This window comes from Agromyces laixinhei (assembly GCF_006337065.1).
Classification (GTDB): Bacteria; Actinomycetota; Actinomycetes; order Actinomycetales; family Microbacteriaceae; genus Agromyces; species Agromyces laixinhei.
Genome location: NZ_CP040872.1, coordinates 225721 through 340680 on the forward strand (window position 1 = coordinate 225721; position 114960 = coordinate 340680).

Consider the following 114960-nt stretch of genomic DNA (forward strand, 5'->3'; position numbering starts at 1 on the left):
AGGCGGGGCGTTTCTCCTGGGTCATGCGTCACCTCCATGCCGTGTCGTCATGCTCGGTTCGGCCGCGGCATCCGTCACCGCACCCACAGGCACACCGCTGACGTCGACGACCGGCAGGTCGCCGTCGGTTCGGATCGTGTCGCCGCCGCCGTTGCGGGAGTGGTAGCCCGTCGAGAAGTCGCGCAGCACGTCGACGCGGGCCGCGGGATTCGCGGCGAGCACTGTCGCGACGACGTGGTCTCGCTCGACGTCGGTGTCAGCGTCGATCTTGTGTGTGACCTGCAGGGTGAACAGCGAGAACCCGACGGCGCGATCGAAGGTGCCGGCCGCGAGCCATCCGACCCGCCGTCCGCCCGGAAGCAACCAGCCATCCGGCGTGCGCCAGAACCGCACGTGATGGCGGCGCGCGGGATTGCCCTCGACCTCCTGCTGGTAGGCGAAGTCCTGCTTCCGGCCGAACAGGAACAGCGGGCTCACGGGTGCCTCGTCGTAACTGCGACGGGTGATCGTCGAGGTGATGATGCGCCAGCTCGAAGCGGCGGTCACGTCGTTCGCGCGCGTCCACCCGGCAGTGGCGAGGGCATGGTGCAGCTGCACCTCGTCGCCGTCGAGCGCGAGGTTCACGGGGTCGCCGAGCAGCCCGTCGCTCGTGCGGGCGCGGCCGATGAAGTAGTCGGGCACGTAGATCGCGGTGAGGATGCGATGCAGCCGCGGCAGCACGAGGTACGCGAGCACGAGCCAGAACGCGATGAAGAACGCGATGCCCCACCAGCCGAACGTGAACGACTCGGTGAACACGAGCCACGCGAGCCACACCGCGGCGACGCCGGCATAGACGAAGAAGAAACCGTCGAGGGCGGCATTGACCGAGAACCGTCGTCGCACAACCGGTTCCACCTCACCCATGGGTGCATGCTATCCCGCCGATGTATCCCGAGTGCCATTCGTCCGTATAACGGAAGATTTCGCGGACGTATTGCAATTCGCGACGCCGTCGAGACAGTATCGAGAGTCTGCCACGGCGCTCGGCGTCGGCACGATCCGAAGTCACTCGATGAGGAGTCCCATGAAGAACCGTGTCTCGCGAGCCCGGCTGCTGTTGACGGCCGGGCTCTCCGCCGTCTTGGCCGTGTCGCTCGGTGTCGGCGCCGCCGCGGCGGCGCCGACCGAGGACTCCGAGCCCGTGGACGCCCCTGCCGTGGCCGATCCTGCCGCGCACCCCCTCGGTGATCTCGCCCCCACTCCCCCGATGGGCTGGAGCAGTTGGAACACCTTCGGCTGCGACATCTCCGCCGACCTGGTCAAGGAGACCGCCGACGCACTCGTTGCGAGCGGCATGGCGGCTGCCGGCTACGAATACGTCAACATCGACGACTGCTGGTCGACCATGGCGCGATCCGCCGACGGCAAGCTCGTTCCCGACCCCGCGAAGTTCCCGAACGGCATCAAGGACGTCGCCGACTACGTGCACGGACTCGGCCTCAAGCTCGGCATCTACTCGTCGGCAGGCACGGTCACCTGCGCCGGCTACCCTGCTTCGCTCGGGTACGAAGAGTCCGACGCGCGCCAGTGGGCCGAGTGGGAGGTCGACCTGGTCAAGTACGACAACTGCGGTGACCACCAGGGCATCGAGGAGCAGGAGCGATACCAGCGGATGGCCGACGCGATCGCCGCGAGCGGCCGCGACATGCTCTACAGTCTGTGCGACTGGGGCGAGGGTCAGGACTGGCTGTGGAACGGCGAAGACCAGGTCGGGCACTTCTACCGCACGACCTACGACATCGAACCCACGTGGTCGATCATGATGCGAAACGGCGATTTCCAGGCCGGGATGGCACCGTACTCGGGTCCGAACAACTGGGCCGACCCCGACATGCTCGTGGTCGGCCTCGAGCGGTTCCTCGGAGCCGAGGTCCCCGGCCTGCCCCGCAATGAGGCACGCGTGCACATGGGCCTGTGGGCGATCACCAACTCGCCGCTCATCGCCGGCAACGACGTCAGGTCGATGGAGCCGTGGGTGCGCGAGATGCTCACCAACCCCCGAGCCCTGGCCATCGACCAGGACTGGAGCGGCCAGATCGGCACGCGCGTGCGGCAGAGCGGCGATGCGGATGTCTGGATCAAGGAGATGAGCGACGGCTCCACCGCGGTGCTCCTGCTGAACCGCGGAACCGAGCCGCTGACGATCGGGGCGACGCCGGAGGAGATCGGGATCGACGCCGAGACCCTCACGGTGCAGGATGTCTGGTCGGGCGAGACCTTCTCATCGGACGGGAACGTGCGTGCACGCGTCGCCGGGCACTCGGACGCGTTCTTCATCGTGTCGGCCGGAGCGCCGGCCGATGCTCCGGCGCTCGCCACCTTCGAGACGGTGGCACCGCAGTTCGCGGCGATCGACGAGCCGGTGCAGGTGCAGGTCGAGGTGCACAACGACGGCACTTCTGCCGTGAACGACGTGCAGTTGTCGCTCACCGTGCCGAGCGGCTTCGCCACATCGTCGCCCGTCACGAAGACCGTGGCCGGGCTCGCCCCCGGTCAGACCGCGACCCTCTCGGTGGCGCTCGAACCGCAGGGCATCCAGAACGGGGCGGTCGTCACCGTCGCGACCGCCGCGGGCTGGGGGCCGGCCGGCGATCGCACCGAACTGACCGACCGGGCGACGATCCGCTTCGCGACGGCACCGGCCGCCGGAACGACGCGTCTCTCGGACCTGCAGTGGGTGGACACGCCGACCAACGCGTGGGGACCGGTCGAGAAGAACATGAGCAACGGAGAGCAGGCTGCCGGCGACGGCACCCCGCTCACCATCGGCGGGGTCGTGTACGAGCACGGACTCGGCGTTCACGCCGACAGTCGCATCGAGTACTACCTCGGCGAGCGCTGCACTGCCCTCACCGCCCAGGTCGGCATCGACGACGAGGTCGGAGCGCAGGGCTCCGTCGAGTTCATCGTCATGGGCGACGGTGACGAGCTCGCGCGCATCCCCGCGAACGGCAGCCAGGCGGCACAGGTGCTCGATGTCGATCTCACCGGTGTGGAGTCGCTCACGCTCGTCGCCGACGACCTCGGCCAGGCCGACTTCGACCATGCGGACTGGGCTGCGGCAGAACTGACCTGTGACGACCCCCGACCCGTGGTCGACGTGGTCGTCGAGACGCGATGCCTCGCCTCGAAGGTGTTCCTCGCGGTGCGAGCGTCCAACGGGGATGCCGGCGCTGTCTCGGTCACGGTCAGGTCTCCGTTCGGTGAGAAGACGTTCGAGAACGTGGCGGCAGGCACGAACGCCTTCGCCGCGTTCAACGCTCGGGCGATCGAGGTGCCCGCGGGTTCCGTCGAGGTCGAAGCGACGCGTCACGCCGACGGGGCGAATGCCATCAGCACGGCGGCCTATGACGCCCGCAGCTGCGTCTGATCCGTGCGCCTTCCGACAGGCCGAGCCTGAACACTAGGCTGCTCGCCATGGCCTACGACGTCGCGCGCATCCGTTCGGAGTTCCCCTCGCTCGAGAGCGGGTGGGCCCAGTTCGACGGGCCCGGCGGCACGCAGACGCCGCGGTCGGTCGGCGAGGCCGTGGCATCCGTGCTCACCGGCCCGCTCTCGAACCGAGGCACCACCGGCGTCTCCGAAGAGCGGGCCGAGGCCGCCGTGCACGGATTCCGTCTGGCGATGGCCGACCTCGTCAACGGGCACCCACGCGGCATCGTGCAGGGCCGAAGCGCCACGCAGCTCGCGTACGACTTCTCGCGCCATCTCTCGAAGCACTGGGGCGCGGGCGACGAGATCGTCGTGACGAGGCTCGACCACGACTCGAACGTGCGCCCGTGGGTGCAGGCCGCCGAGCGCGTCGGCGCGACGGTGCGCTGGGCCGACTTCGACCCCGTCACCGGTGAGCTGCCGGTCGAGGCCGTCGCTACGTTGCTCTCGAGCCGTACCCGGCTCGTCGCCGTCACCGCCGCGTCGAACCTCATCGGCACGATGCCCGACATTCCGGCGATCGCCGCCGCCGCACACGCCGCGGGTGCCCTCGTCTACGTCGACGGCGTGCACTACACGGCGCACGAACTGCCCGATGTCGGAGCGCTCGGCGCCGACTTCTTCAGCTGCTCGCCGTACAAGTTCCTCGGCCCGCACTTCGGCGTGCTCGCGGCGGCCCCCGAACTGCTCGAATCCATCTCGCCCGACAAGCTCGCGCCGTCGACGAACGTCGTGCCGGAGCGATTCGAGTTCGGCACCCTGCCGTACGAACTGCTCGCGGGCGGCACTGCGGCGGTCGACGTGCTGGCCGGCCTCGCCGGGCTCGGTGAAGCGGATGCCGCGAGCTCACGCCGCGCACGGCTCGCGGCCTCGTACGCAGCGCTGCACGAGCATGAGGAGGAGCTCCGAGCCCGACTCGAGGCCGGGCTCGCCGTGCTGCCAGGGGTCACCGTGTGGTCTCGGGCGGCGCGCCGCACCCCCACGCTGCTCATGACGTTCGCCGGCCACGAGGCATCCGACATCACGCAGCGCCTCGCCGACCGCAAGGTGCTCGCGCCGAGCAGCAACTTCTACGCGCTCGAAGCCTCGCGGCACCTCGGCCTCGGCGACGAAGGCGGATTGCGGGTGGGGCTCGCCCCGTACAACGACGCGAGTGAGATCGACCGACTGCTCGACGGACTCGCCGCGGCACTCCGGTGAGGCAGCGGGCCGACGGGCCCGAGACGGCGAGCTGCGAATCCCCCGTGCGACGGATGCATCCGGCGACGGCCGCTCGTTAGGGTTGGCGTGAGGCGGCCGCCGGGCCGGCAGGGGTACGCGACCAACCGAACTCACCCCTACGTGAGGAGAACGCATGGCGAGCGGCATGTCCATCGAGGTCTCGGGGCTCAGCAAGCAGTTCGGCCCGCTGACCGCGGTCGACGACCTGAGTTTCACGGTGCAACCGGGAAGGGTCACCGGGTTCCTCGGCCCGAACGGCGCCGGCAAGACCACGACCCTGCGGGTGCTGCTCGGGCTGGAACGCGCCAGCGCCGGCACCGCGACCTTCGGCGGCACTCCGTACTCGGCCCTGCCGAGGCCCCTCGAGACCGTGGGCGCGGCCCTCGACGCGAACTTCCATCCCGGGCGCACGGCGCGCAATCACCTCAAGGTGTACACGACGGCGGCGGGTCTGCCGGCCGCCCGCGTGCAGTCCGTGCTCGAACAGGTCGGCATCGCCGAGTACGCCGACCGTCGCGTCGGCGGCTTCTCACTCGGCATGCGGCAACGCCTCGCGCTGGCGTACACGCTGCTCGGCGACCCCGGTGTGCTCGTGCTCGATGAGCCGATCAACGGCCTCGACCCCGAGGGCATCAAGTGGATCCGCGGATTCCTGCAGAACCTCGCCCGAGAGGGTCGCACGGTGCTCGTCTCCTCTCACCTGCTCAGCGAGGTGCAGCAGAGCGTCGACGAGGTCGTCATCATCGCGAAGGGCCGGCTCATGAAGAGCGGCCCCCTCGCAAGCCTCGAACTCGATTCGGCACCGCGCACGGTCGCCGACTCTCCCGACCGGCCGGCCCTCGCCGCCGCGCTCGCCGCCGCGGGGCTCGAGTTCACCGAGGGCCGCAGCGGCTTCATCGTCGATGAGCCCGACCCGGCCAGGGTGGGCCACGCCGCGTTCGCCGGCGGTGTCGAGTTGGCCGCCCTCCATCGGTTGAAATCGGGCCTCGAAGAATCGTTCCTCTCGCTCGTCGGCGGCGGTGAGGCGTCGTGAACCTCGCACGCGGCATCGGCTCGGAGTTCCAGAAGGTCTTCACCACCCGCATGTGGTGGCTCATCGCCATCCTCCTCGGCGTGTACGTCGCCCTCATGGCCGGCGGGTTCGGCGCGTTCCTGGGCTGGGCCACCGAGAATCCGGATGCTGCGGCATCCGCCGGCGGCACCACGGCGCTGCCCCCGGGCATGAACCTCGCGCCGCTGCTCTACAGTTTCGCCACCTCGATCGGCTACGTCTTCCCGGTGCTGCTCGGTGCGCTCGCGGTGACCGGCGAGTTCCGGCACAAGACCCTCACCCCGACCTTCCTCGCCGAACCGCACCGCACCGTCGTGCTCTCGGCGAAGTTCGTCTCGCAGCTCGCGGTCGGAGCCGGGCTCGGGGTCATCGCGTTCGCCGTCTCGGTGGGCTCGGGCGCCGCGGCCCTCGCCGGTTGGGGACTCGACACCGGGCTCGACTCGAGCGACACCTGGGCGCTGATCGGCCGCGGGGTGCTCGCCATGGCGCTGTGGGGTGCGATCGGCGTCGGCCTCGGAGTGCTCGTGACGAACCAGGTCGCGGCGATCGTCATCGTCATCGCGTTCACGCAGTTCGTCGAGCCGATCCTGCGGCTCGTCGCCTCGCTGAGCGACGTGACGGCCTCGATCGGCCGATTCCTGCCGGGTGCGGCGAGCGACGCGCTCGTCGGCGCATCCTTCTACAACATCGCCGCGATGGGGTCGAGCGAGACCCTCGAGTGGTGGCAGGGCGGGCTCGTGCTGTTCGGCATCGCGGTTGCCGCAACCGCGATCGGCGGGGCGACGACCTGGCGGCGAGACGTGGCGTAGGCGATGGACCTCGCGGCGCTGCGGCGGCTTCGGCTCCGGGTGCAGGGGCTGCGGCGTCCGTTCGACGCCTCAGCGCCCGAGGTCGTTCGCCGGTTCGTCGCCGTGCAGGCGCAGGAGTTCCTCCCCGCGCAGTGGGGTCTTGCCGCCCGGGTGCCCGAAGACGGCCGACCGGATGCCGCGTCCGTCGCGGCAGCGCTCGACCGGGGTGACATCCTGCGAACGCATGTGCTGCGCCCGACGTGGCACTTCCTGCACCCGGCGGACGCCCGCTGGGTCATGGAACTCTCGGCGGAGCGTGTGCACCGCGCGAACGGCACGATGTACCGGCGCACCGGCGTCGAGGGCGAGACGGCGACTCGCGCGCTCGACCTCGTCGCCGGCTCGGTCGCCGGCGGGCATCGCACGCGCGCCGAACTCTCGTCGGCCCTGGAGGCGGGCGGTCTGCCGTTCGCGGGGCTCGCGTTCGGATACGTGCTCATGCTCGCCGAGCTCGAACGAGTCGCGATCAGTGGGGCGAGCGTCGGCAGGCAGCGTACCTACGCCGCGTTCGACGAGCGCGTACCGGCGGCGGCGGTTCGCCCACGTGACGAGGCACTCGCCGAACTCGCCGCCCGGTTCATCCGTTCGCGAGGGCCGGTGAGCGCGCGCGACTTCTCGGTCTGGTCGGGATTCACGCTCCGCGATGCCAGAAAGGCGTTCACGGATGCCGCCGAGCCGGCCGGCGCGCACGGCAGCCGAATCGAGCAGGTCGACGTCGACGGCGAACCGCACCTGCTCGACGCAGAGGTCGCGGATGCGGCATCCGCTCGCTCGAATGACGGTGAGCCGGATGCCGCGGGCCCGCGTGGCACCGTCGACCTGCTGCAGGCGTACGACGAGTACATCATGGGCTACGCGGCGCCGCGCGCCTACCTGCAGCCACCCGGGCGTGCCGACCCCGTGCAGCCCGAGTTCCCGCTGCACGCGATGATGGTCGACGGGGTCATGTGCGGGCGGTGGGCCCCGGTGGTGCAGGCGAAGCGCGCCACCGTGCGGATCGTGCCGTGGCGATCGTTCTCCCGCGCCGAGGAGCGTTCGCTCGCGGCATCCGTCACCCAGGTGGAGCGGTTCCTCGGCGTGCCGGTCACGGTCGAATGCGAGGCTCCGACCGCCTGACCCACCCGGGCACGCCGAACCCGCGCCTCTGTCACCGTATTCACGCAGGCACTACGATCGGCGGTATGGCCGTGATCGCCAGCATCTTCGTCGCCATCGCCGCGCTGCTGCACGGCTGGATCTTCCTGATGGAGAGCGTGTGGTGGACGCGCCCGGAGACGTGGAAGCGCTTCGGCGTCGCCGACCAGGCGGCGGCCGACACGACCCGGCCCATGGCCTACAACCAGGGCTTCTACAACCTGTTCCTCGGCATCGGCGCAGGCCTCGGGCTCGTGTTGTACTGGGTCAGTGCGACGGCCGCGGGCACCACGCTCGTGCTGTTCACGACGGCGTGCATGGTACTCGCGGCGGCGGTCCTGACCACCACCGGGCGGGGTCACCTCCGGGCGGCGCTCATCCAGGGCACGCTGCCGCTCATCGGGTTCGTGCTGTTCCTGTTCGCCTGAGATCGGTGGGCTCCACCCCGCGCAGCACAGCTTCGACTGCGAAGTCCAACTCCAATCGCGCGTCCGATACGTCCTGATCGGCCGCCGACGCCAGGCGCGGAAATCGTGCCGCGACGGCCTCACTCAGCCAAGGCGCAGGGGTGGCGCCGCGCAGCCCCACCTCGAGCGACGCGTATGTGCGCACCAGGCTGTCGAGGAGCAGTGCCAACCGCAGCGCATCCACGTCGGCCTGCTCGGCCACCGCGCCGACGAACGCATCGATCCAGGCGTACGCGCGCGGTTGCGTGGGCATGCGCTTCGGCGCGACCTCGCACAGCCACGGGTGCTCGGCATAGCGGTCAGCCAGCTCCGACGTCCATGATCGGCACTGCTGCTGCCAATCAGCGCCCGAGAGGGTAGGCGGATCTCCGATCGCAGCATCCACCATCAGCTCCACCAGCTCTGCCTTGGAATCCACGTAGCGGTAGACCCCGGTCGTCGTCATCCCGAGACGATCGGCCACCTTGCAGCGAGACACCGTCGAGTCCGACCTCGTCTGCGAGCTCTACAGCCGCGGAGGCGAGCTGGGCGGGGCTCCAGCGCGCTTTCGGCCCGCGCCCCATGGGGACATCCAATCCCCCAGAGTTGCCGGAGCGCGCGATCCTCTTGACTGTGCATGGCATTCACTGTAATGTCATTTACTGTGAATGGCATTCACAGAAAGGGTATTCACATGACGACGATTCTGATCACCGGCGCATCCTCCGGCATCGGCGCGCGCACCGCCGCGAAGCTCGCGGCGGGTGGCGCGACCGTCTTCGGCGCTGCCCGCACGACGAGCGCCATCGCGAGCATCGACGGCGTCACGCCCGTGCCGCTCGATCTCACCGACGAAGGCTCGATCCGGAACGCGGTGGCCACCATCACCCGGGCTGTCGACGAGATCGATGTGCTCATCAACTGCGCCGGCTACGGCGAGTTCGGCACCGTCGAAGAGACCTCTCTCGCAGACGCCCGCCGGCATCTCGAGGTGAACGTGCTCGGCGCCGTCGGGCTCATCCAGGCCGTGCTCCCGGGCATGCGCACGGCGGGCCACGGGCGAATCGTCAATGTCTCCTCGCTCGCCGGCGAGTTCGCAGCCCCGTTGGGCGGCTGGTACCACGCTTCGAAGTTCGCCCTCGAGGCGGTCTCCGATTCCCTGCGCGGGGAGGTCGCGCAATTCGGCATCGACGTCACCGTGGTGCAGCCGAGCTACGTCGCCACTGATTGGCACGACGACGCGATGGAGCGACTCGAAAGCTCGTCGTCACACGGCCCGTACGCGTCGATGGCGACGGCCATGAGCAAGTACTTCGCGAATCCGGCACTCACGAAGCAATTCTCGAGCCCCGACGCCGTTGCGACGCTGATCGCCAAGGCCGCGTTGACCCCGCGGCCACGCACGCGCTACCGGATCGGGCCCGGATCGAACATCGCGGTCGCGCTGGCGACGCTACTTCCCGATCGCGCGTTCGACGCGCTGACGCGAAAGCAGTTCGGCTACGCGTGAGCCCGCGGTGCCGATGAATCCATCCCGATCAGCGAAGGAGTCCACGTGGACATCATCATTCCCATCGCCGCCATCCTCGCCATCCTCGGCGTCGCGGTCATCTTCGGGGCCGATGTTCTCGCCGCCGTCGTGCTGCGCCCGGTCTACGCCGGCGTCGATGAGCGCACCCTCGTGCAAGTCGTCGGGCGCGGCCACCACTTCGGCGATCGACGGCTCCCCATCGCCGGAATCCTCGGCGTCGTATTCACCGTCATCACGGCGATTCTCGCCTTCCTCGGGTCGATGCCGGTGCCCGGCGTGCTGGCGGGCACGGCCCTGCTTCTGCTCGTGATCTGGCTCATCCTCTTCACCCGCATCTCGAAGCCGATCAATGCCCGGTTGAGTGCGGCCGCGCTTGCCGACGAGGTGCCGGCCGATGCGCGTGAACTGCAAGAGCGGTGGGAGTCGATCATCACCCTGCGCGCGTTCATCCAGGGCGCGGCCGTGCTGCTGCTCTCGCTGGTGCTCGTCTTCGCGTGATCACGCCAACCGGCGACATCGCCGAATCACCGGCAGGCGACGTCGGTCACGCGTGATTCAGGTCGTCGACCCGCCATCGTCGGCCGCGTCGGTGGCGTCCTCGGGCTCGAGCTTCAGCCGATCGATGAGTTCGCCGGCATGATTCGTGCTCAGGATGATGCGGGTGAACTCGCCCGCGGCGAGCTCGAGCACGACGGCGGGGCGCTTGCCCTTGACGATGACGAAGTCCTTGCCGCCGTGGTACTTCCACACGCCGACGGCGACGACGAGCGGAACCTCGGCGCCGCGCCGCCGGATGCCGCGAATCCAGATCCACGGGTCTTCAGTGATCGTCGCAGAGCGGATGTCGCTGCGTTGCACCACGAGGTCGGCACTGCGGAGCGCGAGCGTCTTCTCGGGCGTGGTGAGGTGCACCTCGATCCGGTCGTTGTGCACGCGCAGCTTCGCCATGCTTCCATCCTGCACGAGTCACCCGCCACTCGGGGTGTCGACTCCCCACAAAGCGAGAACGGTTTGCTGCAGGAAACCGTGCGAGCCCGCCGGTCACACCGGTCGAGCGGATGCCGCGGCTCGCGCCGCCGCCGGGAGCGCATCGAACACCCGGGCGATCGCCGCATCGTCATGTGCCGCGGTGACGAACCACGCCTCGTAGACGCTCGGCGGGAGTGAGACGCCGGCGTCGAGCATCGCGTGGAAGAACGGGGCGTACCGCCACGACTCCTGGCGTTGCACGGTCGCGTAGTCCCGCACCGGGGCAGCCGCGGCCTCCTCGCCGAACACGAAGCTGAAGAGGTTGCCTGCGTGCTGCACGCGGTGCGCGACCCCCTCGGCGTCGAGCGCGGCCGAGACCGCGTCGCTGATCGTCTCGGCGGCGGCGTCGAGCGCGCGGTACACCGAGGCATCCGCTGCGCTCAGTGTGGCGACGCCGGCGGCGACCGCGACCGGATTGCCCGAGAGCGTGCCGGCCTGGTACACGGGTCCGAGCGGGGCGAGCTGCTCCATGACCTCTGCCCGACCGCCGAGGGCGGCGACCGGCATGCCGCCGCCGATGACCTTGCCGAAGGTCATCAGGTCGGGCGTGTATGCCGTGTCGGTGCCGTCTTCGAGGCCCCACCACCCGGCGGCGGAGACGCGGAAGCCCGTGAGCACCTCGTCGGAGATGACGAGGGCGCCGTGCGCGCGGGCGAGGTCGACGACGGCGCGATTGAACCCGGCGGCCGGCGGCACGACACCCATGTTCGCGGCGGCCGCCTCGGTGATGACGGCTGCGATGCGGTCGCCGTGCTCCGCGAAGACTGCGCGGATTGCGTCGAGATCGTTGTACGGCACCACGAGCGTGAGCGCCGCGATACCGGCCGGCACCCCTGCGGAGCCGGGCAGGGCGAAGGTCGCAAGACCGGAGCCGGCTTCGGCGAGGAGGCCGTCGGAGTGGCCGTGGTAGTGCCCGGCGAACTTCACGAGCAGGTCGCGGCCCGTGAATCCGCGCGCGAGCCGGATGGCGCTCATCGTCGCCTCGGTGCCGGTGGAGACGAGGCGCAGCTTCTCGACCGGGCCGACGCGCTGCTCGACGAGCTCGGCGAGTTCGGTCTCGACGGGAGTCGAGGCGCCGAACGAGAGGCCGCGCGCCGCGGCATCCGTCACCGCCTCGATGACCCTGGGGTCGGCATGGCCGAGGATCGCCGGGCCCCACCCCGCGACGAGGTCGACGTACTCGCGCCCTTCGGCGTCGGTGACATACGGGCCGCGGGCGCTGACCAGGAAGCGGGGCGTGCCGCCGACCGAGCCGAACGCGCGCACGGGCGAGTTCACCCCGCCCGGTATCGCGGCCTGTGCCCGGGCGAAGAGCTCGTCGTTCGTGGGCGCGGTCACTCCGTGTCTCCGTTGTTGATCCATTCCGCCAGTTCGACGGCCCAGTAGGTGAGCACCGCGTCGGCACCGGCACGGCGGATGCCCCGCACCGACTCGATGACGGCGCGCTTGCGGTCGATCCAGCCGTGCGCGGCGGCGGCCTCGATCATCGCGTACTCCCCCGAGACCTGATACGCCCAGACCGGTACGTCGGATGCCGCGGCGACGTCGGCGAGCACGTCGAGGTAGCTGCCCGCCGGTTTGACCATCACGACGTCGGCGCCCTCGTCGATGTCGATCATCGCCTCGCGCAACCCCTCACGACGGTTGCCGGGGTCGAGCTGATAGGAGCGTCGATCGCCCTCGAGCGTCGACTCGACCGCGTCGCGGAAGGGCCCGTAGAACGCGCTCGCGTACTTCGCCGAGTAGGCGAGGATCGCCGTGTCGTGGTGACCGGCGCCGTCGAGGGCCTCCCGCACCGCGGCGACCTGGCCGTCCATCATGCCCGAGAGTCCGAGCAGTTCGGAGCCGGCGCCGGCCTGCGCGAGCGCCATCGCCGTGTACCGTTCGAGCGTCGCGTCATTGTCGACGTGACCGCGCTCATCGAGCACGCCGCAGTGCCCGTGGTCGGTGAACTCGTCGAGGCACAGGTCGGTCTGCACGACGAGACGACCCGCGGATGCCTCGGCGGCGACCTTCGTCGCGGCGTTCAGTATGCCGTCGGGGTCGGTCGCACCGGTGCCCTGCGCATCGCGCACCTCGGGCACGCCGAACAGCATCACGCCGCCGACGCCCGCGGCCGCGGCATCCGATATCGCCTGAGGCAGGGAGCCGATGGAGTGCTGCACGACTCCCGGCATCGAGCCGATCGGCACCGGGGCGGTCACGCCCTCTCGCACGAAGATCGGGAGCACGAGTTCGGCGGGGTGCAGCCGGGTCTCGGAGACGAGGCGGCGGAGCGACGGCGTCTCACGCAGACGGCGCGGGCGGATGCGGGGAACGGGGGTGGAACTCACCCGACCAGCCTATGTCGCCGCACCTGGCCCCGTGTCGCCGCACCTGGGCCGAACGCCTGCGACCGTTCAGGCCTTGGACCTCGCGGCGACGACCAGCGCGTCGATGAGCGACTCGGAGGTGCGCTCGCGCGCGACGACGTCGACCCGAAGGCCGGCCCGCGCGGCATCCCGCTTCGTCTGCGGACCGATCGCGGCAACGAGGATCGACTCTGGGATGGGTCCGAGCTGCTCCTGCACCTGCTCGGCGACGCTGCCCGAGGTCACGAGCACCACGTTGACGCGGCCTGCGCGCACGTCTTCGGCGACCTTCTTGGAGACCGGAACTCCGATCGTGCGATACGCCACGACGGCCTCGACGTGATGGCCCATGCGCTCGAGACCGATCGAGAGCACCTGCTTGGCGATCGCCGACCGCAGGGCGAGCACCGAGAGTCCGGAAGCACCGTGGGTCGCGGCCTCCCACTCCTCGAGCATGCCGCGGGCCGAGTTCTCTTCGGCCGGCACGATGTCGGCCTGGTACCCCGCGGCGGCGAGCGCGGCCGCGGTGGTTTCGCCGACCGCGGCGACCTTCGTGGTCTCGGGGATGACGGCGTTGTAGGTCGTGAGCACGTCGACGGTCGTCGCGCTCGTCACGGTGAGCCAGTCGAAACCGCCTGCGGCGAGCTTCGCGAGCGCCGCCTCGAGGGCGGGCTGGTCGTCGCTCGGTGCGAAGTTGATCAGGGGGGCGACCAGGGGCGAAGCGCCGCGGGCGCGAAGGGCTGCGGCGACCGCGTCACCCCAGGGCCCGCCGCGAGGCACGAGCACCCGCTGGCCGGCGAGCGGCTTGCCCGCAGACGGAGGCAGCTTGATCGCACCCGTCATCGGTTCGAATTCGCTCACAGCGGCCCCTCTGGTGGTGCAAGATCAGCGGCGCCGTTGCCGAGAAGTTCTGCGACTGCGCGTTCGGCGATGTCGCGTGCCGCATCCGCCAGGTCGGCGGCCGAGCGGCTCTCGGGGGTTGCCGCGTGCGAACTCACGATTCGCCGGGCCCCGTCGGCACTGTACACCGTCGCCGTCAGGAACAGAAGTTCGTCTTCGGTGAACGCCGTGGCGCCGATGGGAGCCGAACAACCCGCCTCGAGACCGGCGAGCACGAGCCGCTCGGCGAGCACCGTGGCACGGGTCGTCCGGTGGTCGACCGCCTCGAGCGCGCGCTCGAGCTGGGGGTCGCCGTCCTCCCGGCGGACCTCGATCGCGAGCGCACCCTGGCCGGGTGCGGTCGGCCATTCCTCGAGCGGAAGCAGCTCGGTCACGGCATCGGAGCGGCCGAGCCGGTCGAGGCCGGCGGCGGCGAGCAGCACGGCGTCGAGGCTCGGGTCGTCGCCGAAGACGTGCTCGAGGCGGGTGTCGATGTTGCCGCGCAGGTCGACCGCGACGACATCGGGGCGGGCGGCGCCGAGCTGGGCGATGCGACGCGGCGAGCCGGTGCCGACGCGCGCGCCCTCGGGCAACGTCGCGAGCGTGAACCCGTCTCGCGCGCAGAGCGCGTCGCGGGCATCGGCTCGCTTCGGCACCGCGCCGAGTCGCAGCCCCTCGTGCTCGGCGGTCGGCAGGTCTTTCAACGAGTGCACGACGACGTCGCATTCACCGGCGAGGAGTGCTTCGCGGAGCGCCGCGGCGAAGACTCCGGTGCCGCCGATCGTCGCGAGGGAGGCCCGTGAGGTGTCACCCTTCGTGGTGATCGGCACGAGCTCGATCTCGGCCTTCGCGGCCGCGGCGAGCCGCTCCGAGATCTGACGGGTCTGGGCCATCGCGAGGGCGCTGCCCCGGGTGCCGACGCGGATCACGGAGGTCATTGCGGAGTCGCCTCCTGCGCGCTCGCGGAGTCGACGACCGCTCCCCCGGCGATGCGCGGGTGATCGGGCCACGGGCCGAGTTCGGTGAGGTGCGGTCGTTCTGCGTCTGGCACGTCGTTCACGCGCTCGAGCACGAGGTCGACGAGGCCCGAGACGTACGCGGGGTGCACACCGGGGGTCGGCACGCGCCGCACCTGCAGCCCGTGCTCACCTGCGGTCTCGACCGCCTCGTTGTCGAGATCCCACATGACCTCCATGTGATCGCTGACGAAACCGAACGGCACGATGACGATCGCGTCGGTGAGGCCCCCTGCGGCGAGCTCGCCGATCGCGTCGTTGATGTCGGGTTCGAGCCACGGCGTGCGCGGGTCGCCCGAACGCGACTGGTAGACGAGCGACCACGGCGATGCCGGTGCAGCGGCTTCACCGACGACGGATGCCACGGCCAGGTGCTGCGCCACGTACGCGCCGCCCGAGCCGAACGCCGGTCCAGAGGCATCCGCTGCGCTCGTGGGGATGGAGTGTGTGACGAAGAGCACGTGAATGCGCTCGGGCGCGATGCCTTCGGACGTCAGTGACGCCGCGGCATCCGTCACGCCCTCGATGAAGGGCTGCACGAAGCCGGGGTGATCGAAGTACTCGCGCACGCGGTCGATGGCGACGGCGGTGCCTGCGGTCGCCTTCTCGAAGTCCTCGCGGTACTGGTCGACGCCCGAGTAGCTCGTGTAGGCGCTCGTGACGAGGCCGAGCAGCTCGGTGCGGCCGTCGGCCTCTGCCTCGCGCACGACGTCGCCGAAGTACGGCGCCCAGTTGCGGTTGCCCCAGTAGACCGGCAGTTCGATGCCGCGCGCCGCGAGCTCGGCCTCGAGCGCGGCCTTCAGCTGCCGGTTCTGCTCGTTGATGGGACTCACCCCGCCGAAGTGGCGGTAGTGGTGGGCGACCTCTTCGAGCCGTTCGTCGGGGATGCCGCGACCGGCCGTGACGTTGCGGAGGAAGGGGATGACGTCGTCTTGGCCCTCGGGGCCGCCGAACGACGAGAGCAGGATCGCGTCGTACCGGGCAGATTCGTTCTTGGCCACTACTGCAGCACCTCCACGAGCTCGGCGCTCGTGATGCGCCGGCCCGTGTAGAACGGCACCTCTTCGCGCACGTGGCGGCGGGCGTCGGTGTTGCGCAGCTCCCGCATCAGGTCGACGAGTTCGGTGAGCTCGTCGGACTCGATGGGCAGCAGCCACTCGTAGTCGCCGAGGGCGAAGGCGCTGACGGTGTTCGCGATCGCACCGCGGAACGCGGCGCCCTTGCGGCCGTGGTCGGCGAGCATGCGGCTGCGCTCCTCGCCGGGCAGCAGGTACCACTCGTAACTGCGCACGAACGGGTAGACCGTGAGCCACCCCTTGGGCTCGATGCCGCGAAGGAACCCCGGCACGTGCTGCTTGTTGAACTCGGCATCGCGGTGCACGCCCATGGCGTTCCAGGTCGGCAGGAGGTACCGGAGGATGCGGGCACGGCGGAGTTCGCGGAGCGACCACTGCAGCCCTTCGGCGGTGGGCCCGTGGAGCCAGAGCATGACGTCGGCGTCGGCGCGGAGGCCCGAGACGTCGTAGATGCCGCGAACGGTCGTGCCCTCGTTCTCGACGAGGGAGATGACGCCGTCGAGTTCTTCGACGATGCGGCGCACGTCGTGGCCGTCGTAGTCGTCTGGCCTCGCCGGGTCGCGGCGGAACACGGCGAACACCGTGAAACCCTCGGGGGACTCGCCGGATTCGGATTCGGTACGGAGCGCGTCGGCTGCCGCTTCGGCAGCGGGGGAAGACATGCCTCCAGTCTCCCCCTTCCGACGTGATCGGCCAAAAGTGAGTCGGCCGGATGTCGCGGAGACTCGCTGTCGCGTCGGAGGACGGCTGTCGCGTCGGAGGACGGGAACCCGTTGCCTCCGACGCGACAACCGTCCTCCCACGCGTGATCGGGTTCGCGTCAGGTGCCGGTGAGGAGTCGCGTGGAGTGTTCGAGGTGCTCACGCACGGCGCTTCCGCCTCGCGTGGGGAGCTCGTCGAGCAAGGCGCGGTGCTCCTCGATGAGGGCGTCGAGCGAGTAGTGCGGGCGCACGTGCAGCAGGAAGAGCAGCAGTTCGGTGCCGAGCGCGGCGTGTGCCTCGATGATGCGGGGGCTCGCCGAGGCCATGACGATCGCGTGATGGAAGTCGGCGTGCAGGCGCTCGACCTCGAGCCACTCGTCTGCGTCGCCACCCGTGCCGCCCCAGCCGCCGTCGGACCGCACGCCGCCCCTGCCGCCGTCGGGCCGCACGCCGCCCCTGCCGCCCCAGCTCCGCCTGCCCCGCACGCCTCCCCTGCCGCCGTCGGAGGAAGGCTGGCGCGTCGGAGGATGGGAATCCGTTGCCTCGGACACGACAACCGTCCTCCGACGCGCGGCGCCGGGCGCGGCGTCGGGCGCGGCGCCGGGCGGGGCGTCGGGCGGGGCGTCGGGCGCGGCGTCGGGCGGGGCGCCGGGCGCGGCGTTGCGTGAGGCGCCGGCGAGCGCGTCGAGTCGATCGAGCGCGCTTCGGGCCGGGGCGAGCACGTCATCCGGCCATGCGTCGCCGTAGCGTTCGCCCGCGATGCGCACCGCCTCGACCTCGAGCGCCGCCCGCAACTGTTGCAGGGCGATCACCTCGTCGCGGCCGAAACTCGCCACCCGCACGCCGCGGTAGGCCTCGGCGACGATGAGACGCTCGGCGACCAGCCGCTGGAACGCCGCTCGCACGGTGTGCCGCGATACGGCGTACCGCTCGGCTCCGGCCTCCTCGCGCAGCGGGGCGCCTGGTGCGAGCGCGCCGCTCAGGATCTCGGCGCGCAGCGAAGCCGCGACCCGGTCTACCGCCGTCGACGGGGTCACCGGCGTCTCACCGCCCTCACCGACATCACCGACGCCACCGACGTCACCGGTGCTAGAGGTGGGCATCGAGAGATCCGCGGGTGGGCGGCCGATCAATCCTCGAGCTTCGCCCGCACGACGAGCCAGACGAGCCCGCCGACCGCGACGGCGACTCCGGCCGCTGCGGTGATCGCGGCGACCGGTCGCTCCTCGTAGAAGGCGCGCAGCTTCACCCTGGCGCGCTCGGTGCGGAGGCCGATCTGCTTCGGCACGTTGAGCTTGTCTTCGAGCGCGTCGAGCGTCTCGGCGAACTGCGCACGCGCCTGCTGCGACGCGACCCGCGCCTGCACGCGCGTGAGGTTGCGCTCGCGGGCGGCCGCGTCGCGCTTCGAGGGGCGGGGGCCGGGGCGGGTTCCGTCAGTTGCGGCGGTCATAGTCACCGGTTCCCTTCAGCGCATCGAGGTCGGCCTTCAGGCTCTCGACCGATTCGAGCGGTTCAGCGCCGCGTTTGAAGTTGACGAGGGCGATCCAGAGCAGGATCACGATGATCAGGAGCAGCGCGCCGGAGACGGTGAGCGCGGCGGCCCACGCCGGCATCACGAGCGCAAGCGCGAAGATCGCGGTCGTGATCAGGGTGAAGAGCAGGAAGACGCCAACCACCGCGGCTCCGGCGACGAGCCCGGAGCCGATGCCGAAGTGCTTGATCTTGTAGGAGATCTCGGCCTTGATCTGATCGATCTCGGCGCGCACGAGCGACGAGATGGTCTCGGGCAGTGCGCCGATCAGCGTGAAGAGCGAGCGGTCGTCGTTCGAGGGCGCGGTCATCGCGTGGTCACCTCCACGGTCATGAATCGGATGCGGCGGGCTTGGCCTTGCCCGTCGTGCTGCGCGTCGTCGACGGCGCGCGCTTCGACGTGCTCTTCGCGCCGCTCTTCGCGCCGGACTTCGCCGCGGGTTTCGCGCCGCCCTTCGAGGCGGTCGATGACGACGCGACCTCGGCGGCGTCGTCGATCGCATCGTCGAGGGCGGATGCCGCGTCGTCGACCGCGGACTTCGCGGCCGCAGCAGTCTTCGACACGTGCTGCTTCGCGGATTTCGCCGTGCTGCTGACGTCTCGCTTGGTGGCGCCCGAACCGCGCGTGGCATTGCCGATCCACGACTTCACGCCGTCGAGCACGTTGTCGGAGAGGTCGCCGACCTTGTCGGCCGCGAACCCCTTGACGGAGTCGACGCCCTGCTGCACGGCGGGCGTGTTCCACACGCCCTCCGCCGCCTTGCGTATCTGCTCGTAGCGCTCGCGTCCGGCGCGCGTACCGAGCACATAGCCGATTCCGAGCCCCGCGACGAAGAGGATCTTGCCTTTCATATGCACCCCATCTTCCTCTGTGTTTCACCACAGCGACTGTTCCAGCGTAGACCCCACAAGGAGCGGCGCAAGGGGGTTGCGCCGAAGTATTCCGTTCCGGCTATGCACCGCCATCGGGCTGCACGCGCCGGTGGCGGATGCGGCGGGCGGCGTCGAGCGCGTGCGGCACGACCGAGGCGAGACCGGTTCCGGCGACCCACGATCCGGTGGCCTCGATGCCGGGTTCGGCGGCGAGCGCTGCCTCGAGCGCACGCACCCGATCACGCTGTCCGAGCGTCGCCTGCGAGAGGGCGTCGCGCCAGAGCGTGCGGCCCGAGGCGCGAAGCATCCCCTCATCGAGATGGACGCCGAGCAGGGGTGCGGCGTCGGCGAGCGCGAGTGCTGCGACCTCGGCATCGGTGCGGCCGTCGAGAGGGTTCGGCGACCCTGCCCTGCCGTACGAGAGGCGCACGACATGCCGGCCGCCGGCGTGCTCGGCCAGCCACGGCCACTTCGCGGTCGAGTGCGTGAGGGCCTTCGCCTGCACGCCGGGCGCGTCGGCCGCGACGAGCACCCCGGTGCCGCGCGGTGCTGCATCGAGCGCGGGTGCGTCGAGCACGAGGGTCACGAGCTCGACGGATGCCGCGTCGGGCCACGTCTCGCTCCCGCGCGCCCACCCGTCGAGGGCGGCGTCGACCAGCGCGAGGGCCGCGTGGCCGGAGGCCGCGAGCACGACGTCGGGGCCGCTCACGAACAGCTCGCCGGCTTCGGTCGTCGCGGTGACGATCCATCCGGCAGCGTCGTCGCCTGTGCCCGCCGAAGAGGGGCCCGTCTCGTCGCTCACGGACTCGGCGAGACGGGGCTCGCGCACGAGTCCCGTGACCTCGGCCCCGCGCACGACGGTCACGCCGAAGCGGGCGAGCTCACCTTCGAGGGCGTCGACCAGCCGGTGCATGCCGCCGCTGATTCCGCGCACGGCAGCACCGGCCTTGCGCGCCTCGACGAGTTGCCCGACGCCGCCCGAGAGCGAGCCCATGCGGGTCATCGCCTCGTTGAGGCCGGGCGCGACGACGTCGAGATCGAGGTCGTTCGGATCGGTCGAGTAGACCCCAGCCGCGATCGGCGTGACGAGCCGGTCGAGCACCGCCTGCCCCATGCGCGAGCGCACGAGCTGACCGAGGCTCCGTGCGCGGCCGATGCGGAGGATCGGCCTCAGCCGGTCGCCGTAGGCGCGGATCGCCCCGCTCCAGCCGATGATGCGGCGAACGTCGTCGCCGAGCGGATTCGACGGGATGCCGAGCATGCCGGTCTTCGGCAGCGGTGCCGCGGTGAGGCCGTGCCAGCCGGGCATCGCGAGCCAGGCGCCCGCGGGGTTCGGATCCTCGATCTCGGCGTCGAGGCCGAGCGAACCGAGCAGTTCGGCGACGGCACCGCCCCGAGTCGCGAAGGATTCGGCGCCGCTGTCGAGCGTGAGGCCGTCGAGCTCGATGCGGCCGACGCATCCGCCAAGCTCGTCGCGGCGCTCGAGCACCGTGACCCGCAGGCCCACCTTCGCGCACTCGAGCGCGGCGACGAGGCCTGCGACGCCGCCGCCCACCACGACGACATCGGCCGTCGTGCGTTCGGCGGCGGGCTCGCCGGTCGGCACGGGTGCCTCACTCATGCCGAGGCCTCGTGCACGAGCTCGACGATGCGCGTCAGCACGGTCGGGTCGGTGTCGGGGGGCACGCCATGGCCGAGGTTGAAGACGTGGGCGGGGGCCGCCTGACCGCGGCGCAGCACGTCGCGAACCGCGGCCTCGAGCACGGGCCACGGGGCGGCGAGCAGCGCCGGATCGAGGTTGCCCTGCAGCGGCACGCCCTCGCCGACGCGCGCGGCGGCGACATCGAGCGGGATGCGGTAGTCGACGCCGACCGCGTCGACGCCGATGCCGTGCATCGCGCCGAGCAGCTCGCCGGTGCCGACGCCGAAGTGCACGACGGGCACGCTGCGGGTGGTCGAGGCGGGCGCGCCCGCGACATCCGTCGTCTCGTAGGCGAGATCGTGCACGTGGGCGAGCGCCTTCGACGACGCCGGCGCGACGTGCGTCTCGTAGTCGGCGAGCGAGAGCGCGCCCGCCCACGAGTCGAAGAGCTGCGCAGCGGATGCCCCGGCGAGCACTTGCGTGCGCAGGAAGCGGCCCGTGAGCTCGGCGGTCCACTCCATGAGCGCGCGCCAGGCGCCGGCGTCGGCGTGCATGAGGGTGCGGGCGGCGAGGTGGTCCTTCGAGGGGCCGCCTTCGGTGAGGTACGCGGCGAGGGTGAACGGCGCCCCGGCGAATCCGATGAGCGGGGTCGCGGAGCCCGAGCGAACCCGCCCCGAGCCCGTCGAACCGGCCGGGGCGGTCGTGTTCAGCTCGGCGACCGTGCGCGCGACGGCTTCGGCGATGGGTGCGGATGCCTCGTCGAGCCGCGCAGGGTCGATCGCCGTGAGCTCGGCGACGCCCGATGCATCCGCATAGCCCCTGCTGAAGACCGGCCCGCGACCCGGCTGGATCTCGACGTCGACGCCCACGAGCTTGAGCGGCACGACGATGTCGCTGAAGAAGATGCCGGCGTCGACCGTGTGGCGGCGCACCGGCTGCAGCGTGATCTCGCTCGCCATCGCCGGGTCGAGGCACGCGTCGAGCATGCGGGTGCCGACACGCAGGTCGCGATACTCGGGCAGCGAACGCCCCGCCTGCCGCATGAACCAGACGGGGGTCGCGTCGGCGCGCTCTCCTCTATATGCGCGCACGAGGCGCGAGTCGGAGGTCAGGCCGGCGGAGAGCGGATGCTGCGGGGAGAGGATCACGCCTGACATTGTCGCGTATCGGGCTGAGCGGAACCGAGCCTCGATGTCACCCGATACGGAAGGAGGCCTTACATTCCCCGTCCGATCAGCGCTACAGTCGAGACGTTGTGCGCCCCCAGCACGACGACGCGCGGGCCACCCACCTGCGCGCCTCCGCCACCCACGGAGAACCCCATGCACCCAATGTCGTGTGATGTCCCGTCGTGTCATACCCCGCCCGCGCCGTCGGAGCCGCCCGCTCGATCCGCCGTGGTCGCGCGATGAACGCACAGCGCCGCGCCGGCATCACCTTCCTCGTCGCCGCTGCCGCCGCGGTCGTCGTCGGCGGGCTCATCGCGGGCTCCGCCTTCCTCGAGCGCTTCATGCTCGGCCTGCCCGAGGTCCCGCGCGCCGACCGGCTCGCCGTCATCGTCGCCGTCACGGCGCTCGTCGCCACCGCAGTCTGGATCCTCGTGAGGCTCGCCGAGCGCGGCCGGGCCCGCACTCGACGTCGCGCCCTCGAAACCGTCGCTCGCGGCGACGTGAGCTGCGGCATCCGTCGCCGTGATCTCCTGGCCGGCCTCGGCGAACTGGCAGCGGATGACTCGCGCGAGGTCAGGCTCGCTGCGCGCTTCTCCATCGTCGTCGACGAGTTCGGCGTCACCTTCTGGAACGGCGGACGCCGCCCCCGGCGTGCGGCGAGCTTCGCATGGCGTGAGGTTCGCAGCATCCGCAGCGACTCGCTGGTGGCCGGCGGCACGGTGCTCTCCGTGCTCGAACTGCGCGTGCGCCGCGGCGGCGTGAGCGTCGAGCTGCCGATCGTGCTGGCGGCCGAGCGCCCGGGCCGATATGCGCTTTCGGATGCACCGTTCTTCGCCGTCGTGCGCTGCTGGAAGGCGAAGCACCGCGAGGCGCTCGCCGCCGAGGGGCTCGAACTGCCTCCGCTCACCGCGCCGATCCAGATCATCACGCAGGGCCAGCCCGTCGCGCAGCGCGAGTCAGTCGCGCAGGGCCGGTCCGTCGCGCAGCGCGAGATGCTCAGCACGCGGTGAACCCGGCGTCCACCACGCACCAGGGTTTCGCGCGAAGTCACCACCGGCGAATTCGAATCCGGCCAAGGGTAGAATCCCCTTCGTGCTCATCTGCCTGACCGCGAGTCACAAGAACGCCGGGTTCGACATGCTCGAACGGCTTTCAGCGACCGCGGATGCCGCAGGCCCGCGGATCCGCAGCGGTCACTCAGCCGTGCAGGGCGCCGTCATCGTCGCCACGTGCAACCGCTTCGAGGCCTACCTCGACCTCGACGCGGCCGAAGGCGAGTCGCCGGTTCCCGCGGTGCACGAGGCGATCCGCTCGGTCGGTGCCGTCGCCGGACTCGAGCCCGCGCAGCTCCGCACCACGTTCGGATTCGTGCACGGCAACGCCGTCGCCGGCCACCTGTTCTCGGTGGCATCCGGCCTCGAATCGGTCGTCGTCGGCGAGGGCGAGATCGCCGGCCAGGTGCGTCGCTCGCTCGAACGCGCCCGTAGCGAGGGCACCACGACGCCCGATCTCGAACGGCTGTTCCAGCGCGCCTCGCAGATCTCGCGGCGTGTGAAGAACGAGACCGGCATCGGCAACGAAGGGCGTTCGGTCGTTCGCCTCGCCCTCGAACTCGCCGAGAGCCGCATCACCGATTGGGCGCAGACGCGAGTGCTGCTCGTCGGCACCGGCCGGTTCGCGGGTGCCTCGCTCGCGGCGCTCCGCGACCGAGGCGTCACCGACGTGCGCGTCTTCTCGCCCTCGGGTCGTGCCGCGAAGTTCGCCGCGAATCACGGCATCGAAGCGGTTGCTCTCCGCGATGTCGCCGCCGCGGCCGTGAGCGCCGACGTCATCGTGACGTGCACCACTGCCGAGCACCACGTCGTCGACCGGGCGCTGCTCGAGGCGGGCAGGGCGGGCCTCGAGGCATCCGCTGCCGGCGGTGCCGCCGGTTCGCCTGTGTTCGCAGCGCGACCGCTCGGCCTCGTCGCCGAGCCGGGTGAAGCGGCGGTCGAGCGCCAGCTCGTGATCGACCTCGGACTCCCGCGAAACGTCGCACCCGACGTCGTCGAGGTGCCGGGCGTCGAACTGCTCGATCTCGAGACGATCCGCATCCACGCACCGCTCGAGGAGTTCGGCGCGACCGATGCCGCGCGCGCGATCGTCGGCGGCGCGGCCCGGGCGTTCGGCGAAGCCCGCGACGAGCAGGATGTCGCGCCCGCCGCCGTCGCACTGCGACGCCACGTGTTCGACCTCCTCGACGGCGAGATCGAACGCGCCCGTAGTCGCGGCGACGACGACGGCCGCACCGAGGAAGCCCTGCGGCACATGGCCGGCGTGCTGCTGCACACGCCCATGGTTCGCTCACGCGAACTCGCGCGAGCAGGCGAGCAGCGGGCCTGGATCGACGGTCTCGCCGCAGTCTTCGGCGTCGTCGCCGAAACGGATGCCGCAGAGCGCGTGTCTGGGGCACGCGATACGCTTCGTGGCGATGCACGAGAACGCCGCGCCTGACGACACGGCGACGGTGCCGTCGCCGAGCGATCGCGCGGCGGCTGCAGGTGCGGGCCCAGCTGCGGGTGCTGCTGCGGGCCCGGCCGCGGGTGCGGGCCCGGCTGCGGGTGCGGCCGAGGGCCCGGCTGCGGGTGCAGCTGCGGCCGCGGCTGCGGCTGCGGCCGAGGGTCCACCCGCGCTTCGTCTGCCGTTCGATGCGACTGCGCTGACCGGCGCTCCGATCACCACGGAACGTCTCGTGCTGCGGCCGCTCGAGGCATCCGATGCCCCCGATGTGTTCGAGTACCAGCGCATGCCCGAGGTGCTCAGGTACCTGCCGTGGCCTGAACGCGACCGGGCCGAGGCCTTTGCGCACACGGCGAAGCGCGCCGCCGCGCGCACGCTCGCGGGCGACGGTGACTTCTTCGTGCTTGCGATGACGTTACCGGGTGAAGCCGCGGTCGGTGCGGGTGCGGTCGACGCCGGTGCGGGTGCGGTCGGCGCCCGTGGGGTCGACGCCGGTGCTGTCGACGCCGGTGCGGTCGACGCCGGTGGGGGTGAAGGCAGTGAGGGTGAGGGCGCCCGCGTGATCGGCGACATGATGGTGCGCGTGTCGAGCGAGAAGCACGCACAGCTCGAATTCGGCTGGGTCGTGCACCCCGATTTCCAGGGCAAGGGCTACGCGCGAGAGGCGGCCGCGGCGATCCGCGACTTCGTGTTCGAGACGCTGCGGCCGCATCGGGTGCAGGCGTTCCTCGATGCACGCAATTCCGCATCGGCGGCCCTGTGCGAGCACCTCGGCATGCGGCGCGAGGCGACGATCCTCGAAGAGCAGTTCAACGACGGCGAGTGGCAGGACACTGCGCTCTACGGCGTGCTGCGACGCGAGTGGGCGGCGGCGCGGGTAGGCGGGCGGCGCGCGGGTTGGTAGGCGGGCGCCGGTAGGCGGGCGGCGCGCGGGTAGGCGGGCGCGAGCAGGCGGGGGGCCATTCTCCACAGGGTTATCCACAGGCTGTGGAACACACGTTCGAATGTCGGCGGCTCACGAGACAATGAAGCATGACCGAAACGCTCCCCGACTACAGCGGCATCGCCGCCATGTTGTCGGCGAGCGCAACCTCTCCGGGCACGTTCAGCGCCCTTGACGACCCGGCGCTCGTCGACGCCGTCGAGGCGATCACCTCCCTCAAGCACGCGGTCGAACGTGCGCAGGCCCTCGCCGCCGCCGAGATCGTCCGACGATCGAAGGTCGCGTTCGGCATCCGGGGCCTTGCACAGCGAACCGGTCACGCGAGCGCCGGCGAGTTGTTGCAGACGATCACGCATGCGACGAAGCGCGAGACGACGGCGTTGGTCGGTGTCGGGCAGATGGTCGCCGAGACCGAGGCCGCGGCCGAGCTCGACGCCGCGAGACGAATCGATCCCGAACTCGCAGCGCTGGTGCCCGAAGCTGCAACCCCCTGGTTTGCAGCGCTGGGCGCGGCGGTCACGAGCGGCGCACTCACCGTGGCGGTCGCCGACGCGATCCGATCCGGTCTTGGCGAGCCCGGCGGCGACGGCGACGATGCGGCACTCTCCGCCGCTCTCGAGACGGTCATCGGCGAGTGCCGCGAGCTGCACGCCGACGCGGCTCGGCGATACGCACGGCAGGTGCGCGATCGCATCGACGCAGCGAGCGTGGCCGAACGCGCCGACCGGCAACGCGAGCGGCAGTTCTGGCGCGTGTGGGTCAAGCCCGACGGCATGGTGAGGGGCGAGTTCGAGCTCGATGCCGAGAGCGGCATGCTCGTGAAGGCCGTCTTCGATCAGCTCACGCATCCGCGCCGCGTCTCCGCGCCTGTGCGCCGGAGCTTCGGCGACCCGGTTCACGGTGACTCGGGGTTCGCCGAAGCGAGAGCCGCTCGCGAGCGCGATGCCGCCGACGGTCTCGTGCAGCTCCTTCGGGCGGGCGCGAGCGTCGACCCTTCACGAGTGCTCGATGCGAAGAAGCCTTCGGTACGGCTCGTGGTGAACGCGACGTCGCTCAGCTCCGGCAAAGGCTCGGGCGCGATCGAGGGGCACCCCGATCGCATTCCGCTCGGCAACATCCACGCCGGACTCTGCGAGGGCTACCTGCCGATCCTCTTCGACGAGACCGGTGCATGCCTCGACCTCGGGCGCGACGAACGGTTGTACACCCGCACGCAGAAGGCCGTTCTCGCAGTACGCGACGGCGGTTGTCTCGACCCCGACTGCACCCGTCCACCCTCATGGACCGAGGCGCATCACATCGAGCACTGGCAGCGCGACGACGGCCGAACCGACATCGCCGACGGCATCCTGCTCTGCAGGCGAGATCATCTCCGGTACCACAACCAGGGGTGGGAGGTTCGGCGAAGAGACTCGACCTACTGGCTCATTCCGCCGGTCGATGTCGATCCCGAGCAGACTCCCCGGCTGATGCGTTCGAAGACGCCGGCCGACATCGTCAACCCAGTCGAACCGCAGCGTTTGCCGACAATCTCGAACTGGGCGTCTGGGGCGCACGAGGCCGGCGCGTCCGGCACGTCAGGCACGCCCGGCACGTCAGGCACGTCAGGCACGCCCGGCACGTCTGGCACGTCCGGCACGTCTGGCACGTCCGGCACGCCCGGCACGCCCGGCACGTCCGGCACGTCCGGCACGCCCGGCACGTCCGGCACGCCCGGCACGTCCGGCACGCCCGGTACGAGGCAGGCCCAGGCTGAACGCGCGCTTGCGGCTCCTGGGTAGGGCACTGTCCAGCGTGAGAAGCGGCTTGCCGCGAGCGCTACGCGCCGATAAGGCGTGCGGCCATGAATCCCTCGAGCTCGGCGAGCGGCACGCGCACCTGCTCCATGCTGTCGCGCTCACGCACGGTCACGGCGTTGTCGTCGAGCGAATCGAAGTCGACGGTGATGCAGAACGGGGTGCCGATCTCGTCTTGACGACGGTAACGACGACCGATCGCACCGGCGTCGTCGAAGTCGACGTTCCAGTGCTTGCGCAGCGACGCCGCCACCTCACGCGCGAGCGGCGAGAGCTTCTCGTTGCGCGACAACGGCAGCACCGCGGCCTTCACCGGCGCGAGGCGCGGGTCGAGACGCAACACGGTGCGGGTGTCGACGCCGCCCTTCGCGTTCGGCACTTCTTCGACGTGGTACGCGTCGACGAGGAACGCCATGAGCGAGCGGGTCAGACCCGCCGCAGGCTCGATCACATACGGGATCCACCGTTCGTTCTTCGACTGGTCGAAGAACGAGAGTTCCTTGCCCGAGTGCTCCGAGTGCGTCGTGAGGTCGAAGTCGGTGCGGTTGGCGACACCTTCGAGCTCGCCCCAGTCACCACCGGTGAAGCCGAAGCGGTACTCGATGTCGACCGTGCGCTTCGAGTAGTGCGACAACTTCTCGGCGGGGTGCTCGAAGCGACGCAGGTTCTCGGGGTCGATGCCGAGGTCGACGTACCAGTCCCACCGGTAGTCGAGCCAGTACTCGAACCAGTGGTCGTCGGAGCCGGGCTCGACGAAGAACTCGAGCTCCATCTGCTCGAACTCGCGCGTGCGGAAGATGAAGTTTCCGGGCGTGATCTCGTTGCGGAACGACTTGCCGATCTGCCCGATGCCGAACGGCGGCTTCATGCGCGAAGCCTGCAGCACGTTGGCGAAGTTCGTGAAGATGCCCTGGGCGGTCTCGGGGCGAAGGTAGTGGAGCCCGGATTCATCCTGAACCGGACCAAGGTAGGTCTGCAGCATCATGTTGAAGTCGCGAGGCGGGGTCCACTGACCGCGAGTACCGCAGTTCGGGCAGGCGATGTCGCCCATGCCGTTCTCTGGGGCACGGCCCTTCTTGGCTTCGAAGGCCTCGAGCAGGTGGTCTTCGCGGAACCGCTTGTGGCAGTGCAGGCACTCGACGAGCGGGTCGGTGAAGACTCCGACGTGCCCCGACGCGACCCAGACCTGCTTCGGCAGGATGACGCTCGAGTCGAGACCGACGACGTCGTCGCGGCCGGTGACCATGTACCGCCACCACTGCCGCTTGATGTTCTCCTTGAGCTCGACGCCGAGAGGCCCGTAGTCCCACGCGGAACGGGATCCGCCGTAGATCTCACCTGCCTGGAAGACGAAGCCCCGGTGCTGGGCGAGCGCGATGACGGATTCGAGACGGCTGGGTGCGGCCACGGTGGCTCCAATGGTCCTGGGATCGGGCGAACGCCGAAAGCGGGCGAACGCCGAGACGGGCAAATACCGAACCGGCAAATGCCGAAGCTGCGAATGCCGGAAATCGACACGGTGTCACCATCCTACGGGCGGTCGCGACCGCGAACGATCCCTCGATCGGTACGCTGGCGCCAACACGACTCGGCTGAGGGGGCTGCGTGCGATTCGTACTCGAACTCGATGTGATCGACGGACCCTTCCTCATCGCGATGTACGCGCTCGCGGCGATCGTGCTCGTGTACCTGCTCTTCCGGGGACCCGGCTGGGCGTGGGTGCTCACCGTCATCATGCTGCTCATCCTCGGCTCGCTCATCGGCATCGCCGTGCTCTGGATCGGCGTGAACGTGCTCGACTCGTTCGGAGGCCCGGTCGATGACTCCGCCTGGTTCTGGGTGCCGGCGGCGTTCGCCGGCATCACGGTCGCGATCTGGAACCTCTGGCACTCGCGGTGGTGGCGCAAACTCATCGCCGTGCTCGCGATCCCGCTGTTCGCCGCGACCGCCGCGCTCGGCGTGAACGCCGCATACGGGCTGAGTCCAACGCTCGGCTCGATGTTCCACATCTCCACGGCCGACACGATCGACCCGCCGATGCCCGACCCGGCGACGATCGTCGACCCGACCGAGCCGCTGTACGCGACGTGGGTCCCGCCGGCGGACCTGCCGGCAACCGGCGAGATCGGCATCGTGCAGGGCGGCGTGCCGAACACGGTGTCGGGGTTCGCAGCCCGACCGGCGCAGATCTACCTGCCTCCGGCCGCACTCGTGGCGGATGCCCCGCGCCTTCCCCTCGTCATCATGATGATGGGCCAGCCCGGCGACCCCGATGCGAGCTTCATCGGCGACGTGCTCGACGAGTTCGCCGCCGAGCACGACGGACTCGCGCCGATCGCCCTGGTGGTCGACCAGCTGGGCGACCCGAGCGACGACCCGCTCTGCCTCGACAGCAGTCTCGGCAAGGTCGAGAGCTATGTCATGCTCGACGTCGTGCCGTGGGCGAAGCAACGCCTCGGCGTACTTCAGGGCCGCCAGTACACGACCGTCGCCGGCTACTCGAACGGCGGCGGTTGCGCAGCGTACTTCGGCGCGAAGTACCCTGACGTCTTCGGCAACCTGCTCGCCGTCTCGCCGGTCGAGTACCCGGGCGCCGAGCACCCCGACGACGTTCTGGCCGAGGTCTTCGACGGCAACCAGGTCGCCTACGACATGGTGAAGCCCGCGAACATCATGGCCGCGAAGGCCCCCTACCCCGACTCGGTCGCCGTCTTCACGGTCGGCGAGGGCGACAGCGCGTTCGTGGGCGGCACCGAACGGCTGGCGGATGCCGCGACCGCCGCCGCCATGCAGACGACCCTCTTCCTCGTGCCCGGCGCAGACCATGACGTCGTGGCCCTCACCGGCGGGCTCGGAAAGGGCTTCGACGTGCTCGCACCCAGACTCGGATTGGCGGCCCCATGACAGAGATGACCGAGAAGACCGACGGCGCCGGGAGCGCCGAGGACACCGAGCCGAGCGGGCGGCTGCGCTCCACCGCGGAGACGTTCGGCGGATTCATCCGACGGGTTCCCTTCAGCATCGCCCTCGCGGTGCTGCTCATCGTCACGGCGATCGCGACGGGCACGTTCTTCGGCGCCGCATCGCACGAGACGGCCTCGACCTGGGCCGCCGGGGTGACGACCACGATCGACGGCGGCCGGTGGTGGACCGTCGCAACCGCACTCGTCATCCCCTTCGACCCGTTCCAGCTCGTGTTCGGCGTGCTCGCCGCGGTGTTGTTGCTCGGCGTGGCCGAACGACGCATGGGCACCTGGCGCACGATCGTCGCGTTCCTCGTGACGGGTTGCCTCGGCGTCGCGATCGGCACCGGGCTCCAGTGGGTCGGCTCGCTCGCCGGCGAGTGGTGGGCCGCGGGCACAGCCGCCGACCTGACCCTCGACCCGCTCGCCGGCATCGTGGGCGCGCTCATCACGGCAACGGCGTTCATGGGCATGCTCTGGCGCCGACGCATCCGTGTCATCACCCTGGCGTTCATCCTCGTGTTCGTGCTCTACGACGGCGACTCATCGAACGCCTACCGATTGGCCGCAGCGATCGTCGGCCTGTTCCTCGGCGCCCTCCTCACCCGCGACTCCTCGACCCTGTCGGCCAAGCGCAGCTCGCATCGCGAGACTCGCACCCTGGTTGCCGCGGTCGTCGCAGTGACCGGAATCGGCCCGATCGTCGCGCTCGTGAATCGCTCCGAGCTCACGCCGTTCGCCTTCGGATCGTACCTGTACGCCGATGAGCCGCTCACGCTCGCGGCCGTGATGGCGCAGTGCGGCGGCGAAGCGGCGGCCCGCTCCGAGGAGTGCACGTCACAACTCGCCCTGCTCAGCGCGCAGGGGTTCGGCATGTTCCTGCTCTCCTTCGTGCCGGTGCTGCTCCTGCTGCTCGCCGCGTGGGGCCTGCGGCGCGGGCGCCGATTCGCCCGGTGGCTCGCGATCGCGGTGAACGCCGCCATCCTGCTCTTCGCCCGCACGGCATTCGACGTCACCGTGACGACCGCCGACATCGACGACGGCTCCTGGTCGGTGTTCGACCTCGGCGAGCTGATCGTCTGGCTCCTCGCGGTGCTCGCGCTGCCGATCGGGATCATCGTCATGCTCATCGTCACGAGACGGCACTTCCAGATTCGCGCGGTTCGTGGCGCGTTCGCACGGTTCGTCGCGGCCGTGATCGGCGCCTTCGTCATTCTCGCGACGTTGTATCTGGTCGTGGGCCTCGCGACGATCGACGAGTACTGGCCGGCCGCGAACGGGTGGGATGTGCTGCTCGATACGCTCAAGCGGTTCGTGCCGCCGCACTTCCTCGCCGTGGTCGATCCCATCGTGCTTCCCGGCCACGACCTCACGAGCCTCCTCGCGCAAGCGGTCGGCCCGGTGTTCTGGGCGGTGTTCATCGCCGCGGCGATCCGGCTCATGTCGCAGCGCGCCACCGTCGCCGAGACCGCCGACGACGCGCGGCTCCGCGGGCTCCTGCACCGGAACGGCGGCGGCACGCTCGGCTTCATGGCGACGTGGCCCGGCAACGACATCTGGTTCAGTGACGACGGCGACTCCGCCGTCGCGTACCGGGTGATCAACGGCGTCGCGATCACGATGTCCGACCCCATCTGCACGCCAGAGAACGCCGGCCGCGTCATCCGCGAGTTCGCCGCCTTCTGCGATGCGCACAGCTGGGTGCCCGTCTTCTACAGCGTGCACCCGCAGTACCTGCCGGTCTTCGACGAGCTCGAGTGGGAGCACATGTCGGTCGGCGAGGAGACCCTCGTGCGAACGAAGGGCCTCGAGCTGACCGGCAAGCCCTGGCAGAAGGTACGGCAGGCACTGAACCGCGGCATCAAGGAGGGCATGACCACGGTCTGGACGAGCTGGAACGAACTGCCGCTCGCGACCGTCGCCGAGATCAACGCGATCTCAGAGGAGTGGGTCGCCGAGAAGGAGCTGCCCGAGATGGGCTTCACGCTCGGCGGAATGGAGGAGCTGAAGGACTCCGAGGTGCGGCTCATGCTCGCGGTCGGGCCCGACGGGCGGCTGCAGGCCGTGACGAGCTGGCTGCCCGTGCACCGTGACGGCGAGGTGATCGGCTGGACCATCGACTTCATGCGCAGGGCCGACGGCAGCATGAACGGCATCATGGAGTTCCTCATCGCCTCGGCGGCGCTGCACATGAAGGAACAGGGAGCGGAGGTCCTGAGCCTCTCCGGCGCCCCGCTCGCGACGAAGCCGCTCGAGCCGGGCGAGACGCCGCCGGAACCGACCGTGATGACACGGCTGCTCGAGTTCCTCGCCAAGACGCTCGAACCGGCGTACGGGTTCTCGTCGCTGTTCCGTTTCAAGGCGAAGTTCAACCCCGAGTACGAGACCATCTCGATGGCCTACCCCGACCCGGTCGCCCTGCCGACGATCGGCCTCGCGGTCGGCAAGGCGTACCTGCCCGAGGTCTCGCCGTCCGAGGCCGTGGCGCTCGTGAAGACGCTGACGAGGGAATGACGAATCGATGACGGAACGACGGATGACGCCGCTGCCGACGCCGCAGCCGCAGCCGACGCGGCTGCCGACGCCGACGCGGCTGCCGAGTCGCCGAACCGTGCTCACGATCGGCGCGGCCGCCGCCGTGGGTGCGCTCGCGGGGTGCGCCCCGGCCTCGAGGGCGGACCTCGACGCCACGCCGACGCCCGCGGAGCGCCCTCGCCCTGCGGCCACACTGCCGCCCGAGCCCGTCGACCTGTCGCCGGTGCCGCCGAACGCCAGGGTGCCCGCTCCGAACGGCACCATCGACTCGCTGCCCGGCGCGGGATCGCTCCTCGCGTGGACCATCGACGACGGTGCCAGCGCCGAGGTCATCGCCGCGTACGCGGCGTTCGCGGCATCGAGCGGCACACGGCTCACGATGTTCGTGACGGGAACCTACACCGCATGGGACGAGAACGTGACGACGCTCGCCCCGCTGATCGCGTCGGGGCAGGTGCAGCTCGCCAATCACACCTGGTCGCACGCCGACCTCACGAGCCTCGACGACGCGGGCGTCGCAGACGAGCTGCAGCGCTGCCACGACTTCGTCGCCGAGGCCTTCGGCGTCGACGCGCGACCGTTCTTCCGGCCGCCGTTCGGGTTCCATGACGATCGGGTCGACGCGATCGCCGCCGACCTCGGCTACACGGTGCCGACGATGTGGCACGGGACGTTGTCGGACTCCGGCGAGATCCCGGCAGAGCTCATCGTCGACTTCGCCCGCGAGTGGTTCCTGCCGCAGCACATCGTGATCGGGCACCTGAACTTCATGCCCGTGACGACGGTGTTCGACGAGCTGCACGCGATCATCGCCGAGCGCGGCCTCGCCACGGTCACGCTCAACGACGTGTTCTCGAGCGAGTACCACTGAAGCGGATGCCACGACTCACCGACATCCGCGTCGCTGCCATCGCGCTCGTTCGCGATCGCCACGTGCTCATGGTCACCGCGCGGGGTCGCGACGTGTACTACATGCCCGGCGGCAAGATCGACGACGGCGAGACCGCCGCCGAGGCCGCTGCCCGTGAGGCTCTCGAAGAGGTCGCCCTCGTGCTCGACCCCGCCCGGCTCGTCGAGCTCTTCGAGGTCGTCGCGGCGGCGCACGGCGAGCCCGATGGCCGGCTCGTGCGCATGCGGGTCTTCCGCGCCGAGACGGATGCCGCGCCCTTCGCCTCGGCCGAGGTCGGCAGCCTGCACTGGGTGACGACCGCCGACGTCGGTCGCTGCCCGCCCGCCGGTGCGGAGGTGCTCGAGCGGCTCGCGGCAGCGGGTCTCATCGACTGACGGTGCCGGCGAGCAGCACGCTCGGAGACGTGCGGCGCGCTCGGAGACGTGCAGCGCGCTCGGAGACGTGCGGCGCTCTCAGAGACGTGCGGCGCTCTCGGAGACGTGCGGCGCTCTCGTAGACTGCGGACATGTCGACCGACGACGCCCCGCTCGCCGGCTCGGTGGCCGAACCGCCGGCCCCGCTCTCCCCGCTCGCCGCGGCGGGCTGGTGGGCACTCGACTACGTCGATGCGGCGAAGCAGCAGCTGCGGGTGCTCGCGCTGCCGAAGGCGTCGAAGCGGTGGCCGACGGGCGATGTCGGAAAGCCGACGATACTGCTGCTGCCCGGCGTCTACGAACACTGGTCGTTCATGGCCCCGCTCGGAGATGAGCTCAATCGCCGCGGCTATCGTGTGCGGGTCGTTCACGGACTCGGCGCCAACCTGCTCGGGATCTTCGAGACCGCGACGCGCATCGCCCGCGCACTCGAACGGATCCCGACGCCCACGGCGGGCCTCGTCATCGTGGCGCACTCCAAGGGCGGTCTCGTCGGAAAGCGCATCCTGGTCGGCGATGTCGACCGGCGACTCGGGCTGCACGGAGTGGTCGCCGTCGCCACACCGTTCGGCGGATCGCGGCTCGCGCGGTATCTCCTCGATCCGGGCTTGCGCGAGTTCCTGCCTGACGGAGCGACGATCACGGAGCTCGCCGGCGCTGCATCCGTGAACTCGCAGATCGTGTCGGTCTTCGGCACGTTCGACCCGCACGTGCCCGAGGGCAGCGTGCTCGCCGGTGCGAGGAACGTGCAGGTACCCGTCGCCGGGCACTTCCGCATTCTTTCGGCACCGGAGACACGGGAGGCCGTCGTCGCGGCAGTGGAAGCCCTGGCTCCGACGGCCGCTCGAGCCAACCCGTCGTGAGTCGCCTCGTCATCGAGCGGCCCGTCATCGAGCGGCCCGTCAGGGAGCGGCCCGTCAGGGAGCGGTCGTCAGGGAGCGGCCGTTGACGCAGAACGGGGGCGATGCCGCTCGGCATCGCCCCCGTCTCACTGATTCAGTGGGTCAGCGCTGGGCGCCGCGCACCCGACGCGTCACGACGATCGCACCGGCGCCGAGCACCATGAGCGCGAGGGCCGCGAATCCGATGCCGAGCTCGACGCCCGTCTCAGCGAGCTGCGGGCCGGTCGCGGCCGGAGCGGGAGCCGCGGGAGCCGGCACGACAGGAGCCTGAGCCTCGGTGACCGACACGTAGGCCTCCGCCGCGCGCTCGCTCTCTTGTCCGGCCAGGTTGATGTGGAGCCCATCTCCGACCTTCGCGCCCGCGAGCGCGAGGACGAACGACCCGGCGCCCGCATCGTCTGCTGCGGCTTCGCCATCGACGACGGTCAGGTCCCCGGCGACAAAGAGCTCACCCGAATACCGAACGGCTTCACCGGGCTGGAAGCCCGCGAACTTCACCGTGATGCCGGCCGCGAGGCTCTCGGGCGAAACGGCATCGGGCAACGTGATTGAGGTGCCAGCGGTGATCGTCAAGGCAACCCAGTTCGAGTAGACGTTCGCACCGTCAACGGACTGGGAAGCTCCGACCGAGTACTTCGGGTATCCGTCCGCGTCGGGAATGACGGCCACATTCGTCGGCGTGACATGCGTGCTGATGTTGCCCGCTGCGTCTGCGACGACTGGCGACCCGAGAGTCGCACCCTCGCCTGAGGATGGCCCGCTGGAAATGCTGAGCTGCAGGTTCACGTCCGCGCCGGCCGTGAAGCCCGAGCCGGTGACGGTGAAGCCGTCCTCCCAGTCGCCTGCGGGGAAGCTGGTCTGGTCGAGTTCGATGACGGGGGCGGGCACTTCTTCGGCTGCAGCCGGCGAGGCCACTGCGAAGCCGGCGAGCACGAGGCCGGCAGCGGCGGCGAGGGCGCCGGTGCGGAGACGGAATGTGGAGATTGCCACTGGGGAAAGTCCTTCGGTTCGGGTGCGGAGTCGACGGAACCCGGAAGGGTACCGTCGATGATCCTATCGAAACGGAGTGATTCATCCGAATGGGGAGTACTCCCCATGTCACACGTCGTGCGCGTGTCATGGCATGCCGCGCGAAACGCGCGACTCAGTGCACGTACTCGAGCAGATCGAGGCCGACCTGGCGCATGCCGTCGAGCACCGCGAGACGCGACGAGATCATCGTGTCGGCGTAGTACATCGACACGGCATACGAGACGCTCGCCCGAGGGCCGCGAAGCACGCCCACCTCGCTGCGCACGCCGACGTCGGTGCCGGTCTTGTTCATGAGCAGCACATTGTGGTCGGGTTCGCGGTGCGCGAGCGGGTCGAGCCCGAATGCGCTCGCGACCATCGACAGGTCGGCGTTCAGCGAGAGCCAGCCGACGACGCGCTGCGACACCTCGGGCGAGACGATCTCGCCGCGGGCGAGCGAGGCGAAGAGCCAGGTCAGTTCTTTCGCCGGCCCGATCGAGAGTTGCGGGGCGTCATCGGGTCCACGGTGATCGCGAACGAGGTCGAGCAGCGCCGTGCGCGTGAGACCGAGCGCCTCGGTGCGGGCGCGCACGGCTTCGAGGCCGATGTGGCGGATGAGCACGTTCGTCGCGAGGTTGTCGCTCGTCGCCCCGACGAGGGCCGCGAGGTCGGCCAGCGGAAGCGACGGCGACTGCAGGTGCTGCCAGATGCCCGAGTCGCCGACCGCGTCGCGCGGGGCACGATCGAGCACGGTGAACGACTCGCTGCTGTCACCCACGAGCCGCGACGCGACCTCGACGAGCAGCAGCACCTTGCCGATCGACGCCGTCGGCATCACGACATGGTCGTCGACCGAGAAGAGCACCTTGCCGGTCGCGAGGTCGGTGGCCCGAGCCGAGACCTGCACACCCGCGATGGCGAGTTCGCCGAGTGCGTCGAACCCACGGGCGAAGTTCTCGCCCGCATCGTCGGTGCGATGCTTGCCGCGCCGGATGTCACTATGCCGTGCGCGCCGCTCCGATCCTTGAGACGACGTCACCACGGTGATTCCACAGCCTTCCCTCACGGTCGGCGCTCCCCCACCGCGAAGCGGCGCGCTCGAGATGTCTCGATTGTCTCTTCGACTACCAGATCGTCACACGCTCGGCCGGGTCGAGCCAGAGCGCGTCGTCGGGAGTCACTTCGAAGCTAGCGTAGAACTCCTCGATGTTCCTGACGATCTGATTGCAACGGAACTCGTTCGGCGAGTGCGGATCGATCGCGAGCAGGCGGATGACCTCCTCGTCACGGCCCTTCATCTGCCAGGCCTGAGCCCACGACAGGAAGAAGCGCTGCGCGGCGGTCAGTCCGTCGATCACGGGGCCCACGTTCGACCCTCCCTCAGCGCCCTGCACCGACAGCACATATGCCTTCCAGGCGATCGCGAGGCCGCCGAGATCGCCGATGTTCTCTCCGATGGTGAGCGCCCCGTTGACGCGGTGGGGCCCGCTCGATCCGGCCGCCTCCCCCGAGGCATCCGTATCGCCGTCGCCTGCGGCCTCGCCGTCGCCTGCGGCCTCGAGCTGTGCCGGAACCAGCGCGTCGTACTGGGCGATGAGCGCCGACGTGCGCTCTTCGAACGCGGTGCGGTCGGCTTCCGTCCACCAGTCGGTGAGGCGGCCGTCGCCGTCGTACTTCGAACCCTGGTCGTCGAAGCCGTGCCCGATCTCGTGCCCGATGACCGCGCCGATCGCGCCGTAGTTCGCCGCGGCATCGCGCTCGGCGTCGAAGAACGGGTATTGCAGGATCGCGGCCGGGAAGACGATCTCGTTGAACCCCGGGTTGTAATAGGCGTTGATCGTCTGCGGCGTCATGAACCACTCGTCACGGTCGAGCGGTCTGCCGATCTTGCCGAGCTCGCGGTTGAACTCGTACTCGGCCGTGGCGCGCACGTTGCCGACGAGGTCGTCGGTGATCTCGAGCACCGAGTAGTCGCGCCACTTCACGGGGAACCCGATCTTCGGCGTGAACTTCTCGAGCTTGTCGAGGGCCTTCGCACGGGTCGCGTCGCCCATCCACTCGAGCCCGCCGATCGACTGGCGGTAGGCCTCGACGAGGTTCGCGACGAGGTCGTCCATCGCCTCCTTCGCCGCAGGCGGGAAGTGCCGCTCGACGTAGATGCGGCCCACCGCCTCACCCATGGCCCCCTCGACGAGCGAGACGCCGCGCTTCCAGCGCTCGCGCATCTGCGGGGTGCCGGTGAGCGTGCGGCCGTAGAAGTCGAAGTTCGCCTCCACGAAGTCGTTCGAGAGGTACGCGGCGCTGCCGCGCACGATCTGCCAGGCGAGCCAGTCCTTCCACGCCGGCAGGCGGTCTGCGGTCAAGAGAGCGCCGAGGCCCTGCACGAACGAGGGCTCGCGCAGCACGATCTCGTCGAACGCGCCGGCCGGCACGCCCATCGCGTCGCGCCAGGTGTTCAGGTCGACGCCCTGAGCCTGCCGAACGGATGCCTCGGCCACGGCGTCGCTCCACGAGAACAGGTTGTAGGTCTTCTCGCTGTCGCGAGTCTCGACGTTGCTCCAGTGAGCCGCAGCGATGGCGGTCTCGAGCTCGAAGATGCGGGCGGCACGTTCTTCGGATGCGTCGAGCTTCGCGAGCCGCAGCATCCGCTCGAGGTGTGCACGGTACGCGCCGCGGACCGATTCGAACCGCTCCTCACGGAAGTAGCTCTCGTCGGGCAGCCCGATGCCGCCCTGCTCGACGAAGACGAGATAGCGCTCGGGATCGCCCGGGTCGTTGTCGACGTAGAGCTGCAGGAATCCGGGCACGCCCTGGCGCTCGAGCCGGCCGAGGGTGGCGAGAAAGGCGTCGACCGAGTCGATGAGGTCGACCTCGACGAGCTGGCCGGCGATCGGGGTGGCGCCGAGGAGGTTGGCATGCTCCTCGTTCATGAAGCTCGCGTAGAGGTCGCCGACCTTGCGCGCCTCGGTGCCGGGCTCGGCGTCCTGCGACTCCTCGATGATCTCGCGCACGGCCTGCTCGGCCTCCTCGTGCAACACGAGGAACGAGCCGTACCTTGCCTTGTCGGCCGGGATCTCGGTGCGCTCGATCCACCTGCCGTTGACATGGCGGAAGAGGTCGTCTTGCGGCCGGATGCCCGCATCGAGTTCGTCCTGCGTGATTCCTGAGGGCAGCGCGGTCATTCCTCCAGCCTATGCGGCGGCCCGGTGCAGGGGCACGCGTGCGAGTCGAAGCCGCGTGAAACTCCCAGCCGACGGCGTCGGCGGTGTCGGTGTCGGTGTCGTCCGGCGCCCGTAGGCTCGAGACGCCCATGAACGAACCCAGCCGCGAACCCCTGGCGGATCGCACGCGCGCGACCGTCGATCGCGACATCCTGCGCCTCGCGGTGCCCGCGCTCGGCGCCCTCATCGCCGAGCCGCTCTTCCTCCTCGCCGACACCGCGATGATCGGCCACCTCGGGGCCACGCCCCTCGCCGGCCTCGGACTCGCGAGTGCGGTGCTGCAGACGATCATCGGCCTCATGGTCTTCCTCGCCTACGCGACGACGCCGGCGGTCGCGCGCCGAGTCGGGTTCGGCGATGTGCGGGGTGCGGTCGCCTCGGGCATCGACGGGCTGTGGCTCGCGCTCGGCATCGGCGCCGTGCTGGCCGTCGCCGGATGGTTCGCCGCGCCCGTGCTCGTCGGGCTCTTCGGCGCGTCCGAGGCGGTGACGGCCGAGGCATCCGTCTACCTGACGATCTCGATGGCCGGCCTCCCGGCGATGCTCATCGTGTTCGCGGCGACCGGGCTCCTCCGCGGGCTCCAAGACACGCGCACGCCGCTCTGGGTCGCCGGCATCGGCTTCGCCGTGAACATCGCCCTCAACTACCTCTTCATCTACGTCGCCGGGTGGGGCATCGCGGGCGCGGCCGTCGGCACGGTCGTCGCGCAGTGGGGCATGGTCGCCGTCTACCTCGTCGTCGTCGCCCGGCATGCCGCCCGCGCCGGTGCGAGCCCGTGGCCGCATCATGCGGGAGTGCTGCGCGGAGCGACATCCGGCGGCTGGTTGTTCCTGCGCACGTTGAGCCTGCGCCTCGCGCTGCTGCTCGCGACGTGGGCGGCGACGTCGCTCGGCTCGAACGAGCTCGCCGCGTTCCAGGTCGCGATGACGATCTACTTCACGATCGGCTTCGCGCTCGACGCCCTCGCGATCGCCGCACAGGCCCTCGTCGGCCGCGATCTCGGCGCGGGCGACGTCGCCGGCGTGCGCGCGGTGCTGCGCCGGTGCCTGCAGTGGGGCGTCGGCAGCGGGGCCGTGGTCGGCGGCCTGCTGCTTGCGACGGCCTGGGTGCTGCCGGGGCTGTTCACGAGCTCAGCGGATGTCGCGGCGCTCCTGCCCCCGACGCTCGTCGTGCTCGCGCTCTCGGCACCGCTCGGCGGCATCGTCTTCGTGCTCGACGGCGTGCTCATCGGCGCGGGCGATGCCAGATACCTCGCCTGGACGGGCATCGTGAACCTCGCCGTGTTCGTGCCGCTGGCTTTGTGGGTCGTCGCCGTCGCTCCGGCCGGCGCTGCCGGGCCGGCGTGGCTCATGGCTGCGTTCGCGATCGGCTACCTCGGCGCGCGGGCGGTCACGCTGGGGCTCAGGGCGCGGGGTGCGGCGTGGATGGTCACCGGCGCCGGGCGGTAGGCGCGGGGCGGGCACGGGCGGGCTCCGTCGGAGGTCACGGGTTCCGTCGGAGGTCACGGGTTCCGTCGGAGGTCACGGGTTCCGTCGGAGGTCACGGGTTCCGTCGGAGGTCACGGGTTCCGTCGGAGGTCACGGGCTCCGTCGGAGGTCACGGGCTCCGTCGGAGGTCACGGGCTCCGTCGGAGGTCACGGGCTCCGTCGGAGGTCACGGGTTCCGTCGGAGGCAGCGGGGGCGCGTCCTCCGACGTGATTCATTGCCTCCGACGCGGGCGGGCGACGCGGGCGGGCGACGCGGGCGACGCGAGTCGGCGACGCGGGCGGGCGACGCGAGTCGGCGACGCGGGCCGCGGCGGCGATCAGGCCTCTGCGTCGTCCAGCCACTCCCGAGCCGCGGCGACGAGCGCGGCCACTCCCACGTCGAGGGTCGGTTCGATGAGCGGCGCGAAGAACGGCGAGTGGTTCGAGGGGAGGTCTTCGGGCATGCGGCCCGTGGTGAGAGCGTCGCCGAAGAGCGAGGGGTCCGAGCCGCCGAGGAACCAGTACACGAGCGGCACGCCGGCGGCGGTGGCGAGCACGCCGACGTCTTCACTGCCCGAGATCACGCCGGGGTCGATGATCCGCTGCGCGCCGAGCACCTCGCGCAACGCCTCCGACGTGCGCTCGGTCGCCGCCGGGTCGTTGACCGTGACCGGGAACCGCTCCTCGTAGTCGAACTCGGGTTCGCGAGGCGCCCGCGCCGACACGGCCTCGGCCCGGGTGATGCGCTCGATCGCCGAGAGCACCTTCGTGCGCACGGTCTCGTCGAAGGTGCGCACGCTGAGTCCGAGGGTCGCCTCCGCCGGGATGATGTTGTTCTTCAGGCCCGAGTGGATCTGGCCGACCGTCACCACCGCGGCATCCGTCGCTGCCAGCTCGCGCGAGACGACGCCCTGCAGACGCACGACCGTCGATGCCGCGAGATAGGCGGGGTCGACCGTCGTCTCGGGGCGAGAGCCGTGGCCGCCGGTGCCGTGCAGCCGGATGGTGAGCGAGTCGGCACCGGCCATCGCGACGCCCCCGCGCACCGCGACGAACCCGGCGGGGAACGGCGCGACGTGCTGCCCGAGCACGATGTCGGGCTTCGGCACCCGGTCGTAGAGTCCGTCGGCGATCATCGCCTCGGCGCCGCCGCCCCACTCCTCGGCGGGCTGGAAGAGTGCCACGAGGGTGCCCGACCACGCGGCGCGGTCGGCGACGAGTCGTTCGGTCGCGCCGAGCAGGCACGTGACGTGCACGTCGTGACCGCACGCGTGCATGACCGGCACGTCGTGCCCGTCGGCGTCGGTACCGCGCGCCGTGCTCGCGTACGGCAGATCCGTCGCCTCGAGCACGGGTAGTCCGTCCATGTCGGCGCGGAGCAGCACGATCGGGCCGTCACCGTTCTCGAGCACGCCGACGACTCCGGTGCGGCCGATGCCGGTGGTCACCGTCAGCCCGAGCGCTGCGAGCGTCTCGGCGACGATGCCGGCGGTTCGATGCTCCTGGAACGAGAGCTCGGGGTTGGCGTGCAGATCGCGATAGACGGCGGCGAGATCGAGAGTCATGGGGGCCAGCCTACGGGCGACGTTCGGCCCGATCACTCGGCGCGCTCGGCGCGCCATTCGACGAGCAACTCGGGCATGCGACGCTGGATGAAGGCGAAGAAGTCGCTCATCTCCTCGATGCGCTGCGAGGCGAGCGAGGCCGGGTCGTCGATCGCTGCGACGGCCTTCGACGCGAGCGCCTCGAGGTGGTCGTACAGCGGGTTCGCACCCATCGTGACCGTGTACCACGCATGCTCGGGCAGTTCGTAGAGCACCCGGCGCGACCCCGGCTGCGAAACCCGGCGCACCATGCGCAGCGTCTGCAGGTACCGCACCGCCCCGGAGATCGCCGCGGCGCTGGCGACGAGCCGGTCGCCGAGCTCCCGCGCGGTGAGGCCGGTCGACTCGGCGGCGATGAGCGCCATCAGCACGCGAGCCGGCATGCGCGGGAAGCCCGCCTCGGCCATCGCCGCGGCGGACTGCTCGACGAACTCGTGCATCGCCTGTTCGTCTCGCGCCATGCTCCCCATCCTCACAGAACCGGCGAGGCCCTGAGCGGATGCCCCGCGCCCGCGTTCACCCGCCGAGTGCCAGATCTCGTCGCCGCACGAGGGCCGCCGCCCCCGCCGCCGCGACGACCGCGATGCCCGTCATCACCCACGCCGCGGTCCAGTCGATCGCCTCGGCCGTGACGATGGGCGTGTGGCTGAAGGGCGAGACGTCGCGCAGCCACTCGGGCAGCCCGAAGAGCCCGCCGAACTGGCCGAGCACGATCGCGACGAGCAGCACCGCCCAGCCGAGGGCGATCGAGGCCCGCGGCAGCACCGCGAAGACGAGTGCCGCGACCGCGACGATCACGAGGCAGGCCGGCAGTTGGGCGAGCCCGGCCTCGGCGACGATCGACATGCGCTCACCGGCATCCGGCGACCCGATGAGGCCCACGAAGGCGCCGAGCACGGCGAAGGCGAGCACCGCGGCGACCGAGACGGCGCCGATCAGGAGGTAGGCCGAGAACCAGCGGAAGCGGGAGACGGGCGCGGCGAGCACGAGCTCGGCCGTGCCGCCCGCCTCGTCGTGCCTGGCGCGCATGACGGCCTGCACCCCGCCGACCGCGGCGAGCACCCCGACGAGGCCGAAGAGGCCGGTCGTGAAGAGGTCGATCAGTCCGCCCTCGGCGTTCGGGCCGGCGAGGGCGGCGAGGGTGTCGCTGATCGCCTGCCCGGCCTCCTCACCGTCGGGCGTGTTCACGAGGTCGACCACCGTCTGCCCCACGGCGCCGAGCACGAGGCCGAACAGCGCTCCGCCGACGACCCAGCCGATGACGGGGTTGCGCAGCGCGCGCCAGACGAGGCCGATCGGGCCTGCGAGACTCAGCGGCGCGTGCAGGCGCCCGGCTCGCTCGGGAACGATGCTCGAGTCGAGGTCGCGGTGCGACTGCAACCAGGCCGAGGCGGCGAAGAGCACGCCCCCGAGACCGACGCTCAGCAGGAGCGGCCAGACCAGCTGGTGCGTGTAGGGCGCCACGGCCTGCCCCCAGCCGATGGGGCTCAGCCGGCTCCACCAGCCCGCCTCCATGCTGAGGCCGTCGGGCTGCACGGTGCCCGTCGCGTCGCCCATCGCGCGCAGGGCGTAGCCGGCGGTGACGATCGCGGCCGCAAGGCCGTTGGCGCCGCGGGAGGTGCGCATGAGCTGGGCGCACGCGAGCCCGACGCCGAGATAGGCGATGCCCACGGCCGACATGGCAGCTCCGTAGAGCACGGCGCCCGAGGCATCCGCCCCGTACGCCCAGGCCACGCCGCCCATGATCACCCCGACTGCGATACTCAGGATGACGCCCTCCAGCGCCGTCGCGAGAAGCGGCGCGATGCGGCCCGCGGGTGTCGAGCCGACGAGTTCGGCGCGGCCCGCCTCCTCGTCGCCGCGCGTGTGACGCACCGCGAGGAAGGTCATCATGAGGCCGATCAGAAGCCCCAGAAACCCGAACAGCAGGAAGAACTGGAACGCGTCGGGCGCGGTGCCCTGCGGCGTGCCGCGGAGCATCAGGATGGCCGGGCTCATGATCACGAGCCTGATGACGCTCGCGCGCTCGGCGGCGTCGCCGTAGGTCTCGGTGACGGCGAAGTGGCCGACGACCTCGAGCAGCGCGAAGAGCGCGAGCCACACGATGATCTGAACCCGGTCGCGGCGGAACCGCGCGAGCAGCAGCGTGGGCAGGGTGTTCATCGCACGCCCTCGAGGCTCGATCGGGCGGGCCGCGACTCGCCTGCCTCGTCGTGATAGTGCCGCATGAACAGCTCCTCGAGCGAGGGCGGGTTCACGGTGACGCCCGTGGCGCGCAGGCGGCCGAGGGCGGCGAGCACCTCGGGCATGGCGTCGGAGTCGGCGGTGAAGCGCACGCGACTGCCGTCGACCACGAGGTCGTGCGCGCCCGGGATGGTCGCGAGGCCGGCCGGGTCGAGCCCTTCGCCGGCGAAGGCGATCTCGGTGCGCGTGAGGTGGCGGAGCTCGGCGAGCGTGCCCGTCTCGACGGTGCGCCCGGCGCGGATGATGCTCACCCGGTCGCACAGGTGCTCGACCTCCGAGAGGATGTGGCTCGACAGCAGCACGGTCGCCCCGTCGCCGAGGAGTGCCGTGATCTGCTGCCGGAAGACCGCCTCCATGAGCGGATCGAGGCCCGAGGTGGGTTCGTCGAGGATGTAGAGGTCGGCGGGCGTCGCGAGAGCGGCGATGAGCGCGACCTTCTGCCGGTTGCCCTTGGAATAGGTGCGGCCCTTCTTCGAGGGGTCGAACTGGAAGGCCTCGGCGAGGTGCTCGCGCCGGGCCGCGTCGGCGCGCTTGTCGGTCGCACCGCCGCGCAGGCGTGTGAGCAGGTCGATCGACTCGCCGCCCGAGAGGTTCGGCCAGAGGTTGACGTCGCCCGGCACGTAGGCGATGCGGCGGTGGAGCTCGATGGCGTCGCGCCACGGGTCGCGGCCGAAGAGGGTCGCCGTGCCTCCCGACGAGCGGATGAGCCCGAGCAGCACGCGAATCGTGGTGGACTTCCCCGCGCCGTTGGGGCCGAGGAACCCGTGCACCTCGCCGGCTTCGACGCTGAGGTCGAGCCCGTCGAGTGCGTGTACGCGGCCGAAGCGCTTCTCGAGGCCGCGAGTTTCGATGACGGTGTCCATGGTGCTGACACTACGCCCGTTTCACAAATTTGTGAATCTTCTTAACGGATGTCGGGCGGGCCCGACGCCGGATGCCGCGGGCGCGCCGTCGTGTCGCCGACATGCAGCGTGCTCGTGAAGCACCGCGACGCGGGCGGCTCCCCCGAGAGCAACTGCACGACCGCCTCGCCGGCGGCTCGGCCCTTCGCCACCGAGGGCTGCGCGAGCGTCGTGAGGTCGTGCTGCAGGCCGTCGACCCGAATGCCGTCGAAGCCGAGCACGCTGAGGTCGGCGGGCACCGCCAGGCCGAGTTCCTCGGCCGCCTGGATGACGCCCGCGGCGAGCAGGTCGCTCTGCGCGATGATCGCGGTCGGGCGCTCGGCAGGATCGGCGAGCAACGCCCGTGCGGCTTCGAGTCCCTCCTCGATCGAGCTCGCACCCGCGACCCGACCGCCGGCGTCGGGGAAGATCTCCCTCGCACCCGCGAGTCGCTGACTCGCCGTGGCCGCGGTGCTCGCCCGAAGCAGTTCGTCGGTGATCGGCCCCCGCGTGCGCGCGGCGTCGACGGGCAGCGTGACGATCGCGACACGGGTGTGCCCCAGTTCGCGAAGGTACTCGGCGCCGCGCCGCGTCGCCGCCCGATTGTCGATCGAGATCTCGGGGATGTCCTCACCGGTCGCGCCCTCGATGGCGACGGCCGGGATGCCGCGGCGGCGCAGCGCCTCGATCGAGTCGGCGAGGCGCGGGCTGCAGCCGATGAGCACGACGGCGTCGACGGGCGCACTCTCGATGCTGACGGCGTTCTCGCCCTCGGCGCCGGTATCGGTGAGCAGCAGCAGGCCGGCGCCGAGTGAGGCGATGCCCTCGGAGATGCCGTCGAGCATCTGGATCTTCACGGGGTCGAGGAACGCCGCGCGCACGCGCTCCTCGAGCACGACGCCGACGATGCCCGAGCGCCCGCGGCGAAGCGACCGGGCGCGCGGATCGGGGCCGGCATAGCCGAGCTCGGATGCCGCGGCGAGCACTCGCTCTTTCGTGGCATCCGACACGGGGCCCGATCCGCTGAACGCGAGCGACGCCGTGGACGGCGAAACGCCGGCGCGGGCCGCGACATCGACGAGCGTCGGGCGGGAAGCTGCTTCGGCCTGCATGTGCCCGAGTCTAGGCCGAATCGATTCGACTGCCACAGGCAACGCGGATGCCGCCCGTCGTCACGCCGAAGCGGACACCTCGTCACGCGCCGCGACGAACGCTTCGACGCATCGGCGGATCTCCTCCTCGGAGTGCGCCGCCGAGAGTTGCACGCGAATGCGCGCGGCCCCTCGTGGCACCACCGGAAAGCTGAACGCCGTCACGAACACTCCTCGCGCCTGCAACGCATCGGCGATCCGGGCGGTGAGCGCAGCGTCGCCGAACATCACCGGCACGATCGGGTGCTCACCGGGCAGCAACTCGAAACCGGCATCCGTCAGCAGCGAACGGAAGAGCGCCGCGTTCGACTGCAGCCGCGACCGCAACTCGCCCGAGCCGGCGACGAGCGAGAGCGCCTCGATCGTGCCCGCCACGATCGCCGGGGCGAGCGTGTTCGAGAAGAGGTACGGGCGCGCGCGCTGGCGCAGCAGCTCGACGATCTCCTTCCGCGCCGACACATAGCCGCCGGATGCCCCGCCGAGCGCCTTGCCGAAGGTGCCGGTCGTGATGTCGACTCGGCCCTCGACGCCGCATTGCTCGGGCGTGCCGCGGCCATGCGCACCCACGAAACCCACCGCGTGCGAGTCGTCGACGAAGACGAGCGCGTCGTACCGGTCGGCGAGATCGCAGATCTCGGCGAGGGGCGCGAGGTAGCCGTCCATCGAGAACACGCCGTCGGTCACGATCACACGGCGACGGGCATCGGATGCCGCGACCAGCTGCGCCTCGAGGTCGGTCATGTCGCGGTTCCTGTACCGATACCGCTGCGCCTTCGAGAGTCGGATGCCGTCGATGATCGAGGCGTGGTTCAGCTCGTCGGAGATGATCGCGTCGTCGGGGCCGAAGAGCACCTCGAAGACGCCGCCGTTCGCGTCGAAGCACGACGAGAAGAGGATCGTGTCGTCGTAGCCGAGGAACTCGGAGACGCGTCGCTCGAGCTCGAGGTGCAGCTCTTGCGTACCGCAGATGAATCGCACACTCGCGAGGCCGTACCCCCACTCGTCGAGCGCCCGATGCGCCGCCGCGACGATGCGCGGGTCGTTCGCGAGACCGAGGTAGTTGTTGGCGCAGAAGTTCAGCACCTCGCGCCCCGCGACCTCGATCTCGGACGACTGCGGGCCGCGGATGCCACGCTCGCGCTTGGTGAGCCCTGCGGCCTCGATCTCGTCGAGCTCGGCCCGCAGCTGGTCCTTCACCGTTCCGTACATGTCTAGAGCTCCGTCCAGTCGAGGATGACCTTGCCGACGCCGCCCGACGCGGCCGCATCGAACGCCGTTCGCCACTCACGCGCGGGGTAGCGGTCGCTGATGATCGAGGCCACGCGGTCGCGAAGCGAGGCGCTCGACTGCAGCATCGCGCTCATCGAGTTCCACGTCTCGAACATCTCGCGACCGTAGATGCCCTTCATCGTGAGCATGTGGGTGACGACCTTGCCCCAGTCGATCGCGAACGGCTCGGCTGGCAGGCCGAGCAGCGCCATCCGCCCGCCGTGGTTCATGTTCTCGATCATCTCGGGCAGCGCCTTGGCCGAGCCCGACATCTCGAAGCCGACGTCGAAGCCCTCGCGCATGCCGAGGCGCCGTTGCGCGTCTCGGATGCGTTCGCGCGAGACGTCGATCGCGGCGTCCGCCCCCATCTCGAGCGCAAGCGACAGGCGCGCCGGCGAGACATCCGAGGCGACGATGTAGCGGGCGCCGACGTGCCGGGCCACCGCGATCGACATGAGCCCGATCGGGCCGCAGCCCGCGACGAGCACGTCTTCGCCGACGATCGCGTAGGCGAGCGCGGTGTGCACCGCGTTGCCGAAAGGATCGAAGATCGCGCCGACGTCGGGGTCGACCTCGTCGTGGTGCACCCAGACGTTCTCGCCGGGGATGACGATGAACTCCGCGAATGCGCCGTCGCGGTGCAGGCCGACGCCCTTGGTGCGGATGCACATCTGACGGCGGCCGGCGCGGCAGTTGCGGCACATGCCGCACACGATGTGCCCTTCGCCCGAGACGCGGTCGCCGACGGCCACGTCGTGCACGAGGGGCCCGACCTCGACGACCTCGCCGAAGAACTCGTGGCCCGGAATGAGCGGTGCGGCGATCGTGGACGCCGCCCAGTCGTCCCACGTCTCGATGTGCAGGTCGGTGCCGCAGATGCCGGTGCGCAGCACCCGGATCTTCACGTCGGCCGGGCCGATCACGGGCTCGGGGCGATCGACGTATTCCAGGCCGGCGCCGGGGGCGGGTTTGTAGAGGGCCTTCATCGAGAGACTCCGTTGTTCAGTACACGAACCGCTGGGTGCGGCGGTTCATGCAAGTGGCCCGGTGGGTGCGCCGGATGACTCAGCCATCGTATCGGCGCGGTGCCGGATGCTCGGGCCGGGATGAGTGGGGCCGGCCGCATCCGCCGCCGCCCGCCGCCACCCGCCGCCGCATGCCGCAACCCGCCGCCGCTTGCTTGCGACTGCCTGCCGCCGCATGCTTGCGACCGCCTGCCGCCGGCTGCTTGCGACCGCCGGAGCGTGCGGTTAGTGTGTTCGAGCCGGTAGAGTCGAATCGATTCGACCCTCCGCGGAAGAGAGACAGGCAGCATGACGACCCCGAGCCACGCGGCGCAGCCGACCCGTGCGAGGCGCGAGCTCACCGCCTGGCGCAACGCCATCTTCGCGATCTTCTTCCTCTCGGGTCTGAGCCTCGCGAGCTGGGTGGCACGGCTCCCGGCGATCCGCGACGACCTGCACCTCAGCACGCAGGGCGTCGGGCTCATCATCCTCACCGGCTCGATCGGCTCGATTCTCGGTCTCATCGCCGCGCCGTGGCTCATGGCCCGCATCGGTGCGCGGCACGGCATGTCGGCGGTGCTCGTGACGGTCGCGGTGGGCCTCGTGTTCGTCGGCGTCGGCGGATCCGTCATCTCTTCGGTGCCGCTCGTGGCGGCCGGCCTCGTGCTGTTCGGCTTCGGCAACGGCGCCGTCGACGTGATGATGAACGTCGAGGGCGCCGAGGCCGAACGTGAGCTCGGCAAGACCGTGATGCCGCTCATGCACGCGTTCTTCAGCTTCGGCACGGTTGCCGGCGCTGGGCTCGCGGCCGCGGCATCCGCCATCGCGCTCCCGGTGTGGGCGCACCTGAGCGTCATCTCCCTCGTGCTCGCCATCGCCGTCGTCGTCGCCGTGCGCTTCGTTCCCGTGCGCGAGGAACTCGGCGACGACCCGCACGACGATGCCCCGCGCGACCCCTGGACAGTGCGGATCAAGCGGAGTCTCAGCGTCTGGGCCGACGCTCGCCTCCTGCTCATCGGCGTCGTCATGCTCGGCATGTCGTTCGCCGAGGGCAGCGCGAACGACTGGCTCGCCCTCGCGGTCGTCGACGGGCACGGCTACGACGAGACCACCGGCGCCGCCATGTTCACGGTGTTCACGATCGCGATCACGGGAGCCCGCGTGCTCGGCGGACGCTTCATCGACCGGTTCGGTCGTGTGGCGATGCTGCGCAGCATGTCGATCATCGGCGTCGCGGGACTCGCCCTGTTCATCTTCGCGAGCGAACCGTGGCTGCTCATCGTCGGCACGGTGCTCTGGGGCATCGGCTGCTCCCTCGCGTTCCCGGTCGGCATGTCGGCCGCCGCCGACGTGCCCGATCGAGCGGATGCCGCGGCGCGCGTCAGCGCGGTCGCGATGATCGGCTACTGCGCGTTCCTCGTCGGTCCGCCCCTCATCGGCTTCCTCGGCGAGCACTTCGGAATCCTGAACGCGATGCTCGTGCTGCTCGGCCTCATGGCGCTCGCCGGCCTCGCCGCGCCGGCAGCGAGAGAGCGGTCGCGCTGACCGCGCGACCGCTCTCTCAACCTGACGCTACGCCTCCCCGAGGCTCATCCGAGCCTCGTCACTGACACGTCGCCGCGTCGTACGCCGCATCGATCGACGTCGTCACCGACGCCCCGTCGATCGTCGCGGTCGCGTCGAAGGTCACCGTTCCGGCCGGCACGTCAGCCGCCCGGGTGGTGAACGCGTGCACGGCGCTCTTGCCCGGGGCGACCGACGCGAACGACTTGGTGCCGTACGCCGACTCGATCGTCAGGGCCAGCGGAACGTCCTCGCTGTTCGTCGCCTTGGCCGAGACGTAGACCTTGCCGGCGATGCACCGGGTCGACGCCACGGTCGACACGTCGAGCGAGGTGCCGGGCAGTGTTCCGCCGATGTTGATCTCCGCGGCACCGCCGAAGGCGTTGCCGGCCAGCGAGTTGAGCCCGACGAGCTTCACGTAGCGCCCCCGCGTGACCTCGAGGGCCACGTTCTGCGGCGTCGTGGCCGTCGAGAACGAACCCGTCGCCACCGGTTCGCCCCACGTCACGCCATCGGTCGACACGAACACCTCGTAGTCCTTGAACACCGAGTTGACGTTGTTCTGGCGGCGCACGTACTGCAGGCCGCTGACGTCGTACTCGGTACCGAGGTCGATCGTGATGTGGTGCGGGAACGCGGGCTGCGCCCCCTGCCACTGCGTGTGCCAGAACGTCGCGGGGTCGCCGTCGATCGCGTTCTCGGCAGCACCGTCTTCGCCGACCGTCTCCTCGCTGTCGACATCGGCGATGCTGAGCGTCGACTGGTCGATCAGGTCGGGCAGCGGCTCCACGTCGGAGTCGATGACCACGGATGCCTCGGCGGTGCGAGTGCCCTCGACGGCCGTCACGGTTGCCGCACCGGCCTCCGTTGCGGCCGGGATCGGCACGTAGCCGTCGAAGGTGCCGACGGCCCCGGTGCGAACCGAGCCGAACGGCGTGCCGTCGATGCGCAGCTCCACGAACTGGCCGTCCTCGAAGCCGTCGAGCTGCACCCGGGTCCAGTCTCCGGCGACCAGGTCGGCTCCGCCGTCGCCGATCACGAGCTCGGGGTCGGTGGTGGGCGAGAACGGCTCGGCCGGCAGCGCCGCGTCGGCCGCGACGCCGACCTCGACCGGAGTCGAGGCCGCCAGTCCGCCGCTCGTCTCGAGGGTGCACGACTCTGCGGCAGTGAAGGTGCGTGATGCGGTCGCCGTGTAGAGGCCGGCGCCGTGCACGGGGTCGCGTGCCTGGTCGGTCGTGAAGACGATCGGCGTCGTGCCCGACGGGCAGGCGAGCTGCGCCGTCACCGGCTCCGTGATCGACGAACGGCTCGCCGGGTCGCCGTCACTCGTCACGGTGTCGGCCGCGATCGTCGCGCCGTCGACCGAGAGCTTCGTGCCGGGGGCCGCGATGCTGCCCACGGGCCAGCCGGCCTCGGATCCGGTGCGAGCGGTGAGCTCCGCGCCGGCGACGGACGCATCCCACGTGGCACGCGCCGACTCGTAGTAGTTGCTTCCCTCGACGGTCAGACGAGCGCCGAGCTGGCCGAGTCGCTGCGTGAAGTCGTCGACGTTCTTCGCGTCCTGCGCCGTCCAGCCCGTCTCGAGCACGGAGATGGCACGCGGAAGCACGAGGAACTCGGACTGGTCGCCGCCGCGCACGGTCTCCGACCACAGCGGCGCCTCGACGCCGAGCACGCCGGCTTCCGGAATGCCTCCGGAGACCGTGGTCGTCGGATCCCAGTCGTAGTAGCGGTCGAAGTCGCAGCTGCCCGAGCACGCCCAGCTGAGGCCGATCGGCGTGCTGGCGTCGTACTTCTGGTCGACGTAGGAGCCGCCGGCCGCTGAGACGACCGCCTTGCCGCCCTTGGCCACGAAGTCGCGCACCCAGTCGCCCGAGCCGATCCAGTACTGCACGACGGACCCGTCCCAGTAGCCCTCGCCCTGGCTCAGCCCGGCCTCGGCGTACTCGCTCCAGCCGATCGTGCCCACTCCGGTGGCTGCGCGCACGCGCGGCACCACCTGGGTGACGAAGTCGACGAAGCGGTCGTGGCCCATGTCGTGCGATTCGTCGCCGCCGATGTGCACGTAGTCACTGCCCGACATCTCGGCGAGCTGCGAGAACACGTGCTCGACGAAGACGTAGCTGAGTTCGTGCTGCTCGTCGAGGGCCGAGTAGCCCACGCTGCCCGTGCCGTTCCACGGCACGACGCCGGTCTCGGGGTTCTTCGCCGGGAGGGAGCGTGCGGTGTTCAGTTCGGGGATCGCGTGCAGCGCCGCATTCGTGTGGCTCGGCACATCGACCTCGGGCACGATCGCGACGTGGCGGTCGCGGGCGTAGTCGACGATCTCGGCGAAGTCGGCCTGCGTGTAGTAGCCGGTGTGCCCGATCTCGCCGTGATACCAGGTCTGGCTCATCGCCGTCTTGCCCGAGACATCCGTCAGCTTGCTGTAGTCGATCGGGTCGCCGGCGGCCTTGCCGTCGTTGGTGATCTCGATGCGCCATCCCTGGTCGTCGGCGAGGTGCATGTGCAGCGTGTTCATCTTGACGCCGGCGAGCGTGTCGATCTGCGCCTTGATCTCGTCGACGGTCTGGAACGAACGCGCGACGTCGATCATCACGCCGCGGTACGCGAACCGGGGTGCATCGCCGATCTCGACGGCGGGCACGGTGAGCGGCGTCGTCGTCGGGGTCTCGGATGCCGCCCACACGGGCAGCAGTTGCCGCAGCGTCTGCACGCCGTTGAACACGCCGTGGCCGGTGCTGCCGGTGATGGAAACGCCCGACGCGGAGCTCTCGAGGAGGTACGCCTCGTCGGCGACGTCTTCGCCCTCGCCCCCCGCGGGGTAGTCGGCGGCGGGGTCGACGCTGAGGGTGATGTCACCGTCACCGTTCGACGTCTCATCCACGGGGATGGGGAATCCGGTGGCGCTGCGCAGCTGCTCGGCGAGCAGCTCGGCAGGCCCGGCCGCATCGCCGGATGCCACGATGGCGGAGTCCGGCGCGATCGTGAACGACTCTGCATCGAGCTGCTCGACCGACACCGGCTTCGGCACCAGTGGAAGCACCGCCGCCGGAGCCTGCTCGGGGCCGTCCCAGACTTCGAGCTCCCAGAGCGACACGCCGTAGAGCTGGCCGCCGATGGGCGTGCGGGCGATGGTCTGCATCCGCACGTGCTGGTATGCGGTCGCCGGGTCGGCCGATGCGCCGATCGTCTGCGTGTCCTCGGTGCCGCACACGGGTGCCACGGTGCCGGTCGCGTCGACCCACGTCGTGCCGTCGGTCGAGACCTGGAGCTTGTACTGCGCGGCGCAGGCCGACTCCCAGTGGATGTCGACGTGGTCGATCACCGTCGGCGCGGCAAGCTTCACGGTGATCCAGGCCGAGTCGGAATAGTTCGACGACCACCGGGAGGTGTTCTGGCCGCCCGGCCCGGAGGTGATGCCGTCGATCACCTTCTCGGGAGTCCACCCGTAGCTGCCGTTGCCTTCGCTGCCGGAGGCCGTGACGGTTCCCCCGGCACTGGCCAGCGCCACGTTCGCGCCATCGCCTTCTGCCGCGGTCGCCGTCGAGGCCGGCGCGAACGTGGCGATGGCCGCGGTGATCACCAGCGCGGCGGCGAGGGCCATGCCGCACACGGTGCGGCCGGATCGTCTGAACGTTGTATCCAACGTCTGCTCCACTTCGTCGTGAGGATGAGTCCGATCATCAGGAACTGCGCGAAACTGAGTGTTTCACGCGCCTTGCAGTCGGTATCGATCAAAAGGTAGCGACGAGAATGCAGGTTTGTATACCCTCCATACAAAAGTCGTTATCGAATCGTTATATTCCGCACCCACCGTAGACTGATCCGGTGCGTCTCGTCATCGCCCGCTGCTCCGTCGACTATGCGGGGCGCCTCGCAGCCCACCTCCCCCTCGCCACTCGCCTCCTCATGGTCAAGGGCGACGGCAGCCTGCTCGTGCACTCCGACGGCGGCAGCTACAAGCCGCTCAACTGGATGAGCCCACCGTGCACCCTCTCGACGCTCGAGCCCGACGACGATCAGCGCGCCGCCGGCATCGTCGAGCTGTGGAAGGTCGTGCACCAGAAGACCGCCGACCAGCTGATCGTGTCGATCCACGAGGTGCTGCATGACTCTGCGCATGCGCTCGGCGTCGACCCAGGTCTGCAGAAAGACGGCGTGGAGGCGCACCTGCAGAAGCTGCTCGCCGAGCAGATCGAGCTCCTCGGCGACGGCCATCGGCTCGTGCGCCGCGAATACATGACGGCGATCGGCCCGGTCGACATCCTCGCGACGGATGCCTCGGGCGCCTCGGTCGCCGTCGAACTCAAGCGTCGCGGTGACATCGACGGCGTCGAGCAGCTCACCCGCTACCTCGAGCTCATGAACCGCGACCCGCGGCTCGCGCCGGTGACCGGGATCTTCGCGGCGCAGGAGATCAAGCCACAGGCCCGGACCCTCGCAGAGGACCGCGGCATCCGTTGCGTGGTGCTCGACTACGATGCGATGCGCGGGGTCGACGACGGGCATTCGCGGCTGTTCTGAACGACGCTCGGCCCCCGCATGGCCGCCGCAGAACCGCTGCCCGCCCGGCCGTCGCCGAAGCTGAGCACCATTCGGATTTTCGCGCCCTAGTATGTCACGATGACTTCCGAGACCCTGACGACGCCGCCGACCCAGGCGTTGACCCGCACCTGGTCTGCCGTACTGTTCGACCTCGACGGCACGATCGTCGACTCCGCATCCGACATCACCGCGTCGCTCGCGCACATGTTCGCCGAGCTCGGCCTGCCCGTGCCGTCCGACGACGAGCTGCGCGCCTTCGTCGGCCCGCCACTGCTCGACAGCCTCCGCATGACCGCCGGATTCACCGACGCCGATGCGTGGGAGGCGTTGAACGTCTACCGCGACCACTACGGCCGGCACGTGCTGCGCTCGCCCGTCTTCCCCGGCGTCGCCGGCGTGCTCGAGCGCCTGCATGCGGCGGGCGTGCCCGTGGCACTTGCGACGTCGAAGCCCGAGTCGATGGCCCGCAAGGTGCTCGACCACGCCGGCCTCAGCCGGTACTTCACCGTCATCGCGGGCGCGAGCGACGACGAGGAGCGCAGCACCAAGGCCGACGTCGTCGCCGAAGCACTGCGCCGCCTGCACGAAGCGGGCGTCAACACCGAGCACGCGGTGATGGTCGGCGATCGCGGCTACGACACGCTCGGTGCGCTCGCGAACGGCGTGCCGACTATCCTCGTCGAGTGGGGCTACGGCTCACCGGCCGAGGCCGGCGACGCCTTGGCGGTCGTGCATTCCACCGACCAGCTGCGCAATCTGCTTCTCGGCTGAGCCTCAGACGGCAGCCGGTCAGTAGCCGGATGTCGCGGGCGCGACCTCGACGGTGAACGAGACCGTGTCGCCGGTCTCCCCGTTCTCGAGGGTGACCCCGGTCGACCCCTCGGCGATCGCCGTGATGCCGGGGTTGAACTGGGCGCTGCCGTCGTCGCGGCCGGGAGTGAACCGTGCGATCGCGGGATCGTCGATCTCCGCGGTCCACTCGGTATACGTCTCGTCGTCTCCGGTGAGGTCGATCACGTTGCCCTCGACGACCTCGATCGACGTGCCGTCGATCTCACCCAGGTCGACCACGACGGGTGCGGGCAGTGTGTCGCTGCCCGCGGTGCATGCGGTGAGCCCGACTCCGCTCACGGCGACGACGAGCAGCAGACGGAGTACCGCGCCGCGCCGAGCGCGGCGCATCCGCATGTTCGCATCCGACCGTTCGACCATCAGAGACCCCCTCGCCCGCCGATTCGTTCAGCGTAGACCGAGCGGATGTCACGGGGCCATCCCACCCGAACGGCGACGCGTCTCGGAACTCATGGCGAACTCATATCGTGATGCTTCCTCAGGTTCCGCGAGCGCAAAAATCTCCCCCATTCGGGTGTCATTCGCGTGTGATCGACGTGATTCGCGAACCTCACGCAACAGACCCGCGTCGTGCTCCGAATCACCTCCACAGCTCTTCCAAAGGTTCGGGCTGCACGGCAGTATTCCGTGTACGTCCGCCCACCGGCGGACGTTGTTCGCGCCCGGCAGCCACCTCCGCTGGGCGCTTGAAAGGAGAAGCATGTCTGGATTCACGGGCCGCGCGCGGATGCGCGCGGCTGCGGCCATCCCGGTATTCGCGCTCGCTGCCACCGGTCTGGTGGCATTCGGCGCGACCGGGGCGGTCGCTGCTGAATCACCGGTCTCACCGCCGGTGATCAGCGACTCCGAGTACTACATGAACTACGTCGAACCGCGAGTCGAAGAAGCCTTCGGCGACGACGTGCAGGTCGAGACCGGGGCCGGAGCAACGGAGCTCGCCCCCGACGCGCGCAGCGTGTCCGACCGGGCAGTCGCGTACGACCAGAAGTTCGCCGAGGGCAATCCCGTCGCAGCGAAGGAGCTGGCGGAGCTCGAGGCGGAGTCGGTCGAGACCGGCAAGAGCCCGCGCGAGCTGAAGCAGGAGCGCGGCCACCGCGGCAAGCCCTGGCACCACAAGAAGCCCGAGTACAAGCAGGCCGAGACGACGCAGGAGGCGAAACTCCTCACGATCCTCGTCGAGTTCAACGATCAGGCGAACGACGACTTCGGGGCGAGCATGGTGCCCTCCGAGTTCGGCTCGGAGACCTGCGTGCCCGGCAACGTGCAGAACGGCCCGCTCCACAACGGCATCCCGAACCCCGCCGATTACGAACTCGAAGACAACAACTCGATGTGGGTACCCGATTTCTCGTCGGAGCACTTCAACAAGATGCTCTTCAGCGAAGAAGGCATCACCGAGCGTGTCCGCAAGGACCTTCGGGGCCCCGACCACCGGCGCGGCATCGACATCTCGGGTTACACGATGAAGAACATGTACGAGGAGATGTCGCACGGCGCGTACACGGTGACCGGCGAGGCCACCCCGTGGATCACCGTGCCGCACTCCGAGGCCTGGTACGGCGCGAGCCGCTGCTTCGAGACCGCTCCCGGCGTGTGGGAGACCGGCGAGATCCAGGATCAGCAGGGCCACCCCGACAACCCCAAGGGCCCCGGCCAACTGCCGATCGACGCGGTCGAGGCACTCGCCACCGCACAGCCCGACTTCCCGTGGTCGGAGTACGACATCGAAGACCAGGGTGACCGCGACGGCGACGGCGACGTCAACGAGCCCGACGGCGTGATCGACCACGTCGTGCTCGTGCACGCCGGCGAAGACAAGTCCGGCGGCGGCGGCGCACAGGGCACCTACGCCATCTGGGCGCACTCCTCGGCCGTGGCCGGCGGCGCCGACATCCCCGGCACCGACCTCAAGCTGTCGAACTACATCGTGCAGCCCGAGGACTCGGGGGTCGGCGTGTTCGCACACGAGTACGGACACGACCTCGGTCTTCCCGACCTCTACGACACCTCGAACCAGGGCAACTCCGACATCGACTTCTGGGACCTCATGAGCTCCGGCTCGCACGCCGGCCCCATCTTCCAGTCGATGCCCACGCACATGGGCGTCTGGGACAAGTGGGTGCTCGGTTGGGTCGACCCGGTCGAGATCAACCCCGGTGACGCGCCGACGACGGTGCGGGTCGGCCAGAACTCGCGCCCACTGGTGGGTACGGAGGACGGCGTGAAGATCAACCTGCCTGACAAGGTGATCACGCTCGCCACCCCTGCCAGCGGCGAGAACATGTGGTACACCGGTGCCGATCAGAATTGGGGCGACATCCGCATCGTCCGCAACGTCGAGGTGCCCGCCGACGCGAAGTTCTGGATGCAGAACAACTACGTGATCGAACAGGACTGGGACTTCGGCTTCGTCGAGATCTCGACCGACGGCGGCACCACGTGGACCGATCAGAAGGTGTACGCCGAAGACGGCACCGAGGTGACGACGCCCGACGGCTACCCCGACCCGAACGGCAACCTGCACACATTCGGCGACCGCAAGTACGGCCTGACCGGCACCTCGGGCGGCTGGGCACCCCAGTACGTCGACCTCTCGGCGTACGCCGGGCAGACGATCGGCCTCCGCCTGCGGATGGCCACGGATGCCGCCTTCCAGGAGCGCGGATGGTTCGCCGACGACTTCGCCGTCACGAGCGGAGCCGAGACGGTCTGGAGCGACGACGTCGAGAGCGGCGACAACGGCTGGACCGCCGAGGTCGACACCTTCGTCGACACGACCGGGCCCGGCTGGCGCATCGACACCGGCACCTCGAACAAGGCGCAGTACTACATGGTCGAATGGCGCAACTTCGACGGCTTCGACGAGGGCCTCGAGTACGGCTACAACTCGGTCTACAGCGACGGAGCGTGGAAGGTCGAGAAGCTCGCCTACAACGCCCCCGGTGCCCTGGTCTGGTATCGCGACACGACGTACGGCAACACGAACCACGTGCGATCGAACCTGACGGCGATGCCGAGTGGCGGCGCGAAGGGCGGCCTGCTGCTCGTCGACAGCCACTTCGACCCGCTGCGCCGCACGGGCAGGGCGGCCGATGCCGACCCGTCGATCCAGAAGAACCTGCCATCGCGCGCGCAGTCCTCCGACGTCGCGTTCGGTCTCGAGAGAACGCACCGGTTCACCGAGTGCTTCACCGGCGCCGACCTGACCGACGAGCACTGCACGAGGGTGCGGGCTCGCAAGGGCGTCTCGACATTCACGGACAACCAGGGATGGGCGCCCGGCCTCGAGTACATCGCAACGGGTGACCCCGAGACCGAGGGCTTGTACTGGCGCAACCCCGATGGCTCCGCCGTGGTGCCGTCGGTCGGCGACGCACCGTACTCGACTCGGGTCGTGGACTTCGACGGCAGCCCGCTCCTCGAGTACTACGGAGCCCCGATCGGCGCCATGGTCGGCGGCTCGGGCAACCCGGCCGACGACGGCGTGGGGTACGGCACCGTGGTCTCGGTCGAGAAGGCGTTCAAGCGCAACACCTCGGCGCTGATCAGCATCACGCCTCCGCGGGCAGGCTGATCGAGCACCACCGCATGCGGCGAGGCGTCGGCCCTTCGGGGTCGGCGCCTCGCCCGTTGTTGCCCCTCACCTGAGACCCGCGGTCTGGCCGCGGTCTGGCCGGGATCCGGCCGGGATCCGGCCGGGATCCGGCCGGCAGCGCTCACCCGGCGAGAAGCCCGTCGAGCAGCCGGTCGAGGCTCCACGCGAAAGCCGAGGGCTCAGCGCCGGGAGCCACGAGGTGCGCGGTCGCCTCGGTGAGCGGGTGGCTCGCGGCATCCGACCAGAGCGCGCCTGCCGAAGCGGCAGCCGGCTCGTTGCCGTCGGCCCGCCAGGCCGCGTCGATCGCGGCGACCCCGAGCACATGGACCTGCACGGCGTACGCGGCGCGTGCGGCATCGGGCTGAGCCACCCCCTCGGCCATGAAACCGGCGATGAGCGTCTCGTTCAATGCCAACGCGTGGCGGCCCTCGAGCGGGCCGCTCGTGACGAGCACGACGGCGCCCGTGTGCTCGGCAAGACGAGCGCGCAGGGCGGCGGCGAGCGTGTGCACCCGATCGCGCCAGGCGACCGCGGCGTCGGCCGCGGCGTCGAGGTCGAGCTCCGAGAGGAGCTCCTCGACCATCGCGCGAAGCAGCGCGTTCTTCGACGGGAAGTAGGTGTAGATGGCCGTGGGCGTGAGGCTGAGCGCCGCGGCGACGCCACGCACGGAGACGGCGGCGAAACCCTTCTGCTCGAGGATCTCGAACGCCGCATCGACGATGTCGACTTGGCTGACACTGCGCCTCGGTCCGGGTTTCATGATGCTCCTGTGTGGTGCGGGCGCGGGGTTCGGCGCTCAGACCATTCTCGCGGGTGCCGACGCATCGCCCGCGCGGCCCGCCCGACCTGGGCACCGGTGTGGGACGGTGGAGTGCAGCACCGGCTCGAGTGCACGATCGGCTCACGCGCCGCCGCACCGGCTCGAGTGCCGCACCGGCTCACGTGCCGAAAGGGAGAGGATCCACCGATGACGACCACGGCACCCGGCAGCGCTCGCGTGACGGTCATCGGCGATGCGCTGATCGACGAGCTCCGCACGCCGCACGGCGCTCGCGAGTTCGTCGGCGGCGCCGCCCTCAACGTCGCGGTCGGGCTCGCCCTCCTCGGCGAACGGGTCACGCTCGTCGCGATGCTCGGCGACGACGAGCCCGCGACGCGCATCCGCTCGTTCCTCAAGGACTACGGCGTGCGCCTCGTCGAGAGCCCATCGACGTATGGCACGTCGCGGGCGATCTCCGACCGCACCGCCGGCGAGCCGCGCTACGAGTTCAATGAGGCCGCGCAGCGGCGACGCATCCGCTTCGATGACGCGACGCGCGCGGCGATCGACGTGGCCGACCTCGTCGTCGTGAGCTGCTTCCCCTTCGACGACGCCGACCAGGCGGCCGAGCTGCATGCCGCGATCTCTCGCCCGGGCGTACGTCTCGCGATCGACGGCAATCCGCGAGCGGGCATGCTGCACGACCGAGACGCGTTCCTCGCGAACTTCACCGCCGCCGCGCGCGACGCGATGCTCGTGAAGCTCGGCGGCGACGACGCCGAGCTGCTCATCGGCGCCCCGCTCGCAGAGTTCGTCGGCCGGCTCCGCGCACCAGCCGACGGTGAGTCGACGACGGCCGAGCGGGCGGATGCTTCGGCGCTGCGCACCCCTGCGATCCTCGCGACGGCGGGCCGCGAAGGCGCGATCGTCTATGACGACGGCCACGAGGTTCATGCCGACATCGTCGACCTGCCCGGCCCCGTCGTCGACACGATGGGCGCCGGTGATGCGACTCTCGCAGCCGTGGTGCACCACATCGCCGTGCACGGCGTGCGGCACACCGCTGCGGGCTGGGCCGATGCGCTTGCCGACGCGATGACGATCGCCGCCGCAACCGTGCGCCACGAGGGCGCCACGCTGCGCCTGCCCGCAAGCTCGCCAGGACTCGGCAGCTGACGCCCCGCCGACTGTTCCCGCCGCTCCCGCCCGCGCTCCGCCCGCCGCCGCTCCGCCCGCCGCTCAGCACAACGTCGGAGGAAAGGAGTTCCGTCGGAGGGCCGGGATCGGGTACCTCCGACGCGAGAAGTGACCTCCGACGTAAGCTCGCGGCAGCGGCAGCGGCAGCGGGCAGCGGCAACGGGCAGCGGGCAGCGGCAACGGGCAGCGGGCAGCGGGCAGCGGGCAGCGGGCAGCGGGCAGCGGCAGCGGAGCGGGCAGCCGGGCGGCAGCCGGGCGTCAGCGGCGCACGCCGGCGCGGTAGGCGGCCTCGGTGCGGGTCGAGGCGCCGAGTTTGCGCAGGATCGCCGAGACGTGCACGCTCGCCGTCTTGCCGCTGATGAAGAGTCGCTCGCCGATCTGTCGGTTGCTGAGCCCCTCGGCGATGAGCTCGAGCACCTGCCGCTCACGTGCGGTGAGATCGGCGGTCGCATCGGCATCGGATGCCCCGGTGCCCGCGATGCCCGGACCGCCGTTCGCCCCCGCCGCGCCTCGGCCCATGCTGCCGTCGAGAGCGAGACCTGCCGCCACCGCGACCTTCTCGATGCGATCGCGCACCGCGCCGACTCCGCCGCTGAGCGCCAGGTCGAATGCGCTCTGCAGTGTGACCTTGGCCTCGGCGCGATCACCGTGGGCGAGTTCGGCCTCACCCTGCCGGAGCAATGCGTACGCCGCGAGGTAGCCCGCCGCGGTCGGCGCCGCGGCGGCCTTCGCGGCGGCTCGCCACGCTTCGGCGTCTGAGCCTGCCGCGACGGAACCGGATGCCTCGCTGAGCTCAGCTTCGAAGAAGGCAGCCCAGAGCCCGTGCGTGGGCCAGCCGCTCATGGCGGCGAGCGCTTCACGAAGAGCGGGCTCGGACGCGCCGATCTCGACGGCGAGCGCGTCAGGAATGCCGCCGACGGCTTCGCCGGCACTGTTTCCGCCCCGTGGCGCAGGGGAACGCTCGCCGACACTCGAGCCGTCATCTGCGCGGTCACCCCCGACACGGTCACCCCCGACACGGTCACCCCCGACGCGGTCACCCCCAACACGGTCGGCACCGACATGACCGGCACCGACTCGACCGGCACCGCGGGCGGCGCCGACGACTCTGGCAGCGACCCACACGAGCGGGAGGCTGTAGCCGGGCAACCGCGGGCCAGGTTCGTCGAGCACGCGCTTCGCCTCGGTCCACGCGCCGGCGAGATCGCCTCCGGCGAGCGCCACCTCGGCGGCGACCCGGCTGACGCTGAGACGGGTCTGCACCTCGACCTCCATGGTGTCGGCGAAGACCGCGCGGGCACTGCGCAACTGCTCGGCCGCGCGCACGGGGTCGCCGAGCCACAGGGTTGACCAGATGCGCGCGCGCAGCAGGTAGACCGCGTACGGCCCGGGCGGGCCGAGGGCGAGCGCTCGTTCGATGAGCGCCGCAGCGCGGTGCCACTCGCCGAGCGCGAAGAGCGGGTCGACGGCGTTCGACGCGAGGATGACGCCCGAGCTGCGCTCGACGCCCTGCCTGCGCGCCTCGCTGAGCCCGGCCTCGGCGAGCCTCACGGCTTCGGCGTGGTTGCCGACGAGGAAGTGCAGGTCGGAGGCGTTGACCCAATAGCGCAGCATGGCTGCGCCGTCTCCGTGGGCGAGCTCCCGCGCCTGCTCGAGCCCGGCGAACCCGGCGTCGACCTCACCGCGACTGGCCCGGCTGACGGCCGCGACGTTGGCGGCGACGGAGGCGTCGCGCGGCGACTCGATCTCGAGCGCGATCTCGAGTGCGCTCTCGGCGGTGTCGACCGCCTCGTCGGTGCGTCCCTCGACCATGAGCCGCCCCGCGAGCACGATGAGGGTCGCCATGCGCTCGTCGAGAGACTCGTCGTCGAGCACCTCGAGCGCTTCTTCGAGGACCGGGATCGAGCCCGGCCGACTCAAGTTGCCGAGGTACATCGCCTTGCCGCGCAGCAGTTTGGGGTATTGCGGGTCGTCGCGCGGGCACTCGGCGAGCGCGGCCTTGACGAGCGCGAGGCTGCGTTCGCCCTCACCGGCGTTGCGGAGGTACGACGCGGTTCGCCCCATCAGCTCCAGCTTCGTCATGCCCGCGGACTGCTCGGGCTCGGGCACCACCTGCCAGAGGCCGATCGCCCGCTCGCCGAGCTGGGCGGCAGTCGTGTATGCGGCCGCAGCGCGCGCCTCGAGCATGGCATGGATCGTTGCGGGGAACGCCCGCGCCGAGTCGTGGGCACCGAGCCAGTGGTACGAGATCTCAGCCGCCAGCCGACGTGTGCCCGCCGCGGCGGCGGCCTCGTACGCCTCGGCGTAGCCGGCGTGGAACCGCGCTCGCTCGCCGGGCAGCAGGTCGGCGAGGATCGCTTCGCGCACGAGTGCGTGCCGGAACGCGTAGTCGTCGCCGTCGATCGTGAGCACGCCGGCGAGCACACTCTCACGTGCCGCGAGTTCGAGCTCACCTGCCGTGCCGGGGAAGACCGCGTCGAGCAGCGCGTGCGAGATGCGCACTCCCCCGACGCTCACGACCCGCAACAGCACCTGCGCCGCTTCGCTGAGTCGTTCGTAACGTGCGAGGAGCAGTTCGCGAAGGGTGTCGGGCAGCTCGCTCTCGTCGCGACAGCCGTCGATGCCGACGAGCTCTTCGATGAAGAACGGCACTCCGTCGCTGCGTCGGAAGACCGTGTCGAGAACCCGGTCGGTCGGCGCCTCGCCGACGAGCGACTTCGTGAGCTTGCGCACCTGCGCGCGACTGAGCCTCGAGAGTGCGCGACGCTCGACCCAACGATCGCGTTCGGCCTCGGAGAGGAACGCGCGGAGCGGATGCCCCCGCGACACGTCTTCGCTGCGGTAGGTGAGCACGGTCAGCACCCGACTCGACCCGAGCGAGCGCATCAGGAACCGCAACAGCGCGAGGGTGGCCGCGTCGACCCAGTGCAGGTCTTCGATGACGAGCACGACGGGCCGTTCGCGAGAGACGGTCTCGAGCAGCACCGCGATGCCTTCGTGCAACTGACCGGTGGCGGCGCCGGCACCCGCGAGCGCCACGGTCGTCACCGCATCTGCATCGGATGCCGCGAGCTCGGGCAAGAGCGCAGCAAGCGCGGGCCGGCCGGGGCCGGCCGCCTCGAGCACGCGCTCTGGGCCGAGGTCGGCGATGAGGGTGCGGAGCGCCGCCTTCACCGGAGCGTACGGCGCAGCGACGCTGCCGAGGTCGACGCACTGCCCCGCGAGGAGCCGGACGTCGGCAGGCAGCCCGCCCTGGAACTCGCGTACGAGCCGAGTCTTGCCGATGCCGGCCTCGCCCCCGATGACGACCGTGAACGGCGCACCGGCGCGCACTTCTTCGAGGCGCTCAGTGAGCCTCGCGAGGTCGGCGTCGCGGCCGACCATGGCTGCCGCTGACGTGGTCACGATCTCATCGTGCCACGCCCCACCGACAGCGGCAGCTGCTGCGGCATCCGTGATCGCGGATGGTGGAATCGGCGGCGTGCTCGTCGGAACCGATGTGTGCATCGCCCTGATCGTCGCGCCGGCGAGCGCCGGGGACATCGGCGTGGTCACCGCAGGGCGAGCCTCGGTGCACGGTGTGCACGGTGGTGACGGCCGCGGCCGTGGTGACGCGCCGGCTCGGCCGGCGGCACCGCATCGCGCATCTCGTCGGTGTCGGGCCGCAGGCCGAGCTCCCGCTGCGCGACGAACACGTCGTGCTGGTGTGCGTGCATTGCCACGAAGTCTGCCGAGAACTGCATGATGTGCCCTCCTGAGCTGTCTCCGATCGTTCGACCGGATGCCTCCAGCGTGCTCTCTGAGGCACCCCGGGCTCATCGGGCGATCGCCCTATTTCCCGAGACGGCACCTCAGATGGGTCTGAGGCGCCGTCTGAGGCGCCGTCCGAGGCGCCGTCCGAGGCGCCGTCCGAGGCGCCGTCCGAGGCGCCGTCCGAGGCAGGCTGCCGAAGCGGCGTGCACATGCTCGACACCGGCACTCAGCCGAGGATCGTCGGCGTGCGGCGGTAGCCGTCGCGGCCGAACTGCACGAGCGCAGCGGAGATCGCCGCGACGGCGCCCATCGCAAGCACAGCGAGGAACAGGATCGAGAACATGGCGCACCTCCCTTCACTCTGTCTTCATGCTTGATGTCTGCAAGGATCTGACGAATCCTCAATGAATCCTGCCGACCTGGATCGAGGACGTCGTCAGGGCGACCACCGAACCCGGCGTCGGCGTACCGGCAAGGGTCAGCACCGATGGTGCGGGCGCGCGCTCGTCACGACGAACGAGGTCGCCTCGACCGCCGGCGGTGCGGCCGGATAGGGTGAACCGACCGGCGCGCCGAGGGCGGCGCGCCCACCCCCTACGGTTGGAGACCCGGTGAGGCGAGCAGTCGGCAGAACCGGCACGCACGGCGCACCCGTCGCTGCCGGAACGCTCGCGGCCTTCGCTGTTCTGCTGCTGAGCGGATGCGTCGCGGCTCCCGCTCCGCCACCGGTCACGATCGTCGCGACCGTGACGGCAACCCCGAAGCCCGCACCGACGACCACGCCGGCACCTGTTCCCGCGGAGCCGGCTCCGGCACCGGCGCCCGAGCCCGTGCCGAACGCGCCGGCGCCCGTCTACGAACCCGGTCCGGCGGTCGACCTCGGCGCCCGCGACGGGGCCAACGGCTCCCCGGCCCTCGATGGCACCGGCATGCCGGTCAGCTACGTCGTCGTCTCGGGCGACAGCTTCTTCGACATCGCGCAGCGCTTCGACCTGCCGCAGCAGCAATTGCTGCGCATGAACCCGCAGGTGCACGACTTCGGCGAGCACGTCTACATCGGCGACGTCATCAACCTCGACTGGACCAAGACCGGCTGACCCACGAACAGGCCACCACGGCGACGCCCGGCGTCAGCTGAAGAGCGCCTGCCCCACGAACTCGCCTTCGGCGACGCCGCCCGGCACCGCGAAGATCGCGGAACCGACGTGCTTCAGATACTCGTTCAGGCCGTCGCTCGCGAGGCTCCGCTGCACGTCGATGAACTGCTGCGGCGAACGCTGGAACGACAGGAAGAAGAGCCCCGCGTCGAGCCGGCCGAGCGAGTCGTTGCCGTCGACGAAGTTGTATCCCCTGCGGAGCATACGGGCGCCGTTGTTCGAGGTCGGATGCGCGAGTCGCACGTGTGCGTTGGTGTCGATGAGCGGGGCATCGGTCGCGCCGGTCTTCTCGAAGTCGGGTTCGCTGAACTCGGTGCCGCCCGAGAGCGGCGCGCCTTCTCCCTTCGACCGCCCCACGAGCATCTCCTGCTCGCCGAGCTGCACGCGATCCCAGTTCTCGATGATCATGCGGATGCGACGTGCCACGAGATAGGAGCCGCCGTCGAGCCATGCCGGCTCGTCGCTCGCGCCGACCCAGATCTGCTCGTCGACCGACGCCGTCTCCTCTGCCTTGACGTTCGCGGTACCGTCCTTGAAGCCGAAGAGGTTGCGGGGCGTCGCCTGCGTCGTCGAGGTCGACGAGGTGCGGCCGAAGCCGAGCTGCGACCAGCGCAGGCTCGCGCGGCCGAAGGCGATGCGGCTGAGGTTGCGGATCGCGTGCACGGCCACCTGCGGATCGTCGGCGCATGCCTGAACGCAGAGATCGCCGCCCGAGATCTCGGGCACGAGTGCATCGCCCTGGAACCGCGGCAACGGCTCGAGCAACGGGGGTCGCCGTGCGGCGAGGCCGAAGCGGTCGGCGCCTGCCGCGTCGGCGAAGAGGCCCGGGCCGAACCCGAACGTGATCGTCAGCCCGCTCGCAGGCAGTCCGAGCGCCTCGCCCGTGTCGGCCGGCGGCGCGTAGTCGGAGCCGCCGACGGCGCCGCCATCTGCGACCTCGAGGCCCTGGGTCAGGCGGGCCGCGGCGTCCGTCCAGTCTTCGAGCAGTGCGATCAGGCCGTCGCGGTCGAGCATCTCGGCGACGTCGAAGGCAGCGAAGTGCAGACGGTCCTGCGCGGGGGTCACGATGCCGGCCTGATGCGCCCCGAAGAACGGGTACACGGATGCCGCGGCGCCCGGCGCATCCGCCCCGCTGGTCGCGGCGACCGCGACACCGGCCCCCGCTGCCGCACCGACGACAGCGCCCGCCGCGCCCGCGCCGAGGAATCCGAAGAGCTGGCGACGGCTGACACCCGAGGCCGAGGCCGAAGCCGAGGCGGAAGCCGCGGCGGAAGCCGCGGCGGGATCGGCTGCGAACCCGGCAACGGCCTCGGGGTGCACCTCGGCCGGCGACACGCCCTGCGCGTCACCGGCCGTCGAGGGAGATTCGTCCATCAGACCCCGAGCACCGTCGCGGTCAGCTGCGAGAGCGGCTCTGCGAGGGCGTTGACCTCGTCGCTGAGCGTCTTCTTGTCGGCGTCGGTCAGGGTCGCATAGTCGACGAAGCCCGACTCGAGCGAGCCGTACGCGGCGAGGGCGGCCTCGAGGGCGGCGAACTGCTCGTCGATCTCGGTGGCGAGCGCGGCGCCCTCGTCGCCCTTCGACTCGGCGAGCGCGCGCACCGCGCCGAACGCGACGCCGGCGCCCTGCACGTTGGCTGCGAAGTCCGAGAGGTCGGTGCCCGACCACCAGTCCTCTTCACCGGTGATCTTGCCCGAGGCGACTTCGTCGAGCAGCGCGATCGCGCCGTTCGAGATGGCGTCGAGCGAGACGGTGAAGTCGTCGGCGGTCACGAGGTCGTGGAGCTCGGTGACATCCGCGACGAGGCCGTCGGCGTAGGCCTGACGCTCGTCAGGGGTCGACGGCGCCCAGTCGAGGAACGCGTCCTGCCCATCGGAGTTGAGGTCCCCGGCCGCCGGCGGCCAGAGGTCCTTCTCGATGCGGTGGAAGCCGGTCCACTCGAGGCCGTCGGCAACGGCGTCGACCTCGCGGAAGTCGATCTTCGGGTCGAGGTCGCCGAACGCCTCGGCGGTGGGCTCGATGCGCTCGTAGGGCACACGGGTCGATGCGAAGAGCGCGCGAGCGGTCTCGTCGTCGCCGGCAGTGTACGCCGCGGCGAAGGCCTCGACGAGCGGCAGCAGCTCGGCCGATTGCGAACGCACGTAGGCGAGGTACTCGGTGACGGCCTGGTCGGTGAGCTCCTGCTCGTCGGCCGACACCTCGGAGGCCTCGCCAGTCACCGTGAACTCGGCGAGCCCGATCGGTGCGCCGACCTGCTGGAACTTGCACGCCGTGTAGTACGTGCCCGGCTCGAGCTGCGCGATGAAGTCGACCTCCTGGCCCGGCGTGACGTTCTCCTTCTCGCCGACGATGCGCAGCTGGTCGTCGGCGAGGATCTCGAACTCGTTCACGTCGCTGCCGTTGTTGGCGAGCGAGAAGGTCACGGCGCCCGCGGGCGCGGTGGCGACGGCCACGGAGCATCCGTCATCGGTGATGTCGACCGAAATCGCCGAGGCGAGGTCGGCTTTCGCAACGCAGCCGGTGAGGGCGAGCGCGAATGCGGTCACGGCAGCGGATGTCGCGAGGGCGCGTCGGGTCATGAGTGCTCCTGGATTCGAGGGGTGGTGAGACGTGGGGCGATCGGTGGCGGTCAGTTCGCCGCCGCCGACGCGGGGGCCGGCGCAGCAGGGTCTGAGGCTGCGACGGGGGCCGGCGCAGCCGACGGCCGTCGACGGCGGTGCAGCATGCCGAGGTAGAGCGTCGTCGTGACGGCGACGTAGAGCACCCACCCGATGACCTGCGCCCAGGTGGGCTCGGGGGTGAAGTTGAAGATGCCGGCGAGGAGTGTGGCGTACCAGCTGCCGGGTGGCACGACCTCGACGAGGCTGAACGCGTGCGTGCCCCAGCCAGGGATGACCGAGGCCTCCTGCAGGTCGCCGATGCCGTACACGAGCACGCCAGCCGCCACGAGGATGAGGAAGAGCCCGGTCCAGGTGAAGAACACCGAGAGATTGATGCGCACGAGCCCGCGCGAGATGCCCCACGAGATGACGATCGCGGTGACGATGCCGAGCAGCGCGCCGATCGTGCCGAGCACGGGGTCGCTGCCACCCGACACGTTGGCCCAGACGAAGAGGGCGGTCTCGATGCCTTCGCGGCCGACGGCGAGGGCGCCGAGCAGCACGATGGCGAACCACGATCGGTCGACCGCGGCATCCACCTGGCCCCGCAGCTCCTTCGAGAGGCCGGCGCCGTGGGTGCCCATCCAGAAGATCATCCACGTCACGAGTGCGACGGCGACGAGGGAGAGCACGCCGCCGAGCACCTCCTGCGCCTGGAAGGTCATCGCGTACGGGCCCCAGGTGAGCAGTGCGCCGACGCCGAGCGAGACGGCGATCGCGATGCCGATGCCGAACCAGAGCCGGCCGAAGAGGTCGCGGCGGCCGAGCTTGCCGAGGTAGGCGACGAGGATGCCGACGATGAGCCCTGCTTCGAGGCCTTCACGAAGGCCGATCAGGTAGTTGGCGAGCACGGGCGTCTCCTGGCACGAACGGGTGGATTGAGCTAAGGCTAACCTAACTCTCTCGACCCCGCAGCTCACGACCGTCACATTCCACCCTTTTCAGGAACCTCCTCCTCGAGACGCCGCGTTCTCAGGAGAATTCGCCGCCGCCTGGCGCTTCCGGCCGAAATTCTCCTGAAAAGAGCGGATGGGTCGGGGAGAGGGAGGCGTAGCGTTGGATCGTGCTGACTCCGCCGAAGACCGACAAGCGACCCGTCGAACGCGTGCATCATGGCGATGTCGTCATCGACGACTACGACTGGCTGCGCGACAAGGACGACCCCGAGGTGCTCGCCCACCTGCATGAGGAGAACGCGTACACGAAGGCGGCGACCGAGCACCTCGCGATCCTGCAGGAGCAGATCTTCGACGAGATCACGACCCGCACGAAGGAGACCGACCTCAGCGTGCCGACCCGCGAGGGCGACTGGTGGTACTACACCCGCACGGTCGAGGGCCGCGAGTACGGCATCCACTGCCGCGTGGCCGCCGCCGGCCCCGACGACTGGGACCCCCCGGTGACGGATGACTCCGGCGCGCCCCTGCCGGGAGAGCAGGTGCTGCTCGACGACAACGCCGAAGCCGAGGGGCACGACTTCTACTCGCTCGGCAGTTTCGACGTCACCGCAGACGGGTCGACGCTGCTCTACGCGACGGACCTCGAGGGCGACGAGCGGTACACGATCCGGCTGAGATCGCTCGACGGCTCGGGCCGCGAGTACGACGACGTCATCGAGGGCACCTCGAGCGGCGCGACGTTCGACCCGAGCGGGCGCTACGTCTTCTACGCGACGGTCGACGAGTCGTGGCGGCCCGACACGATCTGGCGGCACGAGGTCGGCACCGCGGCATCCGACGACGTCTCGGTCTTCACCGAACCCGACGAGCGCTTCTGGCTCGGCGTCGGCGTGACGCGCAGCCGCAGGTTCCTCGTCATCGAGGCGGGCTCCAACGTCACGAGCGAGACGTGGCTGCTCGACGCCGCCGAGCCGACGGGTTCGTTCACAGTGGTCTGGCCGAGGAAGGACGGGGTCGAGTACGACGTCGAACACGTCGTCGCCGGCGGCAGGGACCGGCTGCTGATCGTGCACAACGACGAGGCCGTGAACTTCGAGCTCGTGAGCGTCGCGGCATCCGACCCGCGGGGGCCGCGGCGCGTGCTGCTGCCGCACGACCCCGCCATACGACTCGAGGGCGTCGACGCGTTCCGCGACTTCGTCGCGGTCGAGTACCGCCGCGAGGGCCTGCCGCGAGTCGCCGTCGCGAAGGTGCCGGTCGCCGGCCTCCCTGCCGACGCCACTCCCGACGACACCCTGCACGAACTCGGCTTCGACGAAGAGCTCTTCTCGGTCGGCCTGTCGGGCAACCCCGACTGGGCGCAGCCGACGCTGCGCATCGGATACACGAGCTTCGTGACCCCCTCGACCGTGTACGACGTCGTCGTCGCGACCGGCGAACGCCGGCTGCGCAAGCGCCAGCCCGTGCTCGGCGACTTCGACGCGACCCGCTACTCGCAGCGCCGCGAATGGGCGACGGCCGACGACGGCACGCGCGTGCCGATCTCGCTCGTCTACCGGCACGATCTCGTCGACCTCGGCACCCCGGCGCCGGCGCTGCTCTACGGATACGGCTCGTACGAGCACTCGATCGACCCGGGATTCGGCATTCCGCGCCTGTCGCTGCTCGACCGCGGCATGATCTTCGCCGTGGCCCACGTGCGCGGCGGCGGTGAGATGGGCCGCCCCTGGTACGAGCACGGCAAGAAGCTCGAGAAGCGCAACACCTTCACCGACTTCGCGGCCGTCGCCCGGCACCTCATCGACGAAGACATCACGGCGCCCGACCGGCTCGTCGCCCAGGGCGGCAGCGCCGGCGGCCTGCTCATCGGCGCCGTCGCGAACCTCGCGTCGAAGCACTTCTCGGGCTTCCTCGCCGAGGTGCCGTTCGTCGACCCGCTGACCTCGATCCTCGACCCGTCGCTGCCGCTCACCGTCATCGAATGGGACGAGTGGGGCAACCCTCTGGACGACGAGGAGGTGTACCACTACATGAAGTCGTACTCCCCCATCGAGAACGTGCACGACGGTGCCCACGGGGGGCGGCACTACCCGCCCATCTTGGCCGTGACGTCGCTGAACGACACCCGCGTGCTCTACGTCGAACCGGCGAAGTGGGTCGCTCGCCTTCGGGAGGTCGGGGCCGACCCGCTGCTGAAGATCGAGATGGCGGCCGGGCACGGCGGGGTCTCGGGCCGGTACGCGGCCTGGCGCGAGCGCGCCTTCGCCTACGCCTGGGTCATCGACGCGGCAGGGGCGCACCCGAGCGGCGAGTGAACGACGGCGTGCGGATGTCGCGACATCCGCTCACCCATGGATGATTGCAAAGTTCTTGCGCACAGGATGCATGCGAACGCACCGATTCAGCGGTGAGCGAGCATCGTTCCGGATGTCGCACGCCGCTGCCAGACTGCAGAAATGTCTCTTCTCTCTGAACTGAGCGAGCAACTTCCAGGCCGGGCCCATGGTCCCGGCGCAACCGAGTACGACGCCGGCCGCACCGTCTTCGCCGGCGTCGGCGAACCCGACGCGGTCGTGCGGCCGCACACCACTCAGGAGGTCGCGGCCGCGGTCGGTCTCGCCGCCGCCGCCGGCATCCCGATCGCCGTGCGGAGCGGCGGACACGGCCTCCTCCCCGTCGACGACGGGCTCATCATCGATCTCGCCGAGTTCACCTCGATCGAGGTCGGCGTGGGCGGACTCGTCTCCGTCGGCGGCGGCGCCCACTGGGGCGATGTCGCAGCGGCCCTCGCACCGCATGGGCTGGGCATCAGCTCCGGCGACACCCGCGACGTCGGCGTGGGCGGTCTCGCCCTCGGCGGCGGCATCGGCTGGCTCGTACGCGGGCAGGGCCTCGCCATCGACGCGCTCCGCGAGGTCGAACTCGTCACCGCGAGCGGTGAGGTGCTGACCGTGAACGACACCACGCATCCCGAGCTGTTCTGGGCGCTGCGGGGCGGCGGCGGCAACTTCGGCGTGGCCACGCGGTTCGTCTTCCAGGCCTCGCCCGTTGGCGATCTCGTCAGCGCGCACGTGAACTTCGACCGGTCCGACGTGCCCGCGGTGCTGCGCGCCTGGCGCGACGTGATGCGAGCCGGCCCCGAGGAGTTGAACTCCTCGCTCATCCTGATGCCCCCGATGGGGCCCGAGATGCCCGGGGGCCCGCAACTCGCGGCGGCGCTGCTGGGTGACGAGGCGCAGCTCCGAGAATTGCTCGCGCCGGTGCTCGCACTGGCGTCGGTCGCCGAGGTCTCGATCGCGCCGAGCACCTACGGCGAGCTGCTCGAAGACGCGCCGCCCGGGCGACCACCGTTCCGGTTCGTCGGCGGCAACGGCTTCGTGCCCGACCTCACCGATGCCGCGCTCGATGCCGTCGCCGCGGCCTACGCCCGCGACGTGCCCACGATGGTGCTGCTCCGGGCTCTCGGCGGCGCGTTCTCGCGGGTCGCACCCGACGCGACGGCGGTCGCCTTCCGCGATGCCGAGACGCTCCTCATCGTCAACGGCGTGGTGCCCACCGACGCGACCGACGAGCACGTCGCGGTCGTGCAGGCCGGCAGCGATGCGGCTCTCGCATTCACGAGCGGCGTCTACGGCAACTTCGCGACCACGTACGGCGACGAGGTCACCGCGGCGATGTACCCGCCGGCCACGCTCGAGCGCCTGCGCCGGGTCAAGGCGCAGCTCGACCCCGGCAACGTGTTCCGCCTGGGCCACAACATCACGCCGACGAGCTGAGCCCGCCGGGCTGAATCAGCCGAGCGGATGCCGCGGCGCACGCCACGCGGCATCCGCTCGTTCATGCGTGGCACTACTTTGTCAGGACATTCTGTGTAAACTGAGGGCGATCGCCCGCGGCTCCGGCAGAAAGTTGTACATCGCAGTATGACCATCACGACCTCATCGCCATTCGACGTCATCACCATCGGACGCGTCGGCATCGACCTCTACCCGACGCGCGACGGCGTGCATCTCGAAGACGTCGAGACGTTCACCAAGTCCGTCGGCGGCAGCGCCACCAATGTGGCGATCGCCGCCGCCCGCCACGGTCGCCGCGCCGCGGTCATCACGCGAACGGGCGATGACGCCTTCGGCCGGTACATCAGGCGGGAGCTCGGCGGGTTCGGGGTCGATGCGCGATTCGTGGGCACTGAGCCCGAGCTTCAGACGCCGCTCACCTTCTGCGAGATCTTTCCGCCCGACGACTTCCCGATCACGTTCTACCGAGAGCCCAAGGCCCCCGATCTCGAGATCACGGTCGAGAGCCTGCCGCTCGGCGACATCCGATCCGCCGGGATCTACTGGTCGACGGCCACCGGCCTCAGCGAGGAGCCGAGCCGCGGTGCACACCACGCCGCTTGGGCCGCGCGCGGACGGCGCCCCGGCACGGTGCTCGACCTCGACTACCGGCCCACGTTCTGGCGCTCGGTCGATGAGGCGCGGCGCGAAGTCTCCGCTGCCCTCGACTCGGTCACCGTCGCCGTCGGCAACCTCGAGGAGTGCGAAGTGGCCGTCGGCGAACGCGATCCGTATCGGGCGGCGGATGCACTGCTCGACCGCGGCATCGAGCTCGCCGTCGTCAAGCGCGGCCCGGTCGGCGTGCTCGCGAAGACGCGCGATGAGACCGTCGAGCTGCCCGCCGTTCCCGTGCAGGTCGTCAACGGCCTCGGCGCCGGCGACGGCTTCGGCGGCGCATTCTGCCACGGCCTCGCCTCCGGCTGGCCGCTCGAGCGCATCATCGCCTTCGCGAACGTCGCTGGCGCGATCGTCGCCTCACGCAGGGAATGCTCGACGGCGATGCCGACGAGTGCCGAGGTGGCCCTGCTCGCCCGCGAACGCGGCCTCGGCGACTTCGGCGGTCTCGGCGACGGCGGCGGCGCCGGTGACGTCGGCGGCGACCCGAGCGATCACGAACGGGTGACCGCTGGTGCCCCCGAGCCGACGCGCGAAGGAGACGGCAATGCATTCTGAGACCACCCGGCGATACCTCGACGACGAGCGGTTCGCCCGGCTTCGCGACCGGCGGGCCAGCGACCCGGCTTCCATCGCCGAACTGCACGCCACGCGCACGCGACGGCCGGTGCTCGGCGACAACGGCCGCCTCTTCATCATCGCTGCCGACCACCCGGCCCGGGGCGCACTCGGCATCGGCGACGATCCGATGGCGATGGCCGATCGATACGATCTGCTCGACCGCCTCGCCCTGGCGCTCAGCCGCCCCGGCGTCGACGGCGTGCTCGCGACTCCCGACATCATCGACGACCTCGCGCTGCTCGGCGCCCTCGACGGCAAGGTCGTGGCCGGCTCGATGAACCGAGGCGGGCTGCGCGGATCGAGCTTCGAGATGGACGACCGGTTCACCGGCTACGACATCGACGGAATCGTGCGCGACCGCCTCGACTTCGCCAAGGTCCTGTTGCGCATCAATCTGCACGACGCCGGTTCCATCGCGACGATCGAGGCCTGCTCCGCCGCCGTCACCGCCGCGGCCGCGGCGGGCGTGCCGATCATGCTCGAGCCGTTCATGAGCGAGCACGGCCCTGCCGGCGTCGTCAACAACCTCTCTGCCGACGCGGTCGCCACTTCCGTCGCGATCGCCTCGGGACTCGGCACGAGTTCGGCCTACACGTGGCTGAAACTTCCCGTCGTCGACGAGATGGAACGAGTGATGGCGGCCACGACCCTCCCGACGCTCCTGCTCGGCGGCGAGCGCAGCGGCGACCCCGAGGCCACGTACGCGAGCTGGCAGCGTGCCCTCGCGCTGCCCGGCGTGCGCGGGCTCGTGGTCGGACGCACGCTCGTCTACCCTCCCGACGGCGACGTTGCACGAGCCGTCGACACCGCGGCGGCACTCGTGCACGCCGGCCCGACCTGACCGAAGGAGCACCCGTGACGGAGCAGAAGTCCGCACTCCGGCCCAGACGGCACGCGACGTGGTTCCACCCTCGAGCGAGCCTCGCCCGCGACGGCTGGAACATCGTGGTCGACGCATCCCTCGACGGCTGGCAGCACACGGGGCTCCGAACGGTCGACTTCCGAACCGGCGAACCCGGCACCGCCGAACCCGGCACAACCGAACTCGAGCTCGGCGCAGCTGAGATCGAACGTCTCGTCGTGCCGCTCGCGGGCGGATGCTTCGTGCGCGCGGTCACCGAAGACGGCGCGCTGCACGAGGTCGAACTCGAGGGGCGCGCCTCGCCGTTCGACGGCCCGACCGACTGCCTCTACCTGCCGCCGGGCACCCGCGCCGCGCTCAGCGGCGCGGGATGCGTCGCGGTCGCCGAGGCCCCCGCGACCACGCGGCATCCGCTGCGCCACATCGCTCGCGACGAGGTGACCGTCGAGCTCCGCGGGCGGGGCCGCGCGAGCCGGCAGGTGCACGACCTCGGCACGCCCGCGGTGCTCGACGCCGAGCGGCTCATCGTGTGCGAGGTGATCACCCCCGCAGGCAACTGGTCGAGCTACCCGCCGCACAAGCACGATGAAGAACTGCCCGGCCGCGAGTCGCAGCTCGAAGAGATCTACTACTTCGAACTCGAGGCCTCACCAGGTGCACCCCGGGCCCCCGGCGGTGCGGCGCCGTACGGCCTCTTCAGCGCGGCCGCGTCGTCGGCGACCGAGATCGAGCTCGATGAGCGCGTGCGCAGCGGCGACGTCGCCCTCGTTCCCGGCGGGTTCCACGGCCCGGCCGTCGCCCCTCCGTCCCACGACCTCTACTACCTGAACGTCATGGCCGGGCCGGGCGAGCGCGTCTGGCGCATCACCGACGAGCCCGCGCACGAGTGGGTGCGGGAGTCCTGGGAACGCGAACCGCCTGACGACCGACTGCCGTACGTCCGCGCCGCGAAGGGAGCCCGCCCGTGAGCCGGAGCATTCCGCCGACGAGGCGCATGACCGTCGGGCAGGCACTCGTCGAGTTCCTCGCCCACCAGTGGACCGTCGACGGCGACCATCGCGAACGCACCATCCCGGGCATGTTCGGCATCTTCGGCCACGGCAACGTGGCCGGACTCGGGCAGGCGCTCATGGAGTCCAACGCCTCGGCGCCCGACCTCATGCCCTACTACCAGGCTCGCAACGAACAGGCGATGGTGCACCAGTCGGTGGGATTCGCCCGCATGCGGCGGCGCCGCGCGACCTTCGCGAGCACCGCCTCGGTCGGCCCCGGCGCAGCCAACATGCTGACCGGCGCGGCCCTCGCGACGAGCAACCGGCTGCCCGCCCTGCTGCTGCCGAGCGACACGTTCGCGACCCGGGTCGCCGACCCCGTACTGCAGCAGCTCGAGCTGCCGCACGATCCGGGTGTGCAGGTCACCGACGCGTTCCGCCCGCTGTCGCGCTTCTTCGACCGCGTCGAGCGGCCCGAGCAGCTCTTCTCGATCGCACTCGGGGCCATGCGCGTGCTCACCGACCCCGCCGAGACCGGTGCCGTCACGATCGCCCTGCCCGAAGACGTGCAGGCCGAGGCACTCGACGTGCCGCTCGCGTTCCTCGCCGACCGGGAGTGGCACGTGCGTCGACCGGTGCCCGAGCCCGCGCCGCTCGCCCGTGCGGTCGCCGCCATTCGCGAGGCACGCTCGCCGATCATCGTCGCGGGCGGCGGCGTGATCTACTCCGGCGCCGAAGACGTGCTGCGGCGACTCGTGGAGGCCACGGGCATCCCCGTCGGCACCACCCAGGCCGGCGGCGGAAGCATCCCCTGGGATCACCCCGCCGCACTCGGCGGCATCGGCGCCACCGGCACGACGGCTGCGAATCGGCTCGCTGCCGAGGCGGATGTCGTCATCGGCATCGGCACCCGGTACAGCGATTTCACCACGGCGAGCCGAAGTGCCTTCCAGCACCCGGATGTCGCGTTCGTGAACATCAACGTCGCCCCGTTCGACGCATACAAGCACGGCACCGCGCTGCCCGTCATCGCCGACGCCCGCACCGCGCTCGAAGCGCTCGAGGTCGAGCTCGCCGGATACCGCGTGCCGGCGGCGATGTCGGAACTCGTCGCCGCTGAGCGGCGCGTGTGGAACGACGTCGTCGACGCCTCGTTCGTGCCCTCGGGTCGCGACCGGCCCGCGCAGGCCGAGATCATCGGCGCCGTGCAGGCGGCGAGCGAGCCGCGAGATGTCGTCGTGCAGGCCGCCGGGTCGCTGCCGGGCGACCTGCAGCGGCTCTGGCGGGTGCGCGACCCGCTCGGCTACCACGTCGAGTACGCATTCTCGTGCATGGGCTACGAGATCGCGGGCGGCCTCGGCGTACGCCGTGCCGCACCCGATCGGGATGTCATCGTCATGGTCGGCGACGGCTCGTACCTCATGCTGCACACGGAACTCGTGACCGCGGTCGCCGAAGGCCGCAAGCTCATCGTTGTGCTCGTGCAGAACCATGGCTACGCCTCGATCGGCAACCTCTCGGAATCGGTCGGCGGCCAGCGCTTCGGCACGCGGTATCGCCGGTACGACGAGACGGCCCGCAACTTCCAGGGCCCCGAGCCGTTGCCCGTCGACCTTGCCGCGAACGCGCGCAGCTACGGGATCGACGTCATCGAGATCGCACCGGGCCCCGAGGCCATCGCCGACCTCGGCCGCGCCATGGCGACAGCGAAGGCATCGCCGACCTCGACGCTCATCCACGTCGAGAGCGACCCGTTGCTCGCCGGGCCCGACGGCGGTGGATGGTGGGATGTCCCCGTCGCCGAGACCTCCGCGACGCCGAGCGTGCAGCAGGCCCGCGCGGAGTACGAGGAGGCCAGGCAGGCGCAGCGCCCGCTGCTCGGCTGAGACCGATCACCGACCACCGATCAGCGACCACCGATCACCGATCACCGATCACCGATCGACGAGCGTGACCTCGAACGAGTAGCGATCGGGCCGGTAGCAGTGCCGCCCGAACTCGACGCCGATGCCCGAGTTGTCGAACGCGGTGCGGGCCATCGTGAGCACCGGCGCCGCGCGCGCGAGATCGAGCAGCTCGGCCTCGCGCGATGTCGCCGCACGGGCCCCGATGCGCTGCTTCGCGACCCGCATGGTCACGCCTCGGGCGCGGAGCAGCTGGTAGAGCCCGTGCTTGCCGAGCGCTTCTCGGTCGAGGTCGATGAACTGCTCGGGCAGCACGTTGTCGAGAATCGCGAGCGGCACGCCGTCGGCGCTGCGCAGTCGCTGCACGTGGAGCACCGGACTGCCGGCGGCGACCCCGAGCGCCTCCACCGCCGCGGCATCGGCCCGAACCACGTCGACCGAGAGCACGCGGGTCTCGGGCTTCTGCCCCGAGCGCTCGAGGTCTTCGTACAGGCTCGTGAGTTCGACGTTGCGCGTCACCTTGCCGTGCACGACCTGCGTGCCGATGCCGCGGCGGCGCACGAGCAGGCCCTTGTCGACGAGGTCCTGGATGGCGCGGCGGATCGTGGGGCGCGACAGGCCGAGCCTCGACGCGAGCGCGACCTCGTTCTCGAGCCGCGCGCCCGCAGGCAGCGTCTGGTCGAGGATCGCCCCTTCGAGTCGACTCGCGATCTGGTAGTAGAGGGGCACGGGGCCCGATCGATCGAGATCGAGGAAGAGCTCGACGGGGAGCCGTTGCTCCGACTGCGCCATGGTTTCTCCAGTTGTCCGGTTGTTCTGACAGTAGAGGGTCGAACGCTCGTCGGCGTCACCCGAGAACGGGGGGCGTGTCGCCGATCCGCTGCCGGAACGTCTCGATGCGGCTTCCGCCGATGCGGTACGTTCCGAGATCGACCGCGGGTTCGACGACCGCACCGGTCAGGTCGGTTCGGTCCCACACGCCGGATGCCGCGGCGCCGAGCACTTGCGGCTCGGGCCGGTAGTTCACGAACCGGGCCTCGAAAGCCGGGCTGCCCGCTGCATCCGTCGTCGTGCGGAGCGACTCGAGCACGACATCACCCGCCACTTCGACGAACGGCTCGGCGGGCAGCTCGGATGCCTCGGCCGCTCCGCCTGCGCCGGCGACCCCGCCGACGACGACCGGGCCGCCGCGCGTGCCGCGTGCCGCCTCGGGTTCGACTCGCACGAGCTCGGCCCAGCGTGCAGCGCCCGACTCGGCCCATCCGGCGGCCGACGGCAGGATCGCGAACTCGGTCGCGACGGCGGTGCCGAGGTACTGCGCGCCGGGCACGGCGAACTCGGCGCCGGCCGGCTCGTCACGCAGCGGGTGCACGTTGACGCTCATCATGCCGACGGCGCGCACGAGCGTGAGCGCGATGGCGTCGACACCCGATTGCGGGTCTTCGACGATCTCGTATTCGGAGTGCTTCGTGACGATGAGGCTCGCCTGCCCGGCGTGCACGAATCGGGCGACGGGGTACGTGGGCAGCGGAAACTCGCCGACCGGTCCGCCCTCGCCGGCCCGACCGCGCTCAGTGACGGCATACTGCCCCGCGGCCGACGAGCCCGGCAGCGCGGCGGCGCCCGCGGGCACCAGCACCCGCAGCCGGTGGTCGGCGGCGGCGTTCACGAAGTGCATGCGCACCCGAAGCAGCGGCTCGCCCTCACGCAGCTCGAGCACGGTGTCGACGACGAGGTCGACGGATGCCTCGGAGCGCCGGTTGCGATCGATCGGGTCGACGCCCGCGGGCACGACGTAGCTCCGGCGCACCAGGAGTCGGCCCCGGATCGGGCCGGACTCGAGCACCGTCACCTCGACCGAGGTCGGCTCGGTGACCGCCGAGGCCGGGTCGACGGGCCCGTAGTTGTAGGAATCGCCCCGATCGCCCTCGTCGACGAGCCGCAGCACGTCGGTGAGCACCGTGCCGTCGGCGGCCTCGATGCGCACGGCACCGCGCTCGTCGACGCTCACGGCGAGCTGCCGGTTGGCGAGCGAGCGGGCCGACACGGTCACCGGGTCATCCGTCGCCCGTGCCGTCGACGGGTCGAGGCTCGCGACCCCGATGCCGCCGACGTCGATGCCGACCACGGCTCGCCGGCGCGGGTCGGCGATGATCTCGACGCGCCAGGTGCGTTCGCCCGAGGCATCCGAGGCGATGCGGCGCTCGAGCTCGTCGGTGAACTCCGCCAGATCGAAGTCGCCGTGGGGCGCCTCGGCCACCTCGAAGCGCAGCCCGTCATCGGTGAATCGCCACGCGTTGATCAGCTGGCCGAAGAGCTCGCGGCCGTGGATGCGGTTCAGCAGCTTGGGCAGTTCGGCCGTCGTGAGCTGCTCGTCACCGAGCACCTCGGGCAGTGCCTCGAGCAACTGCACCCCGTCGCCGAGTTCCAGCCGCTCCGGGTCGTGCAGGCGGATCTCGACGTGCGCCCGTCGCGCGAAGCCCGTCGGGTTCACCACGACGTGACGGTCGGGCGTGACGGATGCCGCGAGCTGCTCCATCGTGCGCAGGATCACGCCGCGCGCGACATGGCCCGCAGTGGCGAGCCGGCTCTCGACCTCGACGGCGGTCGCGTCGACGCCGCATCCGGTGACGGAATCGTGCGCCGTGCTCTCGACGAGCCGGTACCAGGCCTCGTCGAAGAACGCACGGTGATCGTCGACGCCGAACGCGGCGTCGAGGCGTTCGGCGGTGGAGAGCCGGCGTTCGGCGTCGGTCATCGCCTGCTTGAGGTTCGTGCGAATCGAGAAGACGCCCGGCAGCAGGTTGCCGCGCGCATGCGAACGCAGCTCGCCGTCGACGACGGGAAGGGCGGCCAGCGCGTCGTCGTCGCCCGCAGCCCAGGCGGGTGCGACCCGGCGTACGTACCCCTCGATGGTGTCGACGGCGAGCGCAACGGCGCCGCCAGAGGCATTCGCGGCGTCGACGAGCGGCATGAGGTCGGCGGGCGGGGCGCTGTGGTCGGTGCCGAGCATGCCGAGAATCGGGTCGGACCCGTACCAGCTCGCGATCGACCGGCCGTACTCGGCCGCCAGGGCGCCGAGCCGGCCGGGCAGCGCGAAGAGGTCGAGGGCGTTGCCGTAGCCGTCGAGCAGGTACTCGGTGCGCACCGTCGAGCCGTCGGGTGCGACCCAGGCGAAGGCATGGCGGTCGATGCGGGCGGGCACGCCGCGCCAGAGCGCCGCGTCTCGGAGGCCGAAGCCGCGCAGCAGCTGCGGCATCTGGGCGGCGTGACCGAACATGTCGGGGAGGTAGCCGACCCGCATCTCCGGCCCGAGCCTGCGACTCGAACGAAGGCCGAGTTCGAGGTTGCGCACGATCGTCTCGCCGTCGCAGAGGAACTCGTCGAGCAGGATCAGGAACGGCCCGATCGCGAGCTGTCCGCGATCGATCGCGGCGACGACGCGCTCGCGCTGCTCGGGCCTGATCTCGAGGTAGTCGTCGATCGCGGCCGCCTGGCCGTCGAGGGTGAAGCGGTATCCGGGGTGCTCCTCGAGCGTGCCGAGCAGGCGGTCGACCATGTGCACGAGACGCAGCCGGAACACGTCGTGCGGCTCGTACCACTCGCGATCCCAGTGCGTGTGCGGCACGATCACGAGTTCGTCGGGGGCATCCATGGTCACTCCAAGCGGTGTTCGGTCGTGCGGGGTTCAGGTGTTCACGTGTTCAGGTGTTCACGTGTTCAGGTGCGTCAGGTGCGTCGGGTCGTGCGCGCTACGCGCAGAGCGCCATGATCCTGCGGTCGGCGAGCACCAGGTGGAACGGCCCGTCGGCGGGATCGGCCGCGAATTCCTCGCGCGCCGAACGCACCGAGCGGCGCCGGCCGAAGCCGTCGACGAGGATGAGGCCCTCGGCGTCGACCGCGACGACCTCATCGCCGAGGCGCACGAGCGCCGGGGCGCTCATGAGCTCTGGCGTGAGCACCGTGCCGTCGAAGCTGCCGCTGCCGGTGATCGCCGTGCGCCCGGCGCGCACCCCCTCGAGGATCGCCTCGGCCGAGGCATCCGTCGCCGCGACCCAGGTCGTCGGCGTGCCCGGCCGCTGCGGCTCCTCGAGCAGGTGCGTATCGCTGCCGCCGAGCAGTGTCGCCCCCTCGGGCCACTTGCGGAACCACGCGAACGGCGCGGTCGAGATGAGTTCGAGGTACCAGCTCGCATGCCAGAGTTCGACGGCGGCGGGCCGGCGTTCGAGCCGGTGCAGCCACGAGCAGTCGCCCGAGATCGGGTGATTGATGCTCAGGATGCCGCCGCGCCGCTCGACCTCGTCGACCCAGTGCTGCGCCGGCTCGCGGAAGTCGATCCAGCCGATGTCGCCGAACGCGTTCGCGTGGCCACGGTGGGTCGTGACCTCCTGGCCGGGAATCAGGGTGATGCCGTGCTCGGCGCCCTCGCCGGCCAGGTGCGCGTGGTGGCTGACCGTGTTGTGGTCGGTGACCGCCATGAAGTCGAGGCCCGAGGCCACGCCGAGTGCGGCGAGACCGCCGATCGGCAGGCGCCCGTCGGAGTGGATCGTGTGGCCGTGGAAGTCACCGGCGAACCACGTGAGGCCCGGTTCGGCCGGAAGCCCGCGGTCGCTGCCGCGAACGGTTCGCGTCGCGGGCGCGGCATCCGGAACCGGCGGCACCGCTCGCGAGGCGGGCATGGTGATCTCGACCTCGACCGCAACGCCCTCGGAGGGAACGCGGTGGAGGCCGAGCACGACGTTCCACTGCCCCGCCTCGGGCGCGCCCGGCAGGTACCCCGGTGTGGCGTCGGCCGGGTGGATGAGGAACTCGGTTCGGGCGCCGCCCGACCAGCCGCGCCACCCGCCCGCCCCCTCGCAGCCGAGGTCGATGCCCGCGTTCGCACCGTCGAAGCGGATCACGACCTCGAGCGAGTCGGTGCCCGGCGGCACGTCGAAGGGCACCTCGAGAAAGCGGTGCTCGTTCTGCGTGTCGACGGTGACGGGAACGGTGCGGCGGATCGTCGTCATCGCGTCACCCTATGCGCTGCGTCGACTCTGCGTCGAAGAGCAGGGTCTTGGCGCCCTGCGGCACGATCCACCCGCGATCGCCGGGAGCGGGCTCCTGGTCTTCGGGCACGACGACCTGGAACTTGTGCCCGCCCGCGTTCACCGCGATGAGCACACTGGCGCCGAGGTTCTCGACGACGCTCACCTCTGCCGGGATTCCGCCGGGCTCGGCGACCGAGACCCAGCGCAGGTACTCGGGCCGGATGCCCCAGATGACCGCCTGCCCGTCGTGCACGTGCCCTTCGGCACCGGCCGGCACCGGCACCGACGCCTCGCCGACCGGGATCGCGCCGCCCGCGATCGTCGCCGGAACGAGGTTCATCGGGTTGGAGCCGATGAACCCCGCGACGAAGGTGTTGTTCGGGCGTTGGAACACTTCGCGCGGCGTGCCGATCTGCTGGAGCTTGCCCGACTTCATGACCGCGATGCGATCGGCGAGGGCGAGCGCCTCGGCCTGATCGTGCGTGACGAACACCGTGGTGACGCCGAGGTCGCGCTGGAGTTCCTTGAGGAAGGTGCGCGCCTCGAGGCGGAGCCGGGCGTCGAGATTCGACAGCGGTTCGTCGAGCAGCAGCACCTCGGGCCGAGTGGCGACCGCGCGGGCGAGTGCCACGCGCTGCTGCTGCCCGCCGGAGAGCTGGCCCGGACGCCGCTCGATGAGGCCCTGCAGCGAGAGGTCGTCGCCGACCTTCTCGGCCGTCGCACGCCGCTCGTCGCGCCTCACGTGCTTGATGCGCAGCGGGTAGGCGATGTTGTCGCCCACGTCCATGTGCGGGAAGAGCGCGTAGTCCTGGAAGACCATCGCGACCCCGCGCACCCCGGGTTCGGCGTTCGTGACGTCACGGTCGCCGATCACGAGCGAACCCGCGGTGATCGCCTCGAGGCCCGCGATCGAACGCAGCAGGGTGGTCTTGCCGCAGCCCGAGGGCCCGAGCAGTGCGAAGAACTCGCCGTCGTGGATCTCGACGTCGATCTCGTCGACGCCGCGGACGCCTCCGGGGTACTCCTTGACGAGTTGAGTGGCGTTGATGCCGGCCATCAGGACTTGATACCTCCATGGAAGCGGAAACCGTAGCGACGGTTCACGATGAAATAGATGATGAGCACGGGCGCCGAGAACAGCAGCGCGAAGGTCGAGATGAGCCGGAGGTCGGCCTGCCCGCTCTCGGTGTAGAAGGTGTACATGAGCACCGCCGCCGGCTGCAGGTCGGGGCTGCGCAGCAGGATGAACGGCACGAGGAAGTTGCCCCACACCTGCACGATCGTCCAGATCGAGATGAAGGCCAGGCCGGGCCGTGCGATCGGCGCCACGACATCGCGGAGGATGCGGAAGGGGCCCGCGCCGTAGAGGCGCGCCGACTCCTCGTACGACTTCGGGATCGAGTCCATGAAGTCCTTCAGGATGAAGATCACGGTCGGCAGGATGCCGCCCGCCAGCACGAGCAGCACACCGACGTAGGAGTTGATGAGCCCGAGCTGCGTGATGATCTGGTACGTGGGCACCATGGCCGCGGTGCCCGTCACGATCGAGGAGAGCAGCAGCAGCCCGTAGAGGATGCCGTCGCGGCCCGGAATGCGGATGCGGCTCATCGCATAGGCGGCAAGCGCGCCGAGCACGACGACGATGACCATGGTGCCGATGCCGAGCAGCAGCGAGTTGCCGATCGAGCGCAGTGCGTACGGGTTCTCGGCGAGTCGCGCGAAGTTGTCGAGGGTCCAGTCGGGCCACGACAGCGAGAGCGACGGGGTCGCGTCGAACGGCGCGAGCACGAGCCACACCATGGGCAGGGCGAAGAGCAGCCCGACGATCGTCATGACGATCGCGAAGGCGACCCGGGCGAGGAAGTGCCGCACGGTCGCATTCGCGGCGACCTTCTGGGGGATTGCGGTCATCGCTTCTTCCTTCCCTTCGACACGCGCACGTAGCCGAGCGCGATGACGAGGTTGATGAGCAGCATGATGAGCGAGATCGCGGCGCCGAGCCCGAGCTGGCCACCGGGGATCGCCGTCTCGTAGATGTAGACCGAGAGGATCTCGGTCTTGCCGTTCGGGCCGCCCGCCGTGACGAGGTACGGCGTGAAGGTGTTGAACGTCCACAGCGTGATGAGCAGCGTGTTCGTGAGGATGTGCCCCTTGATGTTGGGCACGATCACGTCGCGGAGCTGCTGCCACCCCGAGGCGCCGACCATCTTGGCGCTCTCGATCTGCGAGGGCGGCACTGCGCTGAGCGCCGAGGAGAACAGCTGCATCGAGAAGGCGGTGCCGACCCAGATGTTGAAGATGATGATCGACTCCATCGGGTGGTCGATCAGCCACGCGGTGCCCTCGGTGCCGAGCAGGCCGTTGACCGTGCCCGATCGACGGTCGAGCAGCGCGAGCCACAGGAAGGAGGCGACGGATGCCGGGATGACCCACGCCGCGAGCACGAGGCCCTCGATGAGCCCCTTCACCCACCCGTGGATGTTTCGCACCGCCCAGGCGAGCCCGAACCCGATGAGGGTCTGGCCGATGATGCCCGAGAAGAGCACGAAGATGAGCGTGAGCCAGAGGGAGTTCCAGAACGACGGGTCGGTGAGCGCCTCGGCGTAGTTGTCGAGCCCGACGAACTCGGGCGATGCCGCCTGCAGGCCGGTCAGCCGGTAGTCGGTCATGCCGAGCCAGATCGTCCACACCGCCGGGAACAGCAGGAAGATGCCGATCAGGATCAGAGCCGGTGCGACGAAGATGCCGGCCCGGGCGGTGCCGAGGCCGGCGACATCGTCGGCCCGCCGCCGGCGGGGAGCGATCGCGCTCCCCGCCGGCGTCGTGGTGCTGGTCGTCATTGCTTAGCCGCCCGAGACCGCGTCGTCTCCGACGATGTCCTTCACGGCGTCGGCGTACGTGCTCGCCGCATCGGCGACGCTCACGCCCGAGACCACGTCGAGCGTCGCCTGCTGCAGCGCGGTCGACACCTGCGGGTAGGCGGCGAGCGGCGGGCGGTAGGCGGTGATCGGCAGCACCTCTTCGCTCACGTACGTGAGCATCGGGTCGCCGGCGAGCATCTCGTCGTTCACGTCGGTGCGCGGCGTGATCGCGACGGTGCCCTCGTTCCGCGCCTTGTAGGCGTCGGCCGAGTTCATGAAGGCGAGCAGCTCCCACGCGAGTTCCGGGTGCTCGCTGTTCGGGTTCAGCACGCGGCCGGTGCCACCCGACATCGACACGAAGTCCTGGCCGTTGATGCCGGAACCGGGCTCCATCGCGGGGATCTTCGTGTAGCCGACGACATCGTCGCGGTTCGCCATCGGCGCGGTGCCGACTCCCTCTTCGGGGTTGATGACGCTGCGCCAGAAGTAGTCGCCCTCGAGAAGGATGCCGATCTGGTTCGCCGCGAACAGCTGGAACGAGGTGTCGCGACCGGCCGCCTCCTGCTGCAGCACGGCGTCGCCGAGGCCCTCGTCGACGTAGATCGTCTTGTAGAGGTCGAGCGCGTCGTTCAGCCCGTCGGTGTCGCCGACCCACTTGTCGTCTTCGTAGACCTGCTCGCCCGTGCCGACGAGCATCGGCAGCAGCCCCTGCATCGTGGTCGCCTCGCCCATGGCGGTGCCGGCGTTCAGCTGGATCGGCGTGACGCCGTCGAGCTGCTTCAGCTCGCGTGCGGCATCGAGCACGTCCTCCCAGCTCTCGGGCTGCCAGTCGGCGTCGAGGCCGGCCTGCTCGAAGAGATCCTTGTTGAAGTAGAGCACCCGGCCGTCGGCTCCCTGCGGCACCCCGTAGCGTTCGTCGTCGAACGAGACCGCCGACTGCACGGCCTCGGGAATCTGCTCCCAACCCTCCCAGGCGTCGACGGCGTCGCCGCCGACCTCGGCGAGCGGCTTGATGTAGCCGGCCTCGGCGAACTCGCCGACCCAGATGCCGTCCATGCCGATGATGTCGGCGCCCTCACCCGACTGCAGGTCGAGCGCGATCTTGGTCTTGTAGTTCTCGTCGTCGACGCCCTGCGGCTCGAACTCGACGGTGACGTCCTTGCCGTCCTCCTCCATCGCGGCCTCGAACTCGGGAATGACCCAGTCCGCGATCCAGTCGGCCTCGGCCGCGTTCTTGCCGCCGGCGATCGAGTTCGCCGTGATGGTGAGGGTCACCGGGCCGGTGTCCTCTGATGCCTCTGGTGCCTCGCCGGAGCAACCGGCGAAGACGAGCGCACCTGCGGTCGCGACGGCGAGCGCCGCCAGGATCCTGCGATTGCCGTGGTTGATCATCTTCGTCCTCTCTCGATTCGCCCGCCGAGCTTCGCGTCGGCGAGATGTTGCTGGTGGTGCGGTGGTGCTCGTGGTGCTCGTGGTGCGGTGGCGGTGCAAGGTGCGGTGGTGCGGTGGTGTTCAGAACCGCCGGTCGTCTGCGGCTTCCGCCGCTGACGACAGCGGGTGGCCGATCGAGTCGGCGAGGGTGCGAAGCATCCGCTGGCCGACGACGATGTCGGCGGCCCCCTCTGCGACCGACGGGCCGGGCTCCGGATGCCCCGCGGCGAGTGCCGCGAACGACCGGAGCTCCTGCTCGAATGCCTCCTCCTGCATCCATCGCGTCTCCGAACGTCGCGCCCCGAGGGGTTCGGCGTTCTCGACGACGGTGAGCACGGTGGGGGCGTTGAGCACGTAGGGCACCGCGAAGGAGAGGGCGATCGTGCCCGTCTCGTGGTGGAAGGTGACGGTCTCGCGATACTCGGGGTAGCGCGGGATGAAGTGCCAGTCGATCGACCACGGCACGTCGGTGCGCTCGGCCAGGACGCCGCCGAGGCTGAGCGAACCCGGGAACTCCGGTCCCGAGTGGCGGGCGCGGTCGACGGTGCCGACGCCGCCCACGAGGTGCCGAAGCAGCCCCGTGTCGTGCACGATCGAGCCGAGCACCACGTTCGTGTAGAGCTTCGGAAGCGGATCGGCGGCGGGGCCGATGGCTGCAGCGACGGTCGCGTCGGTGGCGGCGACGAGGTTCGCCAGCAGCTCGGGCGGCACATCACTCGGCGGGTCCGAGAGGTTCGCGAAGGCGAGCTGAGCACCGTCGGCCGGGTGCAGCACCTCGACGCTCACGGCGCGTACGTCGACCTCGGCGAGCAGCGCCCTGGCCGCGTTCGACGCCGGATCGTGCTCTTTCATGTATCCCACTCGCACCCAGTCGGCGAGCTCGATGCCTCGACGAGCGGCGAGCTCGCGGAGCGCGTCGATCTCGCCGAGCGAGAACGCGAGCGGCTTCTCGGCGAGCACCCGGATGCCGGCGTCGACGAGCCGCCCGACATCCGGCGCATGCGAGCCTGCGGTCGCGAGGATCGCGCCGTCGACGCGAAGCGTGCCGGCGCCGACGGCGTCGATGAGCGCTTCGACCGAGGTGAAGGCCGCGACGCCGGCGCCGGACGCCTCGGCGGTCTCGCGTGCCCGTGCGGCCGAGAGGTCGACCACCGCGACGAGTTGCATCAGGTGGCCGTTGCGCCGGATGAGCGGGAGGTGCACGCTCTGGCTGATCGCGCCGAGGCCGATCACGGCGATGCGCACCGGCGCGTCGAAGCCCGTCATGCGAACCACCGCCGCAGGCGCTCGCGGTTCGCGACCTGGTCGGCGCGCGCCCGTGCGACGTCGGCGGCGTCCTGCAGGATCACATCCTGCTCGACCACGATCCAGCCGTCGTACCCCGACCCGACGATCGTGTCGACGATGCGATCGACCTCGAGGTCGCCGTCGCCGAGTGCGACGAACACGCGCCGCTGCCAGATGTCGCGCATCGGGTCGGCCGAACCCGCGGCCGCTGCGAGCACCGAACGGTCGGCGTCCTTCAGGTGCACGTGATTGATGCGATCGGCCCAGCGCGGAAAGTCGGTGACCGGGTCGCCGCCGCCGACGATCAGGTGCCCGGTGTCGAAGGTCAGGTCGACGTCGGTGTCGGCGAGGAACCGGTCGATCTCGCGCGGCGTCTCGATGTAGGTGCTCGCGTGGTGGTGGAAGGTGGGCTCGAGGCCGGCCGCGCGCGTGAGCTCGGCGGCACGCTCCACTCGGGCGGTGAAGATCGCCCAGCGGGAGTCATCGAGCTCGAGTTCGGGTGCGCCGCCGGGGCGCGCCTTGCGCTCTGGCGAACCCGAGTCGGCGAGCGTCGGCTTCGGCGCGCGATCGGGGGCCACGGCTGCCGCGGCGGCGAACAGCTCGAGCGTCGGCGCGAGGGCGGTGAAGGCGCGCTCGAACTCCTCGTCGGAGCCGGCGAACGGCAGATCGGCCCAGCCGCCGGCGAGTGCGAGACCGTGGCGCTCGAGCAGCAGGGGCAGGTCGTGCCGATCACCGAACAGGCCGACGGGGCCGAGGTCGACGCCCTCGTAGCCGGCTTCGGCGATCCACGTCGCGAGCTGCTCCCCATCGGGCAGCGGCACGACATCGGGGCGGGAAAGCTCGAAGACGCCGTAGCTGACCGGCGCGTTCGCAGTTCGGATCACCGAGAGTCCTCTCAACCGTTGTGACGCTCCAGCGCGTCGTCGCGGTCAAGGCTAACTAAGTTCGGACATACTCACAACCATACGTAGCCGGTCGCGCGACGGTGGATCAGACGCTGACGAGCGGCGCCGCGATCGCCTCGAGTGCACCGGGAACCAGGCGGTAGTACGCCCAGGTGCCGCGCTTCGATCGCGAGAAGACACCGGCGTCGGTGAGGATCTTCAGGTGGTGCGAGACGGTGGGCTGGCTGAGCCCGACGGGCGCCGTGAGATCGCAGACGCACGCCTCCTGACCTTCGGATGCCGCGACGATCGAGACGAGGCGCAACCGCACCGGGTCGGCGATCGCCTTGAGCAGGTGCGCGAACGACTCGGCATCTTCGGCGGTGATCGTCTCGCGCGTGAGCGGAGCACAGCACGCGATCGACGCATCGGCCGTGTCGGCGGCCCGAGCCGCCTCGACGGCATCTCTGGTCACGAGCGGCAGGTCGACGGTGGTCACGAACCTCAGTCTCTCATATATTGACAATCATCGATATAGCGTCCACACTTCCCATATCGACATCCTTCAATGAAGGCGAGCAACCCGGATGACTCTCATCGACCTCACGGCGCCGAAGACGATCCCGTCGCGGCTGCAGGCACTGCCCGTCGCGATCATCGGCGCCGGCCCGATCGGTCTCGCTGCCGCGGCGAACCTCGTCGAACGGGGCATCGACTTCGTGCTGCTCGAGGCCGGCGACCGCGTCGGCGCGAGCGTCGCGCAGTGGGGGCACACCCGACTCTTCTCGCCGTGGCGGCATCTCGTCGATCCCGCATCGCAGCGACTTCTCGCCGAGTCCGGCTGGGCGGCGCCGCCCTCAGCGTCGTTGCCGACGGGGGCCGAGCTCATCGAACGATTCCTGGCGCCGCTCGCAGCGTTGCCCGCGATCGCGCATCGCATCCGCCTCGGAGTCGAGGTCACCGACGTCACCCGAGAGGGCATGGACCGCACGCGCACCACCGGGCGCTCGCAAGCGCCGTTCCTGCTGCGCCTCCGCACGGTCGACGGAGTCGAGGAGCTCACCGCCCGCGCGGTCATCGATGCATCGGGCACGTATCGAACCCCCAACAGCCTCGGATCCTCTGGCCTCGACCCGCTCGGCATCGCCGACGTCGAAGGTCTGGTGAGTCACGCGCTGCCCGACGTGCTCGGCGCGGACCGTGCCCTGTACGCCGGCCGCCACACGATCGTCGTCGGTGCCGGGCATTCGGCCGCGAACACCCTGCTGCAGCTCGACGCCCTCGCCGAGCAGGAGCCCGGCACCCGCGTCACCTGGGCCATCCGCAACGCGACGGCCGCCCGGGTCACGACCTCTCCCGACGACGAACTGCCGGCGCGCGCTTCGATCGGTGCCCGGGTCGACGCCCTCGTCACGGCAGGGCGCATCGAGCTCGTCGATCGTTTCGAGATCGTGCGGCTCGGTCGGGGGTCGCGAGACGCGTCCGAGGAATCCGTCGCGGTCGTCACCGGCCGACGTGGCGACGGCCTCGAGACGATCACGGCCGACCGCATCGTGAATGCTACGGGGTTCCGGCCGAACCTCGAGATGCTCCGCGAGATCCGGCTCGAGCTCGACGACATCGTCGAGGCGCCCCGCCGCCTCGCCCCGCTCATCGATCCGAACGTGCACTCGTGCGGCACGGTCGAGCCGCATGGTTTCGGCGAACTCACCCAGCCCGAGCGCGACTTCTTCATCGTCGGCATGAAGAGCTACGGTCGCGCGCCGACCTTCCTCCTCGCGACCGGCTACGAGCAGGTGCGATCGGTGACGGCGTGGCTCGACGGCGACGAAGCAGCGGCTCGCGCCGTCGAGCTCGTGCTGCCGGCAACGGGGGTGTGCTCGACGAGCGCCGACACGCCGTCCGGCGGCTGCTGCGGCACGTCGGCATGCTGAGCGACGACCGGAACCACGCGCCCGGCGGAGTTCGAGATCACACGTCCCATTCATCCTGCTGTCGACCGAGAGTGAGCACCCCGTGACCCCGACCCCCACCGTTCTGTTCGTCTGCGTGCACAACGCCGGCCGCTCGCAGATGGCCGCCGGCTACCTGCGCGCGATCGCGGGCGATCGCGTCGAGGTGCGCTCGGCGGGCTCCGAGCCCGAAGACGAGATCAACCCGGTCGCCGTCGCCGCGATGGCCGAGGAGGGCATCGACATCGCGGGCACGACTCCGAAGATCCTCACCGTCGACGCCGTGCGCGAGTCCGACGTCGTGATCACGATGGGCTGCGGCGACGCCTGTCCGATCTTCCCGGGCAAGCGCTACGAAGACTGGGAGCTCGAAGACCCCGCCGGCAAGGACCTTGCGACCGTGCGGCGGGTCCGCGACGACATCCGCGCCCGCGTCGAGTCGCTCATCGCCGAGATCGCGCCTGCGGCATCGCCGAACGCGGGCGGCTGAGGCCGGCGCGATCCGCTCCCGACCTCCGAACGGCGCTCAGCCGACGAACCCGCGGAACGGGTCGTTCTCCTCGGCGCGCCGGGCCCGATCGGCCTCGGCGACCGCGACGCCCATGTCGAGATCCGCAAGCAGGTCGAGCACCCGGCCCTCGCGCTCGGCCTCGTAGGTCTCGTCGACCTCGATCCGGGGCCACTCGCTCCACTCGCGATCGAGTCGGGTCTCGATCGCGCCCGAGACCTCGCCCCACGCCTCTTCGCGCGCGCGCTCAGCGAAGGCCGTGAGGTATTCGGGATCGTTGCGGCGCACCCACAGCTCCTTCGCCACGGCGGCGTAGACCTGTTCACGGCGGCGGAGGTTCGCGGCATCCGCTCGCCGGTAATCGTGCTCGTGCGACGACCGGCCCTCGCGTCGCGCTGCGGCCGCGCGCGCCTCGGCCGTGTGCTCGGCGACCTCGTCGGCCTCCTGCACGAGCTCGTAGAGCACTTCGCGCGCGGCGGCGGCGGCGCGCTCGGGCGCGAAGGGCTCCTCGCCGCGAAGCGCCTCGACGATCATTCGGTTCCTCAGCGCCATGCGGCCGGCCGACTCGGCGACCAGCACGCCTTCGGTCAGCATCTGGTCGAACGTCGGCGCGGGAACCTCGGGCAGGGCGGAACGATCGAACGGCTCGAACCGTCGTCGCTTCCGCTTGCGCCTGGGCCAGAGGGCCATACCGGTCGACCTCCGAAGCTCGGTCTCCGCCCGCCGTGCGGCGGTCGGAAATCGAGCCTACCGCGGCCCTCCGTCGGCGTCAGCGGTCACGGCTAGCCTTCCGATATGCGCCGAAGTGATGCCGCGGAGCACGCCTGCAGTATCCGTCTCGATGAGGGCCCATGCCGAGAACCGGTCGAGACCGGCGCGCCCCTCGATCTCTGCACCCGACACCTGCTCGAGGCCTACGACTGGGTCGCCCGGGAGGCCGGCGTGACCGACCTGCTGCCGGGGCCCTGTCTGGCGTGCGGGTCGCGGGTCGGCGTGGTCTACCCGTCCGGGAGCATCTGCGCGGTGTGCGAGTGGCGGGTCGGCGACGTGCCCGACTTCGCGGTGGCCGACCCTCGTGTCGACGTCGTCTACTACCTCGGGTACCGCGCACAGATCAAGATCGGCACGTCGGGCAACCCGCGCGTGCGGGTCGCGAGCCTGCCGCACGACGAGGTGCTCGCGTTCGAACTCGGCGATCGCGCGCTCGAGCAGCGCCGGCATGCGCAGTTCGCGTCGCACCGATTCGCCGGCACCGAGTGGTTCGGCGTGCACGACGAACTGCTCGCGCACATCGCCGAGCTGCGTCTCGGGGTCGCCGACCCCTGGCAGCAGTACGACCGCTGGGTGAGCCGGCGACTGGCTGCCGGCTGCTGACTGCCGACTGTTGACTGCCGGCACGCGTCCTGCGCAGCCTCGAACCTGGGCAATGTAGGACCAATCCGTCTGTGTAGGACACGTTCGCCAACCCGCGTCCTACACAGACGCGAACGTCCTACGAACCGGGCTCGAAGCCGGCCACCCGCCCGTCGGCCGAGGCGTACTTCACGATCAGGCTCGCGTCTTTGCCGCCGAGCCCCTCGTCGATGAGCCGTTCGAACTGCTGGAGGGCGATGCGCGACGCCGACATCGGCAGCCCGGCGGCGTCGCCCGCGGCGACCGCGAACGAGAGGTCCTTCTGGGCGAGCACGGCCGAGAAGGTGGCGTCGTAGCCGCGGTTCGCGGGGCTCGTCGGCACGACGCCCGGCGACGGGTACCAGGTGCGCAGCGGCCACGACTCGCCCGACGAGACGGATGCCACCTCGAAGAACTTCGCCGGGTCGAGCCCGAGCCGCGCGGCGAGCTGCGACCCCTCGGCGACCCCGAGCAGCGAGACGAAGAGCATGAGGTTGTTGGCGAGCTTCGCGGCGATGCCCATCGTCGGTCCGCCGAGGTCGAAGACGTGCGCGGCGAGCGGCTCGACGAGCTGCGTGGCCTCGGAGACATCCGCCGCATCACCTCCGAGCATGAAGGTGAGGGTGGCCGCCTCGGCCCCCGCGATGCCGCCCGAGACCGGTGCATCGACGAAGCGGAAGCCGCGGTCGACGGATGCCTCGTGGCAGAACCTCGACGTCGCGACATCGACGGTCGAAGTGTCGAGCAGCAGTGCCGAACCGGGCGCCGTCGCCCAGACCCCGTCGTCATCGCCGTACACCGAGCGCACGTGCTCGCTGCGCGGCAGCGAGGTGAAGACGGCGTCGACGCCGCGCACCGCCGCTTCGATGGTTGCCACGACGTGCACTCCGCGCTCGGCGGCCGCCGTGCGTGCGGCGGGCACTGGGTCGACGCCTCGCACGAGATGCCCTGCCGCGACGAGGTTGCCCGCCATCGGCGCCCCCATGTGGCCCAACCCGATCCACGCGATGGTGGCCATGGTGCCTCCCGACGGTGTCGAAACGACGTGCGCTCTCACGTCAACGATACGGTCGGGACACGGCCCCGGCAACGACGGCGCCCCGCAGGTCAGACCATGCCCTCGGCGGTCTGCTCGAGCTGCGACTTCCGCCGGGTGCGCTGCGTCGCGAGCGCGGTGGCCGCAGCGCCGCACACGATGAAGATGGCGATCACCTCGGTGAGCGAGAACGTCTCCGAGAGCACGAGCCAACCGAACACGGCCGCGATCACGGGACCGAAGCTCGTGATGATCGCATAGACGCGCGGCGAGATGCGGCGCAGGATCCACGTGTCGAGGCTGTACGGCAGCGCCGACGACAGCACGCCGACCCCGAGCAGCAGTCCGACGACCGGCCAGTCGATGACCGCGGGGTCGAAGGTCGCCGTCGCGAACGGCACGAGCAGGGCGAGGCTGACGATGCTCGCGACGGTGAGGCCCTCGAGCCCGGGCAGCCCGTGCGCGACCTTGCGCGTGAGCAGGATGTAGCCGGCCCAGGCTGCCGCGGCGGTCAGGGCGAGCGTGACGCCCCACGGGTCGACGCCCGCGACATCCGATGCCCCCGGGCCGATCAGCAGCACCACGCCCGTGCCCGCGGCGAGCGCGCAGACCACGTCGAGCACGCGGCGCGAGCTCGCGAGCGCGATCGCGAGGGGGCCGAGGAACTCGATGGTCGCGGCGACACCGAGCCCCAGCAGGTGCACGGACTCGTAGAACGTGACGTTCATGACGGCGAGCACGACGCCGAGCGCGACCGCCGGCCAGAGCCGGCGCCAGGTGAGCTCGGCACGCCTCGGCCGGTAGAACGGCAGCACGACGATGACCATGACGAGTTGACGCACGGCCACGACGACGAACGAACCGACGACGGGAATCACGAGCCCGGCGAGCGAGGAGCCGAAGTTGATCGACACCTCGGTGCCGAGCTGCGTCGCCGCGCCCGCGAGACCCCGGCGGTTCGCCGAAGCATCCGTGGCCGCTGATGCGGGGGTCGTCTCGTCGGTCACGATACGACGATACGCGGCGTCGAGGGCTCCTCAGTATGCGATTGCGTGCGACGACGACTGAGCCTCACAGCACGATGTCGTCGGATGCCTCGAGCCGCCGCCATCCGGCGGCCCGAAGCGTGGGGGGCATCACGTCGGCCGCGACCAACTCGGGCATGACGAGAGCGGTGAGTGCCGCGACATCCGACACCGGCACCTGGAACGTGCGGAACGGCCCGAGCGGCGGGGCCTCGCCACGTGCCGGGGCGACGGTCTCGGCCGTGTCGACGAGCGGTGCCTGATCGACGACGAACGCCGTCGTCGCGAGCGCACCGCCGTCATTCCACGCGACGACCTTCCAGAACCTGAGGGGCACACGGATGCCCCGGTACGGCGGATCAGCGCCTGCGAGCACGGGTGCCGTGAACACGCTGAGCCGCAATCGGTAGGTCTCGGCGTGCGCGAGCACGTGGTCTTCGAGGCCGAGCCAGAGTTCTTTCGACTGGTTGAACCCCGAGGCCTGCGGGGCCGCGTTGGGGTAGCGGAAGGTCTCGGCGTTCGCCCGGGCCGCGATCTCGGGCGAACCCCACACGGGGTCGCGACGGCGCACGAGGTGGCCGCGGTCGAAGTCGTTGCGGGCGTAGATCGCGGGGCCCGCCTGCCAGTCGGCGGGAATGCGCTCGTCGAGCCGCCACTCGTCGCCGCGCGGCAGGTCGATGAGCGATGCCCCGTCGACGTTGACCCCCGTGACCCTGGCGAGTCGCCGCCCGGTGTCGAGCACGACGGCGAAGTGAAGGTACCCGAGCTCGACGGTCGACGCCGCATGCGCTTCGCCCACTCGCGGCATCGCCGCCCGAACCCCCAGGAACTGCGCGTCGAAGCTCATGCCACGAGTCGACCACAATCCGCCGACATGCGCGGCATCGCCGGCCCCGACGCAGCAACTCTCACCGGCGTTCGTTGTCGACCGCGCCCATAGGCCGATGTCACTGATCGACGTCAGGGCGTCGCCGTCGCCCGATCGCGAATCCGATCGTTGCACTCACGCCGATGAGCCCGATCGTGGCGACGGCGACCCCGATCAATCCGGTCTGTGTCAGCATGATCACCCCTGTCGGTGAGAACACCGAATCAGACATCGGCTGGTACGCGAACCATCCCTCCGAAACGGGCGGCCGAGTCGAGACACCGATGACCGCGACCCCACCGACCGCCAGCACGACGGAAACGATGAGCGTGGCGAGGAGGGCGGGATGGATCCGGCGCATCCCGTCACACTACCGATCACGCATCTCGCGACCCTGCGACCCTGCGACCCTGCGACGGGAGCTACCCGAACAGCCCGAGTTCGACCGCCGCCGCCCGTGCGAGCAGGAATCCGAGGATGCCGACGATCCATCCCGTGGTCTCCGCGGCGTTCTTCTCCATCCAGGCGCCGAGACGCGCAAGCGGCCGCTCCATCGCCCGGGCCGCGACGAGGCGCAGACCCAGCAGCACGAGCGCGGGCAGCACCATGACGATGCAGTACCCCACGAGCACGAGCAGCCGGGCGCCGGCGTCGAATTCCGAGGCCGAGAGCAGGCCGATGCCGACGAGGTAGGGCAGCATCGACGCGACCTCGACGGCGGCGGCGGCCACCGCGAGCCCCATGAGCGGCAGCAGGCTGCCCGCCTGCTCGCCGACGTCGGTGACCGCGCGTTCGCGCCAGCGGGCGAACCTGCCGGGCCCGCTGCGCTTGCGCTTGCCTCCGATGAAGAAGGAGCCGACGAGCAGCGCGGCACCGACGACGAGCTGTGCCCAGAGGAAACCGGGCGTCGCGGCGAGCGTCATGAGCTGCGGCAGCGCGGTGGCGGCGATGGTCAGCAGCACGATCCCGACCACGAGGTAGAAGCCCGCGACCGTCGCGAGGTAGATGAGGATGCGACCCGGCCTGAGCCTGCCGGGAGCGAGAAGCAGCCAGGTCGGGATGAGCAGGGTGCCGAAGCTCGTCGAGTCGACGAGCGCCAGCAGCGCGAGAGCGCCGAGCAGAGCGGGGCCGGTGAGGGCGGTCCCGCTCAGAAAGTCCAGATCCATCCGTCGAGCCTGACGGATGCCGCGCTTCGGGGAATCAACCGCGAGGAGGATATCGAACCGGTTGCCCGGCCGATCACGAACGGACATGGCGCCGTTGCAGCCGATGTCGAGCATGATCAGCTCAACCGCGACAGAATGCTCACATGGATCTGCTGCTCGCGGCCGTGATCGCGCTGCTCGCCATCGCCGCCGCGACGGCCGTTGCGCCGAAGATCGGCGTGGCCGCGCCGCTCCTGCTCGTGCTCGTCGGCCTCGGGGTCGGGCTGTTGCCGGCCGTGCCGTCGTTCGAGATCGACCCGGAATGGATCCTCGCCGGCGTCCTGCCGCCGCTCCTCTATTCGGCCGCCGTCTCGATGCCGACGATGGAGTTCCGCCGCGACTTCGGCGCGATCAACGGACTCTCGATCGTGCTCGTGGTCATCACCGCGGTGCTCCTCGGAATCCTGTTCGCGTGGCTCATCCCCGGGCTCGGCCTCGCATGGGGCATCGCCCTCGGCGCGATCGTCAGCCCGACCGATGCGGTGGCGACCTCGATCGTGAAACGTCTCGGGGTCACGCCACGGGTCGTATCGGTGCTCGAGGGCGAGAGCCTCCTGAACGACGCGAGCGCGCTCGTGCTGCTTCGGGCGGCGATCGCGGGCGCCGCGGCATCCGTCTCGCTCTGGGGCGTCGTCGGCTCGTTCCTGTACGCGATCCTCGTCGCGGCCGTGATCGGCGTCGCCGTCGGCTGGGTCAACCTGCGGGTGCGCTCGCGCATCGTCAACCCGACCGTCAACACGGTGGTCTCGTTCACGATGCCGTTCCTCGCCGCGATCCCGGCCGAGCACCTCGGGGCCTCGGGCCTCGTCGCCGCGGTGGTCGCGGGTCTCGTCACCGGCAACGGCGCGGCTCGATATCTCAGCCCGCAGCACCGATTGTCGGATGCGCAGAACTGGCGCACGGTCGAGCTCGTGCTCGAGGGCGCGGTGTTCCTCGTGATGGGGCTCGAACTCACGGCGATCGTCGCCGACGTCGAGGCCGAGCACGCCGGGGTCTGGTCGGCGATGGGACTCGCGGCGATCGCACTCGTGGCCACCGTGCTGATCCGCGCCGCGTTCGTGGCCCCGTTGCTCGCCCGCCTCAAGCGCCAGGCGAAACGGGCTGCCGCGATCAAGGGCGTGCTCGCCGATCGCGTCAGTGCCGATCCACCGCCCTTCGGTGCCGAACGGTCGGCTGCGACGGCCGAGCGCTTCCGCACGGCGTTGCGCCGACGGATCGCCGACGTCGACTACTTCCTCGCCCAGCCGCTCGGCTGGCGCGAGGGCACGATCGTGGTCTGGGCCGGAATGCGCGGTGTCGTGACGCTCGCCGCAGCGCAGACGCTGCCTGCCGAGACCCCGAGTCGCTCACTCCTCGTCTTCATCGCCTTCGTCGTCGCGGTCGGCTCGCTGCTCGTGCAGGGCGGCACGCTGCCGTGGCTCGTGCGCCGCATCATGCCGGCGCGCGACCCCGGCGAGAGCGCCGCCGAGCAGCGCGAACTGCGGCGCCTGCTGCGCGCCTCGGCGATGGACGAGATCGCAGACACCGACGACCCGGCGCTGCGCTCGCTCGCCATTCGCATGCGAGCCGCCTGGCAGGTCTCGTACGACGAGGGTGAGGGCGAGACGGATGTCGCGAGCGACACGGATGTCGCGAGCGACACGGATGTCGCAGGCGAGACGGCCGCCACACGCGACGCGGCAACCACGAGCGATCGCGTGCGCGGGCTCCGGCTGCGCATGATCGAGGCGGAACGCACGGCACTCCTCGACGCCCGCGACGACGGTCGATTCAGCGCCGCCGCGCTCAGTGCCGCGCTCGAGGATCTCGACGCCGAGCAGATCAGCATCGAATTGAAGGGCTCGGAGAACGCCTGAGCCCGGTGCCCGAGTCCGGTGCCCGAGTTCGGGCCGTCGCCGCGCCCGGACCGACGCCGCACCCGCTCGACCTACTCGAGTTCGCGCAACCGCGCCGCGACTCCGCCGCCCCGGTTCGTGCGGCGCTCTGAACCCACGGCGATCGCGAGCAACACGGCCCCCGCCGTCGCGAGCGTGATCCACCACGGCATCGCCCCGACGGCGCGATCGACCTGGGCCGAGAACACGACGATGTTCTCGATCGGCAGCACCGCGAGGCCGAGCAGGAACGGCGCAGCGAGCTTGCGCGACGAACCCACGAGGATCGCCACGAGTGCGAGCGCGATGACGAGGATCGGCCGGTACAGCTGGGGGTCCGTGCCGGTCGCGAGCACCGACGGCAGGAAGGTGAGCACGATGCCCGGAGCGAGCAGGCGCCAGCTGCCCCGGAACCCGATCGGCCACGAGTTCAACGAGGCCGCCGGCACAGCGACCCCCGCCGGCCGCATCGCGATCAGCCCTGCCGCGAGCACTGCGAGTCCGAGCGGAAGCGAGAACACCTCGACGCGAAGATCGCGCTCGCCCCACCCCGTGACCCCGGTCACCCATGCGAGCCCGTAGACGAACCAGAACGGAGGCAGCACCGGTCGTGCGCGTCGCGCGAGCGCGACGGTGACGAGGGCGAGCGCGAGGAGCAGCGCCATGAGCACCCAGAGCGACCAGATCGCGAACCATTCGCGCCGGATCGCCGTGATCGGCCCGGCCACGAGGAACACGAGCGCCGGCGCGAGGAGCCACCTCGTCTCGCGGATCCAGACGTCGAGGCGGCTCGCCGTGGTCGCCCCGTCGTGCAGCCACCACACCGAGACGACCGCGAGCAGCACCCCGGCGACGGTGATGCCGAGCACCGGCAGCATGACGAGATCGGCGTCGGCGATGGCGACCGCATCGCGCTCGAGCCCCCACCGCACCGCTTGGATCGGGGCGGCGGCCGCAGCGAGGAGCGCCCCGGCGAGCGCGGGCGCGCGAAGCATCCGAACGCCGGAATCGGTCGACGCGCGAGTCAGCGCACGACCCGACCCGAGCAGGACGACGGATGCAGCGATGAGCCCCGCCGTGCGCCACGGGAAGGCCCCCGGCTCGACCCCCCACGCCGCGAGCAGCACGAGCGACGGCACGAGTGCGCCGGCGAGCCCGGTCGCGGCGAGGGCGAGCCCGCGGCGCGCGCCTGGTGCCCCGAATGGAGCGCGGGCGGTGAGGATCGTGCCGATGAGCACCGCCGCGAGCGCGGGCGGCAGCGTGTACGGTTCGATCGTCTCGATGCCGAGCATCGCCCACACGCACCAGAGCGCTCCGGTCCAGCTCGCGGCGGCGAGCCACCAGCCGTACCGGCGACCGGCGACGATGCGGGTCGCCGCGAAACCGAGGCCGAGCACGACGAGCACGGCCATCGCCGTGCCGAGACCGGCGGCGTCGCGTACGAGTGCGAGCAGCACCGCGATCGCCGCGGTCACGAGCGATGAGATCTCGATCCAGAGTCGCACGGATGCCGCGGTGCCCGCGTGCTGGCCGCGGCCCGCGAGTGCCGCCTCGATCGCCGTCGTCGAGGGCAGCACGAGTGCGACGATCGCCGCGATGACCGGCAGCACGATCGGCGACCCGCTCACCTCGAGGAACTCGGAGCCGAGGCAGACGGCGACCACGGCGAGCGACGGCACGAGGATCGCCGCCGCCGCGGAGCGCACGATGCGATTCAGTCCCGGGCGCCTCGTGAGCACGAGTGCGAGCGCCAGCAGGAAGGTGACGCCGGTCGACAGCGCGGTCCAGCCGTTCGGTTCGCGCAGCACCGTGGCGACGCCGATGAGGAAGGGCACGGCCGTCACGACGAGGATCGCGTACCAGGAGCGGGCGTCGACACGGCGCACGAGGGTCGCGGCGAGCGCGCAGAGCGCTGCGGCGGTGGTCGTGAGGCAGAGCACCGCGATCGTCACGACCCCGAGACGATCGAGAGCGGTCGCGAAGATCGCGAGGGCGTACGCGTACGCCGCGCCGACGTGCACCACGCGTGCACCGGCCGGCAGCGGCCGCGCGACGACGAGGGTCGCGGCGACGATGCCGACGCCGACCAGCACGGTGATCGCCGGATCGATCCAACTGAGCAGGGCCGCGCCGAGAAGCACGATGTGGGCGAGCACGACGAACGGCGCGCGAACGCCCAGACGCGCCGCCGCGAACCTCGACTGCGGCAGGGCCACCGCGGCCGTGGCGAGCACGGCCACGGCGATGCCGACGACGGCGCCGCCGAGCGGTGTGAATGCGGGCCACCCCACGAACGCCGCGACGGCGAGCGCGCCGACCCAGAGCGCCGTGACGAGCACGCCGATGGGGAACGGAGATCGGTGTGCGGCCGGCTCGCGGCGGCGCGTGACGGCGGCGAGCGCGGCCAGGCCGAGCGCTGCAGCGAAGAGCCCCAGCACGGCGGCGAGCACGGCGGCGGCCGACTGGCCACCGCCCGGAACAACTGGAACCGACCCCGATGAACGGAACGGTGCGAGCCCGTCGACGAGGAAGGCGAGCACGACCGACCAGATGGTTCCGAACGCGGCGGCCACGGCGGGCAGCGCCACCGCGAGGCCCACGGTCAGCGCCCCGCCCTGCACGGCACGGGCGCCCGCGATGCCTCCGGGGCGAAGCACACCGGATGCCGCGATCGCCACCGCCCCGGCGAGGGGCATGAGGGTCGTGATCCACACCGGATCGAGGTTCGCCGGGGCGAGGGCCAGCACGACGGCGGCCGCTGTGCCGAGCGCCCCCGCGGCGAAGCCCCAGCTCCGCGGCATCCCGAACCTGCGCGCAACGGCGGCCGCCGCGGCCAGCAGCGCGAGCACCGCCGCGCGCATGAGCACCGTGCCCTGCGTTTCGGCGGAGGGCAGGAGCACGAGCTGGGCGAGCACGACGACGGTCGCGAGCAGTTGCAGTGTGGTGAGCGTCACCCGATCGGCGCGGAGCGCTGCGGCGAATCGCTTCGCTGCGACCCGCACGAGCTGCTGCGCCCCCAGCACGACGGCGATCATGCCGAGGTGACCCCACGCCGTGCCCCAGCCGCCGAGGGCGTACCCGAGGAACGCGGGCACGAGGGTGAGGCCGACGAGCGCCGTCCACCACCACGTGCGGATGCGCGCACGCCACGCGACCGCGAGCATGGCGCCCGCCGCGATGGCGGTGCCGAGCGCCGCGAACGCCCAAGCACTCACGGCGGCGGGAGCGATCTCGGAGAACGCCCAGACGTCGAGGGCGAGGAAGACCATGCCGAGCGCACCGATCGCCTCGGCCGAGAACTGCACGCCGCGGCGTTGCAGCATCCACGCGCCGGCGAGGAAGAGCGCGGTCACGACGGCGATGACGCTCGTGCGCACGCCGAATCCGACGTCGGGATTCAGGAAGGTGAAGACGATCGCGGCGACCGCGAAGAGACCCGCTCCGGCGACCGCGAGCACCGACTGCACGCTCAGTTGCGAGGTCGCGGGCGCGGCAACGGGGCGCGACGCGGCATCCGTTCGTGCCGGGCTCTGCACCGGGCCCTGCGGCGGGCTCTGCACCGGTCTCTGCTGCGCCCCGCTCCCTGCGGATGCGCCGGCAGGCGCACCACTCGTCACGGTCGGCAGCGCCGCGATCAGGCCGGCGCGCTCGCGCATCGCCTCGGCGGCGCGCTGCGAGGCATTCCACACCTCATGCCCCGCGGCACCGCGCAGATCGGCACCGCACCCTGGGCAGATCGCGCCATTGCCGAGCTCAGCGTCGCATCGGGGACAGTTCGTCGAGGCGAGCAGATAGCGTGCGGCCTGCTCGTTCCATGCGCTCACCATTGGCGAAGTCTATTGACGGCACCGACGCGGCATCCGCGAATCACGAGCCGGCGCCGGGGTCGAGCGCGACCTGCCGCGTTGCGCGACGCCGGCCGTTGCTGCGTTCACGCACGAGGTTGTGCAAGAAGGCAGCGTGCAACGCAGGAATCTTGACGTTTCTTTGCAACGCGGCCGAGGTATGTGAAACTCTCCCGTGGCCCGCCGGCAATCCGGCCAGGCCGAGCCGAAAGGGACATCCGGATGCACCGCTCTGAACCAGCTCGCGACGCGAACGTCGACCGCTCCCCCGCCGAAGAGCGCGACCCCGCGACCCGCATGCACTCCACCTCCGACGAGACCTCGCACATCGTCGACCTCGTGCTCGCGTACTCGCGCCGTCGCCTCCTCTCCGACGACACCCCGCTCGACAAGCCCGAGACCGAGCCCGAGTTGCGCCGCCTCGCCGGCCGCACGATCGACGAACGGGGCATCGGCGCAGCCCGGGCGCTCGCGTTGTTCGAGCACGTGCTCGCCCCGTCGTGCATCACGACCGATCACCCGCAGTACCTCTCGTTCATTCCGACCGCGCCGACGAAGGCCGCGACGGCGTTCGACCTCGTGGTCTCGGCGAGCGCGCTCTACGGCGGCTCCTGGCTCGAGGGTGCCGGCGCCGTCTACGCCGAGAATGAAGTGCTCGCCTGGCTCGGCCATGAGTTCGGCCTGCCCGCCGGTTCGGGCGGTGTCTTCGTGCAGGGCGGCACCCTCGGCAACCTGTCGGCGCTCGTCGCGGCGCGCGAGCATGCGCGACACCGGCTGAGCGATGGCAGAGCGGATGCAGCCGTGCCCGCGCCGCCCGGCGGCCGCTGGAAGATCGTGTGCAGCGGCGAGGCGCACTCCTCGATCGCGTCGGCCGCCCGCGTGATGGACGTCGACGTGGTGCCCGTCACCCCGGCAGGCGACGGCATGCTGCGGGGCGACGACGTGCGCGGCGCGCTCGAGGAGCACGGAGCATCCGTCTTCGCCGTCGTCGCGACCGCCGGCTCGACGAACTTCGGCATCGTCGACGACCTCGCCTCGATCGCCGCCCTGAAGGCCGACTACGACTTCTGGTTCCACGTCGACGGCGCCTACGGGCTCGCCGGCATGCTCTCCCCGCTCGCGCGGCACCGCTTCGCGGGCGTCGAGCACGCCGATTCGGTGATCGTCGACCCGCACAAGTGGCTCTTCGCGCCCTTCGACGCGTGCGCGCTCATCTACCGCGACCCCGAGCAGGGGCGCCGCGCGCACACCCAGCATGCCGAGTACCTCGACACGCTCACCGACGGCGGCGACTGGAGCCCGTCGGACTACGCCGCGCACCTCACGCGGCGCGCACGCGGTCTGCCGCTCTGGTTCTCGCTCGCGAGCTACGGCGGCAGCACCTATCGCGAGGCGATCTCGAGCTCGATCGAGCTCGCACAGCAGATCGCCGGCGAGATCGAGCGCCGCGAAGGGCTCAGCCTCGTGCGGTCGCCGCAGCTCTCTGTCGTGGTCTTCGAGCGTGACGGGTGGTCGAAGGCCGACTACGAGGCATGGTCGACACGGCTGCTCGACGAGCAGCGGGCGTTCGTGACCCCGAGCTCGCACGACGGCCGGCCGAACACGCGCTTCGCGATCGTGAATCCCAACACCACGTTCGAGCACCTCGTGGCGATCCTCGACACGATGTAGTTCTTGACGAAACGCCAACATTGAACTTTTCGGTTCAGTGTTCTATACTGAACCACATGGTTCAGCAAGTTGCACTCGATCCGTCGCTCCTCGACCGGGCGTTCGCCGCCCTCTCCGACGAGACACGACGCGGCATCCTGACCCGGCTCGGCTCCGGCCCCGCCACGATCACCGAGCTCGCCGAACCGAGCGGCATGACCCTCACCGGCATTCGCAAGCACGTCGACGTGCTCGAGGCCGCCGGCCTCGTCTCGACCGAGAAGGTCGGGCGCGCACGCCAGGTCACCCTCGGCACCGAGCGACTGGACGATGCCATGGCATGGATCACCTTCTATCAACGGCTCTGGGCACGCCGGCTCGACGGCCTCGACGCCTACTTCACCCTCGCGAAAGGAACGGAATCATGAGCGAGACGGAACGCAACGCCACCGCCGAGACCATCGGCATCCGACTCGAACGGCAGCTGCCCGCCACCCCCGAGCAGGTCTTCGACGCCTACACCGACGCCGAGAAGCAGAAGATCTGGTTCTCGATCCTCGACGAGGAGCCCGGCGTCGTCGAGATCGAGGTCGATCTGCGCGTCGGCGGCACCCAGACGGCGGTGTGGGGTCCGAACAGCGAGACGCTGTTCCGAGAGGTGCAGACGTTCCTCGAGATCGATCGACCGCATCGGCTCGTCACCGAATCGACCGGCGTCGAGCCCGACGGCAACAGCATGACCACGCACATCGTGGTCACCTTCGAGGCCAACGCGGGCGGCACGCTCATGATCGTCGAGCAGACCGGCTTTCCGACGCCCGAGGTGCGCGACTTCTTCCAGACCCAGGTCTGGGTCGGCGCCTTCGACCGCATCGAGGCCTACCTCACCCGCGGCTGACGGTCGGTCGATCGGGCTACTCGAGCAACGATGTCGCGACGGCGATGTGCGCCGCGAGCGCGCTCGTCGGCGCGACGTCGGCGAGCGCGGCGGCACCGTCGAGCGGGTGCGCCTCGCCCAGGCGCACCTCCGCGCCGGGGATCTCGGAGCGGATCGCCGCGGCGAACTCGCGCCCGAGCACATCTCCGAGGAAGAGGCCGCCGACCCCGCGCACTCGCACATCGGGTGCGTTGACTTCACCGACACGGCGAAGACCCGCGAACGCGGATGCCGCGAGCTCACGCGCCCCGTCGGCGACGATCCGCGCGGCGACCGCGTCGCCTGCGGCAGCTGCATCGGCGACCGCACGCGCATACGATGCCACCCGCCGCACTCGCTCGGGGTCGCCCTGCAGTTCGATGTACGCCGCCTCGAGGTCGGGAAAGTCCGCACGCACGACCTCGCTCAGCGCGGTCGCGTCGCCGCGGCCGTCGTAGGCGCGCATGACCGCGTCGAGGCACGCCCGGCCGAGCCAGTAGCCGCTGCCGGCGTCGCCCATGATGTGACCCCATCCGTCGACGCGCGCGATGTCGGCAGCACCGGCGGCGAGTGTCACGACCCCGGTGCCTGCCGCGACGACGACGCCGCGCTCGTCGCCGAGGGCACCGAGGTAGGCCGTGATCGAGTCGTGGGCGAGGTGCACACTGCGGGCGCCGATCGGCGTCGCGGCGGCGAGCAGGTAGCCGGCGTCCGACTCCTCCTCCGTCAACCCCGAGACGCCGAGGCCGATGCGCTCGGTCGTGCGGCCGCCCTCGTGCGCCTGCTCGATGACGCGCACGAGTTGCGGCAGCAGCGGCAGGTCGGTGCGGACGCCGGGGGCCGACCACTCACCGGTGCCCGCGGCATCCGTATGCCTGACCTTGATGCCCGACTGGCCGGCATCGATCGCGAGGGTGCTCGTCGCATTCACGGCTGCGACGCTACCAGCCGGCACGCGACTCGCCCGCGAGTCGCGATAGCGCCCAGCGTCAGGCGCCAGCACAGTGGTGCCCGGGTATACTCAAAGTATGACTACGACGATCAAGGTGAGCGACGAGCTCCGCGATCGCCTCAAGGAGCAGGCGTCACGCGACGGGCTCACTCTCGGCGCGCACCTCGCTCACCTTGCGGATGCTGAGGATCGCAGGTGGCGGCTGCATCTGCTGAAGACAGCGATCGCCCGGTCCGCGCCCGCGGATGCCGAATCGCATGCGGCGGAGTCCGCCGACTGGGAGCGAACCGAACTGGCTGACGCCGACTCGTGACAGAGACCGAGCTCGCTCCTGGCGTCATCGCCTGGGCTGCACTCGAGCCGGTTCGCGGTCGGGAGCAAGGTGGCCATCGCCCGGTGTTGGTCATCGCCTCCGCCGGATATCTTGACGCCGTCACAACGCTCGTCATCGCGTTACCGATCACGACGACTGACCGCGGATGGCCCAACCACATCCGCGTCGACGGTCCCAACGGTCTCGACCGGCCGTCCTGGATCATGACCGAGCAGCCGCATACCCTTTCGCGCGACCGATTCACGCGAATCGCCGGTCAGATCTCGACAGACTGTCTTACCTCGGTCCGAACGTGGCTCGGTGACTTTCTCGACGTCTGAGGGGCGGCTCCCTGGCGTACGACCGACTGCGCACAGCCTGACCTGGAGACAGGCGCGCGTTCCACGAAGCATTCGCCCTCGAACGCTGTGGCCGACAGCGAAAGGGCGAGCCGACCTCCGTCAGGGCACGACGGGCACCGGCGACGAGAGGTCGTCGATGATGCGGTCGATCTCGGCGAGGGCGTAGCGGGCGAGCTCGCGCTGTGCGACATCCGCTGCACTGCCCTGGTCTTCCTCGAGGTCGCCGATCACGAGGATGTTCTCGTCGTTCATGGTGTTGGCGGGCGCCGTGTAGTTGAAGCTGCCCGCGATGATGAGCCGCTCGTCGATGACCATGAGCTTGTGGTGGAGCTTGCGCACGCCCGTGTTGCGGCGGTTCGAGAAGAGCTCGACGTCGCCGTTGCCGAGGTCGCTCGTCGCCGCCCATTTCGCGGCTCCCTGGTCGCGGTCGAGCACACCGCGGATGCGCGTGACGAGTGGACGCAGGCGGATCATGGTGTCGTCGATGCCCGACGACTGGGCGAAGGTGAACATCGCGAAGTCGATCGAGTCCTTCGCCTTCAGCATCTGCTTCATGATCTCCATCTCGGGTCCGTGCCGCGGGGCGAAGAGGGGCTTGACCCGCACCTCTGGCAGATCGAACTCCTTGGGCCTCGGCTCGACCCGCTCGTGCAGGTCGCCGAACGTGCCCGAACGCATGCGCTCGAACTCGCGCAGGTACTCGGTGGCGGCGCGGCGGCCGTGGAGCACGACGAGGTGGTTGAGGTTCTGGCCCGCGCCGATGCCGGCCTCTTCGTTCTTGCCGGTGTCGGTGAGCGTGAAGTTCGTCGAGCCGGTGAGCACCGCCGCCGCCGGCTTGCCGGAATCGCGGACGATGAACTTCTGGTGGAAGATCTTCGGGTTGAGGTCGCTGATCACGTCGACGCGCGCCTTCAGCAGCGCACCCAGGATGACGCGGTTCTCCTCGTGCGCCCCGGTGACGGCCCAGGGGTCGGCGAGTGCCTTCTCTTCGGTGAGGTAGTCGCCCTCGAGAATCACCCTGACCCGCACACCGCGCAGCTTCGCCGCAAGGATCGCCTGGGTGATCGGCCGCGAGTCGATCTCCTGCACGGCGATCGCGAGGCTGTGCTCGGCGCCGTCGATGAAGTCGCGGATCGCCTGGTCGAGATCGTCTGGGCCGCCGACCGCGGCCGGCCCCATGTACAGCTCCACTCCCCCGATGCTGACCGGCATGGCGCACCCCTCTCGTGAGAGTTCCTCAGCATCATGCTCCTCCGCGTGGTGCGCGGCGGCATCAGTGCGCGCCCGGAGCCGCGGCAGCATGGGCGGCCCGGGCTCGGCGACGGGGTGACGGCGGGGTGGTAGCGACGGCTCGGCGACGGGGTAGCGGCGGCTCGGTGGCGGGGTGGCGGCGGCTCGGCGCTACGCTGGCCAACCATGAGCGCTCCCATCGTCATCTCGGGCCCGGCCGCCTGGAACCGCATCGTCTACCTCGAGCACCTGCCCGAGCCCGTGCCGCACATGCAGTTCGCCCTCGACGACTACGAGACCGTCGGCGGCACCTCGGCCGGCAAGGCGCTCGGGCTCGCCGGGCTCGGGCGGCCCGTGCTGCTGCACACCCTGATCGGTGACGACGTCGAGGGGCGTCGCGTGCAGGGTGCGCTCGAGGCATCCGGAGTCGAACTCGCGAGCCTCACGGCCGCGCGCACCGAGAGCCATCTGAACCTGATGACGCACGCGGGCGAGCGCGTCTCGCTCTACCTCAGCGCGCCCGCCGACCCGGGCACGCCGCCATCGACCGAACTGACGAATGCGATGACGGATGCCCCGGCGATCGTGCTCGACCTCTCCGAGCGTTCGCGCGGACTCATCGGCGCGGCGCGGGCGTCCGGCCGGCCGATCTGGACGGACATCCACGACTACGACGGAAGCGCCGAGTTCCACCGACCGTTCATCGACGCGGCCGACTGGATCTTCATGAACGCCGACCGCATCGGCCCCGACCCGAGGCCGTTCATGGAGGAGTGCGTGCGCGGCGGGGCATCCGTCGTCGTGTGCACGCTGGGAGCGCACGGCGCGATCGCGGTCAGCCGCGCGGCTGCCGCGGCCGATGCCGACAGTGACAGTGACGCAGGCGGTGACGCAGGCGGTGACGCAGACGCCGGGCGGATGTCGCTGACCGAAGTCGCCGCGGAGGCGACCCGGGTGCTCGACACCAACGGGGCCGGCGACGCGTTCATGGCCGGAGTGCTCGATGCCCACCTCGGCGGCGCCGCACTGGCCGATGCGCTCCGGGCGGGCGCCCGGCACGCGGCGACGGTGCTGACCACGCGGCACCTGCACCCGGTGCTCGACGGAGTACTCGCCGTCGGCTGACCGAGACCCGGTTCTCGTCGGGTCTACTCGTGTGCGCGAGATCTGCGATTGACGGCGACCAGGGCGGCACCGGCGAGCACGAGACCGAGCGCGGCCGGAAGCACGCCGTCGGCGGGCCCGGTCTGCGCGAGCGACCCTCCGCACTCGGCACCGGAACACTCCAGTTCGCCGATCTCGACGCGGATGGTCACACCCGCCGGGCTCTCATCCATCGGAGCTGCAGTCGCGGCGGTGCCTGCACCGCCGATGAGCGCCCCGCAGGCGATCGCGAACGTCGCCGCGGATGCCAGGCTGCGGGTCCTCTTCATACCGCCTCGCTTCATGCCCCGTCGCGGTTCGAGGTCTCCGGTCATCCTGGCCATGACAAGCGAGCATATCTGCGCAACGGGCAGATGGGCAGTCTCGGGCCCACCCGCAAACGGGGGCAATCGCCCACTCGTCCTCCACAGCCACTTCGGCACGTCGTTTCTCCACAGCAGAACCCGATGACTTGTCCTGATCAACGGCGGTTTCCGCCGCCGCACCGATGTCAGTGGTCACCCCTAGTGTCGAAGACATGGAGCACGCCCTCACCGCTCGCATCGCAGAGGTCGCCGATCAGGTCGGCGACCTCCTCGAGGCCGCGAGCGAAGAGGCGGCTTCGGCGCTGGCCTCGGCGCGTGACATCGAACTGCTCGAACTCGTCGCTCAGATCGAACGACTCGGCCGCTTCACCGACGCGCTGCGCGTGCACGCTGCGGGCGAGGTCGAGCACCGCTCCCGCCCCTCGCTCGGTCACGAAGGCCTCGCGGCGAAGAAGGGCTGCACGAGCGCGGTCGAACTCGTCGAACGCCTCACCCGGGTGTCGCGGCAGACCGCGCGCGCTCGCCTCAAGCTCGGTGCCGCCGTCCGCCGCACCTCGACGCTGCTCGGCATCGCGATGCCTCCCCGCTTCGAGCGCGTCGCCGCGGGGTTCCATACCGGTGAGCTCGGCATCGACTCGGCGGTCGCGATCACGAAGGCGCTCAACGCGGTGCTTCCGCACCACGCCAACGGCGACCTCGACGGTGTGCGCGCGGCCGAACACGAACTCGTCTGCGCCGCGATCGGTGTGGCTGCCGCGCCCGGCGCCGAGGTCGCAGCCCCAGCTACGGCCACCGAGACGCGCATGCAGGCCGCCGTGTGGGCCGAGGTGCTCGACCCCGACGGCGCCGAGCCGTCGCACCGGCAGTGGGCAGCCCGGGGCTTCGAGTTCCTCCCCGCCCGAGACGGCCTCGTTCCTGTGCGGGGTGCACTGCTGCCCGAGGTGGCCGGCATCGTGCGGCGCGTGTTCGACTCCATCACCAACTTCCGGCAGTCGGCCGGATTCATGCCCGTCTGTGACCACGACGAGGCCGGGTCGGCAGAAGGCAAGGCCGAACGGGCTGACGACGGGTCCGAAGAGGCCGGATCTGTGCACACGGGGTCTGTGCACACTGGGTCGGCGCACACTGGGTCGGCGCACACCGAGCCGGTGCACGCGGAGTCCGAGGCATCCGGCCGCAAAGACCCCCGCACCCGCGCCCAGCGCCAGCATGACGCGATCGCCACCGTCTTCGACATCGCGGCGCGAGCCGATGAGCTGCCGACCCTCGGCGGTGCGTCACCGACGCTCGTGGTCACGGTGCTCACAGACGACTTCCGCGTCGGCCACGGCGTCGGCCACGTCGACGGCATCGACGAACCGATCTCGATGCGGGCGGTCGAGCAGCACGCGAGCGCGAACGGCATCCAGCGCGTCACGCTCGCCGCCAACGGCCAGATCGTCGGCATCGGCACGACCGAGCGACGCTTCAATCGCGCGCAACGGCGCGCCCTCGCCGTACGCGACGGCGGCTGCATCATTCCGGGGTGCGATACTCCGGCCTGGGCCACCGAGGCGCACCACGTCATCCCGTGGTGGCACGGCGGCCCCACCCACACCGACAACGGCGTGTTGCTCTGCTGGTTCCACCATCGCAGCATCGACAGCTCGGGGTGGCGCATCCGCATCGTCAACGGCGCGCCCGAAGTGATGCCGCCGCCGGGCATGGGCCCACAGCAGTGGCGCGGCTCGACGGTGTCACCCGCTCGGCGTGCCGATGCGCTCGCCCGACAACGGGCCGGTCCGGCCGCCACCACAGCAGTCGCCTGAGCGTTCCGTCGCGCACGGGGCGAGAATCATCTGGGTGTACCGTGTGCCCACGCGCCCACGCGCCCACACGCCAACACGGTCGGCGGCCGGGCGCCGCGCGGCCGGGCGCCGCGCGGTCGGGCGCCGCGCGGTTGGACACACCGCACACCCGCACACCCGCACACCCGCTCAAGAGGGGGAGCACACGATGGTTCTGCGACACGAACGCAGCGGCGTCGCCGACGATGATGTCTACTGGCACGAGTCGATCGAGGGTTCGTCGATCGGCTCCGAGGTGTCACTCATCATGACGTACAGCTCGAAAGACGGCTCCGGGCCACGACTGCACCTGCATCCGTATTCGGAGACCTTCGTCATCCGGCACGGCCGGGCGCTGTTCACGGTCGGCGACGAGCAGTTGGAGGCGGTCGGCGGTCAGGTGCTCGTCGTGCCGGCGCAGACGCCTCACAAGTTCGTGATCATCGGACCGGAGGCCATGATCTCAACGCACATCCACGCGAGCCCGACGTTCATCACCGAGTGGCTCGAGTGACGACCCGCCCGCGCCGCCGGCGCACCGCCGCTTGACGCGCGAACGCGTCACATCGCGAGAGATCGGGCGTGACTCCACGCTCGAACGTCGCAATGTGACGCGTTCGTCAGCGGCGCTACTTCGGCTCGGAAGCGGATGCCTCGTCGGTCGCCGGCTCGGCGACGACGGCCGGCTCAGCGGCAACGGCCGGCTCAGCGGTAGCGGGCTCGGCAGCAACCGCGGGCTCAGCGGCAGCCGGCTCAGCGGCAGCGGGCTCGGCAGCAACCGTGGGCTCGGCCGTCGTCGCAGCTGCGGCGGCCGGCGCGGCCACAGCAGCGGCCTCGGCGGCCTCGTGGCGAGCGACCTCCGCCTCGAAGGCGGCATCCTCGGCGGCGAGCGCCGCAGCATCCGTCGACCCGGCGCGAGCGACGTGCGACCGCGCGTGCACGGCGAGGGCGATGACCGCGCCGAGCGCACCGGCGGCGATCAGCAGCCCGGCGATCGTCGTGGTGGACTGCGCGGTGAGGAGGCCCTCGACATCCTGCGCGCCTTCGGCGTACAGGGCGACCTGGGTGGCGGTCGAGGTGCTCAGGAGCCAGTAGCCCCCGCCGATGAGGGCCACCGCCGCGACCCAGAGCAGGATCAGCGGCACGTTGACCTTGGAGCTGGCGGTTGTGTTCACGTGTAAACGTCCTTCGTAGTCGGTGGGAGGCCGGTGCGACCTCAGAGCACGGTACTGGCAGAGCCTATGCGTGTCCTATGCCCCAGGGGAACACCCGCCGGGAGACTCGGCGCGCGTCCGACCGGTCGTACCGGCCCCGACGAACGCGCGGGAACGCGCCCGAGAACGTGCAGCAAGCGCGCAGCAAGCGCGCATCAAGCGCGCAGCAAGCGCGGCAAGCGAGCGGATGTCGCGGTGTGGGTCAGATCGCCCGGTGATCGACGAAGGCCATGCGCGGCCCGCGGCGCGGTCGACCCGGCACCCCGGCCGCGCCGAGCAGCCGCACGACGCGGTAACGGTGGCCGCGCCACGGCTCGAGCGTCTCGAGCATCTCGTCGTCGGTCATGTCGCGGCCCGCGAGCGCGTGTCCGACATAGTTGGCGAGGTGGTAGTCGCCCACCGAGAGCGCATCGGCGTCACCCAATGCGCGCTGGGCGACCTCGGCGATGGTCCACGGGCCGACGCCCGGCATGAGGGTGAGGCGAGCAGCGGCATCCGCTGGGCTCATCGCGACCACCGCTTCGAGCTTCGGCGCGTATCCGGCGGCGTTGCGCAGCGTGCGCGCCCGCTTCGGGTCGACGCCCGCGCGATGCCACTCCCAGCTCGGGATGGTGCGCCACGCCTCGGGCGAGGGCGCGACCCGCATCGGCCGTGGCGTGGGCCCCGGCGCGGGTGACCCGAAGCGGGTCAACAGCCGGCGCCACGAATCGTGTGCCTGCAGCGTGATGACCTTCTGCTCGAGGATCGTCGCGGCGAGCGCCTCGAAGACCTGCGCCGTGCGCGGGATCCGCAGGCCGGGGTTGCGCCGGTGCGCGTCGTCGATGAGCGGCAATCTCGGCTCGAACCCCGACGGGTCGTCGGCGTCGCCGAGCAGTTCGGGCGCCTGCGCGACCGCCGCACCCGCACCCGGGCCCCACGCCTCACAGCGCAGCGTCTCAGCGTCGGGTTGGGTCAGGCGCAACGTCGCGTCGCCCTCGCCGGTGCGAGTGGTGCGCCAGACGGCGCCGCCCGTGTCGAGGTGGAACGCAGGGTCGCCGCCACCGCGCCGCAGCGCGCCGAGCGTCTGCCGCAGATCGGTCGGATGCCGCGGCCGCCAGTCGAGGGCATGGTCGGCGATCACGCCTCCAGTGTGCCGCACGCGGCTGATACACGTCAGTGTCTCGCAGTAGCCTCGATGTTGCTCGCGCCCGCGAGCCTCAGAGACCGGCAAACGTCGGAGACCGGCAAACGTCG

Annotated in this window: 99 protein-coding genes (1 of these 99 only partly in view); 42 read left to right on the forward strand and 57 right to left on the reverse strand. The window is 70.6% G+C overall.

The genetic code is table 11. The features are described from left to right. Together FHG54_RS01110 and FHG54_RS01115 are read right to left on the reverse strand one after the other, a co-directional pair. Window positions 1–25: the 5' end (the start) of a hypothetical protein gene (locus FHG54_RS01110; protein ID WP_139415513.1), read on the reverse strand. Its footprint begins 497 nt before the window's first position; the window shows 25 of its 522 coding nt (coding positions 1–25); its start codon is at window positions 23–25; its stop codon lies beyond the left edge, outside the window. Next, window positions 22–906: an LssY C-terminal domain-containing protein gene (locus FHG54_RS01115; protein WP_139415514.1), complete on the reverse strand. Its 885-nt coding sequence runs from the start codon at window positions 904–906 to the stop codon at window positions 22–24. Before FHG54_RS01115 ends, FHG54_RS01110 begins: the two co-directional genes overlap by 4 nt. 160 nt (window positions 907–1066) lie before the next feature. On the opposite strand from FHG54_RS01115, the gene FHG54_RS01120 reads away from it, so the two are divergent. From FHG54_RS01120 to FHG54_RS01145, 6 genes are all read left to right on the forward strand, one after another. Beyond that, window positions 1067–3412, forward strand: a complete 2346-nt coding sequence (locus FHG54_RS01120; RefSeq protein ID WP_168197055.1) for an NPCBM/NEW2 domain-containing protein — start codon at window positions 1067–1069, stop codon at window positions 3410–3412. 47 nt (window positions 3413–3459) lie between these two features. Next, window positions 3460–4674: a cysteine desulfurase-like protein gene (locus tag FHG54_RS01125; RefSeq protein ID WP_139415516.1), complete on the forward strand. Its 1215-nt coding sequence runs from the start codon at window positions 3460–3462 to the stop codon at window positions 4672–4674. A gap of 154 nt (window positions 4675–4828) precedes the next feature. Continuing rightward, a complete protein-coding gene (locus FHG54_RS01130) occupies window positions 4829–5728 on the forward strand; it encodes an ATP-binding cassette domain-containing protein (protein WP_139415517.1) in 900 nt (299 codons plus the stop codon). Continuing rightward, window positions 5725–6555, forward strand: a complete 831-nt coding sequence (locus FHG54_RS01135) for an ABC transporter permease (protein ID WP_232333581.1) — start codon at window positions 5725–5727, stop codon at window positions 6553–6555. The genes FHG54_RS01130 and FHG54_RS01135 overlap by 4 nt, the downstream gene beginning before the upstream one ends. Window positions 6556–6558: 3 nt before the next feature. Continuing rightward, the gene (locus tag FHG54_RS01140) at window positions 6559–7710 is read left to right on the forward strand and encodes a winged helix DNA-binding domain-containing protein (protein ID WP_139415518.1); all 1152 of its coding nucleotides are present in this window, start codon (window positions 6559–6561) and stop codon (window positions 7708–7710) included. A 65-nt stretch (window positions 7711–7775) separates the two neighbouring features. Next, window positions 7776–8156 carry a DUF1304 domain-containing protein gene (locus tag FHG54_RS01145; protein WP_139415519.1) on the forward strand — a complete coding sequence of 127 codons (381 nt, stop codon included), beginning with the start codon at window positions 7776–7778 and terminating at the stop codon, window positions 8154–8156. Here FHG54_RS01145 and FHG54_RS01150 read toward each other — a convergent pair. After that, window positions 8125–8640 carry a hypothetical protein gene (locus FHG54_RS01150; protein ID WP_139415520.1) on the reverse strand — a complete coding sequence of 172 codons (516 nt, stop codon included), beginning with the start codon at window positions 8638–8640 and terminating at the stop codon, window positions 8125–8127. The genes FHG54_RS01145 and FHG54_RS01150 overlap by 32 nt on opposite strands. 171 nt (window positions 8641–8811) lie before the next feature. Here FHG54_RS01150 and FHG54_RS01155 point away from each other — a divergent pair, with 171 nt between their 5' ends. Together FHG54_RS01155 and FHG54_RS01160 are read left to right on the forward strand one after the other, a co-directional pair. Beyond that, window positions 8812–9684 carry an oxidoreductase gene (locus tag FHG54_RS01155; protein ID WP_139415521.1) on the forward strand — a complete coding sequence of 291 codons (873 nt, stop codon included), beginning with the start codon at window positions 8812–8814 and terminating at the stop codon, window positions 9682–9684. 45 nt (window positions 9685–9729) lie between these two features. Beyond that, a complete protein-coding gene (locus tag FHG54_RS01160) occupies window positions 9730–10203 on the forward strand; it encodes a DUF1772 domain-containing protein (protein ID WP_139415522.1) in 474 nt (157 codons plus the stop codon). A gap of 57 nt (window positions 10204–10260) precedes the next feature. On the opposite strand, the gene FHG54_RS01165 is transcribed toward FHG54_RS01160, so the two are convergent. From FHG54_RS01165 to hemE, 13 genes are all read right to left on the reverse strand, one after another. Beyond that, entirely contained in the window at window positions 10261–10653 is a 393-nt protein-coding gene (locus tag FHG54_RS01165) for a hypothetical protein (RefSeq protein WP_139415523.1), read from the reverse strand. Between the two features lie 93 nt (window positions 10654–10746). Further along, the gene (gene hemL / locus FHG54_RS01170; protein ID WP_139415524.1) at window positions 10747–12096 is read right to left on the reverse strand and encodes a glutamate-1-semialdehyde 2,1-aminomutase; all 1350 of its coding nucleotides are present in this window, start codon (window positions 12094–12096) and stop codon (window positions 10747–10749) included. After that, on the reverse strand, window positions 12069–13067 hold the full coding sequence (gene hemB / locus FHG54_RS01175) for a porphobilinogen synthase (protein WP_198169666.1): 999 nt from the start codon (window positions 13065–13067) through the stop codon (window positions 12069–12071). The genes hemL and hemB overlap by 28 nt, the downstream gene beginning before the upstream one ends. A 66-nt stretch (window positions 13068–13133) precedes the next feature. Next, on the reverse strand, window positions 13134–13928 hold the full coding sequence (locus FHG54_RS01180) for a uroporphyrinogen-III synthase (RefSeq protein WP_139418231.1): 795 nt from the start codon (window positions 13926–13928) through the stop codon (window positions 13134–13136). 14 nt (window positions 13929–13942) lie between these two features. Continuing rightward, on the reverse strand, window positions 13943–14902 hold the full coding sequence (gene hemC / locus FHG54_RS01185) for a hydroxymethylbilane synthase (RefSeq protein WP_139415525.1): 960 nt from the start codon (window positions 14900–14902) through the stop codon (window positions 13943–13945). Then, complete coding sequence (locus tag FHG54_RS01190; protein WP_139415526.1) at window positions 14899–15981, reverse strand: ferrochelatase; 1083 nt, start codon at window positions 15979–15981, stop codon at window positions 14899–14901. Before FHG54_RS01190 ends, hemC begins: the two co-directional genes overlap by 4 nt. Beyond that, window positions 15981–16718 carry a hydrogen peroxide-dependent heme synthase gene (hemQ, locus tag FHG54_RS01195; RefSeq protein ID WP_139415527.1) on the reverse strand — a complete coding sequence of 246 codons (738 nt, stop codon included), beginning with the start codon at window positions 16716–16718 and terminating at the stop codon, window positions 15981–15983. Before hemQ ends, FHG54_RS01190 begins: the two co-directional genes overlap by 1 nt. Before the next feature lie 158 nt (window positions 16719–16876). After that, the gene (locus FHG54_RS16575; RefSeq protein WP_233437828.1) at window positions 16877–17860 is read right to left on the reverse strand and encodes a GntR family transcriptional regulator; all 984 of its coding nucleotides are present in this window, start codon (window positions 17858–17860) and stop codon (window positions 16877–16879) included. A 26-nt stretch (window positions 17861–17886) separates the two neighbouring features. Continuing rightward, window positions 17887–18207 (reverse strand): DUF3618 domain-containing protein, encoded by a 321-nt coding sequence (locus tag FHG54_RS01210; protein ID WP_139415528.1) that lies wholly within the window; start codon window positions 18205–18207, stop codon window positions 17887–17889. Next, window positions 18191–18598, reverse strand: a complete 408-nt coding sequence (locus tag FHG54_RS16210) for a phage holin family protein (protein WP_157009286.1) — start codon at window positions 18596–18598, stop codon at window positions 18191–18193. The genes FHG54_RS01210 and FHG54_RS16210 overlap by 17 nt, the downstream gene beginning before the upstream one ends. A 19-nt stretch (window positions 18599–18617) precedes the next feature. Beyond that, complete coding sequence (locus tag FHG54_RS16465; RefSeq protein ID WP_415858790.1) at window positions 18618–19139, reverse strand: hypothetical protein; 522 nt, start codon at window positions 19137–19139, stop codon at window positions 18618–18620. 100 nt (window positions 19140–19239) lie between these two features. Then, the gene (locus tag FHG54_RS01225) at window positions 19240–20781 is read right to left on the reverse strand and encodes a protoporphyrinogen/coproporphyrinogen oxidase (RefSeq protein WP_139415529.1); all 1542 of its coding nucleotides are present in this window, start codon (window positions 20779–20781) and stop codon (window positions 19240–19242) included. Then, a complete protein-coding gene (gene hemE / locus FHG54_RS01230) occupies window positions 20778–21959 on the reverse strand; it encodes a uroporphyrinogen decarboxylase (protein WP_139415530.1) in 1182 nt (393 codons plus the stop codon). The genes FHG54_RS01225 and hemE overlap by 4 nt, the downstream gene beginning before the upstream one ends. 194 nt (window positions 21960–22153) lie before the next feature. Here hemE and FHG54_RS01235 point away from each other — a divergent pair, with 194 nt between their 5' ends. The 4 genes from FHG54_RS01235 to FHG54_RS01250 all read left to right on the forward strand — a co-directional run bounded on the left by FHG54_RS01235 (window position 22154) and on the right by FHG54_RS01250 (window position 27194). Then, window positions 22154–22981, forward strand: a complete 828-nt coding sequence (locus tag FHG54_RS01235; RefSeq protein WP_139415531.1) for a hypothetical protein — start codon at window positions 22154–22156, stop codon at window positions 22979–22981. 82 nt (window positions 22982–23063) lie between these two features. Continuing rightward, the gene (locus tag FHG54_RS01240) at window positions 23064–24464 is read left to right on the forward strand and encodes a glutamyl-tRNA reductase (RefSeq protein ID WP_139415532.1); all 1401 of its coding nucleotides are present in this window, start codon (window positions 23064–23066) and stop codon (window positions 24462–24464) included. Further along, window positions 24442–25374 carry a GNAT family N-acetyltransferase gene (locus FHG54_RS01245; protein WP_139415533.1) on the forward strand — a complete coding sequence of 311 codons (933 nt, stop codon included), beginning with the start codon at window positions 24442–24444 and terminating at the stop codon, window positions 25372–25374. The genes FHG54_RS01240 and FHG54_RS01245 overlap by 23 nt, the downstream gene beginning before the upstream one ends. A gap of 128 nt (window positions 25375–25502) precedes the next feature. Next, window positions 25503–27194 carry an HNH endonuclease gene (locus FHG54_RS01250; RefSeq protein ID WP_139415534.1) on the forward strand — a complete coding sequence of 564 codons (1692 nt, stop codon included), beginning with the start codon at window positions 25503–25505 and terminating at the stop codon, window positions 27192–27194. Between the two features lie 37 nt (window positions 27195–27231). On the opposite strand, the gene FHG54_RS01255 is transcribed toward FHG54_RS01250, so the two are convergent. Beyond that, window positions 27232–28617, reverse strand: coding sequence for a glycine--tRNA ligase (locus FHG54_RS01255; RefSeq protein WP_139415535.1), 1386 nt, complete (start codon window positions 28615–28617; stop codon window positions 27232–27234). Between the two features lie 197 nt (window positions 28618–28814). On the opposite strand from FHG54_RS01255, the gene FHG54_RS01260 reads away from it, so the two are divergent. The 5 genes from FHG54_RS01260 to FHG54_RS01280 all read left to right on the forward strand — a co-directional run bounded on the left by FHG54_RS01260 (window position 28815) and on the right by FHG54_RS01280 (window position 34893). Next, complete coding sequence (locus FHG54_RS01260) at window positions 28815–30113, forward strand: alpha/beta hydrolase (RefSeq protein ID WP_139415536.1); 1299 nt, start codon at window positions 28815–28817, stop codon at window positions 30111–30113. Between the two features lie 5 nt (window positions 30114–30118). Next, window positions 30119–32686: a phosphatidylglycerol lysyltransferase domain-containing protein gene (locus FHG54_RS01265; RefSeq protein WP_168197056.1), complete on the forward strand. Its 2568-nt coding sequence runs from the start codon at window positions 30119–30121 to the stop codon at window positions 32684–32686. 7 nt (window positions 32687–32693) lie between these two features. Beyond that, window positions 32694–33578 carry a polysaccharide deacetylase family protein gene (locus FHG54_RS01270; protein WP_198165971.1) on the forward strand — a complete coding sequence of 295 codons (885 nt, stop codon included), beginning with the start codon at window positions 32694–32696 and terminating at the stop codon, window positions 33576–33578. A gap of 5 nt (window positions 33579–33583) precedes the next feature. Next, a complete protein-coding gene (locus FHG54_RS01275) occupies window positions 33584–33991 on the forward strand; it encodes an NUDIX domain-containing protein (protein WP_139415538.1) in 408 nt (135 codons plus the stop codon). A gap of 131 nt (window positions 33992–34122) precedes the next feature. Beyond that, window positions 34123–34893: an esterase/lipase family protein gene (locus tag FHG54_RS01280; RefSeq protein WP_233437830.1), complete on the forward strand. Its 771-nt coding sequence runs from the start codon at window positions 34123–34125 to the stop codon at window positions 34891–34893. A gap of 141 nt (window positions 34894–35034) precedes the next feature. Here the strand turns inward: FHG54_RS01280 and FHG54_RS01285 are convergent, their stop codons facing one another. The 3 genes from FHG54_RS01285 to FHG54_RS01295 all read right to left on the reverse strand — a co-directional run bounded on the left by FHG54_RS01285 (window position 35035) and on the right by FHG54_RS01295 (window position 39125). Then, window positions 35035–35922, reverse strand: a complete 888-nt coding sequence (locus FHG54_RS01285; RefSeq protein WP_139415539.1) for a hypothetical protein — start codon at window positions 35920–35922, stop codon at window positions 35035–35037. Between the two features lie 154 nt (window positions 35923–36076). Continuing rightward, entirely contained in the window at window positions 36077–36982 is a 906-nt protein-coding gene (locus FHG54_RS01290; protein WP_232331670.1) for a serine hydrolase, read from the reverse strand. Between the two features lie 85 nt (window positions 36983–37067). Continuing rightward, window positions 37068–39125 carry a M13 family metallopeptidase gene (locus FHG54_RS01295; RefSeq protein WP_139415541.1) on the reverse strand — a complete coding sequence of 686 codons (2058 nt, stop codon included), beginning with the start codon at window positions 39123–39125 and terminating at the stop codon, window positions 37068–37070. A 128-nt stretch (window positions 39126–39253) separates the two neighbouring features. On the opposite strand from FHG54_RS01295, the gene FHG54_RS01300 reads away from it, so the two are divergent. After that, window positions 39254–40612, forward strand: a complete 1359-nt coding sequence (locus FHG54_RS01300) for an MATE family efflux transporter (RefSeq protein ID WP_139415542.1) — start codon at window positions 39254–39256, stop codon at window positions 40610–40612. 356 nt (window positions 40613–40968) lie between these two features. Here the strand turns inward: FHG54_RS01300 and FHG54_RS01305 are convergent, their stop codons facing one another. From FHG54_RS01305 to tdh, 7 genes are read right to left on the reverse strand one after another with little or no spacing between them, the layout of a single operon-like run. Beyond that, window positions 40969–42195: an amidohydrolase gene (locus tag FHG54_RS01305; protein ID WP_139415543.1), complete on the reverse strand. Its 1227-nt coding sequence runs from the start codon at window positions 42193–42195 to the stop codon at window positions 40969–40971. Between the two features lie 32 nt (window positions 42196–42227). Beyond that, on the reverse strand, window positions 42228–42695 hold the full coding sequence (locus FHG54_RS01310) for a GbsR/MarR family transcriptional regulator (RefSeq protein ID WP_139415544.1): 468 nt from the start codon (window positions 42693–42695) through the stop codon (window positions 42228–42230). 55 nt (window positions 42696–42750) lie between these two features. Then, complete coding sequence (locus tag FHG54_RS01315; protein ID WP_139415545.1) at window positions 42751–44397, reverse strand: ABC transporter permease; 1647 nt, start codon at window positions 44395–44397, stop codon at window positions 42751–42753. After that, window positions 44394–45341 carry an ABC transporter ATP-binding protein gene (locus FHG54_RS01320; RefSeq protein ID WP_139415546.1) on the reverse strand — a complete coding sequence of 316 codons (948 nt, stop codon included), beginning with the start codon at window positions 45339–45341 and terminating at the stop codon, window positions 44394–44396. Before FHG54_RS01320 ends, FHG54_RS01315 begins: the two co-directional genes overlap by 4 nt. 41 nt (window positions 45342–45382) lie before the next feature. After that, window positions 45383–46471, reverse strand: coding sequence for a LacI family DNA-binding transcriptional regulator (locus tag FHG54_RS01325; protein WP_139415547.1), 1089 nt, complete (start codon window positions 46469–46471; stop codon window positions 45383–45385). Between the two features lie 60 nt (window positions 46472–46531). After that, a complete protein-coding gene (locus FHG54_RS01330; protein ID WP_139415548.1) occupies window positions 46532–47719 on the reverse strand; it encodes a glycine C-acetyltransferase in 1188 nt (395 codons plus the stop codon). A 2-nt stretch (window positions 47720–47721) separates the two neighbouring features. Then, window positions 47722–48765 (reverse strand): L-threonine 3-dehydrogenase, encoded by a 1044-nt coding sequence (gene tdh, locus FHG54_RS01335; RefSeq protein ID WP_139415549.1) that lies wholly within the window; start codon window positions 48763–48765, stop codon window positions 47722–47724. Window positions 48766–49092: 327 nt separating this feature from the next. On the opposite strand from tdh, the gene FHG54_RS01340 reads away from it, so the two are divergent. Beyond that, window positions 49093–50328, forward strand: a complete 1236-nt coding sequence (locus FHG54_RS01340) for an MFS transporter (protein WP_139415550.1) — start codon at window positions 49093–49095, stop codon at window positions 50326–50328. Window positions 50329–50386: 58 nt separating this feature from the next. On the opposite strand, the gene FHG54_RS01345 is transcribed toward FHG54_RS01340, so the two are convergent. Then, on the reverse strand, window positions 50387–53953 hold the full coding sequence (locus FHG54_RS01345; RefSeq protein ID WP_139415551.1) for a family 20 glycosylhydrolase: 3567 nt from the start codon (window positions 53951–53953) through the stop codon (window positions 50387–50389). A 224-nt stretch (window positions 53954–54177) separates the two neighbouring features. Here FHG54_RS01345 and nucS point away from each other — a divergent pair, with 224 nt between their 5' ends. Together nucS and FHG54_RS01355 are read left to right on the forward strand one after the other, a co-directional pair. Beyond that, window positions 54178–54873: an endonuclease NucS gene (nucS, locus tag FHG54_RS01350; protein WP_139415552.1), complete on the forward strand. Its 696-nt coding sequence runs from the start codon at window positions 54178–54180 to the stop codon at window positions 54871–54873. Window positions 54874–54972: 99 nt separating this feature from the next. Then, window positions 54973–55665, forward strand: a complete 693-nt coding sequence (locus FHG54_RS01355; protein ID WP_139415553.1) for an HAD hydrolase-like protein — start codon at window positions 54973–54975, stop codon at window positions 55663–55665. Window positions 55666–55683: 18 nt separating this feature from the next. Here the strand turns inward: FHG54_RS01355 and FHG54_RS01360 are convergent, their stop codons facing one another. After that, window positions 55684–56106: a hypothetical protein gene (locus FHG54_RS01360; RefSeq protein WP_139415554.1), complete on the reverse strand. Its 423-nt coding sequence runs from the start codon at window positions 56104–56106 to the stop codon at window positions 55684–55686. A gap of 340 nt (window positions 56107–56446) precedes the next feature. On the opposite strand from FHG54_RS01360, the gene FHG54_RS01365 reads away from it, so the two are divergent. Further along, complete coding sequence (locus FHG54_RS01365) at window positions 56447–59320, forward strand: immune inhibitor A domain-containing protein (RefSeq protein ID WP_139415555.1); 2874 nt, start codon at window positions 56447–56449, stop codon at window positions 59318–59320. A gap of 142 nt (window positions 59321–59462) precedes the next feature. On the opposite strand, the gene FHG54_RS01370 is transcribed toward FHG54_RS01365, so the two are convergent. Next, on the reverse strand, window positions 59463–60101 hold the full coding sequence (locus FHG54_RS01370; protein WP_139415556.1) for a TetR/AcrR family transcriptional regulator: 639 nt from the start codon (window positions 60099–60101) through the stop codon (window positions 59463–59465). A gap of 207 nt (window positions 60102–60308) precedes the next feature. Between FHG54_RS01370 and FHG54_RS01375 the strand changes: the two genes are divergently transcribed. Continuing rightward, complete coding sequence (locus FHG54_RS01375) at window positions 60309–61277, forward strand: carbohydrate kinase family protein (protein WP_139415557.1); 969 nt, start codon at window positions 60309–60311, stop codon at window positions 61275–61277. A gap of 279 nt (window positions 61278–61556) precedes the next feature. Here the strand turns inward: FHG54_RS01375 and FHG54_RS01380 are convergent, their stop codons facing one another. Further along, complete coding sequence (locus FHG54_RS01380; protein ID WP_168197057.1) at window positions 61557–64703, reverse strand: helix-turn-helix transcriptional regulator; 3147 nt, start codon at window positions 64701–64703, stop codon at window positions 61557–61559. 146 nt (window positions 64704–64849) lie between these two features. Next, a complete protein-coding gene (locus FHG54_RS16215; protein WP_168197058.1) occupies window positions 64850–65041 on the reverse strand; it encodes a hypothetical protein in 192 nt (63 codons plus the stop codon). A gap of 621 nt (window positions 65042–65662) precedes the next feature. Between FHG54_RS16215 and FHG54_RS01385 the strand changes: the two genes are divergently transcribed. Next, complete coding sequence (locus tag FHG54_RS01385; protein WP_139415559.1) at window positions 65663–66148, forward strand: LysM peptidoglycan-binding domain-containing protein; 486 nt, start codon at window positions 65663–65665, stop codon at window positions 66146–66148. Between the two features lie 33 nt (window positions 66149–66181). Here FHG54_RS01385 and efeB read toward each other — a convergent pair whose 3' ends face one another. Genes efeB through efeU form a run of 3 tightly spaced genes read right to left on the reverse strand, consistent with a single transcriptional unit; the run spans window position 66182 to window position 69719 of the window. After that, on the reverse strand, window positions 66182–67582 hold the full coding sequence (gene efeB / locus FHG54_RS01390) for an iron uptake transporter deferrochelatase/peroxidase subunit (RefSeq protein WP_139415560.1): 1401 nt from the start codon (window positions 67580–67582) through the stop codon (window positions 66182–66184). Then, the gene (gene efeO / locus FHG54_RS01395; protein ID WP_139415561.1) at window positions 67582–68787 is read right to left on the reverse strand and encodes an iron uptake system protein EfeO; all 1206 of its coding nucleotides are present in this window, start codon (window positions 68785–68787) and stop codon (window positions 67582–67584) included. The genes efeB and efeO overlap by 1 nt, the downstream gene beginning before the upstream one ends. 50 nt (window positions 68788–68837) lie before the next feature. After that, the gene (gene efeU / locus FHG54_RS01400; RefSeq protein ID WP_139415562.1) at window positions 68838–69719 is read right to left on the reverse strand and encodes an iron uptake transporter permease EfeU; all 882 of its coding nucleotides are present in this window, start codon (window positions 69717–69719) and stop codon (window positions 68838–68840) included. A 212-nt stretch (window positions 69720–69931) separates the two neighbouring features. Here efeU and FHG54_RS01405 point away from each other — a divergent pair, with 212 nt between their 5' ends. From FHG54_RS01405 to iolD, 6 genes are all read left to right on the forward strand, one after another. Continuing rightward, window positions 69932–72082, forward strand: coding sequence for a S9 family peptidase (locus FHG54_RS01405; protein ID WP_139415563.1), 2151 nt, complete (start codon window positions 69932–69934; stop codon window positions 72080–72082). Window positions 72083–72223: 141 nt separating this feature from the next. Further along, window positions 72224–73543, forward strand: coding sequence for an FAD-binding oxidoreductase (locus FHG54_RS01410; protein WP_139415564.1), 1320 nt, complete (start codon window positions 72224–72226; stop codon window positions 73541–73543). Between the two features lie 147 nt (window positions 73544–73690). Beyond that, window positions 73691–74776: a 5-dehydro-2-deoxygluconokinase gene (gene iolC / locus FHG54_RS01415; RefSeq protein WP_139415565.1), complete on the forward strand. Its 1086-nt coding sequence runs from the start codon at window positions 73691–73693 to the stop codon at window positions 74774–74776. After that, window positions 74766–75680, forward strand: coding sequence for a Cgl0159 family (beta/alpha)8-fold protein (locus tag FHG54_RS01420; protein ID WP_139415566.1), 915 nt, complete (start codon window positions 74766–74768; stop codon window positions 75678–75680). The genes iolC and FHG54_RS01420 overlap by 11 nt, the downstream gene beginning before the upstream one ends. Before the next feature lie 14 nt (window positions 75681–75694). Next, window positions 75695–76669 carry a 5-deoxy-glucuronate isomerase gene (gene iolB, locus FHG54_RS01425; RefSeq protein ID WP_139415567.1) on the forward strand — a complete coding sequence of 325 codons (975 nt, stop codon included), beginning with the start codon at window positions 75695–75697 and terminating at the stop codon, window positions 76667–76669. Window positions 76670–76695: 26 nt separating this feature from the next. Next, window positions 76696–78579 (forward strand): 3D-(3,5/4)-trihydroxycyclohexane-1,2-dione acylhydrolase (decyclizing), encoded by a 1884-nt coding sequence (gene iolD / locus FHG54_RS01430; protein ID WP_139415568.1) that lies wholly within the window; start codon window positions 76696–76698, stop codon window positions 78577–78579. Window positions 78580–78627: 48 nt separating this feature from the next. Here the strand turns inward: iolD and FHG54_RS01435 are convergent, their stop codons facing one another. The 10 genes from FHG54_RS01435 to FHG54_RS01480 form a co-directional block, all read right to left on the reverse strand. Further along, window positions 78628–79389 (reverse strand): GntR family transcriptional regulator, encoded by a 762-nt coding sequence (locus FHG54_RS01435; protein WP_139415569.1) that lies wholly within the window; start codon window positions 79387–79389, stop codon window positions 78628–78630. Between the two features lie 55 nt (window positions 79390–79444). Beyond that, the gene (locus tag FHG54_RS01440) at window positions 79445–82252 is read right to left on the reverse strand and encodes a glycoside hydrolase family 38 N-terminal domain-containing protein (protein ID WP_139415570.1); all 2808 of its coding nucleotides are present in this window, start codon (window positions 82250–82252) and stop codon (window positions 79445–79447) included. Window positions 82253–82349: 97 nt separating this feature from the next. After that, window positions 82350–83606 (reverse strand): CehA/McbA family metallohydrolase, encoded by a 1257-nt coding sequence (locus FHG54_RS01445; RefSeq protein WP_139415571.1) that lies wholly within the window; start codon window positions 83604–83606, stop codon window positions 82350–82352. Window positions 83607–83610: 4 nt separating this feature from the next. Continuing rightward, the gene (locus FHG54_RS01450) at window positions 83611–84684 is read right to left on the reverse strand and encodes an ABC transporter ATP-binding protein (RefSeq protein WP_139415572.1); all 1074 of its coding nucleotides are present in this window, start codon (window positions 84682–84684) and stop codon (window positions 83611–83613) included. Continuing rightward, complete coding sequence (locus tag FHG54_RS01455; RefSeq protein ID WP_139415573.1) at window positions 84684–85538, reverse strand: carbohydrate ABC transporter permease; 855 nt, start codon at window positions 85536–85538, stop codon at window positions 84684–84686. The genes FHG54_RS01450 and FHG54_RS01455 overlap by 1 nt, the downstream gene beginning before the upstream one ends. Continuing rightward, window positions 85535–86467: a carbohydrate ABC transporter permease gene (locus FHG54_RS01460; protein WP_139415574.1), complete on the reverse strand. Its 933-nt coding sequence runs from the start codon at window positions 86465–86467 to the stop codon at window positions 85535–85537. Before FHG54_RS01460 ends, FHG54_RS01455 begins: the two co-directional genes overlap by 4 nt. Before the next feature lie 3 nt (window positions 86468–86470). Further along, complete coding sequence (locus FHG54_RS01465) at window positions 86471–87880, reverse strand: extracellular solute-binding protein (RefSeq protein ID WP_139415575.1); 1410 nt, start codon at window positions 87878–87880, stop codon at window positions 86471–86473. Window positions 87881–88000: 120 nt separating this feature from the next. Then, window positions 88001–89185: a Gfo/Idh/MocA family protein gene (locus FHG54_RS01470; RefSeq protein WP_139415576.1), complete on the reverse strand. Its 1185-nt coding sequence runs from the start codon at window positions 89183–89185 to the stop codon at window positions 88001–88003. Then, a complete protein-coding gene (locus FHG54_RS01475) occupies window positions 89182–90090 on the reverse strand; it encodes a TIM barrel protein (RefSeq protein WP_168197059.1) in 909 nt (302 codons plus the stop codon). Before FHG54_RS01475 ends, FHG54_RS01470 begins: the two co-directional genes overlap by 4 nt. A gap of 106 nt (window positions 90091–90196) precedes the next feature. Next, entirely contained in the window at window positions 90197–90565 is a 369-nt protein-coding gene (locus FHG54_RS01480; RefSeq protein ID WP_198165721.1) for an ArsR/SmtB family transcription factor, read from the reverse strand. 112 nt (window positions 90566–90677) lie between these two features. On the opposite strand from FHG54_RS01480, the gene FHG54_RS01485 reads away from it, so the two are divergent. Both FHG54_RS01485 and FHG54_RS01490 read left to right on the forward strand, forming a co-directional pair. Beyond that, window positions 90678–92024, forward strand: a complete 1347-nt coding sequence (locus FHG54_RS01485) for an FAD-dependent oxidoreductase (protein WP_139415578.1) — start codon at window positions 90678–90680, stop codon at window positions 92022–92024. A gap of 82 nt (window positions 92025–92106) precedes the next feature. Beyond that, complete coding sequence (locus FHG54_RS01490; protein ID WP_139415579.1) at window positions 92107–92532, forward strand: arsenate reductase ArsC; 426 nt, start codon at window positions 92107–92109, stop codon at window positions 92530–92532. Window positions 92533–92568: 36 nt separating this feature from the next. Here FHG54_RS01490 and FHG54_RS01495 read toward each other — a convergent pair whose 3' ends face one another. Next, complete coding sequence (locus tag FHG54_RS01495) at window positions 92569–93240, reverse strand: hypothetical protein (protein ID WP_139415580.1); 672 nt, start codon at window positions 93238–93240, stop codon at window positions 92569–92571. Between the two features lie 105 nt (window positions 93241–93345). Here FHG54_RS01495 and FHG54_RS01500 point away from each other — a divergent pair, with 105 nt between their 5' ends. Further along, on the forward strand, window positions 93346–93924 hold the full coding sequence (locus tag FHG54_RS01500) for a GIY-YIG nuclease family protein (protein ID WP_232331297.1): 579 nt from the start codon (window positions 93346–93348) through the stop codon (window positions 93922–93924). Between the two features lie 118 nt (window positions 93925–94042). Here FHG54_RS01500 and FHG54_RS01505 read toward each other — a convergent pair whose 3' ends face one another. From FHG54_RS01505 to FHG54_RS01525, 5 genes are all read right to left on the reverse strand, one after another. Beyond that, window positions 94043–94960: an NAD(P)-dependent oxidoreductase gene (locus tag FHG54_RS01505; protein WP_139415581.1), complete on the reverse strand. Its 918-nt coding sequence runs from the start codon at window positions 94958–94960 to the stop codon at window positions 94043–94045. Window positions 94961–95049: 89 nt separating this feature from the next. Continuing rightward, window positions 95050–95985, reverse strand: coding sequence for an EamA family transporter (locus FHG54_RS01510; RefSeq protein ID WP_139415582.1), 936 nt, complete (start codon window positions 95983–95985; stop codon window positions 95050–95052). Between the two features lie 64 nt (window positions 95986–96049). After that, window positions 96050–96850, reverse strand: a complete 801-nt coding sequence (locus FHG54_RS01515) for a DNA/RNA non-specific endonuclease (protein ID WP_139415583.1) — start codon at window positions 96848–96850, stop codon at window positions 96050–96052. Between the two features lie 100 nt (window positions 96851–96950). After that, complete coding sequence (locus FHG54_RS01520; RefSeq protein WP_139415584.1) at window positions 96951–97232, reverse strand: hypothetical protein; 282 nt, start codon at window positions 97230–97232, stop codon at window positions 96951–96953. A 61-nt stretch (window positions 97233–97293) separates the two neighbouring features. Next, window positions 97294–98037, reverse strand: coding sequence for a GAP family protein (locus FHG54_RS01525; RefSeq protein ID WP_139415585.1), 744 nt, complete (start codon window positions 98035–98037; stop codon window positions 97294–97296). 143 nt (window positions 98038–98180) lie between these two features. Between FHG54_RS01525 and FHG54_RS01530 the strand changes: the two genes are divergently transcribed. Then, the gene (locus tag FHG54_RS01530; protein ID WP_139415586.1) at window positions 98181–99932 is read left to right on the forward strand and encodes a cation:proton antiporter; all 1752 of its coding nucleotides are present in this window, start codon (window positions 98181–98183) and stop codon (window positions 99930–99932) included. Window positions 99933–100003: 71 nt separating this feature from the next. Here the strand turns inward: FHG54_RS01530 and FHG54_RS01535 are convergent, their stop codons facing one another. Then, entirely contained in the window at window positions 100004–103777 is a 3774-nt protein-coding gene (locus tag FHG54_RS01535; protein WP_139415587.1) for an SCO7613 C-terminal domain-containing membrane protein, read from the reverse strand. A gap of 315 nt (window positions 103778–104092) precedes the next feature. Here FHG54_RS01535 and FHG54_RS01540 point away from each other — a divergent pair, with 315 nt between their 5' ends. Genes FHG54_RS01540 through FHG54_RS01550 form a run of 3 tightly spaced genes read left to right on the forward strand, consistent with a single transcriptional unit; the run spans window position 104093 to window position 106343 of the window. Continuing rightward, on the forward strand, window positions 104093–105466 hold the full coding sequence (locus tag FHG54_RS01540) for a pyridoxal phosphate-dependent decarboxylase family protein (protein ID WP_233437925.1): 1374 nt from the start codon (window positions 104093–104095) through the stop codon (window positions 105464–105466). A gap of 56 nt (window positions 105467–105522) precedes the next feature. Continuing rightward, window positions 105523–105873, forward strand: coding sequence for an ArsR/SmtB family transcription factor (locus FHG54_RS01545; protein ID WP_139415589.1), 351 nt, complete (start codon window positions 105523–105525; stop codon window positions 105871–105873). Continuing rightward, window positions 105870–106343 carry an SRPBCC family protein gene (locus tag FHG54_RS01550; RefSeq protein ID WP_139415590.1) on the forward strand — a complete coding sequence of 158 codons (474 nt, stop codon included), beginning with the start codon at window positions 105870–105872 and terminating at the stop codon, window positions 106341–106343. Before FHG54_RS01545 ends, FHG54_RS01550 begins: the two co-directional genes overlap by 4 nt. A 16-nt stretch (window positions 106344–106359) precedes the next feature. On the opposite strand, the gene FHG54_RS01555 is transcribed toward FHG54_RS01550, so the two are convergent. Then, window positions 106360–107292 carry a BadF/BadG/BcrA/BcrD ATPase family protein gene (locus FHG54_RS01555; protein WP_139415591.1) on the reverse strand — a complete coding sequence of 311 codons (933 nt, stop codon included), beginning with the start codon at window positions 107290–107292 and terminating at the stop codon, window positions 106360–106362. 97 nt (window positions 107293–107389) lie between these two features. On the opposite strand from FHG54_RS01555, the gene FHG54_RS01560 reads away from it, so the two are divergent. Both FHG54_RS01560 and FHG54_RS01565 read left to right on the forward strand, forming a co-directional pair. Then, complete coding sequence (locus FHG54_RS01560) at window positions 107390–107626, forward strand: hypothetical protein (protein WP_139415592.1); 237 nt, start codon at window positions 107390–107392, stop codon at window positions 107624–107626. Next, window positions 107623–107967 carry a type II toxin-antitoxin system PemK/MazF family toxin gene (locus FHG54_RS01565; protein WP_139415593.1) on the forward strand — a complete coding sequence of 115 codons (345 nt, stop codon included), beginning with the start codon at window positions 107623–107625 and terminating at the stop codon, window positions 107965–107967. Before FHG54_RS01560 ends, FHG54_RS01565 begins: the two co-directional genes overlap by 4 nt. Before the next feature lie 120 nt (window positions 107968–108087). On the opposite strand, the gene FHG54_RS01570 is transcribed toward FHG54_RS01565, so the two are convergent. Next, the gene (locus FHG54_RS01570; RefSeq protein WP_168197060.1) at window positions 108088–109200 is read right to left on the reverse strand and encodes a phospholipase D-like domain-containing protein; all 1113 of its coding nucleotides are present in this window, start codon (window positions 109198–109200) and stop codon (window positions 108088–108090) included. Window positions 109201–109404: 204 nt separating this feature from the next. On the opposite strand from FHG54_RS01570, the gene FHG54_RS01575 reads away from it, so the two are divergent. Beyond that, window positions 109405–110343 (forward strand): carbohydrate kinase family protein, encoded by a 939-nt coding sequence (locus FHG54_RS01575; RefSeq protein WP_139415595.1) that lies wholly within the window; start codon window positions 109405–109407, stop codon window positions 110341–110343. Window positions 110344–110366: 23 nt separating this feature from the next. Here the strand turns inward: FHG54_RS01575 and FHG54_RS01580 are convergent, their stop codons facing one another. After that, the gene (locus FHG54_RS01580) at window positions 110367–110651 is read right to left on the reverse strand and encodes an LPXTG cell wall anchor domain-containing protein (protein ID WP_168197061.1); all 285 of its coding nucleotides are present in this window, start codon (window positions 110649–110651) and stop codon (window positions 110367–110369) included. A gap of 248 nt (window positions 110652–110899) precedes the next feature. Between FHG54_RS01580 and FHG54_RS01585 the strand changes: the two genes are divergently transcribed. Together FHG54_RS01585 and FHG54_RS01590 are read left to right on the forward strand one after the other, a co-directional pair. After that, a complete protein-coding gene (locus FHG54_RS01585) occupies window positions 110900–112495 on the forward strand; it encodes an HNH endonuclease signature motif containing protein (protein ID WP_168197062.1) in 1596 nt (531 codons plus the stop codon). A 187-nt stretch (window positions 112496–112682) separates the two neighbouring features. Continuing rightward, window positions 112683–113027: a cupin domain-containing protein gene (locus tag FHG54_RS01590; RefSeq protein ID WP_139415598.1), complete on the forward strand. Its 345-nt coding sequence runs from the start codon at window positions 112683–112685 to the stop codon at window positions 113025–113027. Between the two features lie 115 nt (window positions 113028–113142). Here FHG54_RS01590 and FHG54_RS16220 read toward each other — a convergent pair whose 3' ends face one another. After that, window positions 113143–113688, reverse strand: coding sequence for a hypothetical protein (locus FHG54_RS16220; RefSeq protein WP_168197031.1), 546 nt, complete (start codon window positions 113686–113688; stop codon window positions 113143–113145). A gap of 241 nt (window positions 113689–113929) precedes the next feature. After that, window positions 113930–114847, reverse strand: coding sequence for a DNA-3-methyladenine glycosylase family protein (locus FHG54_RS01600; RefSeq protein ID WP_210415454.1), 918 nt, complete (start codon window positions 114845–114847; stop codon window positions 113930–113932). Between the last annotated feature and the right edge of the window lie 113 nt (window positions 114848–114960).

What these genes read in the sequence shown, in the direction of transcription:
- FHG54_RS01270 (WP_198165971.1), top strand. Translation starts at nt 32,694, where the DNA reads ATGACGGAACGACGGATGACGCCGCTGCCGACGCCGCAGCCGCAGCCG.
- FHG54_RS01125 (WP_139415516.1), top strand. Translation starts at nt 3,460, where the DNA reads ATGGCCTACGACGTCGCGCGCATCCGTTCGGAGTTCCCCTCGCTCGAG.
- FHG54_RS01295 (WP_139415541.1), bottom strand. Translation starts at nt 39,125, where the DNA reads ATGACCGCGCTGCCCTCAGGAATCACGCAGGACGAACTCGATGCGGGC.
- FHG54_RS01370 (WP_139415556.1), bottom strand. Translation starts at nt 60,101, where the DNA reads ATGAAACCCGGACCGAGGCGCAGTGTCAGCCAAGTCGACATCGTCGAT.
- FHG54_RS01145 (WP_139415519.1), top strand. Translation starts at nt 7,776, where the DNA reads ATGGCCGTGATCGCCAGCATCTTCGTCGCCATCGCCGCGCTGCTGCAC.
- FHG54_RS01495 (WP_139415580.1), bottom strand. Translation starts at nt 93,240, where the DNA reads ATGGCCCTCTGGCCCAGGCGCAAGCGGAAGCGACGACGGTTCGAGCCG.
- FHG54_RS01330 (WP_139415548.1), bottom strand. Translation starts at nt 47,719, where the DNA reads ATGTACGGAACGGTGAAGGACCAGCTGCGGGCCGAGCTCGACGAGATC.
- hemE (WP_139415530.1), bottom strand. Translation starts at nt 21,959, where the DNA reads ATGTCAGGCGTGATCCTCTCCCCGCAGCATCCGCTCTCCGCCGGCCTG.
- FHG54_RS01485 (WP_139415578.1), top strand. Translation starts at nt 90,678, where the DNA reads ATGACTCTCATCGACCTCACGGCGCCGAAGACGATCCCGTCGCGGCTG.
- FHG54_RS01410 (WP_139415564.1), top strand. Translation starts at nt 72,224, where the DNA reads ATGTCTCTTCTCTCTGAACTGAGCGAGCAACTTCCAGGCCGGGCCCAT.
- FHG54_RS01320 (WP_139415546.1), bottom strand. Translation starts at nt 45,341, where the DNA reads ATGGACACCGTCATCGAAACTCGCGGCCTCGAGAAGCGCTTCGGCCGC.
- FHG54_RS01550 (WP_139415590.1), top strand. Translation starts at nt 105,870, where the DNA reads ATGAGCGAGACGGAACGCAACGCCACCGCCGAGACCATCGGCATCCGA.
- iolD (WP_139415568.1), top strand. Translation starts at nt 76,696, where the DNA reads ATGACCGTCGGGCAGGCACTCGTCGAGTTCCTCGCCCACCAGTGGACC.
- FHG54_RS01530 (WP_139415586.1), top strand. Translation starts at nt 98,181, where the DNA reads ATGGATCTGCTGCTCGCGGCCGTGATCGCGCTGCTCGCCATCGCCGCC.
- FHG54_RS01465 (WP_139415575.1), bottom strand. Translation starts at nt 87,880, where the DNA reads ATGATCAACCACGGCAATCGCAGGATCCTGGCGGCGCTCGCCGTCGCG.
- FHG54_RS16210 (WP_157009286.1), bottom strand. Translation starts at nt 18,598, where the DNA reads ATGACCGCGCCCTCGAACGACGACCGCTCGCTCTTCACGCTGATCGGC.
- FHG54_RS01360 (WP_139415554.1), bottom strand. Translation starts at nt 56,106, where the DNA reads ATGGTCGAACGGTCGGATGCGAACATGCGGATGCGCCGCGCTCGGCGC.
- FHG54_RS01440 (WP_139415570.1), bottom strand. Translation starts at nt 82,252, where the DNA reads ATGGATGCCCCCGACGAACTCGTGATCGTGCCGCACACGCACTGGGAT.
- FHG54_RS01250 (WP_139415534.1), top strand. Translation starts at nt 25,503, where the DNA reads ATGACCGAAACGCTCCCCGACTACAGCGGCATCGCCGCCATGTTGTCG.
- FHG54_RS01445 (WP_139415571.1), bottom strand. Translation starts at nt 83,606, where the DNA reads ATGACGACGATCCGCCGCACCGTTCCCGTCACCGTCGACACGCAGAAC.
- FHG54_RS01210 (WP_139415528.1), bottom strand. Translation starts at nt 18,207, where the DNA reads ATGACCGCCGCAACTGACGGAACCCGCCCCGGCCCCCGCCCCTCGAAG.
- efeB (WP_139415560.1), bottom strand. Translation starts at nt 67,582, where the DNA reads ATGGACGAATCTCCCTCGACGGCCGGTGACGCGCAGGGCGTGTCGCCG.
- FHG54_RS01435 (WP_139415569.1), bottom strand. Translation starts at nt 79,389, where the DNA reads ATGGCGCAGTCGGAGCAACGGCTCCCCGTCGAGCTCTTCCTCGATCTC.
- FHG54_RS01300 (WP_139415542.1), top strand. Translation starts at nt 39,254, where the DNA reads ATGAACGAACCCAGCCGCGAACCCCTGGCGGATCGCACGCGCGCGACC.
- FHG54_RS01585 (WP_168197062.1), top strand. Translation starts at nt 110,900, where the DNA reads ATGGAGCACGCCCTCACCGCTCGCATCGCAGAGGTCGCCGATCAGGTC.
- FHG54_RS01460 (WP_139415574.1), bottom strand. Translation starts at nt 86,467, where the DNA reads ATGACGACCAGCACCACGACGCCGGCGGGGAGCGCGATCGCTCCCCGC.
- FHG54_RS01570 (WP_168197060.1), bottom strand. Translation starts at nt 109,200, where the DNA reads ATGCCGGTCAGCATCGGGGGAGTGGAGCTGTACATGGGGCCGGCCGCG.
- FHG54_RS01305 (WP_139415543.1), bottom strand. Translation starts at nt 42,195, where the DNA reads ATGACTCTCGATCTCGCCGCCGTCTATCGCGATCTGCACGCCAACCCC.
- FHG54_RS01355 (WP_139415553.1), top strand. Translation starts at nt 54,973, where the DNA reads ATGACTTCCGAGACCCTGACGACGCCGCCGACCCAGGCGTTGACCCGC.
- FHG54_RS01275 (WP_139415538.1), top strand. Translation starts at nt 33,584, where the DNA reads ATGCCACGACTCACCGACATCCGCGTCGCTGCCATCGCGCTCGTTCGC.
- FHG54_RS01505 (WP_139415581.1), bottom strand. Translation starts at nt 94,960, where the DNA reads ATGGCCACCATCGCGTGGATCGGGTTGGGCCACATGGGGGCGCCGATG.
- efeO (WP_139415561.1), bottom strand. Translation starts at nt 68,787, where the DNA reads ATGACCCGACGCGCCCTCGCGACATCCGCTGCCGTGACCGCATTCGCG.
- FHG54_RS01590 (WP_139415598.1), top strand. Translation starts at nt 112,683, where the DNA reads ATGGTTCTGCGACACGAACGCAGCGGCGTCGCCGACGATGATGTCTAC.
- hemC (WP_139415525.1), bottom strand. Translation starts at nt 14,902, where the DNA reads ATGACCTCCGTGATCCGCGTCGGCACCCGGGGCAGCGCCCTCGCGATG.
- FHG54_RS01265 (WP_168197056.1), top strand. Translation starts at nt 30,119, where the DNA reads ATGACCGAGAAGACCGACGGCGCCGGGAGCGCCGAGGACACCGAGCCG.
- FHG54_RS01115 (WP_139415514.1), bottom strand. Translation starts at nt 906, where the DNA reads ATGGGTGAGGTGGAACCGGTTGTGCGACGACGGTTCTCGGTCAATGCC.
- FHG54_RS01280 (WP_233437830.1), top strand. Translation starts at nt 34,123, where the DNA reads ATGTCGACCGACGACGCCCCGCTCGCCGGCTCGGTGGCCGAACCGCCG.
- FHG54_RS01450 (WP_139415572.1), bottom strand. Translation starts at nt 84,684, where the DNA reads ATGGCCGGCATCAACGCCACTCAACTCGTCAAGGAGTACCCCGGAGGC.
- FHG54_RS01325 (WP_139415547.1), bottom strand. Translation starts at nt 46,471, where the DNA reads ATGCAGGCCGAAGCAGCTTCCCGCCCGACGCTCGTCGATGTCGCGGCC.
- FHG54_RS01130 (WP_139415517.1), top strand. Translation starts at nt 4,829, where the DNA reads ATGGCGAGCGGCATGTCCATCGAGGTCTCGGGGCTCAGCAAGCAGTTC.
- FHG54_RS16465 (WP_415858790.1), bottom strand. Translation starts at nt 19,139, where the DNA reads ATGAAAGGCAAGATCCTCTTCGTCGCGGGGCTCGGAATCGGCTATGTG.
- FHG54_RS01345 (WP_139415551.1), bottom strand. Translation starts at nt 53,953, where the DNA reads ATGGCCCTCGCCGCCGCGCTGGTGATCACCGCGGCCATCGCCACGTTC.
- FHG54_RS01580 (WP_168197061.1), bottom strand. Translation starts at nt 110,651, where the DNA reads ATGAAGAGGACCCGCAGCCTGGCATCCGCGGCGACGTTCGCGATCGCC.
- FHG54_RS01520 (WP_139415584.1), bottom strand. Translation starts at nt 97,232, where the DNA reads ATGCGCCGGATCCATCCCGCCCTCCTCGCCACGCTCATCGTTTCCGTC.
- FHG54_RS01245 (WP_139415533.1), top strand. Translation starts at nt 24,442, where the DNA reads ATGCACGAGAACGCCGCGCCTGACGACACGGCGACGGTGCCGTCGCCG.
- FHG54_RS01470 (WP_139415576.1), bottom strand. Translation starts at nt 89,185, where the DNA reads ATGACGGGCTTCGACGCGCCGGTGCGCATCGCCGTGATCGGCCTCGGC.
- hemL (WP_139415524.1), bottom strand. Translation starts at nt 12,096, where the DNA reads ATGGATCAACAACGGAGACACGGAGTGACCGCGCCCACGAACGACGAG.
- FHG54_RS01120 (WP_168197055.1), top strand. Translation starts at nt 1,067, where the DNA reads ATGAAGAACCGTGTCTCGCGAGCCCGGCTGCTGTTGACGGCCGGGCTC.
- FHG54_RS01500 (WP_232331297.1), top strand. Translation starts at nt 93,346, where the DNA reads ATGCGCCGAAGTGATGCCGCGGAGCACGCCTGCAGTATCCGTCTCGAT.
- FHG54_RS01165 (WP_139415523.1), bottom strand. Translation starts at nt 10,653, where the DNA reads ATGGCGAAGCTGCGCGTGCACAACGACCGGATCGAGGTGCACCTCACC.
- FHG54_RS01365 (WP_139415555.1), top strand. Translation starts at nt 56,447, where the DNA reads ATGTCTGGATTCACGGGCCGCGCGCGGATGCGCGCGGCTGCGGCCATC.
- FHG54_RS01540 (WP_233437925.1), top strand. Translation starts at nt 104,093, where the DNA reads ATGCACTCCACCTCCGACGAGACCTCGCACATCGTCGACCTCGTGCTC.
- FHG54_RS01455 (WP_139415573.1), bottom strand. Translation starts at nt 85,538, where the DNA reads ATGACCGCAATCCCCCAGAAGGTCGCCGCGAATGCGACCGTGCGGCAC.
- FHG54_RS16575 (WP_233437828.1), bottom strand. Translation starts at nt 17,860, where the DNA reads ATGCCCACCTCTAGCACCGGTGACGTCGGTGGCGTCGGTGATGTCGGT.
- FHG54_RS01225 (WP_139415529.1), bottom strand. Translation starts at nt 20,781, where the DNA reads ATGAGTGAGGCACCCGTGCCGACCGGCGAGCCCGCCGCCGAACGCACG.
- FHG54_RS01420 (WP_139415566.1), top strand. Translation starts at nt 74,766, where the DNA reads ATGCATTCTGAGACCACCCGGCGATACCTCGACGACGAGCGGTTCGCC.
- FHG54_RS01310 (WP_139415544.1), bottom strand. Translation starts at nt 42,695, where the DNA reads ATGGCGCGAGACGAACAGGCGATGCACGAGTTCGTCGAGCAGTCCGCC.
- FHG54_RS01155 (WP_139415521.1), top strand. Translation starts at nt 8,812, where the DNA reads ATGGCATTCACTGTAATGTCATTTACTGTGAATGGCATTCACAGAAAG.
- FHG54_RS01315 (WP_139415545.1), bottom strand. Translation starts at nt 44,397, where the DNA reads ATGAACACCCTGCCCACGCTGCTGCTCGCGCGGTTCCGCCGCGACCGG.
- FHG54_RS01150 (WP_139415520.1), bottom strand. Translation starts at nt 8,640, where the DNA reads ATGACGACGACCGGGGTCTACCGCTACGTGGATTCCAAGGCAGAGCTG.
- FHG54_RS01515 (WP_139415583.1), bottom strand. Translation starts at nt 96,850, where the DNA reads ATGAGCTTCGACGCGCAGTTCCTGGGGGTTCGGGCGGCGATGCCGCGA.
- FHG54_RS01535 (WP_139415587.1), bottom strand. Translation starts at nt 103,777, where the DNA reads ATGGTGAGCGCATGGAACGAGCAGGCCGCACGCTATCTGCTCGCCTCG.
- FHG54_RS01575 (WP_139415595.1), top strand. Translation starts at nt 109,405, where the DNA reads ATGAGCGCTCCCATCGTCATCTCGGGCCCGGCCGCCTGGAACCGCATC.
- iolC (WP_139415565.1), top strand. Translation starts at nt 73,691, where the DNA reads ATGACCATCACGACCTCATCGCCATTCGACGTCATCACCATCGGACGC.
- FHG54_RS01545 (WP_139415589.1), top strand. Translation starts at nt 105,523, where the DNA reads ATGGTTCAGCAAGTTGCACTCGATCCGTCGCTCCTCGACCGGGCGTTC.
- tdh (WP_139415549.1), bottom strand. Translation starts at nt 48,765, where the DNA reads ATGAAGGCCCTCTACAAACCCGCCCCCGGCGCCGGCCTGGAATACGTC.
- FHG54_RS01140 (WP_139415518.1), top strand. Translation starts at nt 6,559, where the DNA reads ATGGACCTCGCGGCGCTGCGGCGGCTTCGGCTCCGGGTGCAGGGGCTG.
- FHG54_RS01340 (WP_139415550.1), top strand. Translation starts at nt 49,093, where the DNA reads ATGACGACCCCGAGCCACGCGGCGCAGCCGACCCGTGCGAGGCGCGAG.
- FHG54_RS01560 (WP_139415592.1), top strand. Translation starts at nt 107,390, where the DNA reads ATGACTACGACGATCAAGGTGAGCGACGAGCTCCGCGATCGCCTCAAG.
- FHG54_RS01180 (WP_139418231.1), bottom strand. Translation starts at nt 13,928, where the DNA reads ATGACGGGTGCGATCAAGCTGCCTCCGTCTGCGGGCAAGCCGCTCGCC.
- FHG54_RS01525 (WP_139415585.1), bottom strand. Translation starts at nt 98,037, where the DNA reads ATGGATCTGGACTTTCTGAGCGGGACCGCCCTCACCGGCCCCGCTCTG.
- FHG54_RS16215 (WP_168197058.1), bottom strand. Translation starts at nt 65,041, where the DNA reads ATGCAGTTCTCGGCAGACTTCGTGGCAATGCACGCACACCAGCACGAC.
- FHG54_RS01375 (WP_139415557.1), top strand. Translation starts at nt 60,309, where the DNA reads ATGACGACCACGGCACCCGGCAGCGCTCGCGTGACGGTCATCGGCGAT.
- hemQ (WP_139415527.1), bottom strand. Translation starts at nt 16,718, where the DNA reads ATGTCTTCCCCCGCTGCCGAAGCGGCAGCCGACGCGCTCCGTACCGAA.